Below are 81,690 nucleotides of genomic sequence, written 5' to 3' on the forward strand. Positions count from 1 at the left end.
CCACGTCGGGTCTGAAAACGTGAACATCTTCAAAATTCTGTGCAACACACTCGACCTGGTTCAGCAGATGGCCACTGAGATCGCAGCGCACCAGCATGGTCCGACACCGGTGCCAACGACAGCAGCAGCTTTCACCGCCGACGCCGCGAAAGCAGCGCTGTTGTCGGCTGAGCTAGGATCAGTCACGTTGTAGTTTAGATCCGGTCAGACGGTACTTAAGCCCGCCATATGGCGGGCTTTTGGCTTTTTGGATATTAGCTCCCGCTACCCCAAGGTCCGTGATCGGATTCGATATCTTCGGCTACCTGGCTGATCACGCTTTCTGAGTACTTACCCTCATAAAGTGGCTATTCGGAATAGTGTGTGTAAACCTCTGCCCAATCGATGGTGTCTTCCCACTCCATTGACTGTGTAATTGATCTTTCACTGCACTCAGGACAGATGCAGTGTTTTCGATCATCACCTTCCTCGGTGTGCATGCACGATTCCGTTTCATCTTCGAAGAACAGACCTCCACAAGAAACGCAGAACCACTCAGGTGACCGGCCCGCTCTAGCGCTCCTGGAGAAGAGGACGCGAGCCCTGATGATGTCGAAGGTGTAGCCGCGACCATTACGGTTGATGACCTTGGTCATGCCGTTCAGAGCCTCGGTGTAGCCGTTGGTAATGGGGTAGTCGAAGTAGTTGACGATCTGCTGCCGCCAGTTCTTCAGGGCCGATAGCAGGTCTTTGTAATCAGCCGCTACATCACTCGCCTTCACCTGGGCGACCCATGCCTCAATCGCTGGGATGGCCTCGGCCTTGGGGAGGTTGTACAGGGCATAGAATTCCTCCTTGAACTGATACGACTGACCAATCTCGGCGTCGTTATCCACCCACATGTCGAGGTTGAAGGCTTGCTTGTCGGTAAGGTTGGCGCCGCTCTTGTTGAGCAGTACCTTGCTGCGCTTCCACTCCTTGTTGACCTTGACGCCCTGGGCCTTGCCGCGCCGGATACGCGTCTTGTCCACGGCGTAGTTGGCCATCCGCACAACATGGAACTTGTCGATGACCACAGGAACACCGGGAGCCATCATGTTCACCACGTTGAGGTATGGCCGCCACATGTCGGTGGCCACGCCCAGCAGGGTCGAGCGGTCAGAGAAGCCGTGAAGCCAGCGCGCCAGGGTTTCCTGATCGCGATGGGGAAGGATGTCGATGGGCACGTTCCGACCAACGTCTGTCAGCACGCAACGCATGTCACCGGCGATCTTGGTCTCGTCGATGCCCAACCAATTCGGCAGGTACGGCTTGAATTGGGTGTTCATGTAGTGGACGTAGTCGTTCGCGATATTGCGGATCGTCTTCTCGTCGCAACCAATGTGTTCGGCAAGCCTGGTGAAGGTGTCCCGCAGGCATTGAGTCTTGATGTACTCGACGCACCGTTTCGTCATGCGCCGATCAACCTCGACGCCTTCCAGGGGCTGGAGAGACGTGCCACCACACTCGCGGCACTTGTACCGCTGAACCTTGGCTGCAAGCTGAACGTGAGCGCCCCTGATAGGGCTATCGCGGTAGGCCACGACCTTTGGCCCGTGCCGGTACAGCTTTCCGATCAGGCCGCATTTGGTGCAGGCCTGGAGCGGCTTGGAATACTCCGCCTCGATGATGTAGAGGCCATCTACGAGGCGAGAGGCCAGGACGTTCCATTCCGGCAGATCAAGGATGTCGGTCATCAAGCCGCCTCGGACGGCTTCATGAACACGTACCAATGGGTTAGGCCCTTACGTCCGGTCGGATGACCAAATAAAGGCTGCACGTCGGTAAGCGCAAGAACCTCCCGAATCTTCACCTGTGTTTCATTCCACTTGAAGACCAGCACGCCATTGCTGGCCAGCACCCTGAAGCATTCTCTGAAACCCTTCTGGATGTCTTCCTGCCACGTTTTCGAAAGCTTGCCGTACTTCTTCGTCATCCAGCTTTTCGGGCCAGCAGTGTGCAAATGCGGCGGGTCAAAAACCACCAATTTGAAGCTGCCGTCGTCGAAGGGCATATCGGTGAAGTCCAGCAATATGTCTGGCTCGATTATCAGCGTCCGACCATCGCATAACACATGGCTTTCTGACCGCTTATCACCGTACACAACATCAGAATTCTGCTTGTCGAACCAGAACATCCGGCTCCCGCAGCATGGGTCGAGGACTCGGCGTCCGCCATTCGTAAGGTCAAGCATCATTTGTTCTGCAGTAGCCATGCGCAATCGCCTTTCCACATGATAATCCGGATTTAGATTATAGCGGGTTCTTATGAATTACACACGATTATCCGAATAGCCCATAAAGTTCCGTCAACTCAGACTCGATGTCGATTTCCGCATCACGCCATTCATCGGTCTCGCGATCCTGGCTTGAATATTCTTGCAGCGGCGAAAAGCCAGCGTGTCGAAGTCCCTGCGTCATTACCTCTGTAGCAGCCTGTATATCGTCGTTCTGGCTCATAAAGTTCCCCCTGCATCCCAATGGGCGCGTGCGCGCGATTTCCCGGTTGCGTACAACCTGGCCCACCTACATGAGGGCGACTCCTCGTTTTCCAAGAAAAACCGGCCGAACGGTAGAAAAGTGCCGGCAGAAGAAAAAACCTTTGGAAAAAGCACTTATCCCCCTCCCGCCGACGGGGTTTGTGTCCTTTTTTTGTGCAAAGTCGGAGGTAGTGCAAACAAAGCTGCAGCCCAAGCGGGCCGTGGGGTTCTGCAGGCGATCGGCAATTTCACAGATTGCAAAGTTTTGAAGAGAAATGCAGCGCGGCTGCACAACAGTGCGATGGGTGTACTTCAACAGCGGAAAGCTAAAGTCCCCGGCCCCATTGGGCGAAAAAATGAAAAACACCGTAATTCGTGGGTTTTCATTCTCGGAAGGGCTCTTTTGAAGGCGCCTCGCTGATCAATGACCGAAACGCGTTTCTACTCTGGAGCCCCCGAATACTTAGGGCTGTAGCCGATGCGCCCCATTACAGAGCGTTTCACACCGATTCGGAGGCGGCCAAGCGAAGGTGGGGTAGTTCATTCAGCTTCTGCAGGCGTGTGAATTCATTCTTCACAACTGGAATCAGCAGACGCTCCAGCGCGTCACGCAGCTTTGTTGCCTGCTCTTCGGTCAGCTTTTTAACCGAGCCAGTAACGCTGCTGGCGCAGAGGACGTTGGCGGGGAGGATGCCCAATATATCCATGGAACCGTCAATGTAGCCGCCCAGGTATTCCTGCCGTTTGAACAGTACCGAGCTTTCAGGGGCTTCCTGGTAATCCCAATGAACCTCCCAAGTCGAACTGTTCTTCTTTATTTCAATGATGGGTTCCGCTGCTTGGGACGCTGGCTTACGCATGCTTGCTTCCTTCGATCAGTGCGCGGCGCAGCATTCTGAGCGTTAGCTTCGAGGCGTCCGCATTAATGTTTATTTAGGTTGACCCTCAAATCCCTGTCAGATCATGGATATCTGTCAGCGAGTGCCCTACAGGCCCCGTATTTACTGGGGTTCAGCTCTGACAGCGGGGTTGGATGTTTGTGTCAGTTTCTCCCTCGAAAATAAAAAACCCTTATAAATCAGTCACTTAAAAACAGTAAATCTGACACTACTGTTTTGTCAGGTTCTGACAGGTCGCTGACAGCTTTCTGACAGTGATGCAAAACGCTGAAAGGCTTGAAATATAAGGGTTACAGAGTAGAGGAATATCAATCTGACAAATCTGACAGGCTTTTAAGGGGTCAACCTTAATTTTTTTTTCGCTTCGCATAAGGGGTGTTGGGTCATACGCGTACACATCGCACAGGCTCTAAACATTCGGCCTATCACACCGCGACACTTCCACTTTCACCCCCCAGCTACTGAGCTGAGAGCATCCCCGTTCTGTGCCTTTTGATGGCCACGGGAGCGCTTGTTACGTCGCTTGTTACGTCTACCGCAAAAAACAAGGGCCTGCATCGCTGCAAGCCCTTGATTTATATGGTGCCGGCACCAGGAGTCGAACCCGGGACCTACTGATTACAAGTCAGTTGCTCTACCAACTGAGCTATACCGGCGTGTTAGGGCGACGATTATAGCGATTGGCGAGGTTCTGTAAACCCCTGAATTCTGACTATTTTTGCAAATCCGCAGGTTTTTTCATCTGGCGCGGTTTCCGGGCTGTAGCGGGGCTTCTTTCGTCAGCTGCCGTCTGCGCAGTTGTCGGCGAATTTGCTGTAGTTCAGCACGCGTTTTTGGCCGTGGGAGTCGAGGTAGGTCATGTGGGCATTGACCACGCCGCAGGAGCCGGAGTTGTCCTGCACGGTGGCGACGATGCGTTGGATGTCCGGCTTCGGCTTGGTGTCGGCGTGGGCGTTGAGGGTGAAGGCAAGCAGGCTGGCGGCGATGAAGATGTTCCAGTTGTTGGGGTTCATGGTTGCGTCCTCGGTGCAGATCAACAGTGGGTGTGGGTCCTATTGAATGCTCGGGAGGTATATGGGGTGTGTCGCGAAGCGCGGGTTTTGTCTCGTTTTGTATGAGGCGTCTGTGTAGTTACATGGGAATACGCATCAGGCTGAATTCTTGATAAATTGATCAAAAATGGCGATAAATAATCCTAAATTACTGATTTATATAGTAAAAATAATAAGTCATATAAATGGCGCCAAGCCGCTCATCTGAAACAAGTTAGTTGAAATCATCAAAATACTGACACTATCAAGGTGATATCACACAATGCGCGCCTTATTTATTCAACCACTCAGAGGGGGGAGCAGGACAGTGAGTCGCGCAGATGATATTTCCAAACTATACGACGCACTGAATGGCGCTCTCCGTGTTGATCAGCCTCAGGTCGATGAGCCGATTTCGCCTGGTCTGCAATGTTTGCTCGATCAGTTGAATCAGGGCGCAACCCAGCATCTTCAGCCGCCCGAATTGGTGGAAGGCCCGCTTGGTGAGGTGTACTCGGACCCATCGGCGCCCAAGGTTGTGGTGGTGGTCTCTGCCAAGGGTGGGGTTGGCCGCACGACGCTCGCGGCGGCACTCACCAGCGGTTTGCAGCGCCAGGGCCATCCTGCGCTCGCGCTGGACCTGGACCCGCAAGACGCCCTGCGTCATCACCTGGCGCCCGGTGTGAATATGGCGGGTGTCGGCGCGACCAGTCTGCTCAACAAAACCTGGGAGGCGTTACCGGTTCGGGGTTTTGCCGGGTGTCGCATGGTGGCGTTCGGTGAAACCGATCCTGTGCAACAGCAAAGCTTGAATCGTTGGCTGGGACAGGATCTGGAGTTTCTGACCAAGCGCCTGGGTGGGATGAAATTGAGTGGCCGGGACACGGTAATCATCGATGTGCCGGCGGGCAATAGCGTGTACCTGAGCCAGGCCATGTCGGTTGCCGACGTGGTGTTGGTGGTGGTGCAAGCGGATGCCGCGTCATTTCGCAGCCTGGCTCAAATGGACAGTGTGCTTGCTCCTTACCTGGCTCACGCGAAATCGCCGTACCGCTTCTATGTGATCAACCAGGTTGACCCTGCTCATCGGTTCAGCGAGGACATGGTCGACGTGTTCAAGCTACGCCTGGGGGATGCCGTGCTTGGAACGGTCCAGCGCGACCCCTCGTTTATCGAGGCTCAGGCTTACGGGCGCGATCCCCTTGATCCGGTCAGCAACAGCGCCGGATGCCAGGATCTGAGCAGCCTCTGCCGTAGCTTGCTTGAGCGAATCAATTAAGCGCGTCGAGGGTCGGAGCATTGCTGGCCATTAAATTGACGATTTGCCGTTTGTCTAAAAAATATACAACTATCTCATCAAAATAATGACACTTTTGCTGTCCTGAAGCAGACTGCTTGCACTAGGGCGACCACAAAAAGACCTGCGGTAAGCATTCGTATCAGCTGACCTTTTCACGTCTTTGAGCTTCGCCGTGATGAGGGGTTTGTTATGGGCATTACTGATGGTCTTTTAGCCTTGCTCGGCAAGGATGTCTGCCAGGATGAGCGTGGCATGGCGTCGCGTTTGCATTTCTTCGGCAGCATTCCCAGCCGAGACGATGGCGCCGCCAACGAAAGTACCCAGCCCGCGCCCGCCTTGGCCTTGAGCCCGAAAGTGGTAGCGTTGGTGTCGATCAATGGCGGTGTTGGCCGCAGCACACTGGTCACCGCCCTGAGCAGTGGTCTGCAGCGCCAGGGCGAGTCCGTCGTGGCGCTGGACCTGGACCCGCAGAACGCCTTGCAACATCACTTTGGGGTCAGTTCGGCATTGCCGGGCATCGGGCGCACCAGTCTGGAGCATGGGCAATGGAACCAACTCCAGCAGCTCAGCTTTGCCGGTTGCCAGGTGATCACCTTTGGCGAGATCGATATCCCGCAGCAGGAAAGCCTGGAGCGCTGGCTCAAGCACGAGCCGCGTTGGCTGGCTCAACGCCTCGCATCCCTGGACTTGAGCGCTCGGCATACGGTGATCATCGATACCCCTTCCGGTAACAACGTTTACTTTCATCAAGCGCTGAGTGTTGCCGACGTGGTACTGGTCATCGTGCAGGCGGATGCCGCGTGCCTGGGCACCCTCGACCATCTGGATGTACTGCTTGCCCCCCACTTGGAGGGTGAGCGCCCGCCCAGTGTGCAGGTGGTGATCAACCAAGTGGATGAAAGGAATGCCTTCAGCCTGGACATGGTCGAGGCGTTCAAGCAGCGGCTGGGCAAAGAAACGCTGCACGTGCACCGCGATCTAGCGATTAATGAAGCCTTGGCCTTTGGTGTCGACCCGTTGGATAGCGTGGCGAAGAGGCTGGCGGGCGACGATATCAACGACCTCTGCCAGTTGCTGAAGGCTCCAAGAAAACGCATTTAAAGCGCGGTTTATACGCTTAACGCCAGATGCTTATGCACAATCGGTTGGATGGGCATGTCACGAAAGAGCCATTTTGTGGAGCCGTTCTCATCACGCCGCAACTGCCTGTTTTGCGTGCGTTTTATTTTATGAACAAAAAATGACCAGCGCGGTTTATGACCTGCAGCGCAGGTGGCTACAGGCCCCGTAAAGAATTCATCAACAGAGTTATCCACAGGCTGCGCTGCGGCAATTTTGCCCCTTAATCGCGCTCGGCAAGCACCATCAAGTTGCGCGGTGTCAGTGCGGACTCGCAGAAGGTGCCTATCTCGACCTTGTAGCCGTTTTGGGCAAGGAATAATGCCCGATCCAACACCAGCCACAGTTCCAGTGGGCGACGAAACAAACCTCGCACCAACTCCAGGTTTCTGACTTCGGCCAGACGGCGCCAGCCGTACGCTTCCAGCGCCGTCCAATCCTGTTCGCCTGTGGATAACCCTTTGAGACTTGCCAGCTCCTTGCAGTAGTCGGCAAAGTGTTTGTCCAGCCAGCTGGTGGGCAGGGAGGGTGTAGGCAGGTATTTGTCGGCGCCGCGCAGTTCGCGTTGCAGTTGATCGAAGCCCAGGCGTCGCGCCATGGACGTGTCCCGTTGCAGACGTACCCGCTTGCCTGCGGTAATGGTTTCGCTCAGCGGCAGGCCTAGGTCATCGATCGACAGTTGTAGGCATGATGCGCGACCTGCATTGGACAGTGGCTGGTAGGTGCCAGCGTTGATGCGGTTGTAGCAGCAGGGTGCCAGTGCCAGCTGTTTGCAGCCGACGGCGCTGGCCAGTTGCAGCAGGCGCACATGCAAGTCGCCACAGGCATGCAGGGCGACGGGCGTATGTTCTGGGCCGATTGCCACGTCGGCCATCACGTCTTGCAGGCGATGGGTGACCGGCAGCCCATGATGGTCGCTCAAGGCCTGACCTGCGGCGATCAGCGCCGGGTCGTATTCCAGGCAGGTCAGTGCTTGATCGTTTTGTACCAGGCGACGGCCCAGATGACCCTTGCCAGCGCACCAGTCCAGCCAGTGCGTGGGCGTTTGCTTGAAATGCAGTGCGGCGCCGAAGGCTTCGATCTGTTCCCACTTACGGCCTGGAACATCGACGTTCAGGCGATGGCGAGCGGGTGCGAGGGGCTGTGTCGATAACTTATCCACAGCGCTGAGCTGGCGAGCTTGCGCGGCGAGTTGTGGAAAAGGTGCCGGCGCCGGCAGGTCATGGGGTTGGTTGTGACTGGCCTCAGCGTCGTCCAACGAGCGTTGGCGCAGCCACTGGGCGAGGTCGGGATGCTCTGTTTCCCAAGGGAGCTGACGATGGGTAAAGGGCCGTGGTTTCCACAGCCCTTGGTGCTCGATCAGGAACGCATCCAGTGCCTGGAAGCGTGCCTCAACGTCCTTGGCATGCATCGACGCGCAGCCAACGTTCCAACAGTTTGAAGCCGCGCACCAGGATGTAAGCCATCAACAGGTAGAACAGCCCCGCGGCGAAGAAAATCTCAACCGGCAGGTAGGTTCGGGCGATGATAGTCCGCGCCATGCCGGTCAATTCCAGTAGGGTGACGGTACTGGCCAGGGCGCTGGCCTTGAGCATCAGAATCACTTCATTGCTGTACGCCGGCAGGCCGATGCGCGAGGCGCGCGGCAGGATGATGTAGAACAGCGTCTTGGGCTTGGACATGCCCAGGGCTCGCGCCGCTTCAATCTCGCCCGGCGGGATGGCCTGGATCGCGCCGCGCAGGATCTCAGCGATATAGGCAGCAGTGTGCAGCGTCATGGTGGCGGTGGCGCACCAGAACGGATCGCGCAGGTAGGGCCACATGAAGCTCTCGCGCACCGCGTCGAACTGCGCCAGGCCGTAGTAGACCAGGAACAACTGCACCAGCAACGGCGTGCCACGGAAGAAGAAAATGTAGGCGTAAGGCAGCGCGCTGACATACCAGCGTCGTGAGGAGCGCGCGATACCCAGCGGGATTGCCAGCAACAGGCCGGCGATGACTGCAATGGCCACAAGCTCAAGGGTCAGGATGGCGCCTTGGGCCAGTTTGGGCAGCCACTTGATGATCACGGCCCAGTTCAGGCCCAGGTCGAAATGCGCCAGCCAGCTGTAGTCGCCGCTCATTGGGTGCTCCTTGCAAAGCCGCGGGCGGCGCGTTTTTCCAGGAAGTGCATGCCGGTCATCGCCAGCACGGTCAGGCCCAGGTACATGAAGGCGGCGACCATGAAGAAGGTGAACGGTTGCTTGGTCACGGTCACGCCGATCTGCGCATGGCGCATGATTTCTTCCAGGCCGATCACCGACACCAGTGCGGTGTCTTTCATCAGGATCATGAACAGGTTGCCCAGGCCCGGCAGGGCGATGCGCCACATCTGCGGCATGATCAACCGAGTGAAAATCCTGAACTTCGACAACCCCAACGCTACACCGGCTTCGCGGTGGCCTTTGGGAATGGCGAGGATCGCGCCACGGAACACTTCCGTGGCGTAGGCGCCGAAGCACAGGCCCAGGGCGATGACCCCGGCGGCAAAGGCACTGAGGGAAAGGTCGGGGTTACCAAAAAACTCACCGAGGGCACGCATCAGGTTGACCGTGCCGAAGTAAATCAGCAGCACCCACAGCAATTCGGGAATGCCACGAACAATGGTCGAGTACGCACCGCCCACCCATTGCAGTGGCTTGTACGGCGAAGTCTTGGCCAAGGCACCGGCCAGGCCGAGCACCAGCCCCAGGCACAGGGCCGTGAGCGCCAGTTTGACGGTCATCAGCGCGCCAGCGGCAAGCGCCGGGCCGAATCCGTAGAGATCGAAATTCATGGTGTTTTCATATCGCGGCAGGCAGTGCAAAAAGCCGACGCGCTCAAGTGAGCGCGCCGGGCATACCGTTCAGATCATTCGATGCTGAAAGGGAAGTACTTGTCGTTGATCTTCTTGTAGGTGCCGTCTGCCTTGATCTCTGCCAGGGCTTTGTTCAGGCGCTCGCGCAGTGGGTCGCCCTTGCGTACGGCGATACCGATCTTGTCGCTTTCTACCACCGGGTCGCCTTTGAACTCGTAGGCCGAACCGTCTTTGCTCTTGAGCCATTCGTACTGCACGTATTTGTCGGCCAGGATGCCGTCGAGGCGACCGGAGGTCAGGTCGAGGTAGGCGTTTTCCTGGGTGTCGTACAGCTTGGCGGTGGTGTCCGGCAGCTTGTCTTCCAGGTAGGTGCCGGCCAGCGTCGCGCGTTGCGCGCCGATGGTCTTGCCCTTCAGGTAAGTCGCGTCGGTCTTGAAGTCCGCAGTGGCTTTAGGCGCGATGAACTGCAGCTTGTTGGAATAGTACGGGTCGGTGAAGTCGACGGCCTGCTTGCGCTCATCGGTGATCGACAGCGAAGACACCAGGAAGTCGAACTTCTTGGCGTTCAGGGCCGGGATGATGCCGTCCCAGTCGGATACGTACACTTCGCACTTCTCGACTTTCATCTTGGCGCACAGGGCGTCGCCGATGTCTTTGTCGAAGCCGACGACGTTGCCGCTGGCGTCTTTATTGTTGAACGGCGGGTAGGCCGCTTCGATCCCCATTTTCAAGGTTTCTGCCATGGCCGTGGCGCTGAACGCCATCGAGACGGCCGCGGCCAGAAGGAATTTTTTATAGTTCTGCATGCATGTTGCTCCGTTAGCGGTTGCTGGACATGAATTGTTTGCAGCGCGCCGAAAGCGGGTTTTCGAATACCTGCTGTGGCGATCCTTGCTCTTCGACCAGGCCCTGGTGCAGGAACACCACCTCACTGGAGACCTGACGGGCGAAGCCCATTTCATGGGTGACCAGCAGCATGGTGCGGCCTTCTTCGGCCAGCGCGCGGATCACATTAAGTACTTCCTGAACCATTTCCGGGTCAAGCGCCGAAGTGGGCTCATCGAACAGGATGACTTTAGGCTGCATCGCCAGGGTGCGCGCGATGGCCGCCCGTTGCTGCTGGCCGCCGGACAATTGCGCTGGGTAGGCGTGGCGTTTGTCGGCGATGCCGACCTTGGCCAGCAAGGCTTCGGCCACTTCGATGGCTTCGGCTTTGCTTTGGCCAAGCACACGGCGAGGGGCCTCGATGATGTTGTCGAGGATGCTCATGTGCGGCCACAGGTTAAAGTTTTGAAACACAAAACCGATTTCGCTGCGCAGGCGGTTGATCTGCTTGCCGTCGGCGGCCATCAGCTCGCCGTTTTTCGCGGCCTTGAGCTTGAGTTCTTCGCCGGCCACCAGGATCTGGCCCTGGTGCGGGTTTTCCAGCAGGTTGATGCAGCGCAGGAAGGTGGACTTGCCGGAACCGGAGGAACCCAAAATCGAGATCACATCGCCGTCGCGAGCGGTCAGCGAGATACCCTTGAGTACCTCCAGCTCACCATAGCGTTTATGCAAGTTGCGGATTTCAAGCGCGGGCGTGGCCTCGGCCATGTGGGGTCCTCATTGTGTTCGTTGCAATCCTGCTGTTGGGCCGCCTTCCTGGCGAGGCGCCAAGCTAGCATAGCGTCTTGACGGCAGCCAACAGCATGGCCGGCGGTAAACAGGTGGTGTGCGGCAGGGTGTCGCATCGGCACAGCAGTGTGTCGCGCCATCAACAACCGAACATCCGTTTGAACCCGAAAAACCGCAGGCTTCGCGTAAAAAAGGGCGCGATGGTGCCAGCTTTGGCCGGGTGTTGGAAGGGTTAACCGGGCAAACGGTGCATATCAGCCCTTTTGTGGGGCGTCACGTACTTTTTGTGTGTGTTTATGGTGCGTTTATTCGTCCTGAATGTGAGTCGCACGGTAACGCTATAGCGGAATGCCATTGTTCTCAATGACTTGCGAGTCTTGTTGAAACGTCCTACAGCCCGCGTCAATCGCGGCTCTGTAACATTTTGGCGCAAATCTTGCGTAAAAAATAAAGAACGCCCCGTTGGTTTCTTTTCACGAGAGAGATCCCGGGCCGGGCGAACCGTTTTCGCAATTCCTCGTAAAGGTGTGTCAATGAGTAGTACGCAAAGCTCCAATGACCTCGAACAGGGGCTCAAACCGCGTCACGTCACCATGCTGTCGATTGCCGGCGTCATCGGTGCCGGTTTGTTTGTCGGCTCCGGCCACGCGATTGCTGCTGCCGGCCCGGCCGTCCTGCTGGCGTATGCCGCTGCGGGCACGCTGGTGGTGTTGGTGATGCGCATGCTGGCCGAAATGGCCGTGGCGTCACCAGACACCGGTTCGTTCTCCACTTACGCCGACCGGGCGATCGGTCACTGGGCGGGTTTCACCATCGGCTGGTTGTACTGGTGGTTCTGGGTGTTGGTGATTCCACTGGAAGCCAACGCCGCCGCGACTATCCTGCATGCCTGGTTCCCGGACGTGGCGATCTGGGCATTTACCCTGGTCATCACCCTGTTGCTGACCGCGACCAACCTGTTCAGCGTGAAGAACTACGGCGAGTTCGAGTTCTGGTTCGCGTTGATCAAAGTCGTGGCGATTGTGGGCTTCGTGATCCTCGGTCTGGCCGCGATTTTCGGCTTCCTGCCGACCAGCCAGGTCAGTGGCGTTTCGCACCTGTTCGACACCCAAGGCTTCATGCCCAACGGCATGGGCGCGGTATTGGCTGCGATCCTGACCACCATGTTCTCCTTCATGGGCACCGAGATCGTCACCATCGCCGCCGCTGAATCGAAGAACCCAGGCCAGCAGATCACCAAGGCCACCAACTCGGTGATCTGGCGGATTGGCTTGTTCTACCTGTTGTCGATCTTCATCGTGGTCTCCCTGGTGCCATGGAACGATCCGACCCTGGCGGCCGTAGGTTCCTACCAGACGGTGCTGGAGCGCATGGGTATCCCGAATGCCAAACTGATTGTCGACTTGGTGGTATTGGTTGCCGTGACCAGTTGCTTGAACTCGGCGCTGTACACCGCCTCGCGCATGCTGTTTTCCCTGGGCCGTCGCGGTGATGCACCGGCGGTGGCCAAGCGCACCAACAAGAGCGGTACGCCTTACTGGGCGGTGTTGTTGTCTACCGGCGCGGCGTTCCTGGCGGTATTCGCCAACTACGTGGCTCCGGCTGCGGTGTTTGAGTTCCTGCTGGCCAGCTCCGGCGCCATTGCGTTGCTGGTGTACCTGGTGATCGCCGTATCGCAACTGCGCATGCGCCAGAAACGCACGGCGGCGGGCGAGAAGATTGTCTTCAAGATGTGGCTGTTCCCAGGCCTGACCTACGCGGTGATGGTGTTCATCGTGGGCACGCTGACCATCATGCTGTTCCAGGAAGCGCACCGCATCGAGATCATTGCGACCGGCGTGTTGAGCTTGCTGGTGGTGGCGGCGGGGTTGTTTGTGTCCAGCCGGCGCAAGGCGCAGAGAGCGGGTGCAGCCGTACTGAACTGACGGAGTGCGGTAAAAAATGTGGGAGCGGGCTTGCTCCCACATTTGGTTCTGTTTCAGTCTTGCGAACTGGTCAGCGCCTGCGATGCGGCTACGTAATCCGCCTGGAACTGCGGCGACTCGATCCACGCCAGTGCCGCGGCTTCATCATCGGTATCCGTAACCCACTGCCGATACTCGATCAGCGCCGCGAGGATAAAGTCGGTGGCTTCCTCTTCGCCTTCCTGTTCCAGCACCAGTGCCAGCAGCGGGTGGGCCAGGAACACAGCGCACAGGGCTTGTTGGCTGGTTTCGCCAGCCGTGCGCATCTCTACGAACAGCTCGGTCAAATCCACTGACTCAAGGTCAATGCGGCTGTCGTCGCCGGCAAAGGCGTCCGGCTTGCTCGCGACGGCGCGCTGGGTGCGGTTTTGCTTGGCCTTGGTCTTTGCCCGTTGGGCGCGTTTTTGCTGCTTGTTTGGCGAGGCCATGGGCTCAACGTCCTGGAGTGCTGGGTGGGATATTGAAGCGCAGGTTGGGGGAAATCCCAAGGGTATCTTCAGCGAATCGACCGTTTTGAAGCCACGCCAGTGCAATCGGCCACAACCGATCCTGATACTCGCTGCGAAAAAATGCGAAATGTCCGACTGTCTTTTCGCCTATATCCTCAGGCGCTATCCGTAAATGAGTGCGCTCACTGCCGTCGAAATAACCCAATAACCGTTCGATGGCGGCCACGGTCCCGAACGGATCGTCGGTGATGCTGATGGCCAGTATCTGCGCGTTTACACGACTGAATGGCAGTTCGCCCAAGGCCCGCCCGCTGGGCCGTGTTTCGTAGCTGGGCGTCGGTGTGCTCCAGTCCCGCACCACGCCCGCAGGTGTGTCTTCCAGCCAGCCCAGGCGCTTGCCGGGGAAGTATCCGCAGAGGGCTGTCAGCAACGGCATTGCCACATGCCACTTGGCAAACATTCGCCAGCGTCCGCTCGCCGCGTAATCGCGCCAGTACGCAAACTGTGCGCCCACCGTCACCATTCGCCGAATGACCGCGCCCGACGCCCCTAGCCCTGCCGCGCAGCCACCGAAGCTGTGGCCGACGACATCAATCGGCTGTCCTGGAAACTCCCGTTGCGCGCGCTGCAGCATGGCCTCGAAATCCAGCACGCCCCAGTCCGACCATGAGGCCTTGAAGCCGCGCAATGAGCCGCTGCGGGACTCGCCGATGCCACGGTAGTCGTAGGTGATGACGTCAAAACCGTTGGCGAACAGGTAGGCGGCAAAGCGGGCGTAGTGGCGGCAGCGGACGGAGGTGGCGGCGTTGATGATCACCACGGGTCGCGTGGGATCGGTTCTGATGTGGCGCCAAGTGAACCCACCGAGGCGGTGGCCGTCGGCGGCGGTCTCCTTGAAAGCTTCGCCGTGGTCGCGCGCAGATGAGGCCGAGGGCAATTGCAAAGAGGCGTCGTTCAAGTTCATTGGGTTCTCGGCCTTTATAGGTTTCTTATTTTTTTAGTAACAGTTCACCAGTTTGCCAGTAGTTGCACCGCGTCTGGCAGGGTCATTAACCTTCGATACCCGCTGATAAAGCCATACATCCGAGAGGAACGACAGCAAGCCATGGACCGATTAGGCTGGCAGGCATCCATTAAGGAGGTCTCTATGAGCATGCCACTATCTCCCATCGTTTCAGAGTTTGAAACTGAAGAGCAGGCTGCCAGCTATGACCGTTGGTTCCGTGCCAAGGTGCAGGCTTCAATTGATGATCCTCGACCTAGTATTCCGCATGATTAGGCGATGGCTGAGGTTGAGAGGATGTTAGAAGAGAGGCGCAAGGCTCGCCGTGCTGCTTGTTAAGTGGCGACCCGAGGCTATTGTCGTTCCGCTCCACTCGACCTTACGCCAATAGATACATAGGCTTACACCTTTGCGATCTACCAAGGCGTTTTCATGACCCGCGATACCCTCGAACGCAACCAGATCCCTTTGTACTTCGTAGTCGTGCTGCTGGCTGCCGGTTTCGGTCTGTTCGTCCCCTCATTCGCCCACCACCTCAGCGCACTGATCACACCCACCATCGCGGTGCTGATGTACGCAATGTTCCTGCAAATCCCCTTTCTGGACGTGCGCCAAAGCCTGAGCAACAAGCGCTTCCTGTCGGCATTGCTGTTCGCCAACTTCATCCTCATTCCGTTACTGGTATGGGCATTGACCCAAGGCCTCGCAGGGCGCCCGGCACTGCTGGTGGGGGCGTTGCTGGTACTGCTGACGCCGTGCATCGACTACGTGGTGGTGTTTACCCATATCGGCAAGGGCGATTCGCGGCTGATGCTCGCGGCGACTCCGGTGCTGTTGTTGCTGCAGTTGGCGCTGTTGCCGATCTATTTGAGCGTGATGCTTGGAGCGCAGTCCGATGTGGTTGTGGAAGTGGGTCCGTTTATCGAGGCGTTCTTCCTGCTGATCGTGGTGCCGATGGTTCTGGCAGTGCTAACGACTTCCCTGACACGGCGATCATCACTCGTCAGTGCTTGGAACGGCGGCTGGGCGTGGATGCCGGTGCCAGCGATGGCGTTGGTGCTGTTTGTGGTGATCGGCTCGCAAATCACCTCGGTGGTGCGGGATATCAACCTGTTGCTGCCGGTGATCCCGGTGTACGTCGGTTTCCTGTTGCTGGCGCCGTTGATGGGCGCGCTGGCATCGCGGCTGTTTGCGCTGCCTGCGGTAACGGCCAGGGCGGTGACGTTCAGCGCATCGACGCGCAATTCGCTGGTGGTGCTGCCCTTGGCGCTGGCGCTGCCTGAGGACGTGCGCGGGTTGGCGGCGACGGCAGTGATACTACAAACCTTGGTCGAGTTGATGGCTGAGTTGATTTACGTTCGATGGATCCCGAAATGGGTGTGGCCCGTGGGTCGGTAAACATCGGAATATTCAGGTCTGTTCAGGCGCTATTCAGCAGGGCAGCCGGCACCATAAGTCGGCGCCCCTTACCTGACAGGTCTACCGATGGATCACCGCAATCGCTTTCGCCTGGAGTCCCTGGGCATTTTCCTGTTTGCCTTGCTGCTGTTCACCCTGGGTATCTGGGATCAACAACCCCAAGGGTTTGACGGACGCTGGGCGCTGTTCCTGCAGGAAATGTTTCGCCATGGTGCGAGTCTCTTTCCGACCACCTACGGCCAGCCCTACGCGGATTACCCCGGTACCGCGACGTTCTTCAGCTATGTGTTTGCCCGACTGTTTGGCGCGCCGAACCACCTGGCGAATGTGCTACCCACCGCCCTGGCGTCTGCTGGGGTGGTCGCTGTGATCTATCGCCTGCTGGTCCCGGCGAATCGCCAGTGGGCGCTGCTTACTGTGCTGTTGACCTTGCTCACGACTCAACTGCTCGAAAAATCCCGCTCGGTATGCCTGGACCAGATGGTCGCGTTGCTCTGCGTTGGCGGTTTCTACCTGTTGCACAGCGGCGGGCGCTGGAGGCGTCTTGCGGTGTTCCCGTTGTTCATCCTGGGTTTTGCGATACGTGGGCCGTTGGGGTTGATCGAAGTCTGTGGCGTGGTCTGCGTGTACTGGGCGTTGGGAAAGCCTGGGGAGCGGGTGAAGCAGGTGCTGATTCACGGCGCCGCTGGCTTGGTGTTGCTGGCTGCCTGTTGGTGGCTGCTGGTGAAGTTGGCGCGCATCAGCGGAGGTGATGCGTTTGCCGATGAGGTGTTCAAGATGCAGGTGGGCGGACGTCTCGATGAAACCGGCGAGCCGTTCTATTTCTACTTCCAGCTGAGCCTGTACCGCTACTTCCCAGTGGTGCCATTGGCGCTCGCCACCATGATTGCGCTGCGTCATCGCTGGTCCGAGCGGTTTGAAGGCGACATGCAATTGGTGGTGCGCCTCAGTGCCTGCGGCTTGATGATCTTGCTCGGGCTGTCGGTGCCGCACTTCAAGCGCGCCTATTACATCCTGCCGATGGTGCCGATGTTTGCGGCTGTCGCGGCCTATGGGCTGCTACAGGCGCAAGGATGGCTTGCGGGTATGCGCCGGTGCTACGAAGGGCTGGTCGTGGCGCTGCCGACGTTAGGCGTGGTTGCAATCTTGGTCTGTCGGCATGGGTGGCAGAAGCATGGTTACTGGCCTGACGTTTCGCTGCCGATGCTGATCGGCGTGCTGGTAGTGCTGCAGGTGGCGGCGTTGATCGCCTGGCGGCGTGCGGGGCGATTGGTGTGGCTCAGCCTGATCGCGTTGGTGGCGCAGTGGTTAGTGTTGGTGATGGTGGTGGAGCCATCCAAGGATATGCAGTTCGACACCCGCAAGTTTGTCGGCCAAGTGGAAGCGCTGCGTGTGAAGCAACCGGGGCCGCTGGTGTTTATCAATCTGGGCCGGGACACCTGGGCGGTGCGCTACATGATGAACCTGGACCATGACGAGCAACCGATCTTTATCGGAGGCAGCGAGATCGGGCGACTGGGAACTTTGCCTCGGCCAGCCTGGGTGATTGTGTCGCGCAAGGAAACCGCGTTGCTGCAAGGAACGGCTCTGGAATCGCTGGTACCAAGGTTTGAAGGGCGTCTGAACGACAATCCGCTGATGGTGTTCTTGTTGAAGTGATAGAGGCTGTTCGTTTTGGGGTGGCGTAGGTCGCCCCAAGACAACGCAATAAATCCCAGGCAACAAAAAACCCGCACTAGGCGGGTTTCTTGATTGCTTTCACGTGATGTTGACACCACCTGAAAGCTGAAGGTGGTGCCCAGAGACGGAATCGAACCGCCGACACGGGGATTTTCAATCCCCTGCTCTACCGACTGAGCTATCTGGGCAACGGGGCGCATTAAACGGGTTTTTCAGGGGGTCGTCAAGCAAGTTTTCAAAAAATATTTAATTATTACCGTCGCTTACGTGCAGACCCCGGTTTTTGATCAATTATTGAGCAGGCGGCACGTAGCCGTCGGCCTTGGCGTAATCTTCGCCGGAAAAGAACTTGTCCATCTCGCCCGCTAGGTATTTACGGTCTTCTGCGTTCATCATGTTCAGGCGTTTTTCGTTGATCAGCAGGGTCTGGTGTTTCAGCCAGTCGCCCCAGGCTTTGGCGGAGACGTGCTCGAAAATGTCCTGGCCCTTGGCGCCTGGGTACGGAGGGCGTTCGAGGCCTGGCAATTCTTCTTTGTACTTGCGGCACATGATGGTGCGGGTCATGACGGAACTCCTGCATTCAATACGTCGGCCGCGCGCTTCAGCAGTTTTTTTACCGGGGCGGCAAGGCCCAGGCGCGGCGGGGTGGCGAGGTTATACCAGAGCCAGTCGGCCTCGGCCACGTGATGGGCGGTTTCCTCGACCTGGACCAGCCAGGGTTCGATGGCGAGTTGGAAGTGGCTGAAGGTGTGGATCAGCCCCGGCAGTGCCTGCTGCTTGCCCAGCTCCAGCGCGTGCTGGTTGGCCAGGTGTTCGAGGTCTTGCAGGTCATCCAGCTCCGGCAAACTCCACAGGCCGCCCCACAGGCCCGTGGACGGGCGGCGGTAAAGCAGGATCGCGCCCTCGGCATTGGCCAGCAGCGGCATCAGCGTACGCTTCTGCGGGATGGTCTTGCGCGGCTTGGGGATCGGGTAGCGCGTCTCCAGGCCAAGCATGTGGGCTTCGCAGCCTTTTTCCAGTGGGCACAGCAGACAGCTGGGCTTGCTGCGGGTGCAGAGGGTGGCGCCCATGTCCATCATTGCCTGGGTGTAGGCGTTCACGCGGTCGTGTGGCGTGAAGCGCTCGGCGGTGGCCCACAGCTGCTTGGCCACCTTGGGCTCGCCTGGGTAGCCCTCTTGCGCGGTGAAACGTGCCAGCACGCGTTTGACGTTGCCGTCGAGGATTGGCGCCCGCAAGCCCATGCTCAGGCTGGCGATCGCGCCGGCGGTGGACAGGCCGATGCCGGGCAACTCGGTGAGCTTCTCGACATCCTTGGGAAACTCGCCGCCGTACTCGGCCACGACAATCTTCGCGGTCTTTTGCAGGTTGCGCGCCCGGGTGTAGTAACCCAGGCCGGTCCACAGGTGCAGCACTTCATCTTCCGGCGCAGCAGCCAGAGCCTCGACCGTCGGCAGCGAGGCCATGAAGCGGTCGAAGTAATTGAGCACGGTGCTCACCTGGGTCTGCTGCAGCATGATCTCCGAGACCCACACCCGATAAGGCGTGATGCCCTGTTGCCAGGGCAGGTCGTGGCGACCGTGGCGGTCGTACCAGTCCAGCACCGCCGTTGAAAACTGCTCGTTTCTCATCGTTTGAACAGGCCTTTCAAAGCGTCTTTGAGCTGTGGATTAACCTTGTCGAGCTTCTCTTCCAGCTTCTCGTTCAGACGGTTGCCGGCCGCCTTGATCGCGACTTGGCCTAGGCCGTCCTTGTCCAGGCGGCAGGCTTTGGCGCCGAGTTCCAGCGGGCCACGGCAGCGCAGCGGCACTTCGATGCCCTGGAAGTTCGAGCCCACCTGGCAGGCCGGGTCCGGGGTTTCGCGCTGGTCGCCTTCGACGATGATGCCGACGCGGTAGTCCATGCCCAGCACGCGCAGGTCGACGTCGCCATTGCCGTTGACGGTCAGGCCCGGGATGCGCACTTTCAGGTCGGGGTTGCTGGCCACGCCGTTACGGAAGGTCAGGTTGCCCTTCAACTCCTGGAACGGCGTGTCCTTGCCTTGCGGTGTGCTGCTCAAGGTCTTGCGGTTCAGCAGGGCAATACCGGTGCACAGTTGCTGTTCAAGATTGGCGTTTAGCAACACGCCGTTGTTGATCACAAAGCTGGCGGTGCCGTTGAGGCTGTCGATCAGGGCTTTCTGGCTATTGCCACGGCCCGTGAGGTTGCTGTCGAGGGTGATCTGGCCCTTCACAGGCGGGTTTTGCCCCTGGGCTTGCAGGATGCGTTCGACCGGCACTTGCTTGATATGGCTTTGCAGCGCCAGTACCGGAATATCCTGGCGCACATCAAGGCTGCCATTGGCCTGGAAAGTGCCGTTGTAAAGGCCACCGCTCAGGGTCTCGAGCTTGAGCTGGCCATTGACGCCCGACGCCTTGAGCGCTGCATTCTGGATCGGCAGCTTGCTCAAGGTCAGCTGGCCGAAAGCCAGGTCGGCATCCACATCCAGCGTGCGCAGGCGCGGCAGTGGTAGCAGTTTGTCGGTGCTCCAGGCGCCTTTGGTCGGCGCGTCGGGCAGCGGCGTGGTGCCACCGGCCGCCATGGCACCGGCTTCGCTGTTCTGTACTTCGGCCTGGCGGGCAGCGGCTGCGCCCTTGGCGGATTCAGACTTGGCCGGCAGGTAGTTGTCGGCGTTGAAGGTATCGCCCTTGAGCTGGACGCGCAGGGATTGCTTGGCAAAATCCTCCACGGCGAGGCGACCGGTGAAGGTGCTGCCGTCGAGTTTCAGGTTCAGGTCTTCCAGGGCCAGGCTGCTCGGCGTGCCCTTGAGGCGGCTGACCAGTTCGACCTTGCTCAGGCTGCCCTCGGCCATGGGTGGCAGCGGATGGCCAACACCGTCGAGGAACTTGGCCAGGTCAAACTGGGCAATGGACAGTGCGCCGCTGAGCTGCGCAGTCTTGTCCAAGTCGTTGACCTTCAGCTCGCCCAGTGCGCGCAGTTGATTGGCCGACAACTTCATGTTGGTCCATTCGGCGATATTGGCCGCCTGGTCCACCAGCAATTGGCCCTGGGTGGAGAACGTCACGGTCTTGCCTTGCAGCGGCTCGCCCGTGGCTTCGCCGCTGATCTTCATGTCTTCAAGCTGATAGCGCTTGAGCGCACGCTGGATACGCAGGTTGCCGTTGAGTTCGGTCTTGACGCGCATCACCGGCTGGTTGCTGCCGAAGAAGGCGGTGAGTTTCACCGGGATGCTGGCGCCTTCATGCACGGCGCCGGCGCTCAGTTGGATGCTTTCGGCGCTGAACTGCTTGCCGGTCTGCTCGTCGTTGTATTCAACGCGGGCGTTGTTGACCGTCAGGCTGTCGATGTCCAGGCGGATGGGCTTCGAGGGTTTTTCCGGTTCGGGTTCGGAGGGTTTCTCGGTCGAGCCTGGGCTGCCGACGGTCGCCTCGGTCACGTTCTTGCCAATGTCTTCCCAGTTGCCATGGCCTTGCTTGTCGCGGGTGAGGCGCAGGTTGAGGCCTTCGACACGCACATCGCTCATCTGCACTTCGCGGCGCAGCAGCGGCAGCACGCGCACAGAGAGGCCGAGCATCTGCAGGTCGGCGAACGGCTGGGTCGGCGCGGTCAGGGTCGCTACGCTGGCTTCGTGCAGTTCCAGGCCAAGCCAGGGGAACAGGCTCCAGCCGATGTCGCCATTGAGCGTCAGCTCGATGTGGGCCTTGTCGCGGGCAATCTGGCGAATCTCGTCTTTATAGTCGTTGGGATCGAAGAGATGGGTCAGGGCAAAGCCTAGAGCCACAATGATCAGCAACAGCCCGAGAAGTACCAGACCCAGGATTTTGCCGAACGCTTTCATGGGCGAGTCCTTGTATGTCGATTTCAAAATTTAGCCGCAGAGTATAACGCCCGACGGCCTGCGTCAGTGCCCCGATCGTTACATTGTATCCAGGGGCGGGGAAACGGGTTTTTGGCGTCAAACAAAACAGATTTCCTGAAAAAGGTGATATCAGTTTGGTTTTTCTGTCATCCACAGGTGCTAATCTGCGCAGGTTCGTCTGCCTTCTGCGACATAGCGTCGCGCTTAAATGGAGCTTTACTCAACAACAACGGCCAACGCTTTGCGTGCAAGGCCGAGGGAGAGAGCGCCTGACGGACACATACTAACAACTGGGGGAAACACCAATGAGCACTAGCACTGCGGCGGGTTCAACTGCCGCACAGCCTGCGTTCCTGTCCAAGGAGCGCATTATCGCCAAGCCCGGCTTCAACCGCTGGCTGGTTCCACCGGCCGCCTTGGCCATCCACCTCTGCATCGGCATGGCCTACGGGTTCTCGGTGTTCTGGCTGCCACTGTCCAAGGCGCTGGGCATCACCAAGCCGGTCGCCTGCGCGCCGGACATGAGCTTCATCAGCCAAGTTTTCTCGTCCCAGTGCGACTGGCCCATCTCCATGTTGGGCTGGATCTACACCCTGTTCTTCATCTTCCTGGGCTGCTCGGCAGCGATCTGGGGCGGCTGGCTGGAACACGCCGGGCCACGTAAGGCTGGCGTTGTATCGGCATTGTGCTGGTGTGGCGGCCTGCTGATCTCGGCGTTGGGTATCTATACCCACCAGATCTGGCTGATGTGGATCGGCTCCGGGGTCATCGGCGGTATCGGCCTGGGCCTGGGCTATATCTCGCCCGTGTCGACCCTGATCAAGTGGTTCCCGGACAAGCGTGGCATGGCCACCGGCATGGCGATCATGGGCTTCGGCGGCGGCGCGATGGTGGGTGCCCCGTTGGCAGCAGCACTGATGGGCCATTTCGCCACCCCAGACAGCGTGGGCGTGTGGCAGAGCTTCCTGGTAATGGCTGCGATCTACTTCGTGTTCATGATCGGCGGCGCCTTGTCCTACCGCGTTCCGCCGACCGGCTGGAAGCCTGAGGGTTGGACCGCGCCGGCGAAAAAGGCCAGCAACGCGATGATCACTCACCGTCACGTGCACGTGAACGTGGCGTGGAAAACCCCGCAATTCCGCCTGGTCTGGCTGGTGCTGTGCCTGAACGTCTCCGCCGGTATCGGCATCCTCGGCATGGCTTCGCCACTGCTGCAGGAAGTGTTCGGCGGCAAGCTGCTGGGTGTGGATGTGCCGTTCGGCCAACTGGATGCGGGCCAATTGGCTTCCATCGCAGCCATCGCGGCGGGTTTCACCGGTCTGTTGAGCCTGTTCAACATCGGTGGCCGGTTCTTTTGGGCGTCGTTCTCCGACTACCTGGGCCGTAAAAACACCTACTTCGTGTTCTTCGCGCTGGGCTTTGCCCTGTACGCGCTGATCCCGAACCTGGGTCACCTGGGCAACGTGGCGCTGTTCGTGGCGGCGTTCTGCATTATCCTGTCGATGTACGGCGGTGGTTTTGCAACCGTTCCGGCTTACCTGGCCGACCTGTTCGGCACCCAGATGGTCGGTGCGATCCATGGTCGCCTGCTGACTGCCTGGGCTGCGGCCGGCGTGCTGGGCCCTGTGTTGGTGAACTACCTGCGTGAGTATCAGCTGAGCATCGGCGTTGAACGCGCCGCCGCCTACGACATCACCCTGTACATCCTGGCCGGCCTGCTGGTGTTGGGTTTCATCTGCAACCTGCTGGTCCGCCCGGTGGCCGACAAGTACTTCATGACCGACGCCGAACTGGCCGCCGAACAGGCGCTGGGCCACGACAAAGGCGCGGACGCGACTACTTCCCTGGAGTGGAAAGCCGCCCCCGGCACCGTGCCGTTGGCGATTGCCGCCTGGCTGGTGGTGGGTATTCCGTTGGCGTGGGGTGTGTGGGTGACCCTGCAGAAGACGGCAGTGCTGTTCCACTGATGCAAGTGCCGTAGGAGCCGGCTTGCCGGCGATGGTGTCCGCGAGGTCGATGGTGATCTTGCGAATTTATCGCCGGCAAGCCGGCTCCTACAAGATCGCGTTATGCCTGTCGGGGGTTGTATGTACATGTCTATCCCCGACACTCCATCAGTCTTATCCCCTTCGATGTTTCTGTTTAGCGCCCGCGCCCCTATAATGGCTGCCTTTTTCGCCCAATGATTTTGCGGAGCTGGTGATGGCCGAACGTAAGGCGTCCGTCGAGCGCGACACTCTGGAAACCCAGATCAAAGCCTCGATCAACCTGGATGGCACCGGAAAGGCCCGATTTGATATCGGTGTACCTTTTCTTGAGCACATGCTGGACCAGATCGCCCGTCACGGGCTGATCGACCTGGATATCGAAGGCAAGGGCGACCTGCACATCGACGACCACCACATGGTGGAAGACGTGGGCATCACCCTCGGCCAGGCATTTGCCAAGGCCATCGGCGACAAAAAAGGCATCCGTCGCTACGGCCACGCCTATGTCCCGCTGGACGAAGCGCTGTCGCGGGTGGTCATCGACTTCTCCGGCCGCCCAGGCTTGCAGATGCATGTGCCGTACACCCGTGCCAATGTGGGCCGCGGCTTTGACGTCGACCTGTTCCAGGAATTCTTCCAGGGTTTCGTCAACCACGCACTCGTCAGCCTGCACATCGACAATCTGCGCGGCACCAACACCCACCACCAGATCGAAACCGTGTTCAAGGCCTTCGGCCGCGCGCTGCGCATGGCTGTTGAGCTGGATGACCGCATGGCCGGGCAAATGCCCTCGACCAAGGGCGTCCTGTAATGCAGACGGTCGCGGTTATCGATTACGGCATGGGTAACCTGCACTCGGTGGCCAAGGCCCTCGAACACGTAGGGGCCGGCAAGGTGCTGATTACCAGCGATGCCAGCGTGATTCGCGAAGCTGACCGGGTGGTGTTTCCCGGTGTCGGTGCGATTCGCGATTGCATGGCCGAGATCCGCCGCCTGGGCTTTGACAGCCTGGTGCGCGAAGTCAGCCAGGATCGCCCGTTTCTCGGCATCTGCGTGGGCATGCAAGCCTTGCTCGACAGCAGTGAAGAGAACGACGGCGTCGACTGCATCGGCCTGTTCCCCGGCCAGGTGAAGTTCTTCGGCAAGGACCTGCATGAAGACGGCGAACATCTGAAAGTTCCGCACATGGGCTGGAACGAAGTCCGCCAGACCGTGGATCACCCGCTGTGGCACGAAGTGCCGGATATGGCGCGCTTCTACTTCGTGCACAGCTACTACATCGCCGCCGGTAAGCCGGGCCAGGTGGTGGGTGGCGGGCACTACGGCGTCGACTTCGCCGCCGCGCTGGCCGAAGGTTCGCGCTTTGCCGTGCAGTTCCACCCGGAGAAGAGCCATACCCATGGCCTGCAATTGCTGCAGAACTTCGCCGCCTGGGACGGGCGCTGGTAAATGGCGAGGAAGCCGAAGCAGCCGATCTTGAACCTCACGCCCGAACAGGAGAGTGAGGCTACCCTCAAGATCAAGCGCTTCATGGAGGACCGCTTCGAGCTCAAATTGGGCTCGTTCGAGGTCGCCGAGATTCTTGAGCTGTTCACCACCGAAGTGGCTCCGCATTATTACAACAGGGCGATTTTCGATACGCAGACGCTCCTTAAAGAAAGGTTCGAAAGCATCGAAAGCGACCTGTGGTCGCTTGAGAAACCCTGATTTCCCAAGCATTGCTGAATATCGAATAAGGTTTGCCAGATGCTGATTATCCCCGCTATCGATCTCAAGGACGGCGCTTGCGTGCGTCTGCGCCAAGGCCGGATGGAAGACTCCACCGTGTTCTCCGATGACCCGGTGAGCATGGCTGCCAAATGGGTGGAAGGGGGCTGCCGTCGTCTGCATCTGGTGGACTTGAACGGCGCCTTCGAAGGCCAGCCGGTCAACGGCGAAGTAGTGACCGCGATTGCCAAGCGCTACCCGAACCTGCCGATCCAGATCGGCGGCGGTATCCGCTCCCTGGAAACCATCGAGCACTACGTCAAGGCGGGCGTGAGCTACGTGATCATCGGCACCAAGGCCGTGAAAGACCCGGCGTTCGTCGCCGAAGCTTGCCGCGCGTTCCCAGGCAAAGTGATCGTGGGCCTGGACGCCAAGGACGGTTTCGTCGCCACCGACGGCTGGGCTGAAATCAGCACCGTGCAGGTCATCGACCTGGCCAAACAGTTCGAAGCCGACGGCGTGTCCGCCATCGTTTATACCGACATCGCCAAAGACGGCATGATGCAGGGCTGCAACGTACCGTTCACCGCCGCGCTGGCTGCTGCGACCAAGATCCCGGTGATCGCTTCCGGCGGTATCCACAACCTGGGCGACATCAAGTCGCTGCTGGACGCCAAGGCGCCTGGCATCATCGGCGCAATCACTGGCCGTGCGATCTATGAAGGTACCCTGGATGTCGCCGAAGCCCAGGCTTACTGCGACGCCTACAACGGCTGAGGACTGACCATGGCGCTGGCCAAACGCATCATCCCTTGCCTGGACGTCGACAACGGTCGCGTGGTCAAGGGCGTCAAGTTCGAGAACATCCGCGACGCCGGCGACCCGGTGGAAATTGCCCGTCGCTACGATGAGCAAGGTGCCGACGAGATTACCTTTCTCGACATCACCGCCAGCGTCGACGGCCGCGACACCACGCTACATACTGTGGAGCGCATGGCCAGCCAGGTGTTCATCCCGCTGACCGTGGGCGGCGGTGTGCGCACCGTGCAAGACATCCGCAACCTGCTCAATGCCGGCGCGGACAAGGTCTCGATCAACACCGCGGCGGTGTTCAACCCGGAGTTCGTCGGCGAAGCCGCGCAACACTTCGGTTCGCAATGCATTGTGGTTGCCATCGACGCCAAGAAAGTCTCTGGCCCGGGCGAAACCCCGCGCTGGGAGATCTTCACCCACGGCGGTCGCAAGCCTACCGGCCTGGATGCGGTGGAGTGGGCGATGAAGATGGAAGGCCTGGGTGCGGGTGAAATCCTGCTGACCAGCATGGACCAGGACGGCATGAAAAACGGCTTCGACCTGGGCGTGACCCGCGCCATCAGTGACGCGCTGGGGATCCCGGTGATCGCCTCCGGCGGCGTCGGCAACCTGCAGCATTTGGCTGATGGCGTCATCGAAGGCCACGCCAGCGCAGTGCTGGCGGCGAGTATTTTCCACTTTGGCGAATACACCGTTCCCGAGGCAAAAGCCTACATGGCGGCGCGCGGTATCGTCGTTCGCTGAATGCTGCTGGACACCATGGCAAGTGCGCGGCACTCTTTGCGCTTGCCATGGATTCCGGTAGCCCTTCATGTTCAAACATCTTCTGCTTGCCCTCGCCAGTACATCCTTCCTGTTGGCAAGCTCGGCCCACGCCGAAGAACCGTCTGACACCGCCCTGGTGTTGCTGACGGAAAACTTCCCTCCGTACAACATGGCAAAAAACGGCAAGAACTTCGCCAAGGAAGACAACATCGAAGGCATCGCCGTGGACATCGTGCGCGAAACCTTCAAGCGCGCCGGCATTTCCTACAACCTCACTCTGCGATTCCCTTGGGAGCGCATCTACAAACTCGCTCTGGAAAAACCGGGTTATGGCGTGTTCGTGATGGCGCGCCTGCCGGACCGTGAAGCCCTGTTCAAATGGGTCGGCCCCATCGGCCCGGACGATTGGGTGCTGCTGGCCAAGGCTGACAGCAAGATCCAACTGGATGACCTCGAGCATGCCCGCCGCTACAAGATCGGCGCCTACAAGGGCGATGCCATCGCCGAGACCCTGGAGAAGCAGGGTCTCAACCCAGTGGTGGTGCTACGTGATCAGGATAACGCGCAAAAGCTGCTGGATGGCCAGATCGACCTGTGGGCCACTGGCGACCCCGCCGGGCGTTACCTGGCGCGCCAGGTTGGCGTGACGGGGCTCAGGACGGTGTTGCGTTTCAACAGTGCTCAGTTGTACCTCGCGCTGAACAAGGAGGTGCCGGACGAACTGGTGGCCAAGCTGCAGGCTGCGCTGGACCAACTGCGTAAAGACGGCGTCGTCGACGAAATCATGGCGAAATATCTGTAACCGGCCAACCCCCCCACTGTAGGCGCTGGCAAGCCAGCGCCTACAGTGGACCGTCAGCGGTAAATGCCATTCTTGCCATGCCCGGCCATCGCTTGGTTACTGCGCACGCTGATCATCAACTTGATATCAATCCAGTCAACGCCCTGAGCCTTGAGCTTGGGCAATTCGCGCTCCAGCACCGCCAGGGTTTGCGGATACGGGTGGCCGATCATCACCACTGAACCCTGCTTGTGCGCCAGCTTAATCGCGGTCTGCAATTGCGTGGTGATCGCTGTTTCGGTGCGCTCGTCATCGAGGAATACATCCCGCGAAACATGGGCCAGGCCGATCTTCTGCGCCTCGGCAGCGGCGACCGTCTGGGCGCTGGTGCGGCTGTCGACAAAGAACTTGTTGCGCCGTTGCAGTTCGGCCATCAACCAGGCCATTGCAGCCGGTTGTGCAGTCATGCGGCTGCCCATGTGGTTGTTGATGCCGGCAGTGTAGGGCACCGCCTTGAACGCGGCATCCAGGCGCTTGCCGAGTTCTTCGATGGAAAGCTCTGGGTGCCAGGCGAACGGGCCGGTGGCCGGGTCCATGGGCATATGCAGGATCACGATCTTGCCGGCTTTGTGCGCCTCGCGGGCGAATTCGGCAGCGTGAGGCGTGTCAGGCATGATTGCGGTGGTGACAGGCCCTGGCAGGGCCAGCACACGCCGATCCCTGGGCAGGTTCTGCCCAAGGTCGTCGATGATGAGGGTCAGGTAGGCTTTATGCGGCTCGCTGGCCGGGGTCGCGTGGGCGACTCCAGCCAGGCTGCACAGCACAGCGATGATCAGGGCAAAACGCATATCAACGGCTGCGCGTGATGCTCAGGCCCTTGAGCAGGCTCAGCGCTTGGGCCAACTGGTAGTCGTCGTCCTGCGGCATCGGCTTGGCTTTCTTGCTGCTGCCGGTTGGCTGGTCGGCACCGCCGTTGCCGTTGCCCAGGTGACCTTGCAGGTCAGCCTCTTTGTAGTACTCGCTGTCGATCTCGTTGGTGATCTTGGCCTTGCGCACTTCGATGTCCGGCACGATGCCCTGGGCCTGGATCGAGCGACCATTCGGCGTGTAATACAGCGCGGTGGTGATTTTCAGCGCGCGCTCGTTGTTCAGCGGCAGCACGGTTTGTACCGAGCCTTTGCCGAAGCTGGTGGTGCCCATCAATACACCGCGTTTCTGGTCTTGCAGGGCGCCGGCGACGATTTCCGACGCCGAGGCGCTGCCGCCGTTGATCAGCACGGCCAGGGGCACGTTTTCGCTGAGGTCGTTGCCGGTGGCCGAGAAGCGCAGCTCGGAGTTGGCGATACGGCCCTTGGTGTAGACAATCAGGCCTTTGGTGATGAAGTGGTCGACCACTTCCACCGCCGACTGCAGCACGCCGCCTGGGTTGTTGCGCAGGTCGAGCACGATGCCGTTGAGTTTCTTGCCATTGTCCTTGCGCAGCTTGGCCAGGGCCTTGGCCACTTCGTCACCGGTCTTGACCTGGAACTGGGTGATGCGGATGTAGCCGTAGCCCGACTCCAGCAACTGGCTCTTCACGCTCTTGACCACGATGGTCGCGCGGGTCAGCGTCACGTCGAACGGGTTGCCGCCGTCGCGCACCAGGGTCAGGGTGATTTTCTGGCCGATCTTGCCGCGCATCTTGTCGACGGCTTCGGTCATGGTCTGGCCACGGGTCGGCTGGCCGTTGATCTTGACGATGAAGTCACCGGCCTGGATACCGGCCTTGGACGCCGGGGTGTCATCGATCGGCGAAACCACCTTGACGTTGCCGTCTTCGGAGCCGACTTCAATGCCCAGCCCGCCGAATTCACCGCTGGTGCTTTCCTGCAGCTCGGCGAAATCTTCCGGGCCCAGGTAGGCGGAGTGCGGGTCGAGGTTGCTGAGCATGCCTTTGATGGCATTTTCCAGCAGGGTCTTGTCATCTACGGGTTCGACATAGGCGGCTTTGATCCGGTCCATGACCTCGGCAAAGGTGCGCAGCTCGTCCAGCGGCAAAGGCGCCTTGGTCGTCGCGGCCGAGGCAGCAGGTGCAGCCGGAGCGGCCTGGTCGGCAAATGCCAGAGGCGCGCCGATCACCAGGGCGATCGTCAGGGCCAGCGAGGTGAGGCGGGACAAATGCAGCATGTCGAACGAACTCCTAATGTAGATGCAGCCCTATCCTTGGGAACGGCACCATTGTGCAGGATCGCTCGGGCGGCCCTGCTGACGAATAGCGAAGTACAGCGCCGGGGTGTCCTGGCCACCACTGTTACCGACAGTGGAGATGGATTCACCGGCTTTTACAACATCACCTGCCGACTTGAGTAAAGTCTGATTGTGGCCGTAAAGGCTCAAATAGCCATTACCGTGGTCAAGAATCACCAACAAACCGGCGCCGCGCAACCAATCGGCAAACACCACGCGCCCACCGTGGACGGCGTGCACCTGGCTGCCGGCGGAGGCGCTGATCATCACGCCATCCCACTTCGCGCGGGTGTCATCGCCACGGGTTTCCCCAAAGCGTGCCAGTAATCGACCATCAACGGGCCATGGAAGTTTGCCGCGGGCTGAAGCAAAAGGGCCGCCGAAGTTCTCACCGGCGCTGGAAACCAGCGGGCCAGGCGCTGCATGTGCCGGTTTGCGCGGGGCCGGAGCGTCCGAGGTGGCAGCCAGTTCGGCCTCACGCTGGCGCTTTTTTTCGGCTTCCTGCTGGGCGATCAGCGCTTTCTGCCGCGCTTCTTCGGCCTCACGTGCCTGGCGGGCCAGGGTTTCTTCGATGGTCTTGAGCACTTTGGCCAGGTCGGCCTGGTCCTGCTCGCGGGCCTGCAGCTTGGCGTCACGGGCCTTTACGTCGTCATTGAGTTTGGCCAAGGCCAGTTGGCGTTCCTTGCGGACCTTGTCCAATTCGTTGCGCTGGGTGTCGAGGGCGACTTTCTGGTCTTGCAACTGTGATTGTTGGTTGCCGATCTCCTGCTCGACATTGACCAACTGGCGCAGGGTCTCATTGAAGCTTTTCAGTTGCTCCAGGCGGGCCTTGCTCAGGTAGTCGTAGTAGGTCAGGGTGCGCGCGAATTTCTCGGGGTTCTGCTGGTTGAGCAGCAGCTTGAGGTATTCCTGGCGGCCGTTCTGGTAGGCGGCACGGGCCTGGATCGCGATCAGGCGTTGCTGTTCAACGCGTGCGCTCTGGAGTTTTTTTTTCTCAGCGTCGAGTCGCTCCAGTTCCGACTCGCTCTTCTTTAGTTCTTTTTGCAGCTCCTGGACCTGTTTCTCCAGTTTGCCCATCTCGGTTTCCGTGCCGCGCAGGTCTTTCTGCACCCCGGATTTCTCTTCCTGGAGCTTGCCGAGCAGCTTTTTCAGCTCGGTAATGTCCTGACGCGTAGCGTCCAACTGTTGTTGGGTTTGTGCGCGCTCATCGGCAAACGCCGGTTGGAGCAGGCAGACAAGAGCAAGGGTAATCAAGGCGCGAAGCATAGAGGCGGGCGACACCAGGGAAATGGACGGCCTAGTATGCCCGCCAAGCGCAGCAAAAAAAACGCCTCAAAGCCAACTGCTTTGAGGCGTTCGTCATAAAAAGCCGTTCAGGGCGATTTAATCGGTTGGTTTAAGGGTTTAAACAAAATCGAAGAAACGCCTTGAAACGCTCCGGTTGAACGGGTTTTTGGTTCTGGGAATAGACTTTCGAACCCGCTCACAAGGTAGTCGGCCCGATCGGTAATGCCCCGTATTCATGAACTCAAAGACCAGAAAACCTGGCTTGATCACGGCTTGCCTGACTTGCGTAGCCTCGACCGGGCGCTTCGGTCCTGTTCGCTTGAGGAAGTGACGACAGGCAAGGACATTGCTGATGCTGTTGAAGTCGTGGCTTCCAACTTGGGATTTACCGATTCAGTGTCCTCAGAAATTCGAATCGTTTCTCCGTTGGGAGAAGTGTTGATCCGGCGTGTAACCCTGCGGCACATAGTTGAAAAGCGACAAGATGCCAGACAGCGATATGTAAAGTTCGCGCTGGATACACTGACCGGGCCTCTGGAAATTTGGCGTGTCGCTTACAGTGATGGCTCGACTCGTTTGGCCTACATTGGCGCTTATGAAACCAAACGGCAAATGCTGGTGGTTGTGAATATCCAGGCAGGCAATCTGCTGTGGAATTTCATGCAGACCGATGCCAAGGCTTTGAACAAACACCGTCATGGCGAACTGATCTACAGGCGCTACCAACTTTTATAGCAGGCAAAGAAAAGGGCAGTTCGAGAGAACTGCCCTAAATGACATGCTTGATATTCATATACACACCCTCAAGCGGGGGTGTGGAGGTCTCACCCTACGCTGATGTCCAGCCATCGACGGGGTTCCTACGCCAGTTATCGCCGCTGGAGGCAACTGGTTTCGCGCTCAGGTCTATTATTGACGGGCTGCTCGCATTGAGCAACCCCTGAAATATTTCAGACCAGGATTGAGGTGCCAGTCATCTCCACCGGCTTCTCCAACCCCATCAGCATCAGCATGGTCGGCGCCACATCCGCCAGCACGCCGCCAGCACGCACCTTGAAATCACGCTTGCCGACATAGATGAACGGTACCGGTTCGGTGGTGTGGGCGGTGTGAGCCTGGCCGGTGGATTCGTCGGACATCTGCTCGCAGTTGCCGTGGTCGGCGGTGATCAGTGCTTCGCCGCCGACCTTTTCCAGGGCATCGACAATGCGTCCTACGCACAGGTCCAGGCATTCCACGGCCTTGGTCGCGGCTTCCAGGTTGCCACTGTGGCCGACCATGTCGCCGTTGGCGTAGTTGACCACGATCACGTCGTAACGCTGGTGTTCGATGGCGTCGACGATCTTGTCGGTGACTTCCGGTGCGCTCATTTCCGGCTGCAGGTCGTAGGTGGCGACCTTTGGCGATGGGATCAGGATGCGCTCTTCGCCTGGGAATGGCTCTTCGCGGCCGCCGGAGAAGAAGAAGGTCACGTGGGCGTATTTTTCGGTTTCGGCAATGCGCAGCTGGGTCTTGCCGTTTTTCGCCAAGTAATCGCCCAGCACGTTGTCCAGGCTGCCTGGGGCAAAGGCGGCGGGAGCCGGGATGCTGGCGGCGTACTGGGTCAGGCCCACGTACTGCACTTTTGGCTGGCGGGCGCGTTCGAACTCCTTGAAACCGTCTTCGACAAACACACGGCTCAGCTCGCGGGCGCGGTCGGCGCGGAAGTTCATGAACACTACGGCGTCGCCGTCTTCTACCTTCACCGGCTCACCAATGGTGGTGGCTTTGACGAATTCGTCGCTCTCGCCACGGGCGTAGGCGGCTTCCAGGCCTTCCTGGGCGGTGGCGGCGTGGAATTCGGCCTGGCCGTCGACGATCAGGTTGTAGGCCTGGGAGACGCGGTCCCAGCGGTTGTCGCGGTCCATGGCGAAGTAACGGCCCACCAGGCTGGCGATGCGGCCTTTGCCCAGCGCTGCGAAGGTGGCGTCGAGCAGTTCGATGGACGACTGCGCGCTTTTCGGTGGGGTGTCACGGCCGTCGAGGAAGGCGTGAAGGTAGATCTTATCGGCGCCGCGCTTGAAGGCCAGTTCGGCCATGGCGACCAGATGGTCCTGGTGGCTGTGGACGCCGCCATCGGACAGCAGGCCCATGAAGTGCACGGCCTTGCCAGCGGCCACTGCTTTATCTACCGCGGCGCAGATGGTCGGGTTCTCGAAGAACTCGCCATCGCGGATCGCTTTGGTCACACGGGTGAAGTCTTGATATACCACTCGTCCGGCGCCGAGGTTCATGTGGCCGACTTCCGAGTTGCCCATCTGGCCGTCCGGCAGGCCTACGTCCATGCCGGAACCTGAGATCAGGCCGTTGGGTACGGTGGCGGTCAGGCGGTCGAGTACCGGCTTCTTGGCCGCGTATACCGCGTTGTCGTGGTGGCTTTCACTGTGTCCGAAGCCATCGAGAATTATCAGGACCAAAGGTTTAGGCGTAGTAGTCATAGATCCTCTCGCGGCGGTAATAAAGGAAGACAATTGAAAAGGGAGTGGCAGTTTAAAGCGAAGTTCCGACCACGTCACCGCTTTACGGGGGTTGGCCCCCCCTGACGGCTGTGTATACTTACCGCCATTTTAACGCCCTGGAACCTCCTTGATGGTTGATCACCTGATTGCATTTGCCACTGCCCACTACCTGCTTGTGGGTGCCTTCGTCATCCTGCTGGCGCTGCTGATCGCTCACGAATTGAGCCGCGGTGGCCGCAGCCTGAGCACGGCGGAGCTGACCGCGCTGGTCAACAAGGACGAGGCCGTTGTCGTGGACATCCGCCCAGCCAAGGATTTCGCCACCGGCCACATCGTCGGTGCCCTGAACATTCCGCAGGACAAGCTGATCGCGCGCCTGGCCGAGCTGGAAAAGCACAAGGCCAAAACCATCATCCTGGTGGACGCCCAAGGCCAGCACGCCGGCACCCACGCCCGCGAAATGCTCAAGACCGGTTTCACCGCTGCCAAGCTGTCCGGTGGCATCAGCAGCTGGCGCGCCGATAACCTGCCGCTGGTGAAGTGATATGAGCCAGGTTGTCGTGTATTCCAGCGATTGGTGCCCTTACTGCATGCGGGCCAAGGCCCTGCTGGAGAAAAAGGGCGTTGCCTTCGAAGAGATCAAGGTCGACGGCAAACCCCAGGTGCGCGCCGAAATGGCCCAGAAGGCGGGGCGCACGTCCGTGCCGCAGATCTGGATCGGCGCCAGGCACATCGGTGGTTGCGACGACCTGTTCGCCCTTGAGCGCGCCGGTAAACTCGATGCGCTGCTGCTCGTCTGACTCCTAAACCCTAAAAGACCCCAAGATCACAAGGATCTGCGATGACTGACCAACAGAACACCGAAGCTGCAGAAGCCCAAGCGCCACAGTTCTCGCTGCAGCGCATCTACGTGCGTGACCTGTCGTTCGAAGCGCCGAAAAGCCCGGCCATCTTCCGCCAGGAATGGACCCCAAGCGTCGCGCTGGACCTGAACACCCGCCAAAAAGCCCTGGAAGGCGACTTCCACGAGGTGGTGCTGACCCTGTCCGTGACCGTCAAGAATGGCGAAGAAGTGGCCTTCATCGCTGAAGTGCAACAGGCCGGTATCTTCCTGATCCAGGGCCTGGACGAAGCGTCCATGAGCCACACCCTGGGCGCGTTCTGCCCGAACATCCTGTTCCCGTATGCCCGCGAGACCCTGGACAGCCTGGTCACCCGTGGCTCGTTCCCAGCGCTGATGCTGGCTCCGGTGAACTTCGATGCCCTGTACGCTCAAGAGCTGCAGCGCATGCAACAGGAAGGTTCGTCGACGGTTCAGTAAACCGTCGATGTAAAAAAGCGCCCTAACCGGCGCTTTTTTATTGGACACGATCTTTGTAGGAGCGAGCTTGCTCGCGAAAAACGTCAACGATGACGCGGGCATTCTGGATGCGCGCGGTGTTCTGGAGTTTTTCGCGAGCAAGCTCGCTCCTACAGTGAAAAGGCGGTGTTACTTGAAGCCCAGCTGGCGCCAGCCTTCGTAGACGGCAACGGCCACGGTATTGGACAGGTTCAGGCTGCGGCAGCCCTCGCGCATCGGCAAACGCAGGCGGTGCCCGTCGGGCAGGGCATCTAGCACCTCGGCCGGCAGGCCCCGGCTTTCCGGGCCGAACAGGAAGGCGTCACCTTCGGCAAAGCTGACATCATGGAACGGCTGCGAACCCTTGGTGGTGAACGCGAACAACCGTGGGTGGCCCAGGCTTTCCAGGCAGCTGGCCAAGTCGGCGTGGCGCTGGAGCGTGGCGTACTCGTGGTAGTCCAGCCCGGCACGGCGCAGGCGCTTGTCGTCCATGTCAAAGCCCAAAGGCTCGATCAAATGCAGGTGGCAGCCACTGTTGGCGCACAGCCTGATAACGTTGCCGGTATTCGGCGGAATTTCTGGTTGAAAAAGGATGACGTGAAACATGCACGGCTCCGAAGGCAAAGATGCGCTGCATTCTACCCCCGAAGAGGACCCAAGGCCGAAGCTTATGCCGCGTGTCATGGGCTCTTTGGCAATTGTTGGCTTGATGGTGGGCCTGATGATCGGCCGCCTGACCACCCCGGACCCGGTCGAATTGCAACAGGTCGAGACCGCGGCGGACGGCGTGGTGGTGTGGTTCAACAGCGAACCCAAGCTGCACGGCGAGCATATCGACGGCACTGTGGCGCTGCTGTTCGACGCGCAAGGCAAGGCTGCCAGTGGGCAACTCAAGGTCAATGACAAGGATGTGAACTGGCGCGTGCGCAAGACCGATGGCGGGCTGCTACTGAACCTGGTGGCCGCTCGGCCGTTGCGCGGGCAATGGAAAGGGGAGAAGGTCGAAGGCCGCTGGCGGCTGGAGATCCATCTCCAAGAGCAATAAAAGAGGGAGTTCCCGGCCTGCCTGTACCAGGGCTCCCAAAACGGGGTGAAGCTTTCAAGGCTTCGGTGTTAAAGAGGGAATCCCCGGCCTGCCTGTACCGAGGTTCCCCAAAGCGGTGTGGAGCGCGACGCGATTCGCATCAAGCACCCCGGGTGTAAAGAGGGGATTCTCGGCCTGCCTGTACCAAGGTCCCCGAAACTGGGTAGTACAGGGGTTATTGCAGGGCGCGTGCCAGAGTCGGCAAAGTGTGCCAAAAAATTTGTCCAGAAAGCGCAAAGCCCCGGAATACGGGGCTTTGGTGTTTTTGGCTTTCAGCTTTTGTTGATCCGGACTGCTAATTTTGAGATCGGATCCATGCCCAATGCCGGTTCATGGTGCATTGAAGCGGTGCACCTTTAGCCCTCGTCGCCCTCGTCATCATCTCCACCATCAACCTTCATCCCCAGCTCCTTGATCTTGCGAGTCAGGGTATTGCGGCCCCAGCCCAGCAACACGGCGGCATCGCGACGGCGACCGGCGGTGTGCTTGAGGGCGGTTTCGATCATGATCCGCTCGAACGCCGGCACGGCGCTGTCCAGCAGGTTCGACTGACCGCGTGCCAGGGCCTGGTCGGCCCATTGGCGCAAAGCCTGCTCCCAGTTGGTCACAGGGGCGGAGTCCTGCGGCAGGCTCAACAGCTCCGGCGGCAGGTCGCTGATGTGCACTTCGCGCCCGGACGCCATCACTGTGATCCAGCGGCAGGTGTTCTCCAGTTGGCGCACGTTGCCCGGCCACGGCAGGTTCTTCAGGTATTCCTCGGTCTCGCTTTTCAGCAGTTTCGGCTCGACCGCCAGCTCCTGGGCAGCGCGGCTGAGGAAATGGCGGGCCAGGGTCGGAATGTCTTCGCGACGGTCCGACATCCGTGGAATGTGAATGCGGATCACGTTGAGGCGATGGAACAAGTCCTCACGGAATTTGCCCGCGTGGACCAGAGTTTCCAGATTCTGGTGGGTCGCCGCGATGATGCGCACGTCGACCTTGACCGGCGTGTGCCCGCCGACCCGATAGAACTCACCGTCGGCCAGAACGCGCAGCAGGCGCGTCTGGGTGTCGGCTGGCATGTCGCCGATTTCATCGAGGAACAGCGTGCCGCCGTCCGCCTGTTCAAAGCGGCCGCGGCGCAGGTTGGCTGCGCCAGTGAACGCGCCTTTTTCATGGCCGAACAGCTCGGACTCCATCAAATCCTTGGGAATCGCCGCCATGTTCAGCGCAATGAACGGCGAGGCCGCCCGTGGGCTGTGGCGGTGCAGTGCATGGGCGACCAGCTCTTTACCGGTGCCCGATTCGCCGTTGATCAGCACGGTGATGTTGGAATGGCTCAAGCGCCCGATGGCGCGAAACACTTCCTGCATCGCCGGCGCTTCGCCGATGATTTCCGGGGTACGGGTCAGGGCAGGTGGGGCTTCCTGGCTCTGCTGTTCCTGGGCGTGCTGGTTGGCGCGCTTGACCAGCGCCACCGCCTCGTCCACGTCGAACGGCTTGGGCAGGTATTCAAAGGCGCCGCCCTGATAGGACGCGACAGCGCTGTCCAGGTCCGAGTGCGCGGTCATGATGATCACCGGCAGGCGCGGGTGCTGTTCGCGGATGCGCGCCAGCAGGTCCAGCCCGCTGGCGCCGGGCATGCGGATGTCGGAGATGATCACGTCGGGCTGCTGGCGTGCCAGGCGGCTCATCACCCCGTCGGCGCTGTCGAAGCTCTGCGTGGTCATGCCTTCCTGTTGCAAGGCTTTCTCGAGGACCCAGCGGATAGAACGGTCGTCATCGACGATCCAGACAGTTTCACTACGGCTCATGTCGATGGGGCTCCTTGTTCCAGTGGCAGAAAGATCGAGAAGGTGGTGTGGCCAGGATGGCTCTCACATTCGATCAGGCCCTGATGCTGGCTGATGATGTTCTGGGTAATGGCCAGGCCCAGCCCGGTACCGTCCGGGCGGCCGCTGACCATGGGAAAGAAAATGGTTTCCTGGAGTTCCGCAGGAATGCCCGGGCCGTTGTCGATGATCTCGACCTTGGTCACCAGGCGATGGCGCACATGGCCGATGGTGAACTGGCGCAGGGCGCGGGTGCGCAGGCTGATGCGACCCAGGCGCAGCTCGTTCTGGCTGCTGATGGCCTGCATGGCGTTGCGCACGATATTGAGTACCGCCTGGATCATCTGTTCGCGGTCGATCAATACATCGGGAATGCTTGGGTCGTAGTCGCGCACTAAGGTGATGCAGCCTTGGCTTTCCGCCTCGACCAGTTGGCAGACACGCTCCAGCACTTCGTGCACGTTGGTCATTGCCAGCGACGGTAGCTTGTTGGAGCCGAGCATGCGGTCCACCAGGTTACGCAGGCGGTCGGCCTCTTCGATGATGACGTTGGTGTAGTCCTTGAGATTCTCGTCCGGCAGCTCGCGGGCCAGCAACTGGGCCGCGCCACGGATGCCGCCGAGTGGGTTCTTGATCTCATGGGCCAGGCCGCGCACCAGCATCTTGCTGGTCTCCTGCTTGGACAACTGCGCTTCTTCCTTGGTGATACGCAGCAAGCGGTCACGGGGGTGCACTTCCAGCAGCAGCAGGGTGGCGCCGTTGCTCAGGATTGGGGTCACGGCGTAGTCGACGGTCAGCGTCTGGCCGGTAAGGGCCGTGAGCATCGCCTCGCGCTTGGTAAACGGGTGTGCTTGCTCCACGGCCTGGCGCAATGAGCTCAAGGCTTCGGCCGACTCGGTGAACAATTCGCTGATGAACTGCCCATGGCTGCGCTGGCCGCTGATAGCCAGGAGCATCTCCGCCGCCGGGTTCATGTACTCAAGACGCAGGTCGTCATTGAGCAGGATGGTCGCGGTGGTCAGGTTGTCGAGTAGCAATCGGTGCAGTGCATCGCTGATGGTCATCAGGACCTCTTTTGGAGCAAGGCGCGGGCTTGAGGCACACGCTGATACAAGGAAAATGCAAAAACCAAACCAAGGCTCCGAAAAGAAGCGTGCAAGCCCTGAAATGGGGGTTTTAGGCGCGAAACTGTGGCGTTCTGCCAGCTTGCTCGGGAAGTTTCGAACCAAAATGGGCTGGGCAGGTGGGAAGGGTGCAGCCTATCGCACCAATATAGTGCGGTTTTATGAAGGTTGTTCAGGAAGTGGTAAGCGGACCGTTTTCAAAGCGGATGAAAGCGGCCCGTGGGGGTCAGTGTTGCTCTGACAGCGGCATGCCCTGTGTGCCGGCGTAAAACACCAGAAGCTCAACCGGGGTGTCTCCGGTGACGCCGCGATGTTCGGTGCCCACCATCTCGGCCAGGGTTTGGCCTTGCCTCAAGGTGCGCGTAGCCCCACTGCTGCGGGCCTCGACGGTCAGCTCACCCGAAACGATATAGGCGGCGTTGGGCATGGGGTGGGTGTGCCAAGGCAATTGCGTTCGCGCTGGGATCTTCAGGCGAATCAGTGTGAGCTGCGGCGGGCCGGAGGGGTAGGCTTTGTAGGGTGTGCCATCCCACGACTCGCTGCGCTCAAGTAAAACCTCTTTCTCGATCTGTGCCGCATCCTTTGACTGCGTGCCGCAGCCCAGCAACGACAAACCTAGCGCTGCTGCAATCAAGCACTTGAGGGTGTCCATGGTTCCATCCTGTTCAGTGAGTGAACGCTCAGGCTATGGCGGTCGGCCCAGGTGAATATGCAGGACGGATCCTCAAATCAGGTAGGCCGAACGCAGAGTTCGGCTGTGGCACGGATCATCGCCAGTTGACGCAATGGGTCGTTCAGCGGCTCATGCACGGCTTCGGCCAGCCATTGAGGGCACTGTGGATCGGTGCGCTGCGGGGTGAAGTCAGCCAACTGCTGCAGCAGGCGTTTTTGCAGTTCGTCCAACTGCGGGCGGATCTGTGTCACCAGGTCTGGGCGCGGATCGTCAGGTGCCTTGCCCTGGAACTGCCAGTCGGACAGGTGGGTGTACTGCACCAGTTTGTTCGCCTCGATCTGCGCCGAGAAAAACTGCTCGACGGCGGCAGGCGCCAATGTGTAGCTCGGTGCCTGGGCTACGACGCTGGCGATCACTTCCTGTTCGCGCTTTTTGTCCTCTACCGGCTTGTGGCTGTCCCATTTGCTTAGCGCTACCTGGTCGGCGATCTCCAGGCGTTCGGCGATGCTGTTGAGCAGCGGGGCGAGCGTGGCGGGCGCCGCAGAGGCGTTGGCGCTGATCAATAGCAGGGCAAAGGCGATTCGAAGTTTCAAGGTCGGTGTCCTGGTCGAGTGGTTGGGCGAGGCCTCAATAGTGAGGCTGTCAGGCTTTTATGTCAGGCAAAAAAAAGACCTCCCGAAGGAGGTCTTTTTCATCACGCTACGTTAAATAGCGCTACCGGATCAGCAGCTGTAGTACAGCTCGTATTCCAGTGGGTGTACGAAGGTGCGAACCTTGATTTCTTCTTCGCTTTTCAGGCCGATGTAAGCGTCGATGAAGTCGTCGCTGAACACGCCGCCTTTGGTCAGGAACGCACGGCCCTTGTCCAGCTCTTCCAGGGCTTCTTTCAGGCTGCCGCACACTTGTGGGATCTCTTTGGCCTCTTCAGGCGGCAGGTCGTACAAGTTTTTGTCGGCGGCGTCGCCTGGGTGGATCTTGTTCTGGATACCGTCCAGGCCGGCCATTACCAGGGCAGCGAAGGCCAGGTACGGGTTGGCTGCTGGATCCGGGAAGCGGGCTTCGATACGGCGAGCGCGAGGGCTGGATACGTAAGGAATACGGATCGAAGCGGAACGGTTACGCGCCGAGTAGGCCAGCATTACCGGTGCTTCGAAACCTGGGACCAGACGCTTGTAGGAGTTGGTCGACGGGTTGGTGAAGCCGTTCAGGGCCTTACCGTGCTTGATGATACCGCCGATGAAGTACAGGGCAGTGTCGGACAGGCCGGCATAACCTTCGCCAGCGAAGGTGTTCTTGCCATCTTTGGCGATGGACAGGTGAACGTGCATACCCGAACCGTTATCGCCGTACAGTGGCTTAGGCATGAAGGTAGCGGTACGGCCGTAGGCTACGGCAGTGTTGTGTACGCAGTACTTCAGGGTCTGTACTTCGTCAGCCTTGGCAACCAGGGTGTTGAACTTCACACCGATTTCGTTCTGACCGGCAGTGGCCACTTCGTGGTGGTGCACTTCGATGACCAGGCCCATGTCTTCCATGGCGTTGCACATGGAGGTACGGATTTCGTGGTCGTGGTCGAACGGCGGAACTGGGAAGTAGCCACCTTTGATACCTGGACGGTGGCCATGGTTGCCGCCTTCCACGTCCTGGTCGGACATCCAGGAGCCTTGTTCGGAGTAGATCTTGAACATGGAACCGGAGATGTCGGACTTGAACTTCACTTGGTCGAAGATGAAGAATTCTGGCTCTGGGCCTACGAATACGGTGTCACCGATACCGGTGGACTTCAGGTATTCCTCGGCACGCTTGGCGATCGCACGTGGGTCGCGGTCGTAGCCTTGCATGGTCGAAGGCTCGATCACGTCGCAGACCAGGATCAGGGTCGGCTCTTCGGTGAACGGGTCGAGTACGGCAGTGCTGTCGTCCGGCATCAGGATCATGTCGGAGGCTTCGATGCCTTTCCAGCCAGCGATGGAGGAACCGTCGAACATTTTGCCTTCTTCGAAGAAAGCTTCATCCAGCGCGTCGCGAGCCGGCATGGTCACGTGGTGCTGAGTGCCTTTGGTGTCCGTGAAGCGCAGATCAATCCATTTAACGTCATGATCTTTGATGAGTTGAACCGACTTCGACATAGTGTCCTCCGGGTGGCTTCGGGCTGGGGTAGTGGAGTTAGCCCTTAGAATGTGGGTGATGCCGGCGCGGATAGTCCGCCATGGCAACCTGCCTCACAAGAGAGCAAATTGCATGCCAGTGCGCCAACATGGGTTTTCTGCTCCAAAAACGCCCCTATAAAGGTGCATTGCGACAAAAGCCCAAAAATAGCGCACCGCAATGTAGCGCAAGGGCGCATAAATGCACCTCTTTAGTGCGTTGCGCTTACGATGCATATTAACTGGTTAAACCTTGAGCGATTTCCGCTATAATCCGCGCCCCCCTTTTTCAGCAGGCCCGGCGCGCGCTGTTTCCATGAAATTAATCGTTAAAGTCTTCCCCGAGATCACCATCAAAAGCCGACCGGTACGGACGCGTTTCATCCGTCAATTGGCCAAGAACATCCGTGCCGTGCTCCGCGATCTGGACCCGGCTGTGGTGGTGAACGGCGTGTGGGACAACCTCGAGCTGGAAACCCGCGTCACCGAGCCCAAAGCCTTGAAGGACATGACCGAGCGCCTGAGCTGCATGCCGGGCATCGCGCATTTCCTGCAGGTGGATGAGTACCCGCTGGGCGACTTCGACGACATCACCGAGAAGTGCAAACAGCACTACGGCAGCGAGCTGGAAGGCAAGATCTTTTCGGTGCGTTGCAAGCGTGCCGGCAAGCACACTTTCAGCTCCATGGATGTCGAGAAATACGTCGGCAGCAAGCTGCGTCGCGAGTGCGGCGCAGCCGGAATTTCCCTGAAAGCGCCGCAAATCGAAGTGCGCATGGAAATTCGCGACCAACGGTTGTTTGTCATCCACAGCCAGCACAACAGCATCGGCGGCTACCCGCTGGGCGCCCTGGAACAGACCCTGGTCCTGATGTCCGGCGGTTTCGATTCGACGGTTGCCGCTTACCAGATCATGCGCCGTGGCCTGATGAGCCACTTCTGCTTCTTTAACCTGGGCGGGCGTGCACACGAATTGGGCGTGATGGAAGTCGCGCACTTTATCTGGAAGAAGTACGGCAGCTCCCAGCGCGTGCTATTTGTGAGCGTACCGTTTGAGGAAGTGCTGGGCGAAATTCTCGGCAAAGTCGATAACGGTCATATGGGCGTGGTATTGAAGCGTATGATGTTGCGCGCCGCGTCGCAGATTGCCGACCGCTTGCAGATCGACGCGCTGGTGACCGGTGAGGCGATCTCCCAGGTGTCCAGCCAGACGCTGCCGAACCTGTCGATCATCGACTGTGTCACCGAGAAGCTGGTGTTGCGCCCGCTGATCGCCAGCCACAAGCAGGACATCATCGACCTGGCAGAAGAAATCGGCACCGCCGACTTTGCCAAGCACATGCCCGAGTACTGCGGGGTCATTTCGGTGAACCCCAAGACCCACGCCAAGCGCCACCGCGTGGAGCATGAAGAGAAAGAATTCGACATGGCGATTCTGGAGCGTGCGCTCGAGAACGCCAAACTGGTCCCGATCGATCGCGTAATCGACGAACTGGGCCAGGATGTGAAGATCGAAGAAGTCAGCGAAGCCCTGGCCGGCCAGATCGTCGTCGACATCCGTCACCCGGATGCCGCTGAAGATGAGCCGCTGGAAATTCCTGGCATCGACGTACAAACGCTGCCGTTCTATGCATTGAACGCGCGTTTCAAGGAACTGGATAACAGCCGTCAGTACCTGCTGTATTGCGACAAAGGCGTGATGAGTCGCCTGCATGCCCACCATTTGCTCAGTGAGGGGCATGCCAATGTGCGCGTTTATCGACCGAGCTAAGAGCCCGGGGCTGTTTGCCTGTGGCCTGCGTCACCGGCCCCCCGACTCTGCCGTCAAGCTGTAACGGCAAGGCCTGACTCTACTGTTAATCGCTGCCACGACCTGTCAGCACACCGAATCCTCTGATCGAGATACACAAGTGATCGAAAATCTACGTAACATCGCCATCATTGCTCACGTTGACCATGGTAAAACCACCCTGGTAGACAAACTCCTGCGTCAATCCGGCACCCTGGAGCGCAACGAGCTCAACGACGAGCGCGTGATGGACTCCAACGACCAGGAAAAAGAGCGCGGTATTACCATCCTGGCGAAAAACACCGCCATCAACTGGAACGGCTACCACATCAACATCGTGGACACCCCGGGCCACGCCGACTTCGGCGGCGAAGTAGAACGCGTAATGTCGATGGTTGACTCCGTTCTGCTGCTGGTTGACGCTCAAGACGGCCCTATGCCGCAAACCCGTTTCGTGACCAAAAAGGCTTTCGAAGCCGGCCTGCGTCCGATCGTGTGCATCAACAAGGTTGACCGTCCAGGCGCGCGTCCGGACTGGGTTCTGGACCAGATCTTCGACCTGTTCGACAACCTGGGTGCCACCGAAGAACAGCTGGACTTCAAAGTCGTCTACGCCTCGGCCCTGAACGGTATTGCCGGTCTGGATCACACCGACATGGCTGAAGACATGACCCCGCTGTACCAGTCGATCGTCGACAACGTTCCAGCCCCGGCTGTTGACCGTGACGGCGCGTTCCAGATGCAGATCTCCGCACTGGACTACAACAGCTTCCTGGGTGTTATCGGCGTTGGCCGTATCGCTCGTGGTCGCGTCAAGCCGAACACCCCGGTTGTCGCTATCGGCGCCGACGGCAAGAAGCGCAACGGTCGTATCCTGAAGCTGATGGGTCACCACGGTCTGCACCGCATCGACGTTGAAGAAGCGGCAGCTGGCGACATCGTGTGCATCAGCGGTATGGACTCGCTGTTCATCTCCGACACCCTGTGCCACCCGGACACCGTCGAGGCGATGAAGCCTCTGACCGTTGACGAGCCAACCGTTTCCATGACCTTCCAGGTAAACGACTCGCCTTTCTGCGGTAAAGAAGGCAAGTTCGTGACTTCCCGTAACATCAAGGAACGTCTGGACAAAGAGCTGCTGTACAACGTTGCTCTGCGCGTTGAAGAAGGCGACTCGGCTGACAAGTTCAAGGTTTCCGGCCGTGGTGAGCTGCACCTCTCGGTACTGATCGAAACCATGCGTCGCGAAGGCTTCGAAATGGGCGTTGGTCGTCCAGAAGTGATCATCCGTCAGGTTGACGGCGTGAAGCAGGAACCGTTCGAAAACGTCACCATCGACACCCCGGAAGAATCCCAGGGCAAGGTGATGGAAGAGATGGGTCTGCGTAAAGGCGACCTGACCAACATGGTGCCGGATGGCAAAGGCCGTGTGCGTCTGGAATACAACATCCCTGCGCGTGGTCTGATCGGTTTCCGTAACCAGTTCCTGACCCTGACCAACGGTGCTGGCATCCTGACCTCGATCTTCGATCGCTACGACACCATGAAGTCCGGCGACATGTCCGGCCGTCAGAACGGTGTTCTGGTATCGGTAGAAACCGGCAAGGCGCTGACCTACTCCCTGGAAACCCTCCAGGCACGTGGCAAGCTGTTCGTTGAACACGGTCAAGAGATCTACAACGGTCAGATCGTTGGTCTGAACAGCCGTGACAACGACATGGGCGTCAACCCAACCAAAGGCAAGAAGCTCGACAACATGCGTGCTTCGGGCAAAGACGAAACCATCGCTCTGGTTCCACCTGTTCGCTTCACCCTGGAACAGGCCCTGGAATTCATCCAGGATGACGAGCTGTGCGAAGTCACGCCTAAGTCGATCCGCCTGCGTAAGAAGATCCTGGACGAAGGCGAGCGTACCCGCGCTGCCAAGAAAGCCAAGAACTGAGTTAACTCAGGCTGAATGAAAAACGCCCCCGGTCGAAAGGCCGGGGGCGTTTTTTTGTGCCTGAAATGTATGCCATAGGGGCTTATTTGTAGGAGCGAGCTTGCTCGCGAAGAACGTTCAGGCACCGCTAGCTACCTGAAGCGCTGCGCTATCGTTGGCGGTTTTCGCGAGCAAGCTCGCTCCTACAATGTTCTGCGATCAGAATTTATCGAGGGTCTTGAACTTGGTCTCGCGCACCACTTCCTTCGGCTTGTACGCGCAATACCCCGGCCGCGGCCCGATTTTCGGGTGGTTGCGGCACGTATCCGGGCGCTTGTCATAAATAGTGCAGAAGCGTGTCTTACGATCCAGGAACAGGCAATCGTTGTTGCTCATGCGCTGCAGGGTAAAGATCTCGGACTTGGAGTTGAAACGCTCGACGATGCCTTCCTTCTGCAACCGCTTGGCGATGTTCTTCGCCGGGTCGCCCAGCTCGAATTCATCGACCAGGCCAATGCGGATCAGGTCCTTGACCTTCACTTCGACCGGCAGCGTGCAGCAGCTGGACACGCAACCACCGCACATGTGCGCGGAATATTTCTGCCACGTTTCGAGACGGTCGAGTTCCGCGGCGGCGATCAATTGAGGCTTCATCAGGGTTCCAAAAGGTGGGGCTGTATCCGGGCGCGCGATCATACCGGGATTGGTGATTTTTTGAACAATATTTTATGGTTTTCGGCCAGAAGGTGCGCGTTTGCCAAAAGCAGGCACGGCCAATGCATCAAAACCCTGCAAAGGTAAATGCGTTAAAAAAGTGCCGAACCAGAGCGTCTACCGTCTGTCAGACCGTCTAGGCTCTAGCAACTCCTTCTATCTCGCCCGAGGTCGCAATTGATGTCTCAGGAACCACTTGCACGAGAAGCAGAGGTAGCCGCGTTCCGCGATGCCGTCTTGACCAAACTCACCTACGCGGTGGGCAAGGACCCGGATCACGCCTTCGACCACGACTGGTTCGAAGCCATTGCCCTGGCCGCACGCGACCAGATGGTCGACCACTGGATGGACCACACGCGGCGCATCTACCGCAAAGGCCAGAAGCGGGTTTACTACCTTTCCCTCGAATTCCTCATCGGCCGCTTGCTCTACGACAGCCTGAGCAACCTCGGCGTGCTGGAAATCGCCCGCGAAGCCCTCTCGGAGCTGGGCGTCGACCTTGAGCGCATTCGCTTGTTGGAGCCCGATGCCGCACTGGGTAACGGTGGCCTGGGCCGCCTGGCGGCGTGCTTCATGGAAAGCATGTCGACCCTGGGCGTGGCCGGCCACGGTTATGGCATTCGTTATGAACACGGCCTGTTCCGCCAGGCGATTGTTGATGGTTGGCAGCAGGAGCAGACCGAACACTGGCTGGATTTCGGCAACCCCTGGGAATTCGAGCGCCCTGAAGTGGTGTACCCGATCGGCTTTGGGGGCAGTGTCGAAACCCTGGATGACGGCACCGGCAAGATGATTCAGCGGTGGACGCCGAACGAAACCGTGCGCGCCATTGCCTATGACACGCCGGTCGTCGGCTGGCGCGGTGCCAGCGTCAACACCCTGCGCCTGTGGCGTGCCCGAGCGGTGGAAGACCTGCACCTGGAACGCTTCAATGCTGGTGACCACTTGGGGGCCGTCGCCGAAGTAGCGCGTGCCGAAAGCATCTCCCGAGTGCTTTACCCGGCCGACAGCACCGAAGCGGGGCAGGAATTGCGCCTGCGCCAGGAATACTTCTTCGTCGCCGCCTCCCTGCAAGACCTGCTGCGCCGCCACAAGAACATGCACGGCTCGGTACTCAGCCTGGGCGAACACGCTGCGATCCAGCTCAACGACACCCACCCGTCCATAGCCGTGGCCGAGTTGATGCGCCAGTTGGTGGACCTGCACGACATTCCATGGGAAGCCGCGTGGGATGTCACTGTCGAAACCCTTTCCTACACCAACCACACCTTGTTGCCTGAGGCATTGGAAACCTGGCCGGTCGGCTTGATGGAACGCATGCTGCCCCGGCACATGCAGATCATCTACCTGATCAATGCCCAGCACATCGATTCGTTGCGTGCCAAGGGTATCCATGACTTTGACGTGCTACGCGCCGTGTCGCTGATCGAAGAAGACAACGGCCGACGCGTGCGCATGGGCAACCTGGCGTTCCTGGGTTCCCACAGCGTCAATGGCGTGTCCGGCCTGCACACCCAATTGATGCGCAGCACAGTGTTCTCGGAGCTGCACAAGCTGTACCCGGAGCGCATCAATAACAAAACCAACGGCATTACCTTCCGTCGCTGGTTGTACCAGGCCAACCCCAAGCTCACGTCCATGCTGGTGGAAGCACTCGGCCCGGACATTCTCGACAAGCCCGAAGAGCGGCTGGTGGAGCTAGAGCCGTTTGCCGAAAAACAGACGTTCCGCAAGGCCTTTGCCGAGCAGCGTCTGCACAGCAAGCGGGCGCTGGCAGACATCATTCATGAGCGCCTGGGCATTGCGGTCAACCCGGCGGCGATGTTCGACGTGCAGGTCAAGCGCATCCACGAATACAAGCGTCAACTGCTCAACCTGCTGCACACCGTGGCGCTGTACCAGGCGATCCGCGCCGAACCGGGCACCGACTGGGTGCCGAGGGTGAAGATCTTCTCCGGCAAGGCGGCGGCCAGTTATCACCAGGCCAAGCTGATCATCAAACTGACCAACGACATCGCCCGCACGGTCAACAACGACCCGACCGTACGCGGTTTGCTCAAGGTGGTGTTCCTGCCCAACTACAACGTCAGCCTGGCGGAAAGCATCATCCCGGCGGCGGACTTGTCGGAGCAGATCTCCACTGCCGGCTTCGAAGCGTCGGGCACCAGCAACATGAAATTCGGCCTCAACGGCGCGCTGACCATCGGCACCATGGACGGCGCCAACGTGGAAATGCATGAGCGTGTGGGCGCCGAGCACATGTTTATCTTCGGCCTCAGTGCGCAGCAGGTCGAAGCCCGTAAACACGCGGGTGAGTTCAACGCAGGTCCTGATATCGCGGCATCTCACCGGTTGAACGACGTGCTGCAAGCGATCCGTGGCGGGGTGTTCTCGCCGGATGATCCGGGCCGTTATGTGGGGTTGATCGATGGACTGATCGACTACGACCGCTTTTTGGTGTGTGCCGACTTCGATTCGTACTGGGACGCCCAGGCGCGAGTCGAGGCGCATTGGCATGATTCCAAGGCCTGGTGGCGTTCGGCGGTGCTGAATACGGCGCGTATGGGCTGGTTCAGTTCGGATCGGACGATCAGGGAGTACGCGACCGAGATCTGGAAAGCCCTCGACTAGATCCCTTGTAGGAGCGAGCTTGCTCGCGAAAAGCGTCATCGATAACGCGTGCATTCAGATTTAACGCGGTATCTTTGCGTTCTTCGCGAGCAAGCTCGCTCCTACAGTGCCGGTTGGCTTAGGGATATCGACCATGCAATGGATTTTCATGCTGATTGGCCTGGTGCTCGGCTGGACACTCGACGAGTCGTTCAGTGATGCGGGCATTGGTGCGCTGCTGGGGTTGGGCATTGGCCAGGCGATTCGCCTGGCGCAGCTGTCGGCCAAGTCGGACCAGCAGGCGCGTCAGTTGGAAACCACGCAGAAGTCGCTGATTGCACTGGGCGAACGCCTGCGGCAGTTGGAAGTCCCTACGCCTGCAAGCAGCATGAGGGTTGAACCCTCTGTTCCCGAATCGGCACCTGTCGCCAAGTCACCCGAATTGGTGTGGGAGCTGCCTGCCGAATTGGCACCCGTTGCCCTGGTCCCTGAGCCGAGCCAGCCGCTGTTGGATGACGTGTGGACGCCAGCGCCGAAGCCTAATGAACCCGCAACCCCTCGCGGCCCCAACCTGATCGAACGTGCCATCGAGGGTGCGCGCAATTGGCTGCTCGGCGGCAACACCGTGCTGCGCGTCGGCGTGGTGCTGTTATTCCTCGGCCTGGCCTTCCTGCTGCGTTACGCCACCGAAGGCATGGTGGTACCGATCGAGCTGCGTTACGCCGGCGTTGCCGCCGCTGCATTGGGCCTGCTGGGCCTGGGCTGGTGGCTGCGGCTGCGTAACAGCAGCTACGGCTTGATGCTGCAAGGCGCGGGGATTGCGGTGTTGTACCTCACGGTGTTTGCGGCGATGCGTCTGCATCCGCTGATCGATCCCGGCGCGGCAATGGGCTTGCTGGTCGCCGTCACGGTATTTTCAGCGATCCTGGCGGTCACCCAGGATGCGTTCGGCCTGGCCTGTGCGGCGGCGTTGGGCGGTTTTGCGGCGCCGATCCTGGTATCGACCGGCGCCGGAAGCCATGTGGCGCTGTTCAGCTACTTTGCGTTGCTCAATGCCGGCATTCTCGCGATTGCCTGGTTCAAAGCCTGGCGCCTGCTGAATGTGATCGGCTTTGTGGGCACCTTCGGCATCGGTTTCGCCTGGGGCATGCGCTCCTACACGCCGGAGCTGTTGTGGAGCACCGAGCCGTTCCTGATCCTGTTTTTCGCGATGTACCTGGCCATCGGCCTGTTGTACGCCCGGCGCAAATTGCTGGAGGCGGGCGAGGGCGACAGCTTGGGTACGCAATGGCGCAAGGGCGATTATGTCGACGGGACCCTGCTGTTCGGCCCGCCGCTGGTGGGCTTTGGCTTGCAGTTCGCGCTAGTGCAACACCTTGAGTTCGCCGCTGCGTTCAGTGCGCTGGGCCTGGGCATCCTTTACATGGTCTTGGCCCGTGTACTCAGTGGCGGGCGCGCCGTGCTCCTGACGGAAACCTGCCTGGCCCTGGGTGTGATCTTCGCCAGCCTGGCCATTCCCTTGGGCCTCGATGCACGCTGGACCGCTGCGGCGTGGGCTGTTGAAGGCGCCGGGATCTTCTGGCTCGGTCTACGCCAGCATCGCCCCGTGGCGCGGGCGTTTGCCTTGTTGTTGCAATTGGGTTCGCTGCTCGCTTTCCTCAGCGAACTGCGCGATGGTCAGGACACCTTGCTGCAGGGGCCTCCATTAGGGGCATTGTTGCTGGGCGCGGCATTGTTGTTCAGCTTTTATCAACTACACAAAGCCGCGCCGGAACAAACCCTGCGTTGGGAGCGCCTGGGCGCTCCAGGGCTCGCTGTACTCGGCCTGGGTTGCGCTTACCTGCTGGCGCCGCTGTTGTTTTCGACCCAAGGCTGCATCGTCGGTTGGGCGGTTGCTGGCCTTGCGACCGTGTGGGCGGGTCAGCGAATCGGCTCGCCCGTGGTGGTGCGCTGTGGCATTGCTGTGCAAGTCCTTGCGGGCGCGCTATTTGCCCTCGACCCGGTGAACAATGCCTGGACGCCGATGATCATTGCCTTGGCGGCAATGCTCGGCGCCTGGCGCCTGCCCCGTGGCCGTTTGTCCGCAGGTCTGCTGGCCTGGGGTGTGGCCTGGTGGGCGCTGGCGGTGATCATTGAAGTGTGGCGCTTGGCACCTGCGGCGTTGCACGCGCCGCTTTTGCTGCTGGCGGCTGCGTTGAGCGGGGTGATCTGGACGGCAGTGGCGCTGCGTTTGCGCTGGGTGGCGTTGGGTATCGCCAGCACGTTGCTGATGCCTGCGGCGGGCCTGGTGTTGTGGGGCGCGTGGTCCGAGTATTACCACCCGGCCGCGCAGTTCGGCTGGCTGGCCTGGCTGGCGGTGTTTGTGGTGCATTTCATCTCGCTGCGGCGTTTGGCGGCTCTGTTGCCTGGAAACGTCTTGAGCGCGGCTCATGTGCTGGGCTGCTGGATGTTGATCGGCGTGCTGGCGCTGGAATTGCGCTATGGCCTGCTGGTGCTGTCGAGCGAATACAACGCCTGGCGCTGGTTGGGCTGGGCGATTCTGCCAAGCCTGTACCTGGTGCTCGCTGCCGCGCCGCGCAGTTGGCCGTGGCCCGTATCTGCGTACCCAAGGGAATACCGCGTGCTCGCCGCACTGCCCCTTGCGGTGCTGATGCTCGGTTGGTTCTGGCTGGCGAATATCTTCAGTGACGGCACGGCCGAGCCGCTGCCCTATGTGCCGCTGCTCAACCCGCTGGACCTGGGCCTGTTGTTCGCGCTGCTGGGCATTTACCTGTGGTCGTGCAGTGCCGCGCCGGAGCATGGGCCGCGCGTTGAATGGATCGCCCAAGGTGTGGCGGGCATTTCGCTGTTCGCCTTTTTTACTGTGCTGGTGATGCGCACGGCCCACCATTGGGGCGGCGTGCCGTTTCAACTGGATGCGTTGCTGGCGTCCATGCTGGTGCAGGCCGGTCTGTCGATCGTCTGGACCCTGATCGCCCTCGGCCTGATGATCGGCGGCCACCTGCGTCATCGTCGCGAAGTGTGGCTGATCGGTGCGGCGTTGATTGCGGTGGTGGTGGCCAAGCTGTTCTTTGTCGAACTGAGCAACCGTGGCGGCTTGGCGCGGATCGTGTCGTTTATCGGCGTGGGCGGTTTGTTGCTGGTGGTGGGTTACTTTGCGCCGCTGCCGCCTAAGCGCGTTGAAACTGAGGGAGCGTCTTCTTGATGGGCAAGCTGAGTCTGAGTGGATTGACGGTGTGGATGCTGTGCACGGCGGCGTTTGCTCAGGACAGTCCGGCTGATTTCACCACCCGGGTGCCGCTGACCTTGAGCGGCAACGGCCCTTGGTATCGTCTGGAGCTGCCGTTGGCGTTTCAACTGAACGCACGCCAGGCCGATCTCAGTGATGTGCGGGTGTTCAACGCAAACGGCGAGCCTCAGGCCTATGCAGTGTCGCGTCAGTCCGCGCAGCGCACCGAGAACCGCAACGTCACCGACGTGAAATGGTTCCCGCTTTACGCCGCCGACACCGAGCAAGCCTTGCCCGATGTGGTGATGAAGGCCACCACCACAGGCACCTTGGTGGAAATCACGCCATCCACTGCACCGAAACCCGGCAAGCAAGTGCTGCGCGGCTGGGTGTTGGACGCCAGTGCGATCAAAGCGCCTTTGCAGCAATTGAGCCTGGACTGGAGCCATGAGCAGGAGGGCTTCCAGCGCTTCAGCATTGAAGCCAGTGATGACTTGCAGCACTGGCAAACCTGGGGCGATGGGCAAGTGGCGCGTTTGTCATTTGCCGACGAGCGGGTCGAGCAGCATGACGTGAGCCTGCCGGGGCAATCGGCGCGTTACCTGCGCCTGGTCTGGCAAGGCCAGGCGGCGCCATTGCTGACCTCTGCCCAGTTGGTGAGTGCCACCCGCAGCAGCTTGCCCATGCCTTTGATGTGGTCGCAACCCTTGGCGGGCATGCGGCTCAAGGCCGGGGAATATAGCTGGCAGTTGCCCACGGGGCTGAGTCTTGAGCGGCTGCGCATCGAGTTGAAACAACCCAACACCCTGGCGCCGGTGACATTAGCCGGGCGCAGGGACAGCAAGCAGGCCTGGCAACCCCTGAGCAATGGCGTGCTGTATCGCCTGACCCAGAATGGCCGGGACGTGGTGCAGGATGAGTTGCAGTTGCCGGGCCAGACGGTGGCCGAGCTCAAACTGACCGTAGATGAGCGCGGTGGCGGCCTGGGTGTCGAGGCGCCGGCGCTGCGTTTTGCGGTACGCGCCACGCAACTGGTGTTCCTGGCGCGGGGCGAGCCGCCGTTCACCCTGGCGCTGGGCAATGCGTCGATCAAGGCGGCGAACCTTCCGCTCTCGACCCTGATTCCCGACTACAGCGCCGAGCGTCTCAAGACGTTGGGACAGGCCAAGGTCAGCGGAGAAGTCGCCACTGCTGCCACCGTGCTCCAGCCCGCTGCCGATGCCGGAGCAGACTGGAAAAAACTCGGTCTCTGGGCCGTGTTGCTGCTCGGCGTGGCGGCACTGGGCGCCATGGCCTACAGTTTGCTGCGCAAGCCGCCGGTGGCACGTTGAATAAAGTCCATGAACTCTATTGGGTTTAAATCCTCTGATAGGAGGAAATACGCCCCGACTCGCGTTAAACTGCGCGGGTTTTCAAGCCCCCCATTTTCCGGAGCCTTACATGTCCCGCGTTACCTTGAGTCGCTATTTGATTGAGCAGACCCGCAGCAACAACACGCCTGCCGATCTGCGCTTCCTTATCGAAGTGGTGGCGCGTGCTTGCAAGGAAATCAGCCACGCCGTGTCCAAAGGCGCACTGGGTGGTGTCCTGGGCAGCATGGGCACCGAAAACGTGCAGGGCGAAGTGCAGAAGAAACTCGACGTGATTTCCAACGAGATCCTGCTCGAAGCCAACGAATGGGGCGGCCACCTGGCCGGCATGGCGTCCGAAGAAATGGACAATGCCTACCAAATCCCCGGTAAATACCCGAAAGGCGCCTACCTGCTGGTGTTCGACCCACTGGACGGCTCGTCCAACATCGACATCAACGCACCGGTCGGCACCATCTTCTCGGTACTGCGCTGCCCGAACGAATACCTGAGCCAGAACGAGCCGCTGAACGAGAAAGCGTTCCTGCAGCCAGGCACCCAACAGGTTGCTGCCGGCTACGCCATCTACGGCCCACAGACCATGCTGGTGCTGACACTGGGCGACGGCGTCAAAGGCTTCACCCTGGACCGCGAAATGGGCAGCTTCGTACTGACCCACGAAGACATCACCATTCCTGCGTCCACCCAGGAATTTGCGATCAACATGTCCAACCAGCGTCACTGGGAAGAACCTGTGACCCGCTACGTGGGCGAGTTGATGGCCGGCGAAGAAGGCCCGTTGAAGAAAAACTTCAACATGCGCTGGGTCGCTGCGATGGTTGCCGACGTGCACCGTATCCTGACCCGTGGTGGCCTGTTCATGTACCCACGCGACAGCCGCGAGCCATCCAAGCCAGGCAAACTGCGTCTGATGTACGAAGCCAACCCGATGTCCTTCCTGGTTGAGCAGGCGGGCGGCGCGTCCACCGACGGCCACCAGCGCATCCTCGACATCCAGCCTGAAGGCCTGCACCAGCGCGTGGCGGTGTTCCTGGGTTCGAAGGAAGAAGTTGAGCGTGTGACGGCGTATCACAAGCAGTAAATTGCAGCGATAGGTTATCCGCGTTGTTGTGAGCTGGATCACCTTAAAAGAAGCCCCGAAACGTTTCAGCGTTTTCGGGGCTTTTTTGTTTTTTCTCATCGGGAACCAGACACCTCTTTTCCCTTCTAAGCTTCTGGCAGATACCCACGCTGCTTCGTCCCTCCAGGAGTTTTTCCATGTCGTTACGCCGTCTCGCTTTGCTGGCTTTTTGCGTGCTTTTGGCCGCTTGCAGCAAGGTCAACCAAGAAAATTATCAAAAATTGTCGGCTGGCATGGCCAAGGCTGAGGTGGAGTCGTTGCTGGGCAAGCCGACCGATTGTTCCGGCGCACTGGGCATGTCCAGCTGCACCTGGGGCGATAAAAACAGCTTTATCAGCGTTCAATATGCCGGTGACAAGGTTCTGATGTTTTCCGGGCAAGGCCTGAAGTAAACCGGGGCGAGAGCCTGCGGGAGAAGAAGAATGATGCGTTTTGTTTTGTTTCTTTGTGCCAGCCTGTTTTTGGCGGGCTGCGCCAGCCATTCTGGCGATGATCTGCAACCCAAGACAGCGAGCAACGTCAACCTCAAGCGTTACCAGGGCACCTGGTATGAGTTGGCTCGATTGCCGATGTACTTCCAGCGCAATTGCGCGCAGTCCGAAGCCCGCTACACCCTGTTGCCCGATGGCGACATGTCGGTGTTCAACCGCTGCCTGACGACCGAGTGGAAGTGGGAAGAAGCCAAGGGCACCGCCACCCCGCAAGTGCCGGGCAAGACCGACAAGCTCTGGGTGGAATTCAACAATTGGTTCACCGCGCTGTTACCTGGCGTTGCCAAGGGTGATTACTGGGTGCTGTACGTCAGTGATGACTACAAGACCGCGATTGTGGGTAGCCCGAGCCGGCGCTATATGTGGATCCTGTCGCGCACGCCGACGGTCAGTGCGGACACCCGCGAAGACTTGTTGAGCAGGGCGCGGCAGCAGGGGTATGACACCACGCGATTGATCTGGCGTACGTCGGACAAGCAGATGGCAAAAACTTCGCAGTAACGCTGCAACCGCCCCTGTAGGAGCCGGCTTGCCGGCGATGACATCCTTGAGATCGCCATCGCCGGCAAGCCGGCTCCTACAGGTTTTTTTGTTTCAGCCCAACAGGTCGCGCAGGACTTTGGTGAACGCCCGGCTGCTTTCTTCTTCGCCGGCATGATGCCCATCGCGCACCACCCACTTTCCATTCACCAGCACATCCCGCACCTGCCGATCCCCACCCGCAAACAGCCAGCGATTCAGAATCCCATCCTCTGTTGCCGTCGCCAAGTAGGGATCATTGCCATCCAGCACAATCCAATCCGCACGCTTGCCCACTTCCAGCCGACCAATCGGTTGCCCCAACGCTTGGGCACCGCCGTCCAGCGCGGCGTCAAACAGCGTACGGCCGACCATCGGCTGATCACTGCGATACAACCGATTACGCCGCTGATCGCGCAGGCGCTGGCCATATTCCAGCCAACGCAACTCCTCCACCACGCTTAATGACACATGGCTGTCGGACCCGATGCCCATGCGTCCGCCTTGGGCCAGAAAATCCACCGCGGGGAAAATCCCATCACCCAGGTTGGCCTCGGTGGTCAGGCACAAGCCGGCAATCGCGCGGCTCTTGGCCATGCGTGCGACTTCATCCGCGTCCGCATGAGTGGCATGCACCAGGCACCAGCGCTCATCCACTTCAACGTTGTCATACAGCCATTGCAGCGGGCGTTTGCCGCTCCAGGCCAGGCTGTCATCGACTTCCTTTTGCTGTTCGGCGATGTGGATATGCACCGGGCACGCCTTGTCGCTGGCGGCCAGCACGTCATTGATTTGCTGCGGCGTTACCGCGCGCAACGAGTGGAAACACAGCCCCAACTGCTGCGCCGTTTGCGCGGCGAGGATGGGTTTGAGCTGCGCCTGCAGGTCCAGATAGTTTTCAGTGCTGTTGATAAACCGCCGCTGGCCTTCATTCGGCGCCTGGCCGCCAAACCCCGAGTGGGTGTAAAGCACCGGCAGCAGTGTCAGGCCAATTCCGCTGCTGGCCGCCGCCTGGCTGATCTGCCGCGACAGCTCCGTGCGATCGGCATACGGCTGGCCGCTGACGTCGTGATGCACATAGTGAAATTCGGCCACCGACGTGTAGCCGGCCTTGAGCATCTCGATATACAGCTGACGCGCGATCACCTGCAATTGGTCCGGGCTGATCTTGCCGACCATGCGGTACATCAGGTCGCGCCAGGTCCAGAAGCTGTCATTCGGATTGCCCGCCACTTCGGCCAAACCGGCCATGGCGCGCTGGAATGCATGGGAGTGCAGGTTGGGCATACCCGCCAATACCGGGCCTCTCAGCCGTTCGGCACCCTCTGCACTGGCATTGGCCTCAACTTTTGTCAGCCGGCCCTCGGCGCTGACTTCAAGACGTACATCATTGGCCCATCCATTAGGCAGCAGCGCGCGTTCGGCAAAGAAAGCGGACATGATCAAGGCACCCCGGTCGTGTGTTTATTTGTATATACATATACAGACGTTTGCCTGCTCGGTAAACTCCGGCAATCTATGCATCTTTTCCCCCTGCAAGGATTTCCTGTGCCGACTCCGCCTGCCAAGTCTTCGCTGGCTGCCCACATGGACGAAAGTCCGGCGCCCTTGTATGCCCGCGTCAAACAGATGATCAGCCAGCAGATCCTCAACGGCAACTGGCCGCCCCATTACCGTGTGCCGTCGGAGAGCGAACTGGTCAGTCAGTTGGGTTTCAGCCGCATGACCATCAATCGCGCCCTGCGCGAGCTCACCGCCGAAGGGTTGCTGGTACGCATGCAAGGTGTCGGCACCTTTGTCGCCGAGCCCAAGAGCCAGTCAGCCCTGTTCGAAGTGCACAACATTGCCGATGAGATCGCCTCACGCGGTCATCGGCATACCTGCCAGGTCATCCACCTGGGCGAAGAGGCTGCCGGTTCCGAGCGCGCCGTTGCCTTGGAGATGCGTGAAGGCGGGCGTGTGTTCCACTCATTGATCGTGCACTTCGAAAACGATATTCCCGTGCAAATCGAAGACCGCTTCGTCAACGCCCTGGTCGCGCCGGAATACCTGCAGCAGGATTTCACCCAGCAAACGCCTTACGCCTACCTGAGCCAGGTGGCGCCGCTGACCGAAGGCGAGCACGTGGTCGAAGCCATCCTTGCCGACGCCGCCGAGTGCAAGCTGCTGCAGATCGAGCCTACCGAGCCGTGCCTGTTGATTCGCCGACGCACCTGGTCGGGCCGCCAGCCGGTGACCGCCGCGCGTTTGATCCACCCCGGTTCCCGTCACAGCCTCGAAGGACGTTTCAGTAAATGAGTTCCGTAACAGTCTGGCGCGCCGCCGATTACGTGCGCATGCCGTGGAAAAACGGCGGCGGCAGCACTGAAGAAATCACTCGAGATGCCGGCGCAGGGCTGGATGGCTTTGGCTGGCGCTTGTCGATTGCGGATATCGCTGAATCCGGCGGTTTCTCCACCTTTGCCGGCTACCAGCGCGTGATCACCGTGATCCAGGGCGCCGGCATGGTGTTGACCGTAGACGGCGAGGAACAGCGCGGGTTGCTACCGCTGCAAGCTTTTGCGTTCAAGGGTGACAGCCAGGTGTCATGCCGTTTGATCACCGGGCCGATCCGCGACTTCAACCTGATCTATTCGCCCCAGCGTTATCACGCACGGCTGCAATGGATCGATGGCGAGCAGCGTTTCTTCAGCACGGCGCAGACAGTGCTGGTGTTCAGTGTCGCGGATGAAGTGAAGGTGCTGGGCCAGAAACTTGGTCATCACGACTGCCTGCAAGTGGACGGTAACACGGGTTTGCTGGATATCTCCGTGGGTGGCCGCAGTTGCATTATCGAACTGACCCCACGCTGAAACTGTTTCCCGCCTGTGCACCACTTTGTTACCGAATGCCCCAGCGTGGCGCAAAACCACGCTGTCGTGACAAACCTCCCGCGTTGTAAAACTCTCCCGTAAGAAATTTCATCAAGTCTCGAAGCCTTAATTTCCAAGGCTTGCGCGCGCTTTCCAAAAAAATCTCAACAGCACCCCCAGCAAGTTGGCCGCTCGATTGCATATGCTTGTATGTACAAGTAAAGATGTGTGCGTAAGACTCTCCTTCGCACCATCCATGTTCGCGCATCATGCCGAGGAGTCCAGTCGTGACCGATTTTTCTAAAGCCAGGCCTACAAAATACCGTGACGTCGAAATCCGTGCTGCCCACGGTAACAAGCTCACCGCCAAAAGCTGGCTGACTGAAGCGCCGCTGCGCATGCTGATGAACAACCTCGACCCGCAAGTGGCCGAGAACCCGAAAGAATTGGTGGTGTACGGCGGTATCGGCCGTGCGGCGCGTAACTGGGAGTGCTACGACCAGATCGTCGAGAGCCTCACCAACCTGAATGACGACGAAACCCTGCTGGTGCAATCCGGCAAGCCGGTCGGCGTGTTCAAGACCCACAGCAACGCCCCACGTGTGCTGATCGCCAACTCCAACCTGGTGCCGCACTGGGCCAGTTGGGAACACTTCAACGAACTGGATGCCAAGGGCCTGGCCATGTACGGCCAAATGACCGCCGGCAGCTGGATCTACATCGGCAGCCAGGGCATCGTCCAAGGCACCTACGAAACCTTCGTCGAAGCGGGTCGCCAGCATTACAACAGCGACCTGACTGGCCGTTGGGTCCTCACTGCCGGCCTCGGCGGCATGGGCGGCGCGCAACCTTTGGCCGCGACCCTGGCCGGCGCGTGCTCGCTGAACATTGAATGCCAGCAGGTCAGCATCGACTTCCGCCTGAACAGCCGTTATGTCGACGAACAAGCCACCGACCTCGACGACGCCCTGGCGCGCATCGCCAAGTACACCAAGGAAGGCAAGGCCATCTCCATCGCCCTGCTGGGTAACGCGGCGGAAATCCTGCCGGAACTGGTCAAGCGCGGCGTGCGCCCGGACATGGTCACCGACCAGACCAGCGCCCACGACCCACTCAACGGCTACCTGCCCGCCGGCTGGACCTGGGACGAATACCGCGCCCGCGCCAAGACCGAGCCGGCGGCCGTGATCAAGGCCGCCAAGCAGTCGATGGCCGTGCACGTCAAAGCCATGCTGGAATTCCAGAAACAAGGCATCCCGACCTTCGACTACGGCAACAACATCCGCCAGATGGCCCAGGAAGAAGGCGTGGAAAACGCCTTCGACTTCCCGGGTTTCGTACCGGCCTACATCCGCCCACTGTTCTGCCGTGGCATCGGCCCGTTCCGTTGGGCGGCGTTGTCCGGCGACCCGCAAGACATCTACAAGACCGACGCCAAGGTCAAAGAACTGATCCCCGATGACGCTCACCTGCACAACTGGCTGGACATGGCGCGCGAGCGCATCAGCTTCCAGGGCCTGCCGGCGCGTATCTGCTGGGTGGGCCTGGGCCAGCGCGCCAAGCTGGGCCTGGCATTCAACGAAATGGTGCGCAGCGGCGAGCTGTCGGCACCGGTGGTGATCGGCCGTGACCATCTGGACTCCGGTTCGGTATCCAGCCCGAACCGCGAAACCGAAGCCATGCAGGACGGTTCCGACGCCGTGTCCGACTGGCCACTGCTCAACGCCTTGCTCAACACCGCCAGCGGCGCCACTTGGGTTTCGTTGCACCACGGCGGCGGTGTAGGCATGGGCTTCTCCCAGCACTCCGGCATGGTGATTGTCTGCGACGGCACCGACGAAGCGGCTGAGCGCATTGCCCGCGTACTGCACAACGATCCGGCCACCGGTGTGATGCGTCACGCAGACGCCGGCTACCAGATCGCGATTGATTGCGCCAAGGAGCAGGGCTTGAACCTGCCCATGATCAAAGGCTGACGCACCCACTGTAGGAGCGAGCTTGCTCGCGAAGAACGTACATTCAACGCAGCGATGCGCCTGGAATATCTTCGCGAGCAAGCTCGCTCCTACAGAAAGAAGTGAACAATCCATCAGAGGTTGAAAGTAAATGGCTGACGCACGTGCAAGCACCACCCCGTTGATCGAGAAACGTTCGATCGACTACATCCCGGAAGCGGAAAGACACGGTCGTCTATTTAGCCAGTTCACCCTGTGGATGGGTGCCAACCTGCAGATCACCGCGATTGTCACCGGGGCCTTGGCCGTGGTGCTGGGCGGTGATGTGTTCTGGTCGTTGATCGGCCTGTTGGTCGGTCAACTGATCGGCGGTGGCGTGATGGCGTTGCATGCGGCGCAAGGGCCCAAGCTGGGCCTACCGCAGATGATCTCCAGCCGGGTTCAGTTTGGCGTGTACGGCGCGGCGATTCCGATCGTGCTGGTGTGCCTGATGTACCTCGGCTTCACCGCCACCGGCACGGTGTTGTCCGGTCAGGCGCTGGGCCAGTTGTTCGGGGTCAGCGACAGCACCGGCATTCTGATCTTCGCCAGTGTCATCGTGCTGGTCACGGTGCTCGGTTATCGAGTGATCCACTTCATCGGTCGCGTTGCCAGCGTCATTGGCGTGATTGCCTTTGTCTACCTGTTCAGCCGTCTGATGAGCCAGACCGACGTTGGCGCACTCCTGCAGATCCGCCACTTCAGCTGGAGCAGCTTCCTGCTGGCGGTGTCGCTCGCGGCCTCCTGGCAGATCGCTTTCGGCCCTTACGTGGCGGACTACTCGCGCTATTTGCCGAGCAACACCTCTTCGGTGAAAACCTTTCTCGCCGCCGGTGCCGGTTCGGTGATTGGCGCGCAGGTGGCCATGATCCTCGGCGTGTTTGCCGCGGCCATGTCCAACGGGCAATTCGCCGGTCACGAAGTGGCCTACATCGTTGGTTTGAGTGGTACGGGGGCTACCGCTGCGCTGCTGTACTTCAGCATTGCGTTCGGCAAGGTCACCATCTCTACGCTGAACTCCTACGGCAGCTTCATGTGCATCGCGACCATCATCAGCGGCTTCCGTGGACGCCTGGAGGTCACGCGCTTGCAACGCCTGGTGTTCGTGCTGGCGATTGTCGGCACCGCGACCTTGATCGCCTTGCTCGGCCAGCATTCGTTCCTCGGCGCGTTCAAGTCTTTCATCCTGTTCCTGCTGGCGTTCTTCACGCCCTGGAGCGCGATCAACCTGGTGGACTACTACTGCATCACCCGCGAGCGTTATGACGTACCGGCGCTGGCCGACCCGAACGGTCGCTATGGTCGCTGGAACCTGCTGGGGATCAGCGTGTACGTGTTCGGCGTGCTGGTGCAGTTGCCGTTCATCTCCACCAAGTTCTACACCGGCCCGTTGGTGGCCGCGCTGGGTGATGTGGACATTTCCTGGATCATCGGTCTGGTCCTGCCGGCAGCGCTGTACTACCTGTGTGCGAAAAAATGGCACGGCACGGTGCCCGATCACCTGATCCTGCCAACAGAGCAGGGCGCTATACCAACAACAAACGGGCTGGCTGCACAAGCCTGATGGGACGTGGACAGGGCAGGATGCCTACTGACTGCCGTAATCCATTTCAAGATTGGGAGCGTCACAACAATGAAAATGCATAAGACCCTGATGGCCACACTGTTCTCTACGGGCTTGCTGGCGAGCGTCGGCGCCCAGGCGGCCGGCTGGTGCGAATCCGGCAAGCCGGTGAAATTCGCAGGCCTGAACTGGGAAAGCGGCATGTTGCTCACCGACATCCTGCAAACCGTGCTGGAAAAAGGCTACGACTGCAAAACCGACAGCCTGCCGGGCAACTCCATCACCATGGAAAACGCCCTGAGCAGCAACGACATCCAAGTCTTCGCCGAAGAGTGGGTAGGCCGCAGCGAAGTCTGGAACAAGGCCGAGAAGGCCGGCAAAGTCGTCGGCGTCGGCGCCCCGGTTGTCGGCGCTATCGAAGGCTGGTACGTGCCGCGCTACGTGATCGAAGGCGACGCCAAACGCAAGCTGGAAGCCAAGGCACCCGACCTGAAAAACATCGCCGACCTGGCCAAGTACGCCGCGGTGTTCAAGGATCAGGAAGAGCCCTCCAAGGGCCGCTTCTACAACTGCCCGGCTGGCTGGACCTGTGAACTGGACAACAGCGAAATGCTGAAAAGCTACGGCCTGGAAAATTCCTACACCAACTTCCGCCCAGGCACCGGCCCGGCGCTAGATGCGGCGGTGCTGTCGAGCTACAAGCGTGGCGAGCCGATCCTGTTCTACTACTGGTCGCCAACCCCGCTGATGGGCCAGGTCGACCTGGTCAAGCTGGAAGAAAAAACCGGTGTGGATAAGAGCGTGACCATCAAGGTCGGCCTGTCCAAGACCTTCCACGAGCAAGCCCCGGAACTGGTGGCCGTGCTGGAAAAGGTCAACCTGCCGATCGACCTGCTGAACCAGAACCTGGGTCGCATGGCCAAGGAGCGAATTGAGTCGCCAAAACTGGCGAAAATTTTCCTCAAGGAACATCCTGAAGTCTGGCACGCATGGGTGAGCGACGACGCAGCCAAGAAAATCGACGCGGCCTTGTAGGTTGAGCGTTTCCGGTTGCCTTCACCGGCAACCGGACGCCCAGCCACAACCCACTGGATCGAGAGCACGATATGTTTCCTGAGAGTTTTACGTTTTCCATTGCCGACTGGGTCAACGGTTGGGTGGATTCACTGGTCACCAACTACGGCGATGTGTTCCGGCACATTTCCGACACCCTGCTATGGGCCATCGTCAACCTGGAAGGGCTGCTGCGCGCAGCACCCTGGTGGCTGATGCTGGCCATCGTCGGCGGCGTCGCCTGGCACGCCACCCGCAAGGTGGTAACCACGGCGGTGATCGTCGGTTTGCTGTTCCTGGTGGGCGCGGTTGGCCTGTGGGACAAGCTGATGCAGACCCTGGCCTTGATGATGGTCGCCACGGTGATCTCGGTGCTGATCGGCGTGCCGCTGGGCATCCTGTCCGCACGCAGCAATCGCCTGCGCTCGGTGCTGATGCCGCTGCTCGACATCATGCAGACCATGCCGAGTTTCGTGTACCTGATTCCGGTGCTGATGTTGTTCGGCCTGGGCAAGGTCCCGGCGATTTTCGCCACGGTGATCTACGCCGCGCCGCCGCTGATCCGCCTCACTGACTTGGGCATTCGCCAGGTCGACGGCGAAGTCATGGAAGCCATCAACGCCTTTGGTGCCAACCGCTGGCAGCAACTGTTCGGCGTGCAACTGCCGCTGGCCTTGCCGAGCATCATGGCCGGTATCAACCAGACCACCATGATGGCGCTGTCGATGGTGGTGATCGCCTCGATGATCGGTGCCCGTGGCTTGGGTGAAGACGTGTTGGTCGGCATCCAGACCCTCAACGTCGGCCGTGGCCTCGAAGCCGGGCTGGCGATCGTGATTCTCGCAGTGGTCATCGACCGCATTACCCAGGCCTATGGTCGTCCACGGCATGAGGCGAGCAAATGACTACTGTCAGCAAAATCGAAGTTAAAAACGTCTTCAAGATCTTCGGCGCCCGCTCCAAGGACGCGCTGTCGCTGATCGGCCAGGGTAAGACCAAGGATCAGGTGCTGGCCGAGACCGGCTGCGTGGTCGGCGTGAACGACTTGTCCCTGAGCATCGGCACCGGCGAGATCTTCGTGATCATGGGCCTGTCCGGCTCGGGCAAATCCACGCTGGTGCGTCACTTCAACCGCCTGATCGACCCCACCAGCGGCGCGATCCTGGTGGACGGCGAAGACATCCTGCAACTGGACATGGAAGCCCTGCGCCAATTCCGTCGGCACAAGATCAGCATGGTGTTCCAGAGCTTCGGCCTGTTGCCCCACAAGAGCGTACTCGACAACGTCGCCTACGGCCTGAAAGTGCGTGGCGAAACCAAGCAGGTCTGCGCCGAACGCGCCCTGCACTGGATCGAAACCGTGGGCCTCAAGGGCTACGAAAACAAATACCCGCACCAGCTCTCCGGCGGCATGCGCCAGCGCGTCGGCCTGGCCCGTGCCTTGGCGGCCGACACCGACATCATCCTGATGGACGAAGCCTTCAGCGCCCTCGACCCGCTGATCCGCGCCGAGATGCAGGACCAGTTGCTGGAGCTGCAAAAGACCCTGCACAAAACCATCGTGTTCATCACCCACGACCTCGACGAGGCCGTGCGCATCGGCAACCGCATTGCGATCCTCAAGGACGGCAAGCTGATCCAGGTTGGCACGCCGCGGGAGATCCTGCATTCGCCGGCGGATGAATATGTGGATCGGTTTGTTCAGCGGCGGGCGGCGGTGGTTTGAATTGAAGAGGTCAACCATGTTCCAGGCTGAAAAAATCATCATTGCCGACGCCCCGCTGCGCTGGCAGGACGTCGTCGCCGTGGCCCGCCACGGCGCGGTGCTTGAACTCTCGGGCCAGGCCTGGGGGCGCATCGACAATGCCCAGGCCATCGTGCAACGCATCGTCACCAGCGGTGAGCGCGCCTATGGCGTGAACACCGGCCTGGGCGCGCTGTGCAATGTGTCGCTCAAGGGCGAACAACTCAGTCAACTGTCGCGCAACACCTTGCTGAGCCATGCCTGCGGCGTCGGCCCGGCGCTGAGCGACGAGCAGACCCGCGCGATCATCTGCGCGGCGATCATCAACTACAGCCACGGCAAATCCGGCCTGCATCCGCAGGTGGTGCATTCGTTGCTGGCGCTGCTCAATCACGGCATCACGCCGCAAGTGCCGTCCCAGGGCTCGGTGGGTTACCTGACCCACATGGCCCATGTGGGCGTGGCCTTGTTGGGCGTGGGTAATGTGAGTTACCGAGGCCGCATCGTTCCGGCTCAAGAGGCCTTAAGCGCTGAAGGTTTGCACCCGGTCGTGCTCGGCGCCAAGGACGGCCTGTGCCTGGTCAACGGCACGCCGTGCATGACCGGCCTGAGCTGCCTCGCCCTGGCCGACGCCCATCACTTGCTGCAATGGGCCGACGTGATCGGCGCCATGAGCTTCGAGGCACAGCGCGGGCAGATCGACGCGTTTGACGAGGAAATCATCGCCCTCAAACCTCATCCAGGCATGCAGCAAGTCGGCATCAACCTGCGTGCCTTGCTCGATGGCAGCGAAGTGATCGCCAGCAGCAAAGGCATCCGCACCCAGGACGCACTGAGTATCCGTTCGATCCCGCAGATCCACGGCGCGGCCCGCGACCAGGTGGAACACGCCACGCGCCAGATCGAGACCGAGCTCAACGGCGCCACCGACAACCCGCTGGTACTCGGTACGCCAGACAATTACCGCGTAGTGTCCCAGGCCAACCCCCACGGACAATCCGTGGCATTGGCGGCGGACATGCTCGCGATTGCCATGGCCGAAATCGGCTCGGTGGCCGAACGTCGTCTGGACCGCTTGATCAACCCGCATGTCAGTGGCTTGCCGGCGTTCCTGGTGAGCAACCCTGGGGTCAACTCCGGGATGATGATCGTGCAGTACGTCGCCGCTTCGCTGTGTGGGCAAAACCGCCAGTTGGCGCAACCGGCGGTGCTCGACAACTTCGTCACCTCGGGCCTGCAGGAAGACCACCTGAGCATGGGCACCAATGCGGCGCTCAAGCTGCACCAGGTGTTGGCCAACGTGACGCAGATCCTCGCCATCGAGTACTTGCTGGCGGCCCAGGCGTTCGAATTCTTGAAGGACCAGCGCTTCGGCGCTGGCACCGACCGCGCCTGGCGCCTGTTGCGTGAAGTGGTGCCGGCCTACGAGCAAGACCGCTGGCTGGCGCCGGACATTGCGGCCGCTGCCCAACTGCTCAAAAACACCGACTTACCGAATTTGCACTGAAGACTTATTCAAAAGAACAATTCAAAAGGAGTATGAATGTGACTGCGCTAAACCTGATTCCAGGCCAACTGAGCCTTGCCCAACTGCGAGCCATCTACCAGCAGCCGGTAACCCTCAGTCTGGATGACAGCGCCACGGCGCAGATCGAAGCCAGTGTTGCCTGCGTGGAGCAGATTCTCGCCGAGAACCGCACTGCCTACGGCATCAATACCGGTTTCGGCCTGCTGGCCTCGACCCGCATCGCCAGCGAAGACCTGGAAAACCTCCAGCGTTCCCTGGTGCTGTCCCACGCCGCCGGCGTCGGTGAGCCAATCAGCGATGCGCTGGTGCGGCTGGTCATGGTGCTCAAGGTCAACAGCCTCAGCCGTGGGTTCTCCGGGATCCGCCGCCAGGTGATCGACGCGCTGATCGCGCTGATCAACGCCGAGGTGTACCCGCATATTCCGTTGAAAGGGTCGGTCGGTGCTTCCGGTGACTTGGCGCCCTTGGCGCACATGTCCCTGGTGCTGCTGGGCGAAGGCAAGGCGCGTTACAAAGGTGAGTGGCTGGAAGCCACCGAGGCGCTGAAAGTCGCCGGCCTGACGCCGCTGACCCTCGCCGCCAAAGAAGGCCTGGCGCTGCTCAACGGCACCCAGGTGTCCACCGCGTACGCCCTGCGTGGCCTGTTCGAAGGTGAAGACCTGTTCGCCGGTGCCCTGGCGTGTGGCGCACTCACCGTGGAAGCGGTGCTGGGTTCGCGCTCACCGTTCGACGCACGCATTCATGCCGCACGCGGCCAGCGTGGGCAGATCGATTCGGCGGCGGCCTATCGTCACCTGCTGGGTGAAAGCAGCCAGGTGTCGCAGTCGCACCAGAACTGCGACAAGGTGCAGGACCCGTACTCGCTGCGTTGCCAGCCACAAGTCATGGGCGCGTGCCTGACCCAGTTCCGCCAGGCCGCCGAGGTGCTGGTGGTAGAAGCCAACGCCGTGTCGGATAACCCGCTGGTCTTTGCCGCCGAAGGTGACGTGATTTCCGGCGGTAACTTCCACGCCGAGCCGGTGGCCATGGCTGCCGACAATATGGCGCTGGCCATCGCTGAAATCGGTTCGCTCAGCGAGCGCCGTATCTCGCTGATGATGGACAAGCACATGTCGCAACTGCCGCCGTTCCTGGTGGGCAATGGCGGTGTGAACTCCGGCTTCATGATCGCCCAAGTGACCGCCGCCGCGCTCGCCAGCGAAAACAAGGCGTTGGCCCATCCCCATAGCGTCGACAGCTTGCCGACTTCGGCCAACCAGGAAGACCACGTTTCGATGGCCCCGGCTGCGGGCAAGCGCCTGTGGGAAATGGCCGAGAACACCCGTGGCGTTCTCGCCGTGGAATGGCTGGCCGCGTGCCAGGGCCTGGACCTGCGCGAAGGCCTGAAAACCTCGCCTGCGCTGGAAAAAGCGCGCGGGATTCTGCGCGACAAAGTGGCGTTCTATGAGAAGGACCGTTTCTTTGCGCCGGACATCAACGCCGCCAGCGAGTTGTTGGCCAGCCGCTGCTTGAATGAGCTGGTGCCGGCCGAGCTGCTGCCAAGCCTGTAACCGCAACACCGCTTCCACTGTAGGAGCGAGCTTGCTCGCGAAAATCGCCAACGATGACGCGGGTAGCCTGGCACCCCTTGGCGTTCTCAGGTTCTTCGCGAGCAAGCTCGCTCCTACAGAGGCATCCCGTTTTTCTCAGGATAAGAATAATTAGGGAAGAGAAATGCACCAGCAAGAAAAGGGTTTGAAACGCGGGCTCAGCGCCCGACATATTCGCTTCATGGCACTCGGTTCCGCGATCGGCACCGGGCTGTTCTATGGCTCTGCCTCCGCCATCCAGATGGCCGGCCCCGCCGTGCTGCTGGCCTACCTGATCGGCGGCGCCGCCGTGTTCATGGTCATGCGCGCCCTCGGCGAAATGGCCGTGCACAATCCGGTTTCCGGCTCTTTCGGCCAGTACGCCAGCACTTACCTTGGCCCTATGGCCGGGTTTGTCCTCGGGTGGACCTACGCGTTTGAGATGATCATCGTCTGCCTGGCCGACGTGACCGCCTTCGGCATCTACATGGGCTTCTGGTTTCCCGAAGTCGCGCGTTGGGTCTGGGTGCTCGGCATTGTGTTTTTGATCGGCGGCCTGAACCTGTGCAACGTCAAAGTGTTTGGCGAAATGGAGTTCTGGCTGTCGCTGCTCAAGGTCGGCGCCATCGTGGCGATGATCCTCGGCGGGTTTGGCATCATGCTGTTTGGCATCCATTCGGCAGGTGAAACCCAGGCCAGTGGGCTCAGCAACCTGTGGGCCCACGGCGGCTTCATGCCTAATGGCATCGGCGGCCTGATCGCCTCGTTCGCCGTGGTGATGTTTGCCTTTGGCGGCATCGAAATCATCGGCATCACCGCCGGTGAAGCCAAGGACCCCCAACGCGTGATCCCCAAGGCGATCAACGCGGTGCCGCTGCGTATCCTGCTGTTCTACGTACTGACTTTGTTTGTGCTGATGGCCATCTATCCGTGGCCACAAATCGGCAGCCAGGGCAGCCCGTTTGTGCAGATCTTCAGCAACTTGGGCATCGGCTCGGCGGCGACCATTCTCAATATCGTGGTGATCTCGGCGGCCGTTTCGGCGATCAACAGCGACATCTTCGGCGCCGGCCGCATGATGTACGGCCTGGCCCAGCAGGGGCAGGCGCCGAAAGGCTTTGCGCAATTGTCGAAACACGGCGTGCCGTGGATGACCGTGGTGGTGATGGGCGCGGCGCTGCTCGGCGGTGTGGTGCTCAACTACCTGATCCCGGAAAACGTGTTCCTGCTGATCGCCTCGATTGCCACCTTCGCCACCGTGTGGGTATGGCTGATGATCCTGTTCACCCAGGTCGCCATGCGCCGTTCGATGACTAAAGAACAGGTGGCCGAACTGAAATTCCCCGTGCCGTTCTGGCCCTACGCGCCGGCGGCCGCCATTGTGTTCATGCTGTTCGTGTTTGGCGTGCTGGGTTACTTCCCGGACACCCAGGCCGCTTTGCTGGTCGGTGCTGTGTGGATCGTGCTGCTGGTGCTGGCTTACCTGCTGTGGGTCAAGCCCGCAGCCGGGCAAGCGGCCAAGGTTCATTACGACCCGGCTTTGTCTCATCGTTAATCTAGGGAGGCGTTGATGAAAACGCTTTGGCAACACTGCCACGTCGCAACCATGGCACAGGGCAAATACTCGATCATCGAGGATGCCGCCATGGTGACTGTCGGTTCGCTCATCGAGTGGATCGGCCCCCGCAGCCAGGCACCCACGGCGGATTACGCCCAGGTGCATGACCTGCAAGGCGCGTGGGTCACCCCCGGGCTGATCGACTGCCACACCCACACGGTGTTCGGCGGCAACCGCAGCGGCGAATTCGAGCAGCGCCTCGAAGGCGTGAGCTACGCCGAGATCGCGGCCAAGGGCGGCGGAATTGCCAGTACCGTGCGCGCCACGCGCGCCGCAACCGAAGATGAGCTGTTTGCCAGTGCAGAAAAACGCCTGCGCAGTCTGCTACGTGACGGCGTGACCACCGTGGAGATCAAGTCCGGCTACGGCCTGGACTTGGCCAACGAACGCAAGATGCTGCGCGTCGCCCGTCGCCTCGGCGAAGCGCTGCCGGTCAGCGTGCGCGCCACGTGCCTGGCGGCCCACGCGTTGCCGCCGGAATACAAGGACCGCGCCGACGACTACATCGAGCACATCTGCGCCGAAATGCTGCCGGCCTTGGCGGCGGAAGGGCTGGTGGACGCGGTGGATGCCTTTTGCGAGTACCTGGCGTTTTCCACCGAACAGGTGGAGCGCGTGTTCAAAGTTGCCCAGCAACTCGGCCTGCCGGTGAAGCTGCATGCCGAGCAACTTTCGTCGCTGCACGGCTCCAGCCTGGCGGCGCGTTACCAAGCGCTGTCGGCGGACCACCTGGAGTTCATGACCGAAGAAGACGCCATCGCCATGGCCGCTGCCGGCACCGTCGCGGTGTTGCTGCCGGGCGCGTTCTACTTCCTGCGCGAAACCCAGTTGCCGCCGATGGACGCCCTGCGCAAGCACGGCGTGAAGATCGCCATCGCCAGCGATCTCAACCCCGGCACCTCGCCGGCGCTGTCGGTGCGCCTGATGCTGAACATGGCTTGCACGCTGTTCCGCATGACCCCGGAAGAAGCCCTGGCCGGCGCCACCCAACATGCCGCCACTGCGTTGGGCATGGGCGACACCCACGGTTCCCTGGAAGTGGGCAAGGTGGCGGACTTCGTCGCCTGGCAGATCGATCGTCCCGCCGATCTGGCCTATTGGCTGGGCGGCGAGTTGGATAAACGCGTCGTACGCCATGGCGTCGATGTCACTGTTTGAGGAGTACTGCTGGTGGATAAGGTTCTGAACTTCAAACAAGGCCGTGTGCCGCTGCTGATCAGCATGCCCCACGCCGGTCTGCGCCTGACGCCTGCGGTCGAGGCAGGGTTGATTCCTGAGGCGCAAAGCCTGCCGGACACTGATTGGCACATCCCCACGTTGTATGACTTTGCCGAAGAGCTGGGGGCCAGCACCTTGGCGGCCGAGTACTCGCGTTTCGTCATCGACCTTAACCGTCCTTCCGACGACAAGCCGCTGTACGCGGGCGCCACCACCGGTCTGTACCCGGCCACGTTGTTCGACGGCGTGCCGTTGTTCCAGGAAGGCCTGGAACCCAGCGAGACCGAGCGCGCCAGCTACCTGCAAAAGGTCTGGGGCCCGTATCACCGTACGCTGCAAGAAGAGCTGGCGCGGCTCAAGGCCGAATTCGGCTACGCCTTGCTGTTCGATGCGCACTCGATCCGCTCGGTCATCCCGCACCTGTTTGAAGGCAAGCTGCCGGACTTCAACCTCGGCACTTTCAATGGCGCCGCCTGTGATCCGGAGCTGGCCAGTCAACTGGAGGCCATTTGCGCGGCGCATCCACAGTACAGTCATGTACTGAACGGGCGTTTCAAGGGCGGCCATATCACCCGGCATTACGGTGACCCGGCCCAGGATATCCACGCGGTGCAGCTGGAGCTGTGCCAGAGCGCCTATATGGAAGAGTTCGAGCCGTTCCGGTACCGAGCGGATCTGGCCGAGCCGACGCAGGTGGTGCTCAAGCAATTGTTGCAAGGTTTGTTGGCGTGGGGGCAGAAGCGCTACGGCTGACCGTCTGTCGCCTGGGTGCAAAACCCGGTCGCCACAGGTCGCTTTTATCGAGGTCTCGCTGGGTAAGGTTGTGGATACGGCGCGTCAGACGCCACTCCTACAATAAAGCTGCCGAGTGAGACCTCTTCCATGAAAAAACTGTTGTTGACCCTCACCGGCGCCGCGTTGCTCAGCGCCAACGTCATGGCCGCTGAACCGGCCTCCTGCAAGAACATCCGCATGGGCGTGGTCAGTTGGACCGACGTGGTCGCCACTTCCGGCATGGCCGACGTGTTGCTCAATGGCCTCGGCTACGACAGCAAACAGACCAGCGCCGTGCAGCAGATCATCTTTGCCGGCATCCGCGACAAGCGCCTGGATATCTTCCTCGGTTACTGGAAACCGGCGATGGACAACAACATCGCGCCGTTCCTGGCGGCCAAGCAGGTCAAGGTGTTCGATACGCCCAGCCTCGCCGACGCCCAGGCCACCTTGGCCGTGCCGCAATACGTGGCCGACGCGGGCTTGAAGACTTTCGCCGACATCGCCCGCTTCAAGGACAAGCTGGGCGGCAAGATCTATGGGATCGAGCCGGGCAGCGGCGCCAACACCGATATCCAGAAAATGATCGACACCAACCGCTTCGGCCTCGGTGGCTTCAAGCTTGTGGCCTCCGGGGAAGCGGGGATGCTGGCGGCGGTGCAGCGTGCGGTGAATCGCAAGGAGTTCGTGGTGTTCGTCGGTTGGACCCCGCACCCAATGAACATCAATATGAAGATGGCCTATCTCACCGGCAGTGAAGACGTGTTCGGCCCCGACGAGGGCCGGGCCACCGTCTCTACCGTCACCGCCCCGGATTTTGCCGAGCGCTGCCCCAACGCCAATCGCCTGTTGGAAAACCTCACCTTTACCGCCGCCCAGGAAAGTCAGTTGATGGTGCCGATCATGGAGCGAAAGTCGCCGCAGGATGTGGCCAAGCAATGGTTGCGTGACCATCCCGAGGATTTGCAGCGCTGGCTGGCTGGGGTCAAGGCGTTTGATGGCAGCGATGGGGCGGCGGCGGTGCAGGCGAGCCTGAAATGAGTCGATACCCTATTTCGCCTGAGCTGGCAGCGTTCGTGGAGAAGACGGAGTCCCTCACCACCGACGACTCGTCGCTGGCGGGATTGCGCCAAAACTATGACCGCATGTGCCGGGCATTCACCCCGCCGAAACCAGAAAGCTTGCAGGTCGAGGACTTCGCCTTGGCCGGTGTAGGTGTGCGCAGTTATCTGCCGGCCGCGCCGATGCCTCCTGACGGCTGGCCATGCCTCCTTTATATGCACGGCGGCGGCTGGGTGGTCGGCGACCTGGATTCCCACGATTTCATCTGCTTCGAACTGGCCACGGCCTTGCAAGTCTTGGTGATCGCCATCGATTATCGGCTGGCGCCTGAACACCCGTTCCCGGCCGCCTACGAGGATTGTCGTGCAGTGTGGCAGGCAATCCAGGCGGGGCAGGCGCCGTATGCCATCGACCTGCGGCGCCTGGTGGTCATGGGCGACAGTGCAGGCGGCAACCTGGCGGCAGCATTGTGTACGGGATTGCGTGACGACGGGCAACCGTTGCCGCGAGCCCAGGTCTTGATCTATCCGGGGTTGGGCGGCCCCTCTGACTTGCCATCGCGGGGTGACTGCATGGACGCGCCCCTGCTCAGCAGCGCCGACACCGACTGCTACCTGGCGCTGTACCTGCAGGGCAGCGGCAAACCGTCGCCCTACGCCATGCCGCTGCTGGCCGCAGACTTCAGCGGTTTGCCCAAGGCCTTCATCGCCGTGGCCCAGTTCGACCCGTTGCGCGACGACGGCATGCTTTACGCTGAACGCCTGCAAGCGGCGGGCGTATCCACCGTGCTGTATCCCGGCAAAGGCCTGGTGCACGGCTGCCTGCGGGCGCGGCGGCAGGTGCCGGAAGTGGATCGGCTCTACGAGTACTTGCTGGACTACCTGGGGAGCGAAGCGCTGACACAGGTCTAAGTGCTCTAGGACATGCTCATTGCACAATTCGGGTTTATAGTGCCAGACGGCAAAATAAAAGACGTCCCCCCAGGGATGAACCCGACCCCTTACGGAGCGCGCAATGCAGACTTGGTTCCCGCAGATCAAACCCCACGCCCGGCACGATCTGGCCGTCGATGACACCCACACGCTGTACGTCGATGAAAGTGGCTCCCCCGAAGGCTTGCCCGTCGTCTTCATCCATGGTGGCCCTGGTGCCGGTTGTGATGCCCAGAGCCGCTGCTATTTCGACCCGAACCTGTACCGCATCGTCACCTTCGACCAGCGTGGCTGCGGCCGCTCTACCCCGCGCGCCAGCCTGGAAAACAACACCACCTGGGACCTGGTCGCCGACCTAGAGCGCATCCGCGAGCACCTGGGCATCGACAAATGGGTGCTGTTCGGCGGTTCCTGGGGCTCGACCCTGGCCCTGGCCTACGCGCAAACCCACCCAGAGCGTGTACTTGGCCTGATCGTGCGCGGCATTTTCCTGGCCCGCCCGCAGGACATTCACTGGTTCTACCAGGAAGGCGCGAGCCGCCTGTTCCCGGACTATTGGCAGGACTACATCGCGCCGATCCCGCCGGAAGAGCGCCACGACATGATTGCGGCCTACCACAAGCGCCTCACCGGCAATGACCAGATCGCCCAGATGCATGCGGCCAAGGCCTGGTCCGGCTGGGAAGGGCGCATGCTCGGCCTGTGCCCGAGCCCACAGCATGTGGAGCGGTTTTCCGAGCCGCAGCGTGCGCTGTCCATCGCGCGGATCGAGTGCCACTACTTCACCAACAACTCCTTCCTTGAGCCCAACCAGCTAATTCGCGATATGCACAAGATCGCCCATCTGCCTGGCGTAATCATCCACGGGCGCTACGATATGATTTGCCCTTTGGATAACGCTTGGGAGTTGCACCAGGCGTGGCCCAACAGTGAGTTGCAGGTGATTCGCGAGGCCGGCCATGCCGCGTCCGAGCCCGGCATCACCGATGCCTTGGTGCGTGCGACCAGCGAAATGGCACGTCGCTTGCTCGACCTGCCGCCTGAAGAAGCATGAAGGGCCTGCTGCAACGGGTGCGCGGCGCCCGGGTCGAGGTAGCGGGCGAAATCGTCGGCGCCATCGACCAGGGTTTGCTGGTGCTGGTGGCCGTCGAGCCTGCAGATACGCCGGAGAGTGCCGATAAGCTGTTACACAAGCTGTTGAACTATCGGGTGTTCAGTGACGATGAAGGCAAGATGAACCTGTCGTTGAAGGATATCGACGGCGGTTTGCTGCTGGTGTCGCAGTTCACCCTGGCGGCCGATACCAAGAGTGGGCTGCGGCCGAGCTTCTCCACAGCGGCCCCGCCGGCCCTGGGAGCAGCGCTTTTTGATCACTTGCTGTTACAAGCGCAACAATTGCATGGCAAGGTGGCGTCAGGGCGTTTTGGCGCCGATATGCAGGTGCATTTGGTCAATGATGGCCCTGTGACCTTCCTCTTGCAGACGTGAATGTATTAAAAACGACTTTTAATGCCTAAAAACGCAGGGTTTCGCTACAAATACTTCGTTATCCCTGATGCGTTGTTTCGCGGGCTACTAGATAATCGCGCGCTACGGGGATCAGCGTTGTTTGGTCCATTTTTGACTTAGGTAGAGACTTGTCCGACAACCAATGGGGAATCATTTTGCCCCAGGGGAGTCGGAACAATGCTCGCCAACCTGGCATATAGATAGCTGGCCGTTGGTTTTTTGATCTGTTTTCGGCGAGGGTTGCTCGTGATTGTTAGTCCCTGTAATGCACCAAAATTGTCTGCCAAACGGTTACGAAACGCACTGGTGACGGGCTCCGCCCTGTTTTGCCTGTTCGGCGCGGGTCAACTGTGGGCATTCAGTCTGGATGATGTGTCGGCCAAGGCAAAAGAGCTGGCCGGGCAGAAATACGAAGCTCCGCGCAGCAATCTGCCGAACGAATTCCGTGAAATGAAGTTCGCGGACTACCAGAAGATTCGTTTCCGCAACGAAAAAGCCGAGTGGGCCGATCAGAACACCCCGTTCAAGCTGTCCTTCTATCACCAGGGTATGCACTTCGATACACCGGTGAAAATCAACGAAGTCACCGCCGACAGCGTCCAGGAAATCAAGTACGACCCGACGCGCTTCGATTTCGGCGACGTGAAGTTTGATCCTAAAGCCACCGAACAGCTGGGTTATGCCGGCTTCCGTGTGCTGTACCCGATCAACAAGGCCGACAAGCAAGACGAAATCATGACCATGCTGGGCGCGAGCTACTTCCGCGTGGTCGGCAAGGGCCAGGCGTATGGCCTGTCTGCCCGTGGCATGGCGATCGACACCGCATTGCCGTCCGGCGAAGAATTCCCGCGTTTCACCGAGTTCTGGATCGAGCGTCCAAAGCCGGGTGAGAAACAATTGGTGATCTTTGCCTTGCTGGATTCCCCGCGGGCTACTGGCGCTTATCGCCTGATCCTGCGTCCGGGCACCGACACCATTGTCGACGTGAAATCCCAGATGTTCCTGCGCGACAAGGTCAGCAAACTGGGCGTTGCCCCGCTGACCAGCATGTACCTGTTCGGCGCGAACCAGCCTTCCAAAGTGCTGAACTACCGTCGTGAACTGCACGACTCCAGCGGTCTGTCGATCCATGCCGGCAACGGCGAGTGGATCTGGCGCCCCCTGAACAACCCGAAACACCTGTCGGTCAGCAACTTCACCGTAGAGAACCCGAAAGGTTTCGGCCTGCTGCAACGCGGTCGCGACTTCAGCCACTACGAAGACCTCGACGACAACTACGACAAGCGCCCAAGCGCCTGGATCGAGCCTGAAGGCGACTGGGGCAAAGGCACCGTCAACCTGGTGGAAATCCCAACCGCCGACGAAACCAACGACAACATCGTTGCGTTCTGGAGCCCGGCCGAGCTGCCTGAAGTCGGCAAGCCACTGGATGTTTCCTACCGCCTGCACTGGACCATGGACGAGAAGTCCCTGCACCCGAGCGACAGCGCGTGGGTCAAGCAAACCCTGCGTTCTACCGGTGACGTGAAGCAATCCAACTTGATCCGCCAGCCTGACGGCAGCGTGGCCTACCTGGTGGACTTCGAGGGCCCATCCCTCAAAGCCCTGGCATCGGATGCCCCGGTGCGCAGCCAAGTGAGTGTCAGCGACAACGCCGAACTGGTTGAAAACAGTGTGCGTTACAACGAACACACCAAAGGCTGGCGCCTGACCCTGCGCATGAAGATCAAGGACGCAGGCAAGCCGACCGAAATGCGCGCTGCGCTGGTGCAGGACGTTCCGCCACCCGCTCCTGAGCAGGATTCCAGCCACGTACTCAAGGCTGACAAGGTCCTGGCCAAGCAGCACGAGAAACAGGTCAAGAAAGAAGCGAAAGACAAGGAAGCCAAGCAGCCAGAAGCTGCCCCAGCCACACCGGAGCCGATCAAGACCGAACAAGTCCTGACCGAAACCTGGAGCTACCAGTTGCCTGCCGATGAGTAATTCTCAAGTCCAGCCAGAAACTCTGCAGGAGTATCTGGCGCATCTACCGATGACCGCTGAGCAGCGCGCCGAACTGGCGGGCTGCACATCCTTCACCGAGTTGCACGAACGCTTGTCGTCGTCGACCTTCGACGCACCGGTCGACGCCGCCCAGGCGTCGGTTGGCACGCGGTTGACCCTCAACACGGCCGAAGAGCTGCAAGACGCCGAAATGCTGGCGCTCGACGCTGCTGGCCGTGTGTGCCTGAAGGCCACGCCGCCGATCCGTCGTACCCGCGTGGTGCCGGAGCCGTGGCGTACCAATATCCTGGTGCGCGGCTGGCGCCGTATCACCGGGCGCAGCAATCCTCCAGCGCCGCCGAAGGATGAGCGTGTATTGCCGGCTGCGCGCTGGCGTACGGTCGGTTCGATCCGTCGTTACATCCTGCTGGTGCTGATGCTCGGCCAGACCATCGTTGCCGGTTGGTACATGAAAGGCATCATGCCGTACCAGGGCTGGTCGCTGGTCGACTTCGACGAAATCCGCAACCAGACCCTGCTGCAAACTGCTACCCAGGTACTGCCTTACGCCCTGCAAACCAGCATCCTGATCATGTTCGGGATCTTGTTCTGCTGGGTATCGGCCGGTTTCTGGACCGCGTTGATGGGCTTTCTGGAGTTGCTCACCGGTCACGATAAATACCGCATCTCCGGTAAAAGTGCCGGTGACGAGCCGATTCCGAAAGATGCCCGTACCGCGTTGGTGATGCCGATCTGCAACGAAGACGTGCCCCGGGTATTCGCCGGTTTGCGCGCCACGTTCGAGTCGGTCGCCGCCACGGGTGATCTGGACCGCTTCGATTTCTTCGTGCTCAGCGACAGTAATGACGCCGACATCTGCATCGCCGAACAGCAAGCCTGGCTTGACGTGTGCCGCGAGGCCGGTGGTTTCGGCAAGATCTTCTATCGCCGTCGCCGCCGTCGCGTAAAGCGCAAGAGCGGCAACCTCGACGACTTCTGCCGTCGCTGGGGCGGTGACTACAAGTACATGGTCGTGCTCGACGCCGACAGCGTGATGAGCGGCGAATGCCTGACCAGCCTGGTACGTTTGATGGAGGCCACGCCAGATGCGGGGATCATCCAGACCGCGCCACGTGCGTCGGGCATGGACACCCTGTATGCGCGCATGCAGCAGTTCGCTACTCGCGTGTATGGCCCGCTGTTCACCGCCGGCCTGCACTTCTGGCAGTTGGGTGAATCCCACTACTGGGGTCACAACGCAATCATCCGCATGAAGCCGTTCATCGAGCACTGCGCCCTGGCGCCGTTGCCGGGCAAAGGCGCGTTCGCCGGTTCCATCCTGTCCCACGACTTCGTTGAAGCGGCGTTGATGCGCCGGGCCGGCTGGGGCGTGTGGATTGCCTACGACCTGCCGGGCAGCTATGAAGAACTGCCACCGAACCTGCTGGATGAACTCAAGCGTGACCGTCGCTGGTGCCACGGCAACCTGATGAACTTCCGCCTGTTCCTGGTCAAGGGCATGCACCCGGTACACCGTGCGGTGTTCCTGACCGGCGTGATGTCCTACCTGTCGGCGCCGTTGTGGTTCCTGTTCCTGGTGCTGTCCACGGCGTTGCTGGCGGTGAATACCCTGATGGAGCCGCAGTACTTCATGGCACCACGCCAGTTGTACCCGCTGTGGCCGCAATGGCATCCGGACAAGGCGGTGGCGTTGTTCTCCACCACCATCGTCCTGCTGTTCCTGCCGAAACTGCTGAGCATCATCCTGATCTGGGCCAAGGGCGCGAAAGAGTTTGGCGGCAAGTTCAAGGTGACCTTGTCGATGCTGCTGGAGATGCTGTTCTCCATGTTGCTGGCGCCGGTGCGGATGATTTTCCACACCCGCTTCGTGCTCGCCGCGTTCCTCGGCTGGGCCGCGACCTGGAACTCACCGCAGCGTGACGACGACTCCACCCCATGGAGCGAAGCGGTCAAGCGCCACGGTCCGCAAACCGTGTTGGGCTTCCTGTGGGCCCTGCTGGTGGTGTGGTTGAACCCGAGCTTCCTGTGGTGGTTGGTGCCGATCGTGGGGTCGCTGATGCTGTCGATCCCGGTGTCGGTGATCTCCAGCCGTGTCGGGCTGGGCCTCAAGTCCCGCGACGAGAGCCTGTTCCTGATCCCCGAGGAATACAATCCGCCGCAGGCCTTGCTGTCGACCGAGTTGTACACCCACGAAAACCGTTGGCACGCGCTGAACGACGGCTTCGTGCGTTCGGTGGTCGATCCGCAGCAGAACGCCCTGGCCTGCGCCTTGGCGACTTCGCGTCACCGTGAAGCTGAGCCGATCGAGTACCTGCGTACTGAACGTGTGCGTCACGCGTTGAAAGTCGGCCCAGCCGGCCTCAACAACGGCGAACGCCTGGCCTTGCTAAGCGACCCGGTCGCGCTGGCTCGCCTGCATGAGCACGTCTGGAACGAGGGCCATGCCGAGTGGCTCGCCGCCTGGCGTGACTCGATCAAGGCTGATCCGCACGCACCGTTGCTGCCGCTGCAACCTCTGTCGTCCCAGGCCCAACCGGCCTGATTCAGACGCCCCCGAGGGTTCACCTCGGGGGTGTTCGAAGCGCTGGTCCTACAGCGTTTTTCTCTTCTTCCTCCCCCGCGCCAACCCCTTGTTTTTTCGAAACAAAAGACCCTTGTCCGAGGCGTATTGCGGTGCCCGTGGCTGAGTTAGCATCGCCCCGGATTTGGACTTGCCACTGGGGTATTCATGAGCAAAGGCTATTGTTCGGCGCTGCTGCTAAGCGCTGTCGCATTGATTCACATGGGGCTGGCGCAGGCCGGCGCGATTGACGACGCCGTTCGACGCGGCGTATTGAAAGTCGGCACCACGCCCACCTATGTGCCCTTCGAAATGACCGACAAACAGGGGCGTATCGTCGGTTTTGAAATCGACCTCCTCAACGTCATGAGTCAAGCGCTGGGCGTGGAACTTGAGTTGGTCGCGGTGCCCTACACCGAGTTGGTGGCGGGGTTACAGGCGAAGAAATTCGACCTGATCGGCAGCGGCATGACCGTCACCCAGGAGCGCAACCTCAAGCTGAACTTCAGCGACTCGTTCATCGTGGTCGGCCAGTCCGTGCTGTTACACCCAAGCCTGGCGGGCAAGGTCAGCAGTGTGGAAGACCTGGACGACGCTAGCTATCGGATCGCTGCCACGGAAGGCACTACTGGCGAAGCGGCGGCGCGACGGTTTCTAGGAGCGGCCCGACTCAGCAGTTTCTCAACACCGGAGGAAGGGGTGCGCCAAGTGGTACAAGGCAAGGCCGATGCCTTTATTCATGACGCGCCCTACAACCTGATCGCCTTGAGCCGCCCGGAAAACGGCACTTTACTAGCGCTTGAGCAGCCCTTCACATTTGAACCTCTGGCGTTTGGTTTGAAAAAAGGCGATTTCGACAGCCTTAACTGGATCAATCACTTCCTCAACCAGATTGCCCAGGATGGGACTTACGATCGTCTTCACGATAAGTGGTTCAGGGACACCGAGTGGTTGTCGGAAATCGACTGAAAGTCATAACTGCTTACACATCAATCTGTTGTCACTGGCCTCCACGCGCGCGTCTACGTCTGCCCTCTGCTGCACGGTTGTGGGGCTTTTCCGACATATGCCGACAACAAATAGCCGTGAAACCTTTGTGACAGCAGGCGAGTGGGTTAGGATCGCACCCCGAAATGGTGCAGCCCGTTTGCGCGCCGACCTTATAAGAATCGTTCAGGGGACTTGATGATGAAAAAGTATCTTTCGATGCTGCTGCTAGGCGTCACCGCGCTGGTCGCGGTCAATGCGGCCCAGGCCGGCGCCATCGATGATGCGGTCAAGCGCGGCACGCTGAAAGTCGGCATGGACCCGACCTACATGCCGTTCCAGATGACCAACAAGCGCGGCGAAATCATCGGTTTCGAAGTGGACATTCTCAAGGCCATGGCCAAGTCCATGGGCGTCAAGTTCGAACCGATCTCCACCGGCTACGACGGCATCATCCCGGCGCTGCTGACCAACAAGTTCGACATGATCGGCAGCGGCATGACCCTGACCCAGGAACGCAACCTGCGCCTGAACTTCAGCGAACCTTTCATCGTCGTCGGCCAGACCCTGCTGATCCGCAAGGAACTGGAAGGCACCATCAAGTCCTACAAAGACCTGAACGACGAGAAATACCGCCTGACCTCCAAGCTCGGCACCACCGGCGAGATGGTCGCCAAGAAGCTGATCTCCAAGGCTAAGTACCACGGCTACGACAACGAGCAGGAAGGCGTGCTGGACGTGGTCAACGGCAAGGCCGATGCCTTTGTGTATGACGCGCCGTACAACGTGGTGGCCGAGAAGAAAGTCGGTAACGGCAAGCTGGTGTACCTCGAAGAACCCTTCACCTTCGAACCCCTGGCGTTCGGCCTGAAGAAAGGCGACTACGACAGCATCAACTTCATCAACAACTTCCTGCACCAGATCCGCAACGACGGCACCTACGATCGCATCCATGACAAGTGGTTCAAGAGCTCCGAGTGGCTCAAGGACATGGAATAAGCGCTGATCCAGAACCTGTAGGAGCGAGCTTGCTCGCGAAAATCGCCAACG

At 60.2% G+C, this 81,690-nt stretch carries 74 protein-coding genes, 2 tRNA genes and 1 pseudogene; 48 read left to right on the forward strand and 29 right to left on the reverse strand.

Going from position 1 to position 81,690, the window contains the following annotated elements:
- A pseudogene (locus CI807_RS31565) lies at positions 1 to 193 on the forward strand (hypothetical protein); the annotation flags it as partial.
- Between the two features lie 154 nt (positions 194 to 347).
- Here the strand turns inward: CI807_RS31565 and CI807_RS08200 are convergent.
- The 6 genes from CI807_RS08200 to CI807_RS08220 all read right to left on the reverse strand — a co-directional run bounded on the left by CI807_RS08200 (position 348) and on the right by CI807_RS08220 (position 4,409).
- Positions 348 to 1,715: an ISL3 family transposase gene (locus CI807_RS08200; protein ID WP_095014329.1), complete on the reverse strand. Its 1,368-nt coding sequence runs from the start codon at positions 1,713 to 1,715 to the stop codon at positions 348 to 350.
- The gene (locus CI807_RS08205) at positions 1,715 to 2,233 is read right to left on the reverse strand and encodes a class I SAM-dependent methyltransferase (RefSeq protein ID WP_256578733.1); all 519 of its coding nucleotides are present in this window, start codon (positions 2,231 to 2,233) and stop codon (positions 1,715 to 1,717) included. The genes CI807_RS08200 and CI807_RS08205 overlap by 1 nt, the downstream gene beginning before the upstream one ends.
- 67 nt (positions 2,234 to 2,300) lie before the next feature.
- On the reverse strand, positions 2,301 to 2,477 hold the full coding sequence (locus tag CI807_RS31275; protein ID WP_157742012.1) for a hypothetical protein: 177 nt from the start codon (positions 2,475 to 2,477) through the stop codon (positions 2,301 to 2,303).
- Positions 2,478 to 2,997: 520 nt separating this feature from the next.
- Positions 2,998 to 3,357 (reverse strand): hypothetical protein, encoded by a 360-nt coding sequence (locus tag CI807_RS08210; protein ID WP_095014330.1) that lies wholly within the window; start codon positions 3,355 to 3,357, stop codon positions 2,998 to 3,000.
- Between the two features lie 619 nt (positions 3,358 to 3,976).
- A tRNA-Thr gene (locus CI807_RS08215) sits at positions 3,977 to 4,052 on the reverse strand.
- Between the two features lie 123 nt (positions 4,053 to 4,175).
- A complete protein-coding gene (locus tag CI807_RS08220; protein ID WP_016979098.1) occupies positions 4,176 to 4,409 on the reverse strand; it encodes a DUF2790 domain-containing protein in 234 nt (77 codons plus the stop codon).
- Positions 4,410 to 4,860: 451 nt separating this feature from the next.
- Between CI807_RS08220 and bcsQ (CI807_RS08225) the strand changes: the two genes are divergently transcribed.
- On the forward strand, positions 4,861 to 5,706 hold the full coding sequence (gene bcsQ / locus CI807_RS08225) for a cellulose biosynthesis protein BcsQ (protein WP_095017524.1): 846 nt from the start codon (positions 4,861 to 4,863) through the stop codon (positions 5,704 to 5,706).
- Between the two features lie 210 nt (positions 5,707 to 5,916).
- Positions 5,917 to 6,828 carry a cellulose biosynthesis protein BcsQ gene (bcsQ, locus tag CI807_RS08230; protein WP_095014331.1) on the forward strand — a complete coding sequence of 304 codons (912 nt, stop codon included), beginning with the start codon at positions 5,917 to 5,919 and terminating at the stop codon, positions 6,826 to 6,828.
- A 241-nt stretch (positions 6,829 to 7,069) separates the two neighbouring features.
- Here bcsQ (CI807_RS08230) and CI807_RS08235 read toward each other — a convergent pair whose 3' ends face one another.
- The 5 genes from CI807_RS08235 to CI807_RS08255 all read right to left on the reverse strand — a co-directional run bounded on the left by CI807_RS08235 (position 7,070) and on the right by CI807_RS08255 (position 11,275).
- Positions 7,070 to 8,257 (reverse strand): methyltransferase, encoded by a 1,188-nt coding sequence (locus CI807_RS08235; protein ID WP_095014332.1) that lies wholly within the window; start codon positions 8,255 to 8,257, stop codon positions 7,070 to 7,072.
- Positions 8,238 to 8,927 carry an ABC transporter permease gene (locus CI807_RS08240; protein WP_025999969.1) on the reverse strand — a complete coding sequence of 230 codons (690 nt, stop codon included), beginning with the start codon at positions 8,925 to 8,927 and terminating at the stop codon, positions 8,238 to 8,240. The genes CI807_RS08235 and CI807_RS08240 overlap by 20 nt, the downstream gene beginning before the upstream one ends.
- A 38-nt stretch (positions 8,928 to 8,965) precedes the next feature.
- Positions 8,966 to 9,661 carry an ABC transporter permease gene (locus tag CI807_RS08245; RefSeq protein WP_016979103.1) on the reverse strand — a complete coding sequence of 232 codons (696 nt, stop codon included), beginning with the start codon at positions 9,659 to 9,661 and terminating at the stop codon, positions 8,966 to 8,968.
- A gap of 74 nt (positions 9,662 to 9,735) precedes the next feature.
- Positions 9,736 to 10,488 carry an ABC transporter substrate-binding protein gene (locus CI807_RS08250; protein WP_016979104.1) on the reverse strand — a complete coding sequence of 251 codons (753 nt, stop codon included), beginning with the start codon at positions 10,486 to 10,488 and terminating at the stop codon, positions 9,736 to 9,738.
- Between the two features lie 13 nt (positions 10,489 to 10,501).
- A complete protein-coding gene (locus CI807_RS08255) occupies positions 10,502 to 11,275 on the reverse strand; it encodes an ABC transporter ATP-binding protein (RefSeq protein ID WP_010213906.1) in 774 nt (257 codons plus the stop codon).
- A 554-nt stretch (positions 11,276 to 11,829) separates the two neighbouring features.
- Between CI807_RS08255 and gabP the strand changes: the two genes are divergently transcribed.
- Entirely contained in the window at positions 11,830 to 13,221 is a 1,392-nt protein-coding gene (gabP, locus tag CI807_RS08260) for a GABA permease (protein WP_095014333.1), read from the forward strand.
- A 53-nt stretch (positions 13,222 to 13,274) separates the two neighbouring features.
- On the opposite strand, the gene CI807_RS08265 is transcribed toward gabP, so the two are convergent.
- On the reverse strand, positions 13,275 to 13,688 hold the full coding sequence (locus CI807_RS08265) for a hypothetical protein (RefSeq protein ID WP_095014334.1): 414 nt from the start codon (positions 13,686 to 13,688) through the stop codon (positions 13,275 to 13,277).
- Positions 13,689 to 13,692: 4 nt separating this feature from the next.
- On the reverse strand, positions 13,693 to 14,673 hold the full coding sequence (locus CI807_RS08270; RefSeq protein WP_095014335.1) for an alpha/beta fold hydrolase: 981 nt from the start codon (positions 14,671 to 14,673) through the stop codon (positions 13,693 to 13,695).
- Between the two features lie 183 nt (positions 14,674 to 14,856).
- Here CI807_RS08270 and CI807_RS31750 point away from each other — a divergent pair, with 183 nt between their 5' ends.
- The 3 genes from CI807_RS31750 (at position 14,857) to CI807_RS08280 (ending at position 17,790) form a co-directional block, all read left to right on the forward strand.
- Positions 14,857 to 14,988, forward strand: a complete 132-nt coding sequence (locus CI807_RS31750) for a hypothetical protein (RefSeq protein ID WP_256578734.1) — start codon at positions 14,857 to 14,859, stop codon at positions 14,986 to 14,988.
- A 156-nt stretch (positions 14,989 to 15,144) separates the two neighbouring features.
- Positions 15,145 to 16,110 carry an arsenic resistance protein gene (locus CI807_RS08275; protein ID WP_095014336.1) on the forward strand — a complete coding sequence of 322 codons (966 nt, stop codon included), beginning with the start codon at positions 15,145 to 15,147 and terminating at the stop codon, positions 16,108 to 16,110.
- Between the two features lie 87 nt (positions 16,111 to 16,197).
- Complete coding sequence (locus CI807_RS08280; protein WP_095014337.1) at positions 16,198 to 17,790, forward strand: glycosyltransferase family 39 protein; 1,593 nt, start codon at positions 16,198 to 16,200, stop codon at positions 17,788 to 17,790.
- 133 nt (positions 17,791 to 17,923) lie between these two features.
- On the opposite strand, the gene CI807_RS08285 is transcribed toward CI807_RS08280, so the two are convergent.
- From CI807_RS08285 to CI807_RS08300, 4 genes are all read right to left on the reverse strand, one after another.
- A tRNA-Phe gene (locus CI807_RS08285) sits at positions 17,924 to 17,999 on the reverse strand.
- A 103-nt stretch (positions 18,000 to 18,102) separates the two neighbouring features.
- Entirely contained in the window at positions 18,103 to 18,375 is a 273-nt protein-coding gene (locus CI807_RS08290; RefSeq protein WP_010213895.1) for an oxidative damage protection protein, read from the reverse strand.
- A complete protein-coding gene (gene mutY, locus CI807_RS08295; protein WP_095014338.1) occupies positions 18,372 to 19,439 on the reverse strand; it encodes an A/G-specific adenine glycosylase in 1,068 nt (355 codons plus the stop codon). Before mutY ends, CI807_RS08290 begins: the two co-directional genes overlap by 4 nt.
- A complete protein-coding gene (locus CI807_RS08300) occupies positions 19,436 to 21,646 on the reverse strand; it encodes an AsmA family protein (protein ID WP_095014339.1) in 2,211 nt (736 codons plus the stop codon). Before CI807_RS08300 ends, mutY begins: the two co-directional genes overlap by 4 nt.
- 326 nt (positions 21,647 to 21,972) lie before the next feature.
- Here CI807_RS08300 and CI807_RS08305 point away from each other — a divergent pair, with 326 nt between their 5' ends.
- From CI807_RS08305 to CI807_RS08335, 7 genes are all read left to right on the forward strand, one after another.
- A complete protein-coding gene (locus CI807_RS08305; protein ID WP_033896905.1) occupies positions 21,973 to 23,634 on the forward strand; it encodes an OFA family MFS transporter in 1,662 nt (553 codons plus the stop codon).
- Positions 23,635 to 23,869: 235 nt separating this feature from the next.
- Entirely contained in the window at positions 23,870 to 24,466 is a 597-nt protein-coding gene (gene hisB, locus CI807_RS08310) for an imidazoleglycerol-phosphate dehydratase HisB (protein WP_028615365.1), read from the forward strand.
- Complete coding sequence (hisH, locus tag CI807_RS08315) at positions 24,466 to 25,104, forward strand: imidazole glycerol phosphate synthase subunit HisH (RefSeq protein WP_016979116.1); 639 nt, start codon at positions 24,466 to 24,468, stop codon at positions 25,102 to 25,104. The genes hisB and hisH overlap by 1 nt, the downstream gene beginning before the upstream one ends.
- Positions 25,105 to 25,362 carry a DUF2164 domain-containing protein gene (locus tag CI807_RS08320; protein ID WP_010213888.1) on the forward strand — a complete coding sequence of 86 codons (258 nt, stop codon included), beginning with the start codon at positions 25,105 to 25,107 and terminating at the stop codon, positions 25,360 to 25,362.
- A gap of 39 nt (positions 25,363 to 25,401) precedes the next feature.
- On the forward strand, positions 25,402 to 26,139 hold the full coding sequence (gene hisA / locus CI807_RS08325; RefSeq protein ID WP_003187784.1) for a 1-(5-phosphoribosyl)-5-[(5-phosphoribosylamino)methylideneamino]imidazole-4-carboxamide isomerase: 738 nt from the start codon (positions 25,402 to 25,404) through the stop codon (positions 26,137 to 26,139).
- A gap of 9 nt (positions 26,140 to 26,148) precedes the next feature.
- Positions 26,149 to 26,919, forward strand: coding sequence for an imidazole glycerol phosphate synthase subunit HisF (hisF, locus tag CI807_RS08330; protein WP_003171107.1), 771 nt, complete (start codon positions 26,149 to 26,151; stop codon positions 26,917 to 26,919).
- A 67-nt stretch (positions 26,920 to 26,986) separates the two neighbouring features.
- On the forward strand, positions 26,987 to 27,742 hold the full coding sequence (locus CI807_RS08335) for an ABC transporter substrate-binding protein (protein WP_095014340.1): 756 nt from the start codon (positions 26,987 to 26,989) through the stop codon (positions 27,740 to 27,742).
- A gap of 53 nt (positions 27,743 to 27,795) precedes the next feature.
- Here the strand turns inward: CI807_RS08335 and CI807_RS08340 are convergent, their stop codons facing one another.
- Genes CI807_RS08340 through CI807_RS08350 form a run of 3 tightly spaced genes read right to left on the reverse strand, consistent with a single transcriptional unit; the run spans position 27,796 to position 31,213 of the window.
- A complete protein-coding gene (locus CI807_RS08340; protein WP_095014341.1) occupies positions 27,796 to 28,569 on the reverse strand; it encodes a divergent polysaccharide deacetylase family protein in 774 nt (257 codons plus the stop codon).
- A gap of 1 nt (position 28,570) precedes the next feature.
- The gene (locus CI807_RS08345) at positions 28,571 to 29,887 is read right to left on the reverse strand and encodes a S41 family peptidase (protein ID WP_038841666.1); all 1,317 of its coding nucleotides are present in this window, start codon (positions 29,885 to 29,887) and stop codon (positions 28,571 to 28,573) included.
- 30 nt (positions 29,888 to 29,917) lie between these two features.
- Positions 29,918 to 31,213, reverse strand: coding sequence for a murein hydrolase activator EnvC (locus tag CI807_RS08350; protein ID WP_095014342.1), 1,296 nt, complete (start codon positions 31,211 to 31,213; stop codon positions 29,918 to 29,920).
- A gap of 243 nt (positions 31,214 to 31,456) precedes the next feature.
- Here CI807_RS08350 and CI807_RS08355 point away from each other — a divergent pair, with 243 nt between their 5' ends.
- Complete coding sequence (locus CI807_RS08355; protein ID WP_095014343.1) at positions 31,457 to 31,969, forward strand: PBECR2 nuclease fold domain-containing protein; 513 nt, start codon at positions 31,457 to 31,459, stop codon at positions 31,967 to 31,969.
- 215 nt (positions 31,970 to 32,184) lie between these two features.
- Here the strand turns inward: CI807_RS08355 and gpmI are convergent, their stop codons facing one another.
- Complete coding sequence (gene gpmI, locus CI807_RS08360) at positions 32,185 to 33,711, reverse strand: 2,3-bisphosphoglycerate-independent phosphoglycerate mutase (RefSeq protein ID WP_095014344.1); 1,527 nt, start codon at positions 33,709 to 33,711, stop codon at positions 32,185 to 32,187.
- A gap of 151 nt (positions 33,712 to 33,862) precedes the next feature.
- Between gpmI and CI807_RS08365 the strand changes: the two genes are divergently transcribed.
- Genes CI807_RS08365 through secB form a run of 3 tightly spaced genes read left to right on the forward strand, consistent with a single transcriptional unit; the run spans position 33,863 to position 35,053 of the window.
- A complete protein-coding gene (locus tag CI807_RS08365) occupies positions 33,863 to 34,276 on the forward strand; it encodes a rhodanese-like domain-containing protein (RefSeq protein ID WP_010213877.1) in 414 nt (137 codons plus the stop codon).
- 1 nt (position 34,277) lies between these two features.
- On the forward strand, positions 34,278 to 34,532 hold the full coding sequence (gene grxC / locus CI807_RS08370; RefSeq protein ID WP_033896917.1) for a glutaredoxin 3: 255 nt from the start codon (positions 34,278 to 34,280) through the stop codon (positions 34,530 to 34,532).
- Positions 34,533 to 34,573: 41 nt separating this feature from the next.
- A complete protein-coding gene (gene secB, locus CI807_RS08375) occupies positions 34,574 to 35,053 on the forward strand; it encodes a protein-export chaperone SecB (RefSeq protein ID WP_010213875.1) in 480 nt (159 codons plus the stop codon).
- 168 nt (positions 35,054 to 35,221) lie between these two features.
- Here the strand turns inward: secB and CI807_RS08380 are convergent, their stop codons facing one another.
- Positions 35,222 to 35,677, reverse strand: coding sequence for a tRNA (cytidine(34)-2'-O)-methyltransferase (locus CI807_RS08380; RefSeq protein WP_016979127.1), 456 nt, complete (start codon positions 35,675 to 35,677; stop codon positions 35,222 to 35,224).
- On the opposite strand from CI807_RS08380, the gene CI807_RS08385 reads away from it, so the two are divergent.
- A complete protein-coding gene (locus CI807_RS08385) occupies positions 35,676 to 36,116 on the forward strand; it encodes a hypothetical protein (RefSeq protein WP_095014345.1) in 441 nt (146 codons plus the stop codon). The two genes, CI807_RS08380 and CI807_RS08385, sit on opposite strands and share 2 nt — an antisense overlap.
- 395 nt (positions 36,117 to 36,511) lie before the next feature.
- Here the strand turns inward: CI807_RS08385 and ntrC are convergent, their stop codons facing one another.
- The 5 genes from ntrC to glnA all read right to left on the reverse strand — a co-directional run bounded on the left by ntrC (position 36,512) and on the right by glnA (position 41,892).
- Positions 36,512 to 37,948 carry a nitrogen regulation protein NR(I) gene (ntrC, locus tag CI807_RS08395; RefSeq protein ID WP_016979129.1) on the reverse strand — a complete coding sequence of 479 codons (1,437 nt, stop codon included), beginning with the start codon at positions 37,946 to 37,948 and terminating at the stop codon, positions 36,512 to 36,514.
- Entirely contained in the window at positions 37,945 to 39,030 is a 1,086-nt protein-coding gene (gene glnL, locus CI807_RS08400) for a nitrogen regulation protein NR(II) (RefSeq protein WP_016979130.1), read from the reverse strand. Before glnL ends, ntrC begins: the two co-directional genes overlap by 4 nt.
- 286 nt (positions 39,031 to 39,316) lie before the next feature.
- Positions 39,317 to 39,742, reverse strand: coding sequence for a cupin domain-containing protein (locus CI807_RS08405; RefSeq protein WP_095014346.1), 426 nt, complete (start codon positions 39,740 to 39,742; stop codon positions 39,317 to 39,319).
- Positions 39,743 to 39,819: 77 nt separating this feature from the next.
- On the reverse strand, positions 39,820 to 40,356 hold the full coding sequence (locus tag CI807_RS08410; protein WP_095014347.1) for a chorismate mutase: 537 nt from the start codon (positions 40,354 to 40,356) through the stop codon (positions 39,820 to 39,822).
- A 129-nt stretch (positions 40,357 to 40,485) separates the two neighbouring features.
- Positions 40,486 to 41,892, reverse strand: coding sequence for a type I glutamate--ammonia ligase (gene glnA, locus CI807_RS08415; protein WP_016979133.1), 1,407 nt, complete (start codon positions 41,890 to 41,892; stop codon positions 40,486 to 40,488).
- 334 nt (positions 41,893 to 42,226) lie between these two features.
- Between glnA and thiI the strand changes: the two genes are divergently transcribed.
- Entirely contained in the window at positions 42,227 to 43,681 is a 1,455-nt protein-coding gene (gene thiI / locus CI807_RS08425) for a tRNA uracil 4-sulfurtransferase ThiI (protein ID WP_016979134.1), read from the forward strand.
- 139 nt (positions 43,682 to 43,820) lie between these two features.
- Entirely contained in the window at positions 43,821 to 45,641 is a 1,821-nt protein-coding gene (typA, locus tag CI807_RS08430; protein WP_010213863.1) for a translational GTPase TypA, read from the forward strand.
- A gap of 198 nt (positions 45,642 to 45,839) precedes the next feature.
- Here typA and CI807_RS08435 read toward each other — a convergent pair whose 3' ends face one another.
- Positions 45,840 to 46,274, reverse strand: a complete 435-nt coding sequence (locus tag CI807_RS08435; protein WP_017734855.1) for a YkgJ family cysteine cluster protein — start codon at positions 46,272 to 46,274, stop codon at positions 45,840 to 45,842.
- Positions 46,275 to 46,514: 240 nt separating this feature from the next.
- Here CI807_RS08435 and CI807_RS08440 point away from each other — a divergent pair, with 240 nt between their 5' ends.
- The 7 genes from CI807_RS08440 (at position 46,515) to CI807_RS08465 (ending at position 55,655) form a co-directional block, all read left to right on the forward strand.
- Positions 46,515 to 48,965 carry a glycogen/starch/alpha-glucan phosphorylase gene (locus CI807_RS08440; protein ID WP_016979136.1) on the forward strand — a complete coding sequence of 817 codons (2,451 nt, stop codon included), beginning with the start codon at positions 46,515 to 46,517 and terminating at the stop codon, positions 48,963 to 48,965.
- Between the two features lie 133 nt (positions 48,966 to 49,098).
- Entirely contained in the window at positions 49,099 to 52,149 is a 3,051-nt protein-coding gene (locus CI807_RS08445; protein WP_095014349.1) for a DUF2339 domain-containing protein, read from the forward strand.
- Positions 52,149 to 53,504 (forward strand): DUF3999 domain-containing protein, encoded by a 1,356-nt coding sequence (locus tag CI807_RS08450; protein ID WP_095014350.1) that lies wholly within the window; start codon positions 52,149 to 52,151, stop codon positions 53,502 to 53,504. Before CI807_RS08445 ends, CI807_RS08450 begins: the two co-directional genes overlap by 1 nt.
- Positions 53,505 to 53,613: 109 nt before the next feature.
- On the forward strand, positions 53,614 to 54,624 hold the full coding sequence (locus CI807_RS08455) for a class 1 fructose-bisphosphatase (RefSeq protein ID WP_095014351.1): 1,011 nt from the start codon (positions 53,614 to 53,616) through the stop codon (positions 54,622 to 54,624).
- A gap of 28 nt (positions 54,625 to 54,652) precedes the next feature.
- Positions 54,653 to 54,910 carry a hypothetical protein gene (locus tag CI807_RS31410; RefSeq protein ID WP_177409556.1) on the forward strand — a complete coding sequence of 86 codons (258 nt, stop codon included), beginning with the start codon at positions 54,653 to 54,655 and terminating at the stop codon, positions 54,908 to 54,910.
- Complete coding sequence (locus tag CI807_RS08460; RefSeq protein ID WP_033897714.1) at positions 54,801 to 55,055, forward strand: lipoprotein; 255 nt, start codon at positions 54,801 to 54,803, stop codon at positions 55,053 to 55,055. The genes CI807_RS31410 and CI807_RS08460 overlap by 110 nt, the downstream gene beginning before the upstream one ends.
- A gap of 30 nt (positions 55,056 to 55,085) precedes the next feature.
- Positions 55,086 to 55,655, forward strand: a complete 570-nt coding sequence (locus CI807_RS08465) for a lipocalin family protein (protein WP_028615380.1) — start codon at positions 55,086 to 55,088, stop codon at positions 55,653 to 55,655.
- A gap of 93 nt (positions 55,656 to 55,748) precedes the next feature.
- Here the strand turns inward: CI807_RS08465 and CI807_RS08470 are convergent, their stop codons facing one another.
- Complete coding sequence (locus CI807_RS08470; RefSeq protein ID WP_095014352.1) at positions 55,749 to 57,113, reverse strand: formimidoylglutamate deiminase; 1,365 nt, start codon at positions 57,111 to 57,113, stop codon at positions 55,749 to 55,751.
- Positions 57,114 to 57,260: 147 nt separating this feature from the next.
- Here CI807_RS08470 and hutC point away from each other — a divergent pair, with 147 nt between their 5' ends.
- The 20 genes from hutC (at position 57,261) to CI807_RS08575 (ending at position 81,639) form a co-directional block, all read left to right on the forward strand.
- Positions 57,261 to 57,971 carry a histidine utilization repressor gene (gene hutC / locus CI807_RS08475; RefSeq protein WP_371857996.1) on the forward strand — a complete coding sequence of 237 codons (711 nt, stop codon included), beginning with the start codon at positions 57,261 to 57,263 and terminating at the stop codon, positions 57,969 to 57,971.
- A complete protein-coding gene (locus tag CI807_RS08480) occupies positions 57,968 to 58,525 on the forward strand; it encodes a HutD family protein (RefSeq protein WP_095014354.1) in 558 nt (185 codons plus the stop codon). Before hutC ends, CI807_RS08480 begins: the two co-directional genes overlap by 4 nt.
- Positions 58,526 to 58,812: 287 nt before the next feature.
- Positions 58,813 to 60,501: a urocanate hydratase gene (hutU, locus tag CI807_RS08485; RefSeq protein WP_256578736.1), complete on the forward strand. Its 1,689-nt coding sequence runs from the start codon at positions 58,813 to 58,815 to the stop codon at positions 60,499 to 60,501.
- 130 nt (positions 60,502 to 60,631) lie between these two features.
- Complete coding sequence (locus CI807_RS08490; RefSeq protein WP_095014356.1) at positions 60,632 to 62,083, forward strand: cytosine permease; 1,452 nt, start codon at positions 60,632 to 60,634, stop codon at positions 62,081 to 62,083.
- Positions 62,084 to 62,152: 69 nt separating this feature from the next.
- On the forward strand, positions 62,153 to 63,118 hold the full coding sequence (locus CI807_RS08495; protein WP_095014357.1) for an ABC transporter substrate-binding protein: 966 nt from the start codon (positions 62,153 to 62,155) through the stop codon (positions 63,116 to 63,118).
- Between the two features lie 71 nt (positions 63,119 to 63,189).
- A complete protein-coding gene (locus CI807_RS08500; protein WP_010213842.1) occupies positions 63,190 to 64,041 on the forward strand; it encodes a proline/glycine betaine ABC transporter permease in 852 nt (283 codons plus the stop codon).
- Positions 64,038 to 64,862 carry a glycine betaine/L-proline ABC transporter ATP-binding protein gene (locus tag CI807_RS08505; protein WP_050572407.1) on the forward strand — a complete coding sequence of 275 codons (825 nt, stop codon included), beginning with the start codon at positions 64,038 to 64,040 and terminating at the stop codon, positions 64,860 to 64,862. The genes CI807_RS08500 and CI807_RS08505 overlap by 4 nt, the downstream gene beginning before the upstream one ends.
- A gap of 16 nt (positions 64,863 to 64,878) precedes the next feature.
- Positions 64,879 to 66,387, forward strand: a complete 1,509-nt coding sequence (gene hutH / locus CI807_RS08510; protein WP_095014358.1) for a histidine ammonia-lyase — start codon at positions 64,879 to 64,881, stop codon at positions 66,385 to 66,387.
- A 32-nt stretch (positions 66,388 to 66,419) separates the two neighbouring features.
- Positions 66,420 to 67,958, forward strand: coding sequence for a histidine ammonia-lyase (hutH, locus tag CI807_RS08515; protein ID WP_095014359.1), 1,539 nt, complete (start codon positions 66,420 to 66,422; stop codon positions 67,956 to 67,958).
- A 163-nt stretch (positions 67,959 to 68,121) separates the two neighbouring features.
- Positions 68,122 to 69,531, forward strand: a complete 1,410-nt coding sequence (locus CI807_RS08525; RefSeq protein ID WP_095014361.1) for an amino acid permease — start codon at positions 68,122 to 68,124, stop codon at positions 69,529 to 69,531.
- Positions 69,532 to 69,546: 15 nt separating this feature from the next.
- Positions 69,547 to 70,752: an imidazolonepropionase gene (gene hutI, locus CI807_RS08530; protein ID WP_095014362.1), complete on the forward strand. Its 1,206-nt coding sequence runs from the start codon at positions 69,547 to 69,549 to the stop codon at positions 70,750 to 70,752.
- 12 nt (positions 70,753 to 70,764) lie between these two features.
- Positions 70,765 to 71,565 carry an N-formylglutamate deformylase gene (gene hutG / locus CI807_RS08535; RefSeq protein ID WP_095014363.1) on the forward strand — a complete coding sequence of 267 codons (801 nt, stop codon included), beginning with the start codon at positions 70,765 to 70,767 and terminating at the stop codon, positions 71,563 to 71,565.
- Between the two features lie 129 nt (positions 71,566 to 71,694).
- Positions 71,695 to 72,627 carry a choline ABC transporter substrate-binding protein gene (locus CI807_RS08540; protein ID WP_038844762.1) on the forward strand — a complete coding sequence of 311 codons (933 nt, stop codon included), beginning with the start codon at positions 71,695 to 71,697 and terminating at the stop codon, positions 72,625 to 72,627.
- Entirely contained in the window at positions 72,624 to 73,559 is a 936-nt protein-coding gene (locus tag CI807_RS08545) for an alpha/beta hydrolase (RefSeq protein WP_095014364.1), read from the forward strand. Before CI807_RS08540 ends, CI807_RS08545 begins: the two co-directional genes overlap by 4 nt.
- 103 nt (positions 73,560 to 73,662) lie before the next feature.
- A complete protein-coding gene (gene pip, locus CI807_RS08550) occupies positions 73,663 to 74,634 on the forward strand; it encodes a prolyl aminopeptidase (RefSeq protein WP_095014365.1) in 972 nt (323 codons plus the stop codon).
- On the forward strand, positions 74,631 to 75,068 hold the full coding sequence (gene dtd / locus CI807_RS08555) for a D-aminoacyl-tRNA deacylase (protein WP_016979155.1): 438 nt from the start codon (positions 74,631 to 74,633) through the stop codon (positions 75,066 to 75,068). Before pip ends, dtd begins: the two co-directional genes overlap by 4 nt.
- Before the next feature lie 267 nt (positions 75,069 to 75,335).
- Positions 75,336 to 77,072, forward strand: coding sequence for a glucan biosynthesis protein G (locus tag CI807_RS08560; RefSeq protein ID WP_095017525.1), 1,737 nt, complete (start codon positions 75,336 to 75,338; stop codon positions 77,070 to 77,072).
- Positions 77,065 to 79,635, forward strand: coding sequence for a glucans biosynthesis glucosyltransferase MdoH (gene mdoH / locus CI807_RS08565; protein WP_095014366.1), 2,571 nt, complete (start codon positions 77,065 to 77,067; stop codon positions 79,633 to 79,635). Before CI807_RS08560 ends, mdoH begins: the two co-directional genes overlap by 8 nt.
- 186 nt (positions 79,636 to 79,821) lie before the next feature.
- On the forward strand, positions 79,822 to 80,622 hold the full coding sequence (locus CI807_RS08570; protein WP_095014367.1) for a transporter substrate-binding domain-containing protein: 801 nt from the start codon (positions 79,822 to 79,824) through the stop codon (positions 80,620 to 80,622).
- A 219-nt stretch (positions 80,623 to 80,841) separates the two neighbouring features.
- Positions 80,842 to 81,639, forward strand: a complete 798-nt coding sequence (locus CI807_RS08575; RefSeq protein WP_025999974.1) for a transporter substrate-binding domain-containing protein — start codon at positions 80,842 to 80,844, stop codon at positions 81,637 to 81,639.
- Positions 81,640 to 81,690 lie beyond the last annotated feature (51 nt).

The organism is Pseudomonas sp. NS1(2017) (genome assembly GCF_002269425.1).
Classification (GTDB): domain Bacteria; phylum Pseudomonadota; class Gammaproteobacteria; order Pseudomonadales; family Pseudomonadaceae; genus Aquipseudomonas; species Aquipseudomonas reactans.

Coding starts and splice junctions, on each gene's coding strand:
- gpmI (WP_095014344.1), bottom strand. CDS start 33,711: ATGACTACTACGCCTAAACCTTTGGTCCTGATAATTCTCGATGGCTTC.
- dtd (WP_016979155.1), top strand. CDS start 74,631: ATGAAGGGCCTGCTGCAACGGGTGCGCGGCGCCCGGGTCGAGGTAGCG.
- CI807_RS08470 (WP_095014352.1), bottom strand. CDS start 57,113: ATGTCCGCTTTCTTTGCCGAACGCGCGCTGCTGCCTAATGGATGGGCC.
- CI807_RS08480 (WP_095014354.1), top strand. CDS start 57,968: ATGAGTTCCGTAACAGTCTGGCGCGCCGCCGATTACGTGCGCATGCCG.
- CI807_RS08255 (WP_010213906.1), bottom strand. CDS start 11,275: ATGGCCGAGGCCACGCCCGCGCTTGAAATCCGCAACTTGCATAAACGC.
- bcsQ (WP_095014331.1), top strand. CDS start 5,917: ATGGGCATTACTGATGGTCTTTTAGCCTTGCTCGGCAAGGATGTCTGC.
- CI807_RS08200 (WP_095014329.1), bottom strand. CDS start 1,715: ATGACCGACATCCTTGATCTGCCGGAATGGAACGTCCTGGCCTCTCGC.
- CI807_RS08405 (WP_095014346.1), bottom strand. CDS start 39,742: ATGGACACCCTCAAGTGCTTGATTGCAGCAGCGCTAGGTTTGTCGTTG.
- CI807_RS08385 (WP_095014345.1), top strand. CDS start 35,676: ATGCACGGCTCCGAAGGCAAAGATGCGCTGCATTCTACCCCCGAAGAG.
- grxC (WP_033896917.1), top strand. CDS start 34,278: ATGAGCCAGGTTGTCGTGTATTCCAGCGATTGGTGCCCTTACTGCATG.
- CI807_RS08540 (WP_038844762.1), top strand. CDS start 71,695: ATGAAAAAACTGTTGTTGACCCTCACCGGCGCCGCGTTGCTCAGCGCC.
- CI807_RS08320 (WP_010213888.1), top strand. CDS start 25,105: ATGGCGAGGAAGCCGAAGCAGCCGATCTTGAACCTCACGCCCGAACAG.
- CI807_RS08455 (WP_095014351.1), top strand. CDS start 53,614: ATGTCCCGCGTTACCTTGAGTCGCTATTTGATTGAGCAGACCCGCAGC.
- CI807_RS08290 (WP_010213895.1), bottom strand. CDS start 18,375: ATGACCCGCACCATCATGTGCCGCAAGTACAAAGAAGAATTGCCAGGC.
- CI807_RS08435 (WP_017734855.1), bottom strand. CDS start 46,274: ATGAAGCCTCAATTGATCGCCGCCGCGGAACTCGACCGTCTCGAAACG.
- CI807_RS08220 (WP_016979098.1), bottom strand. CDS start 4,409: ATGAACCCCAACAACTGGAACATCTTCATCGCCGCCAGCCTGCTTGCC.
- glnA (WP_016979133.1), bottom strand. CDS start 41,892: ATGTCGAAGTCGGTTCAACTCATCAAAGATCATGACGTTAAATGGATT.
- CI807_RS08210 (WP_095014330.1), bottom strand. CDS start 3,357: ATGCGTAAGCCAGCGTCCCAAGCAGCGGAACCCATCATTGAAATAAAG.
- CI807_RS08460 (WP_033897714.1), top strand. CDS start 54,801: ATGTCGTTACGCCGTCTCGCTTTGCTGGCTTTTTGCGTGCTTTTGGCC.
- hutH (WP_095014359.1), top strand. CDS start 66,420: ATGAATGTGACTGCGCTAAACCTGATTCCAGGCCAACTGAGCCTTGCC.
- CI807_RS08365 (WP_010213877.1), top strand. CDS start 33,863: ATGGTTGATCACCTGATTGCATTTGCCACTGCCCACTACCTGCTTGTG.
- CI807_RS08490 (WP_095014356.1), top strand. CDS start 60,632: ATGGCTGACGCACGTGCAAGCACCACCCCGTTGATCGAGAAACGTTCG.
- secB (WP_010213875.1), top strand. CDS start 34,574: ATGACTGACCAACAGAACACCGAAGCTGCAGAAGCCCAAGCGCCACAG.
- CI807_RS08505 (WP_050572407.1), top strand. CDS start 64,038: ATGACTACTGTCAGCAAAATCGAAGTTAAAAACGTCTTCAAGATCTTC.
- hisB (WP_028615365.1), top strand. CDS start 23,870: ATGGCCGAACGTAAGGCGTCCGTCGAGCGCGACACTCTGGAAACCCAG.
- glnL (WP_016979130.1), bottom strand. CDS start 39,030: ATGACCATCAGCGATGCACTGCACCGATTGCTACTCGACAACCTGACC.
- CI807_RS08335 (WP_095014340.1), top strand. CDS start 26,987: ATGTTCAAACATCTTCTGCTTGCCCTCGCCAGTACATCCTTCCTGTTG.
- ntrC (WP_016979129.1), bottom strand. CDS start 37,948: ATGAGCCGTAGTGAAACTGTCTGGATCGTCGATGACGACCGTTCTATC.
- CI807_RS08355 (WP_095014343.1), top strand. CDS start 31,457: ATGCCCCGTATTCATGAACTCAAAGACCAGAAAACCTGGCTTGATCAC.
- hisH (WP_016979116.1), top strand. CDS start 24,466: ATGCAGACGGTCGCGGTTATCGATTACGGCATGGGTAACCTGCACTCG.
- pip (WP_095014365.1), top strand. CDS start 73,663: ATGCAGACTTGGTTCCCGCAGATCAAACCCCACGCCCGGCACGATCTG.
- CI807_RS08340 (WP_095014341.1), bottom strand. CDS start 28,569: ATGCGTTTTGCCCTGATCATCGCTGTGCTGTGCAGCCTGGCTGGAGTC.
- CI807_RS31750 (WP_256578734.1), top strand. CDS start 14,857: ATGAGCATGCCACTATCTCCCATCGTTTCAGAGTTTGAAACTGAAGAG.
- hisA (WP_003187784.1), top strand. CDS start 25,402: ATGCTGATTATCCCCGCTATCGATCTCAAGGACGGCGCTTGCGTGCGT.
- CI807_RS08280 (WP_095014337.1), top strand. CDS start 16,198: ATGGATCACCGCAATCGCTTTCGCCTGGAGTCCCTGGGCATTTTCCTG.
- CI807_RS08345 (WP_038841666.1), bottom strand. CDS start 29,887: ATGCTGCATTTGTCCCGCCTCACCTCGCTGGCCCTGACGATCGCCCTG.
- CI807_RS08270 (WP_095014335.1), bottom strand. CDS start 14,673: ATGAACTTGAACGACGCCTCTTTGCAATTGCCCTCGGCCTCATCTGCG.
- CI807_RS08350 (WP_095014342.1), bottom strand. CDS start 31,213: ATGCTTCGCGCCTTGATTACCCTTGCTCTTGTCTGCCTGCTCCAACCG.
- CI807_RS08380 (WP_016979127.1), bottom strand. CDS start 35,677: ATGTTTCACGTCATCCTTTTTCAACCAGAAATTCCGCCGAATACCGGC.
- CI807_RS08450 (WP_095014350.1), top strand. CDS start 52,149: ATGGGCAAGCTGAGTCTGAGTGGATTGACGGTGTGGATGCTGTGCACG.
- CI807_RS08500 (WP_010213842.1), top strand. CDS start 63,190: ATGTTTCCTGAGAGTTTTACGTTTTCCATTGCCGACTGGGTCAACGGT.
- thiI (WP_016979134.1), top strand. CDS start 42,227: ATGAAATTAATCGTTAAAGTCTTCCCCGAGATCACCATCAAAAGCCGA.
- gabP (WP_095014333.1), top strand. CDS start 11,830: ATGAGTAGTACGCAAAGCTCCAATGACCTCGAACAGGGGCTCAAACCG.
- CI807_RS08525 (WP_095014361.1), top strand. CDS start 68,122: ATGCACCAGCAAGAAAAGGGTTTGAAACGCGGGCTCAGCGCCCGACAT.
- hisF (WP_003171107.1), top strand. CDS start 26,149: ATGGCGCTGGCCAAACGCATCATCCCTTGCCTGGACGTCGACAACGGT.
- CI807_RS08235 (WP_095014332.1), bottom strand. CDS start 8,257: ATGCATGCCAAGGACGTTGAGGCACGCTTCCAGGCACTGGATGCGTTC.
- CI807_RS08250 (WP_016979104.1), bottom strand. CDS start 10,488: ATGCAGAACTATAAAAAATTCCTTCTGGCCGCGGCCGTCTCGATGGCG.
- CI807_RS08575 (WP_025999974.1), top strand. CDS start 80,842: ATGAAAAAGTATCTTTCGATGCTGCTGCTAGGCGTCACCGCGCTGGTC.
- CI807_RS31275 (WP_157742012.1), bottom strand. CDS start 2,477: ATGAGCCAGAACGACGATATACAGGCTGCTACAGAGGTAATGACGCAG.
- CI807_RS08570 (WP_095014367.1), top strand. CDS start 79,822: ATGAGCAAAGGCTATTGTTCGGCGCTGCTGCTAAGCGCTGTCGCATTG.
- CI807_RS08545 (WP_095014364.1), top strand. CDS start 72,624: ATGAGTCGATACCCTATTTCGCCTGAGCTGGCAGCGTTCGTGGAGAAG.
- CI807_RS08300 (WP_095014339.1), bottom strand. CDS start 21,646: ATGAAAGCGTTCGGCAAAATCCTGGGTCTGGTACTTCTCGGGCTGTTG.
- CI807_RS08495 (WP_095014357.1), top strand. CDS start 62,153: ATGAAAATGCATAAGACCCTGATGGCCACACTGTTCTCTACGGGCTTG.
- CI807_RS08305 (WP_033896905.1), top strand. CDS start 21,973: ATGAGCACTAGCACTGCGGCGGGTTCAACTGCCGCACAGCCTGCGTTC.
- CI807_RS08465 (WP_028615380.1), top strand. CDS start 55,086: ATGATGCGTTTTGTTTTGTTTCTTTGTGCCAGCCTGTTTTTGGCGGGC.
- CI807_RS08245 (WP_016979103.1), bottom strand. CDS start 9,661: ATGAATTTCGATCTCTACGGATTCGGCCCGGCGCTTGCCGCTGGCGCG.
- CI807_RS08275 (WP_095014336.1), top strand. CDS start 15,145: ATGACCCGCGATACCCTCGAACGCAACCAGATCCCTTTGTACTTCGTA.
- mdoH (WP_095014366.1), top strand. CDS start 77,065: ATGAGTAATTCTCAAGTCCAGCCAGAAACTCTGCAGGAGTATCTGGCG.
- CI807_RS08445 (WP_095014349.1), top strand. CDS start 49,099: ATGCAATGGATTTTCATGCTGATTGGCCTGGTGCTCGGCTGGACACTC.
- CI807_RS08205 (WP_256578733.1), bottom strand. CDS start 2,233: ATGGCTACTGCAGAACAAATGATGCTTGACCTTACGAATGGCGGACGC.
- mutY (WP_095014338.1), bottom strand. CDS start 19,439: ATGAGAAACGAGCAGTTTTCAACGGCGGTGCTGGACTGGTACGACCGC.
- hutH (WP_095014358.1), top strand. CDS start 64,879: ATGTTCCAGGCTGAAAAAATCATCATTGCCGACGCCCCGCTGCGCTGG.
- CI807_RS08265 (WP_095014334.1), bottom strand. CDS start 13,688: ATGGCCTCGCCAAACAAGCAGCAAAAACGCGCCCAACGGGCAAAGACC.
- CI807_RS08440 (WP_016979136.1), top strand. CDS start 46,515: ATGTCTCAGGAACCACTTGCACGAGAAGCAGAGGTAGCCGCGTTCCGC.
- hutI (WP_095014362.1), top strand. CDS start 69,547: ATGAAAACGCTTTGGCAACACTGCCACGTCGCAACCATGGCACAGGGC.
- hutC (WP_371857996.1), top strand. CDS start 57,261: ATGGACGAAAGTCCGGCGCCCTTGTATGCCCGCGTCAAACAGATGATC.